Origin of the sequence: Proteus sp. FME41, from assembly GCF_014897315.1 — a bacterium.
GTDB lineage: Bacteria > Pseudomonadota > Gammaproteobacteria > Enterobacterales > Enterobacteriaceae > Proteus.
In genome coordinates this window covers 1-97,459 of sequence record NZ_JABUYL010000015.1, presented here as the reverse complement: position 1 = coordinate 97,459, position 97,459 = coordinate 1, and the positions used below count along the sequence as shown (strand labels likewise).

Annotated in this window: 98 protein-coding genes and 1 other RNA gene; 51 read left to right on the top strand and 48 right to left on the bottom strand. The window is 39.9% G+C overall.

What is annotated here, in order from left to right; genetic code table 11:
• From INT04_RS14360 to INT04_RS14350, 3 genes are all read left to right on the top strand, one after another.
• On the top strand, positions 1-446 hold a 446-nt coding region (locus INT04_RS14360; RefSeq protein WP_226894119.1), incomplete at its 5' end, for a hypothetical protein.
• The gene (locus INT04_RS14355; protein WP_193016779.1) at positions 443-841 is read left to right on the top strand and encodes a hypothetical protein; all 399 of its coding nucleotides are present in this window, start codon (positions 443-445) and stop codon (positions 839-841) included. The genes INT04_RS14360 and INT04_RS14355, both read left to right, overlap by 4 nt.
• 206 nt (positions 842-1,047) lie before the next feature.
• Complete coding sequence (locus INT04_RS14350) at positions 1,048-1,317, top strand: PAAR domain-containing protein (protein ID WP_193016778.1); 270 nt, start codon at positions 1,048-1,050, stop codon at positions 1,315-1,317.
• A gap of 90 nt (positions 1,318-1,407) precedes the next feature.
• On the opposite strand, the gene INT04_RS14345 is transcribed toward INT04_RS14350, so the two are convergent.
• On the bottom strand, positions 1,408-2,310 hold the full coding sequence (locus INT04_RS14345; protein WP_023582840.1) for a LysR family transcriptional regulator: 903 nt from the start codon (positions 2,308-2,310) through the stop codon (positions 1,408-1,410).
• Between the two features lie 113 nt (positions 2,311-2,423).
• Between INT04_RS14345 and INT04_RS14340 the strand changes: the two genes are divergently transcribed.
• The gene (locus tag INT04_RS14340; RefSeq protein ID WP_193016777.1) at positions 2,424-3,128 is read left to right on the top strand and encodes a pirin family protein; all 705 of its coding nucleotides are present in this window, start codon (positions 2,424-2,426) and stop codon (positions 3,126-3,128) included.
• Between the two features lie 67 nt (positions 3,129-3,195).
• On the opposite strand, the gene rnpB is transcribed toward INT04_RS14340, so the two are convergent.
• An RNA gene (gene rnpB / locus INT04_RS14335) (RNase P RNA component class A) lies at positions 3,196-3,570 on the bottom strand.
• A 60-nt stretch (positions 3,571-3,630) separates the two neighbouring features.
• Positions 3,631-4,509, bottom strand: coding sequence for a 16S rRNA (cytidine(1402)-2'-O)-methyltransferase (rsmI, locus tag INT04_RS14330; RefSeq protein WP_193016776.1), 879 nt, complete (start codon positions 4,507-4,509; stop codon positions 3,631-3,633).
• Between the two features lie 61 nt (positions 4,510-4,570).
• Here rsmI and INT04_RS14325 point away from each other — a divergent pair, with 61 nt between their 5' ends.
• From INT04_RS14325 to dolP, 4 genes are all read left to right on the top strand, one after another.
• The gene (locus tag INT04_RS14325; protein ID WP_193016775.1) at positions 4,571-6,325 is read left to right on the top strand and encodes a penicillin-binding protein activator; all 1,755 of its coding nucleotides are present in this window, start codon (positions 4,571-4,573) and stop codon (positions 6,323-6,325) included.
• Positions 6,326-6,455: 130 nt separating this feature from the next.
• Entirely contained in the window at positions 6,456-6,833 is a 378-nt protein-coding gene (locus tag INT04_RS14320; protein ID WP_193016774.1) for a YraN family protein, read from the top strand.
• A gap of 22 nt (positions 6,834-6,855) precedes the next feature.
• The gene (gene diaA, locus INT04_RS14315) at positions 6,856-7,446 is read left to right on the top strand and encodes a DnaA initiator-associating protein DiaA (RefSeq protein WP_004245257.1); all 591 of its coding nucleotides are present in this window, start codon (positions 6,856-6,858) and stop codon (positions 7,444-7,446) included.
• A gap of 9 nt (positions 7,447-7,455) precedes the next feature.
• Positions 7,456-8,034: a division/outer membrane stress-associated lipid-binding lipoprotein gene (dolP, locus tag INT04_RS14310; RefSeq protein WP_193016773.1), complete on the top strand. Its 579-nt coding sequence runs from the start codon at positions 7,456-7,458 to the stop codon at positions 8,032-8,034.
• Positions 8,035-8,138: 104 nt separating this feature from the next.
• Here dolP and ureG read toward each other — a convergent pair whose 3' ends face one another.
• The 7 genes from ureG to INT04_RS14275 are packed head-to-tail and all read right to left on the bottom strand — an operon-like array spanning position 8,139 to position 13,168.
• Positions 8,139-8,756 carry an urease accessory protein UreG gene (gene ureG / locus INT04_RS14305; RefSeq protein ID WP_006535303.1) on the bottom strand — a complete coding sequence of 206 codons (618 nt, stop codon included), beginning with the start codon at positions 8,754-8,756 and terminating at the stop codon, positions 8,139-8,141.
• A 9-nt stretch (positions 8,757-8,765) separates the two neighbouring features.
• Positions 8,766-9,431: an urease accessory protein UreF gene (locus tag INT04_RS14300; protein WP_193016772.1), complete on the bottom strand. Its 666-nt coding sequence runs from the start codon at positions 9,429-9,431 to the stop codon at positions 8,766-8,768.
• Between the two features lie 12 nt (positions 9,432-9,443).
• Positions 9,444-9,959, bottom strand: a complete 516-nt coding sequence (gene ureE / locus INT04_RS14295) for an urease accessory protein UreE (RefSeq protein ID WP_193016771.1) — start codon at positions 9,957-9,959, stop codon at positions 9,444-9,446.
• Positions 9,960-9,984: 25 nt separating this feature from the next.
• The gene (gene ureC / locus INT04_RS14290; protein WP_193016770.1) at positions 9,985-11,688 is read right to left on the bottom strand and encodes an urease subunit alpha; all 1,704 of its coding nucleotides are present in this window, start codon (positions 11,686-11,688) and stop codon (positions 9,985-9,987) included.
• Entirely contained in the window at positions 11,685-12,011 is a 327-nt protein-coding gene (locus tag INT04_RS14285; protein WP_193016769.1) for an urease subunit beta, read from the bottom strand. The genes ureC and INT04_RS14285 overlap by 4 nt, the downstream gene beginning before the upstream one ends.
• An 8-nt stretch (positions 12,012-12,019) precedes the next feature.
• Positions 12,020-12,322 (bottom strand): urease subunit gamma, encoded by a 303-nt coding sequence (locus INT04_RS14280; RefSeq protein ID WP_004908484.1) that lies wholly within the window; start codon positions 12,320-12,322, stop codon positions 12,020-12,022.
• A gap of 21 nt (positions 12,323-12,343) precedes the next feature.
• Entirely contained in the window at positions 12,344-13,168 is an 825-nt protein-coding gene (locus tag INT04_RS14275; RefSeq protein ID WP_193016768.1) for an urease accessory protein UreD, read from the bottom strand.
• A gap of 496 nt (positions 13,169-13,664) precedes the next feature.
• On the opposite strand from INT04_RS14275, the gene INT04_RS14270 reads away from it, so the two are divergent.
• Complete coding sequence (locus INT04_RS14270; RefSeq protein WP_193016767.1) at positions 13,665-14,555, top strand: AraC family transcriptional regulator; 891 nt, start codon at positions 13,665-13,667, stop codon at positions 14,553-14,555.
• A 2-nt stretch (positions 14,556-14,557) separates the two neighbouring features.
• On the opposite strand, the gene mtgA is transcribed toward INT04_RS14270, so the two are convergent.
• From mtgA to arcB, 3 genes are all read right to left on the bottom strand, one after another.
• Positions 14,558-15,259: a monofunctional biosynthetic peptidoglycan transglycosylase gene (gene mtgA, locus INT04_RS14265; protein WP_193016782.1), complete on the bottom strand. Its 702-nt coding sequence runs from the start codon at positions 15,257-15,259 to the stop codon at positions 14,558-14,560.
• Between the two features lie 19 nt (positions 15,260-15,278).
• Positions 15,279-15,929, bottom strand: coding sequence for an isoprenoid biosynthesis glyoxalase ElbB (gene elbB, locus INT04_RS14260; RefSeq protein ID WP_193016766.1), 651 nt, complete (start codon positions 15,927-15,929; stop codon positions 15,279-15,281).
• 237 nt (positions 15,930-16,166) lie between these two features.
• Entirely contained in the window at positions 16,167-18,503 is a 2,337-nt protein-coding gene (gene arcB / locus INT04_RS14255; protein WP_193016765.1) for an aerobic respiration two-component sensor histidine kinase ArcB, read from the bottom strand.
• Positions 18,504-19,175: 672 nt separating this feature from the next.
• On the opposite strand from arcB, the gene gltB reads away from it, so the two are divergent.
• The 4 genes from gltB to INT04_RS14235 all read left to right on the top strand — a co-directional run bounded on the left by gltB (position 19,176) and on the right by INT04_RS14235 (position 28,103).
• The gene (gltB, locus tag INT04_RS14250; protein WP_193016764.1) at positions 19,176-23,636 is read left to right on the top strand and encodes a glutamate synthase large subunit; all 4,461 of its coding nucleotides are present in this window, start codon (positions 19,176-19,178) and stop codon (positions 23,634-23,636) included.
• Positions 23,637-23,645: 9 nt separating this feature from the next.
• Positions 23,646-25,043 carry an FAD-dependent oxidoreductase gene (locus tag INT04_RS14245; RefSeq protein ID WP_193016763.1) on the top strand — a complete coding sequence of 466 codons (1,398 nt, stop codon included), beginning with the start codon at positions 23,646-23,648 and terminating at the stop codon, positions 25,041-25,043.
• A 508-nt stretch (positions 25,044-25,551) separates the two neighbouring features.
• Positions 25,552-26,820, top strand: a complete 1,269-nt coding sequence (gene dcuC, locus INT04_RS14240; RefSeq protein ID WP_193016762.1) for a C4-dicarboxylate transporter DcuC — start codon at positions 25,552-25,554, stop codon at positions 26,818-26,820.
• Positions 26,821-26,834: 14 nt separating this feature from the next.
• On the top strand, positions 26,835-28,103 hold the full coding sequence (locus INT04_RS14235; protein ID WP_226894118.1) for an amidohydrolase: 1,269 nt from the start codon (positions 26,835-26,837) through the stop codon (positions 28,101-28,103).
• 121 nt (positions 28,104-28,224) lie between these two features.
• Here INT04_RS14235 and sspB read toward each other — a convergent pair whose 3' ends face one another.
• From sspB to zapE, 5 genes are all read right to left on the bottom strand, one after another.
• Positions 28,225-28,734, bottom strand: a complete 510-nt coding sequence (gene sspB, locus INT04_RS14230) for a ClpXP protease specificity-enhancing factor (RefSeq protein ID WP_193016760.1) — start codon at positions 28,732-28,734, stop codon at positions 28,225-28,227.
• Between the two features lie 6 nt (positions 28,735-28,740).
• Complete coding sequence (gene sspA, locus INT04_RS14225) at positions 28,741-29,382, bottom strand: stringent starvation protein SspA (protein WP_075671425.1); 642 nt, start codon at positions 29,380-29,382, stop codon at positions 28,741-28,743.
• Positions 29,383-30,038: 656 nt separating this feature from the next.
• The gene (gene rpsI, locus INT04_RS14220; protein ID WP_004245284.1) at positions 30,039-30,431 is read right to left on the bottom strand and encodes a 30S ribosomal protein S9; all 393 of its coding nucleotides are present in this window, start codon (positions 30,429-30,431) and stop codon (positions 30,039-30,041) included.
• Between the two features lie 15 nt (positions 30,432-30,446).
• Positions 30,447-30,875 carry a 50S ribosomal protein L13 gene (rplM, locus tag INT04_RS14215; protein ID WP_006535327.1) on the bottom strand — a complete coding sequence of 143 codons (429 nt, stop codon included), beginning with the start codon at positions 30,873-30,875 and terminating at the stop codon, positions 30,447-30,449.
• A gap of 434 nt (positions 30,876-31,309) precedes the next feature.
• Positions 31,310-32,425 (bottom strand): cell division protein ZapE, encoded by a 1,116-nt coding sequence (zapE, locus tag INT04_RS14210; RefSeq protein ID WP_193016759.1) that lies wholly within the window; start codon positions 32,423-32,425, stop codon positions 31,310-31,312.
• Positions 32,426-32,628: 203 nt separating this feature from the next.
• Between zapE and zapG the strand changes: the two genes are divergently transcribed.
• From zapG to degS, 3 genes are all read left to right on the top strand, one after another.
• Positions 32,629-33,033 (top strand): Z-ring associated protein ZapG, encoded by a 405-nt coding sequence (zapG, locus tag INT04_RS14205; protein WP_193016758.1) that lies wholly within the window; start codon positions 32,629-32,631, stop codon positions 33,031-33,033.
• Positions 33,034-33,263: 230 nt separating this feature from the next.
• On the top strand, positions 33,264-34,655 hold the full coding sequence (degQ, locus tag INT04_RS14200; protein ID WP_193016757.1) for a serine endoprotease DegQ: 1,392 nt from the start codon (positions 33,264-33,266) through the stop codon (positions 34,653-34,655).
• Positions 34,656-34,861: 206 nt separating this feature from the next.
• The gene (gene degS / locus INT04_RS14195; RefSeq protein WP_193016756.1) at positions 34,862-35,938 is read left to right on the top strand and encodes an outer membrane-stress sensor serine endopeptidase DegS; all 1,077 of its coding nucleotides are present in this window, start codon (positions 34,862-34,864) and stop codon (positions 35,936-35,938) included.
• A gap of 20 nt (positions 35,939-35,958) precedes the next feature.
• On the opposite strand, the gene INT04_RS14190 is transcribed toward degS, so the two are convergent.
• From INT04_RS14190 to mlaF, 9 genes are all read right to left on the bottom strand, one after another.
• A complete protein-coding gene (locus INT04_RS14190; protein ID WP_193016755.1) occupies positions 35,959-36,207 on the bottom strand; it encodes a CPCC family cysteine-rich protein in 249 nt (82 codons plus the stop codon).
• A gap of 37 nt (positions 36,208-36,244) precedes the next feature.
• On the bottom strand, positions 36,245-37,306 hold the full coding sequence (locus INT04_RS14185; protein ID WP_193016754.1) for a DUF2157 domain-containing protein: 1,062 nt from the start codon (positions 37,304-37,306) through the stop codon (positions 36,245-36,247).
• Between the two features lie 197 nt (positions 37,307-37,503).
• Positions 37,504-38,766, bottom strand: a complete 1,263-nt coding sequence (murA, locus tag INT04_RS14180) for a UDP-N-acetylglucosamine 1-carboxyvinyltransferase (protein WP_193016753.1) — start codon at positions 38,764-38,766, stop codon at positions 37,504-37,506.
• Positions 38,767-38,815: 49 nt separating this feature from the next.
• Complete coding sequence (ibaG, locus tag INT04_RS14175) at positions 38,816-39,070, bottom strand: BolA family iron metabolism protein IbaG (protein WP_006535338.1); 255 nt, start codon at positions 39,068-39,070, stop codon at positions 38,816-38,818.
• A gap of 140 nt (positions 39,071-39,210) precedes the next feature.
• Positions 39,211-39,504 (bottom strand): lipid asymmetry maintenance protein MlaB, encoded by a 294-nt coding sequence (gene mlaB, locus INT04_RS14170; RefSeq protein ID WP_193016752.1) that lies wholly within the window; start codon positions 39,502-39,504, stop codon positions 39,211-39,213.
• A 1-nt stretch (position 39,505) separates the two neighbouring features.
• Complete coding sequence (gene mlaC, locus INT04_RS14165; protein ID WP_193016751.1) at positions 39,506-40,135, bottom strand: phospholipid-binding protein MlaC; 630 nt, start codon at positions 40,133-40,135, stop codon at positions 39,506-39,508.
• A 93-nt stretch (positions 40,136-40,228) separates the two neighbouring features.
• The gene (gene mlaD / locus INT04_RS14160; protein ID WP_193016750.1) at positions 40,229-40,765 is read right to left on the bottom strand and encodes an outer membrane lipid asymmetry maintenance protein MlaD; all 537 of its coding nucleotides are present in this window, start codon (positions 40,763-40,765) and stop codon (positions 40,229-40,231) included.
• 3 nt (positions 40,766-40,768) lie between these two features.
• Entirely contained in the window at positions 40,769-41,548 is a 780-nt protein-coding gene (gene mlaE / locus INT04_RS14155) for a lipid asymmetry maintenance ABC transporter permease subunit MlaE (protein ID WP_193016749.1), read from the bottom strand.
• 3 nt (positions 41,549-41,551) lie between these two features.
• Complete coding sequence (gene mlaF / locus INT04_RS14150; RefSeq protein WP_193016748.1) at positions 41,552-42,364, bottom strand: phospholipid ABC transporter ATP-binding protein MlaF; 813 nt, start codon at positions 42,362-42,364, stop codon at positions 41,552-41,554.
• A gap of 243 nt (positions 42,365-42,607) precedes the next feature.
• On the opposite strand from mlaF, the gene INT04_RS14145 reads away from it, so the two are divergent.
• The 12 genes from INT04_RS14145 (at position 42,608) to rnk (ending at position 51,265) form a co-directional block, all read left to right on the top strand.
• On the top strand, positions 42,608-43,588 hold the full coding sequence (locus INT04_RS14145) for a calcium/sodium antiporter (RefSeq protein ID WP_193016747.1): 981 nt from the start codon (positions 42,608-42,610) through the stop codon (positions 43,586-43,588).
• 18 nt (positions 43,589-43,606) lie between these two features.
• A complete protein-coding gene (gene kdsD / locus INT04_RS14140) occupies positions 43,607-44,581 on the top strand; it encodes an arabinose-5-phosphate isomerase KdsD (RefSeq protein WP_193016746.1) in 975 nt (324 codons plus the stop codon).
• Positions 44,582-44,608: 27 nt separating this feature from the next.
• On the top strand, positions 44,609-45,166 hold the full coding sequence (gene kdsC, locus INT04_RS14135) for a 3-deoxy-manno-octulosonate-8-phosphatase KdsC (RefSeq protein ID WP_193016745.1): 558 nt from the start codon (positions 44,609-44,611) through the stop codon (positions 45,164-45,166).
• Between the two features lie 16 nt (positions 45,167-45,182).
• The gene (gene lptC / locus INT04_RS14130; protein WP_193016744.1) at positions 45,183-45,761 is read left to right on the top strand and encodes an LPS export ABC transporter periplasmic protein LptC; all 579 of its coding nucleotides are present in this window, start codon (positions 45,183-45,185) and stop codon (positions 45,759-45,761) included.
• Complete coding sequence (lptA, locus tag INT04_RS14125; RefSeq protein WP_193016743.1) at positions 45,742-46,275, top strand: lipopolysaccharide ABC transporter substrate-binding protein LptA; 534 nt, start codon at positions 45,742-45,744, stop codon at positions 46,273-46,275. Before lptC ends, lptA begins: the two co-directional genes overlap by 20 nt.
• 6 nt (positions 46,276-46,281) lie before the next feature.
• Complete coding sequence (gene lptB, locus INT04_RS14120) at positions 46,282-47,007, top strand: LPS export ABC transporter ATP-binding protein (RefSeq protein WP_072069775.1); 726 nt, start codon at positions 46,282-46,284, stop codon at positions 47,005-47,007.
• A gap of 59 nt (positions 47,008-47,066) precedes the next feature.
• Positions 47,067-48,548, top strand: a complete 1,482-nt coding sequence (gene rpoN, locus INT04_RS14115) for an RNA polymerase factor sigma-54 (protein WP_193016742.1) — start codon at positions 47,067-47,069, stop codon at positions 48,546-48,548.
• Positions 48,549-48,571: 23 nt separating this feature from the next.
• Positions 48,572-48,859 (top strand): ribosome hibernation promoting factor, encoded by a 288-nt coding sequence (gene hpf, locus INT04_RS14110; protein ID WP_064718870.1) that lies wholly within the window; start codon positions 48,572-48,574, stop codon positions 48,857-48,859.
• Between the two features lie 148 nt (positions 48,860-49,007).
• Entirely contained in the window at positions 49,008-49,475 is a 468-nt protein-coding gene (gene ptsN / locus INT04_RS14105; RefSeq protein WP_193016741.1) for a PTS IIA-like nitrogen regulatory protein PtsN, read from the top strand.
• Between the two features lie 80 nt (positions 49,476-49,555).
• Complete coding sequence (gene rapZ, locus INT04_RS14100; RefSeq protein ID WP_193016740.1) at positions 49,556-50,410, top strand: RNase adapter RapZ; 855 nt, start codon at positions 49,556-49,558, stop codon at positions 50,408-50,410.
• Complete coding sequence (npr, locus tag INT04_RS14095) at positions 50,407-50,679, top strand: PTS phosphocarrier protein NPr (protein WP_193016739.1); 273 nt, start codon at positions 50,407-50,409, stop codon at positions 50,677-50,679. The genes rapZ and npr overlap by 4 nt, the downstream gene beginning before the upstream one ends.
• Positions 50,680-50,854: 175 nt before the next feature.
• Positions 50,855-51,265, top strand: coding sequence for a nucleoside diphosphate kinase regulator (rnk, locus tag INT04_RS14090; protein ID WP_193016738.1), 411 nt, complete (start codon positions 50,855-50,857; stop codon positions 51,263-51,265).
• A 117-nt stretch (positions 51,266-51,382) separates the two neighbouring features.
• Here the strand turns inward: rnk and pmbA are convergent, their stop codons facing one another.
• The gene (pmbA, locus tag INT04_RS14085) at positions 51,383-52,711 is read right to left on the bottom strand and encodes a metalloprotease PmbA (protein WP_193016737.1); all 1,329 of its coding nucleotides are present in this window, start codon (positions 52,709-52,711) and stop codon (positions 51,383-51,385) included.
• 186 nt (positions 52,712-52,897) lie between these two features.
• On the opposite strand from pmbA, the gene yjgA reads away from it, so the two are divergent.
• Positions 52,898-53,458 (top strand): ribosome biogenesis factor YjgA, encoded by a 561-nt coding sequence (gene yjgA, locus INT04_RS14080; RefSeq protein WP_193016781.1) that lies wholly within the window; start codon positions 52,898-52,900, stop codon positions 53,456-53,458.
• A 52-nt stretch (positions 53,459-53,510) separates the two neighbouring features.
• On the opposite strand, the gene INT04_RS14075 is transcribed toward yjgA, so the two are convergent.
• From INT04_RS14075 to mreB, 10 genes are all read right to left on the bottom strand, one after another.
• Complete coding sequence (locus INT04_RS14075; RefSeq protein ID WP_193016736.1) at positions 53,511-53,816, bottom strand: barstar family protein; 306 nt, start codon at positions 53,814-53,816, stop codon at positions 53,511-53,513.
• The gene (locus INT04_RS14070; protein WP_193016735.1) at positions 53,816-54,316 is read right to left on the bottom strand and encodes a ribonuclease domain-containing protein; all 501 of its coding nucleotides are present in this window, start codon (positions 54,314-54,316) and stop codon (positions 53,816-53,818) included. Before INT04_RS14070 ends, INT04_RS14075 begins: the two co-directional genes overlap by 1 nt.
• Positions 54,317-54,402: 86 nt before the next feature.
• On the bottom strand, positions 54,403-55,848 hold the full coding sequence (gene tldD / locus INT04_RS14065) for a metalloprotease TldD (RefSeq protein WP_193016734.1): 1,446 nt from the start codon (positions 55,846-55,848) through the stop codon (positions 54,403-54,405).
• Positions 55,845-56,705, bottom strand: coding sequence for a deaminated glutathione amidase (gene nit1, locus INT04_RS14060; protein WP_193016733.1), 861 nt, complete (start codon positions 56,703-56,705; stop codon positions 55,845-55,847). Before nit1 ends, tldD begins: the two co-directional genes overlap by 4 nt.
• Entirely contained in the window at positions 56,702-60,502 is a 3,801-nt protein-coding gene (gene yhdP, locus INT04_RS14055; protein ID WP_193016732.1) for an AsmA2 domain-containing protein YhdP, read from the bottom strand. Before yhdP ends, nit1 begins: the two co-directional genes overlap by 4 nt.
• A 45-nt stretch (positions 60,503-60,547) precedes the next feature.
• Positions 60,548-62,017, bottom strand: a complete 1,470-nt coding sequence (gene rng / locus INT04_RS14050; protein WP_193016731.1) for a ribonuclease G — start codon at positions 62,015-62,017, stop codon at positions 60,548-60,550.
• Complete coding sequence (locus tag INT04_RS14045) at positions 62,014-62,601, bottom strand: Maf family protein (protein WP_193016730.1); 588 nt, start codon at positions 62,599-62,601, stop codon at positions 62,014-62,016. Before INT04_RS14045 ends, rng begins: the two co-directional genes overlap by 4 nt.
• Before the next feature lie 53 nt (positions 62,602-62,654).
• Complete coding sequence (gene mreD, locus INT04_RS14040) at positions 62,655-63,143, bottom strand: rod shape-determining protein MreD (RefSeq protein WP_193016729.1); 489 nt, start codon at positions 63,141-63,143, stop codon at positions 62,655-62,657.
• Positions 63,144-63,148: 5 nt separating this feature from the next.
• Entirely contained in the window at positions 63,149-64,207 is a 1,059-nt protein-coding gene (mreC, locus tag INT04_RS14035; RefSeq protein WP_193016728.1) for a rod shape-determining protein MreC, read from the bottom strand.
• A gap of 91 nt (positions 64,208-64,298) precedes the next feature.
• Positions 64,299-65,342 (bottom strand): rod shape-determining protein MreB, encoded by a 1,044-nt coding sequence (gene mreB, locus INT04_RS14030; RefSeq protein ID WP_023582893.1) that lies wholly within the window; start codon positions 65,340-65,342, stop codon positions 64,299-64,301.
• A 685-nt stretch (positions 65,343-66,027) separates the two neighbouring features.
• Between mreB and INT04_RS14025 the strand changes: the two genes are divergently transcribed.
• The 4 genes from INT04_RS14025 to accC all read left to right on the top strand — a co-directional run bounded on the left by INT04_RS14025 (position 66,028) and on the right by accC (position 69,737).
• The gene (locus INT04_RS14025) at positions 66,028-67,002 is read left to right on the top strand and encodes an MDR family oxidoreductase (protein WP_193016727.1); all 975 of its coding nucleotides are present in this window, start codon (positions 66,028-66,030) and stop codon (positions 67,000-67,002) included.
• Positions 67,003-67,432: 430 nt separating this feature from the next.
• Entirely contained in the window at positions 67,433-67,876 is a 444-nt protein-coding gene (gene aroQ, locus INT04_RS14020) for a type II 3-dehydroquinate dehydratase (RefSeq protein WP_109396105.1), read from the top strand.
• Between the two features lie 34 nt (positions 67,877-67,910).
• Positions 67,911-68,375 (top strand): acetyl-CoA carboxylase biotin carboxyl carrier protein, encoded by a 465-nt coding sequence (gene accB, locus INT04_RS14015; protein ID WP_193016726.1) that lies wholly within the window; start codon positions 67,911-67,913, stop codon positions 68,373-68,375.
• 12 nt (positions 68,376-68,387) lie between these two features.
• Complete coding sequence (gene accC / locus INT04_RS14010) at positions 68,388-69,737, top strand: acetyl-CoA carboxylase biotin carboxylase subunit (protein ID WP_193016725.1); 1,350 nt, start codon at positions 68,388-68,390, stop codon at positions 69,735-69,737.
• Between the two features lie 73 nt (positions 69,738-69,810).
• Here accC and INT04_RS14005 read toward each other — a convergent pair whose 3' ends face one another.
• A complete protein-coding gene (locus INT04_RS14005; protein ID WP_193016724.1) occupies positions 69,811-70,269 on the bottom strand; it encodes an Lrp/AsnC family transcriptional regulator in 459 nt (152 codons plus the stop codon).
• 343 nt (positions 70,270-70,612) lie between these two features.
• On the opposite strand from INT04_RS14005, the gene INT04_RS14000 reads away from it, so the two are divergent.
• From INT04_RS14000 to INT04_RS13960, 9 genes are all read left to right on the top strand, one after another.
• On the top strand, positions 70,613-71,836 hold the full coding sequence (locus tag INT04_RS14000) for a hypothetical protein (protein WP_413465742.1): 1,224 nt from the start codon (positions 70,613-70,615) through the stop codon (positions 71,834-71,836).
• A gap of 22 nt (positions 71,837-71,858) precedes the next feature.
• The gene (locus tag INT04_RS13995) at positions 71,859-73,061 is read left to right on the top strand and encodes a MalY/PatB family protein (RefSeq protein ID WP_193016722.1); all 1,203 of its coding nucleotides are present in this window, start codon (positions 71,859-71,861) and stop codon (positions 73,059-73,061) included.
• 336 nt (positions 73,062-73,397) lie between these two features.
• On the top strand, positions 73,398-73,646 hold the full coding sequence (locus tag INT04_RS13990; RefSeq protein WP_193016721.1) for a YhdT family protein: 249 nt from the start codon (positions 73,398-73,400) through the stop codon (positions 73,644-73,646).
• Positions 73,636-75,081, top strand: a complete 1,446-nt coding sequence (gene panF, locus INT04_RS13985; protein WP_193016780.1) for a sodium/pantothenate symporter — start codon at positions 73,636-73,638, stop codon at positions 75,079-75,081. The genes INT04_RS13990 and panF overlap by 11 nt, the downstream gene beginning before the upstream one ends.
• A gap of 23 nt (positions 75,082-75,104) precedes the next feature.
• The gene (gene prmA, locus INT04_RS13980; protein ID WP_193016720.1) at positions 75,105-75,986 is read left to right on the top strand and encodes a 50S ribosomal protein L11 methyltransferase; all 882 of its coding nucleotides are present in this window, start codon (positions 75,105-75,107) and stop codon (positions 75,984-75,986) included.
• 321 nt (positions 75,987-76,307) lie between these two features.
• Positions 76,308-77,279, top strand: a complete 972-nt coding sequence (dusB, locus tag INT04_RS13975; RefSeq protein ID WP_193016719.1) for a tRNA dihydrouridine synthase DusB — start codon at positions 76,308-76,310, stop codon at positions 77,277-77,279.
• A 20-nt stretch (positions 77,280-77,299) separates the two neighbouring features.
• Positions 77,300-77,596 carry a DNA-binding transcriptional regulator Fis gene (gene fis, locus INT04_RS13970; RefSeq protein WP_004245342.1) on the top strand — a complete coding sequence of 99 codons (297 nt, stop codon included), beginning with the start codon at positions 77,300-77,302 and terminating at the stop codon, positions 77,594-77,596.
• A 186-nt stretch (positions 77,597-77,782) separates the two neighbouring features.
• Entirely contained in the window at positions 77,783-78,415 is a 633-nt protein-coding gene (locus tag INT04_RS13965) for a hypothetical protein (protein ID WP_193016718.1), read from the top strand.
• 1 nt (position 78,416) lies between these two features.
• The gene (locus INT04_RS13960; RefSeq protein WP_193016717.1) at positions 78,417-79,169 is read left to right on the top strand and encodes a DUF3307 domain-containing protein; all 753 of its coding nucleotides are present in this window, start codon (positions 78,417-78,419) and stop codon (positions 79,167-79,169) included.
• Positions 79,170-79,182: 13 nt separating this feature from the next.
• On the opposite strand, the gene INT04_RS13955 is transcribed toward INT04_RS13960, so the two are convergent.
• Positions 79,183-79,701, bottom strand: coding sequence for an SMI1/KNR4 family protein (locus INT04_RS13955; protein ID WP_193016716.1), 519 nt, complete (start codon positions 79,699-79,701; stop codon positions 79,183-79,185).
• Positions 79,702-79,838: 137 nt separating this feature from the next.
• On the opposite strand from INT04_RS13955, the gene INT04_RS13950 reads away from it, so the two are divergent.
• Both INT04_RS13950 and INT04_RS13945 read left to right on the top strand, forming a co-directional pair.
• Positions 79,839-80,585: a hypothetical protein gene (locus INT04_RS13950; RefSeq protein WP_193016715.1), complete on the top strand. Its 747-nt coding sequence runs from the start codon at positions 79,839-79,841 to the stop codon at positions 80,583-80,585.
• Positions 80,586-80,725: 140 nt separating this feature from the next.
• On the top strand, positions 80,726-81,916 hold the full coding sequence (locus INT04_RS13945; protein ID WP_193016714.1) for a cyanate transporter: 1,191 nt from the start codon (positions 80,726-80,728) through the stop codon (positions 81,914-81,916).
• A gap of 93 nt (positions 81,917-82,009) precedes the next feature.
• On the opposite strand, the gene INT04_RS13940 is transcribed toward INT04_RS13945, so the two are convergent.
• Entirely contained in the window at positions 82,010-82,957 is a 948-nt protein-coding gene (locus tag INT04_RS13940) for a carbamate kinase family protein (protein WP_193016713.1), read from the bottom strand.
• Between the two features lie 320 nt (positions 82,958-83,277).
• Positions 83,278-83,997 (bottom strand): glycerophosphodiester phosphodiesterase family protein, encoded by a 720-nt coding sequence (locus tag INT04_RS13935; protein WP_193016712.1) that lies wholly within the window; start codon positions 83,995-83,997, stop codon positions 83,278-83,280.
• A 174-nt stretch (positions 83,998-84,171) separates the two neighbouring features.
• Between INT04_RS13935 and ugpB the strand changes: the two genes are divergently transcribed.
• From ugpB to INT04_RS13910, 5 genes are all read left to right on the top strand, one after another.
• A complete protein-coding gene (gene ugpB, locus INT04_RS13930; RefSeq protein ID WP_193016711.1) occupies positions 84,172-85,476 on the top strand; it encodes a sn-glycerol-3-phosphate ABC transporter substrate-binding protein UgpB in 1,305 nt (434 codons plus the stop codon).
• 61 nt (positions 85,477-85,537) lie between these two features.
• A complete protein-coding gene (gene ugpA / locus INT04_RS13925) occupies positions 85,538-86,422 on the top strand; it encodes a sn-glycerol-3-phosphate ABC transporter permease UgpA (RefSeq protein ID WP_193016710.1) in 885 nt (294 codons plus the stop codon).
• Positions 86,422-87,270 carry a sn-glycerol-3-phosphate ABC transporter permease UgpE gene (gene ugpE, locus INT04_RS13920; RefSeq protein WP_193016709.1) on the top strand — a complete coding sequence of 283 codons (849 nt, stop codon included), beginning with the start codon at positions 86,422-86,424 and terminating at the stop codon, positions 87,268-87,270. Before ugpA ends, ugpE begins: the two co-directional genes overlap by 1 nt.
• A 1-nt stretch (position 87,271) precedes the next feature.
• Positions 87,272-88,372 carry a sn-glycerol-3-phosphate ABC transporter ATP-binding protein UgpC gene (ugpC, locus tag INT04_RS13915; RefSeq protein ID WP_193016708.1) on the top strand — a complete coding sequence of 367 codons (1,101 nt, stop codon included), beginning with the start codon at positions 87,272-87,274 and terminating at the stop codon, positions 88,370-88,372.
• Between the two features lie 497 nt (positions 88,373-88,869).
• The gene (locus INT04_RS13910; protein WP_193016707.1) at positions 88,870-89,622 is read left to right on the top strand and encodes a M48 family metallopeptidase; all 753 of its coding nucleotides are present in this window, start codon (positions 88,870-88,872) and stop codon (positions 89,620-89,622) included.
• 53 nt (positions 89,623-89,675) lie between these two features.
• On the opposite strand, the gene INT04_RS13905 is transcribed toward INT04_RS13910, so the two are convergent.
• A complete protein-coding gene (locus INT04_RS13905; RefSeq protein WP_193016706.1) occupies positions 89,676-90,143 on the bottom strand; it encodes a MarR family transcriptional regulator in 468 nt (155 codons plus the stop codon).
• Between the two features lie 115 nt (positions 90,144-90,258).
• Between INT04_RS13905 and INT04_RS13900 the strand changes: the two genes are divergently transcribed.
• The gene (locus tag INT04_RS13900) at positions 90,259-91,446 is read left to right on the top strand and encodes an MFS transporter (protein ID WP_193016705.1); all 1,188 of its coding nucleotides are present in this window, start codon (positions 90,259-90,261) and stop codon (positions 91,444-91,446) included.
• A gap of 11 nt (positions 91,447-91,457) precedes the next feature.
• Positions 91,458-91,865, top strand: coding sequence for an aspartate 1-decarboxylase autocleavage activator PanM (gene panM / locus INT04_RS13895; protein ID WP_193016704.1), 408 nt, complete (start codon positions 91,458-91,460; stop codon positions 91,863-91,865).
• Positions 91,866-91,916: 51 nt separating this feature from the next.
• On the opposite strand, the gene INT04_RS13890 is transcribed toward panM, so the two are convergent.
• From INT04_RS13890 to ftsY, 5 genes are all read right to left on the bottom strand, one after another.
• Positions 91,917-93,080, bottom strand: coding sequence for a glycerate kinase (locus tag INT04_RS13890; RefSeq protein WP_193016703.1), 1,164 nt, complete (start codon positions 93,078-93,080; stop codon positions 91,917-91,919).
• A 94-nt stretch (positions 93,081-93,174) separates the two neighbouring features.
• Positions 93,175-94,029, bottom strand: a complete 855-nt coding sequence (gene rpoH, locus INT04_RS13885; RefSeq protein WP_193016702.1) for an RNA polymerase sigma factor RpoH — start codon at positions 94,027-94,029, stop codon at positions 93,175-93,177.
• A gap of 425 nt (positions 94,030-94,454) precedes the next feature.
• On the bottom strand, positions 94,455-95,432 hold the full coding sequence (gene ftsX, locus INT04_RS13880; RefSeq protein ID WP_193016701.1) for a permease-like cell division protein FtsX: 978 nt from the start codon (positions 95,430-95,432) through the stop codon (positions 94,455-94,457).
• Positions 95,425-96,090 (bottom strand): cell division ATP-binding protein FtsE, encoded by a 666-nt coding sequence (gene ftsE, locus INT04_RS13875; RefSeq protein WP_193016700.1) that lies wholly within the window; start codon positions 96,088-96,090, stop codon positions 95,425-95,427. Before ftsE ends, ftsX begins: the two co-directional genes overlap by 8 nt.
• Before the next feature lie 5 nt (positions 96,091-96,095).
• Positions 96,096-97,459 (bottom strand): signal recognition particle-docking protein FtsY (gene ftsY / locus INT04_RS13870; protein ID WP_193016699.1); only part of this gene is annotated, 1,364 nt, incomplete at its 5' end.

Below are 97,459 nucleotides of genomic sequence, written 5' to 3'. Positions count from 1 at the left end.
GAGATTTTATTTTTATTACTCCAATTGCAAATGTACCTGCAATTTATGTGTATTTGAGTAAAGAATATAAAAAGAAAATTCAAAAATACGAAGAGGAATTTGGTGCTAATAATATACATGGGTTAAGAAGGCATGGAGCGGGTACTACTTTAGAACAACAAAAATACAGAACTCAAACAGGTTACACTCCTGATGCTAAATTTGGTAATGTTGTTGCTGCAACACGTTTTTTAAACTATAAAGATCAATGGGAAGCAATAGAAAAAGCTAATGAATTATATGATTCTGAAATAAACAAAAGCGGTAAGTTTGATTTTAATATGGGGAGAGTAGTTGCGGAGGGGTATAATAAAGATGGTGAATATTTTGAGACTTCTGTAGTTAGAGCCGCTTTTGATAAACGAACTGGAGAATTATATAGTATTTTTGGAGTGGAAAAAGAATGAAAAAAATAAAAATAGGTTATTATTATATTCGTATTTTTTGGTCTCCGTTAGGAGATGATTGTAATACTGATAAATATTATTTGAATTTAAATTTAAATAATAAAGAAAGTATTTATTCTATTGTTGAAAATGTACTTATTCCTGAGCTTAATTTATTTTCATATAAAGTAAAATTAAGAATAAAGGAAAGTTTGAAATATGCTATTACTTACTATTCAGATGAAAAACTAGCAGGTGCTTATGACAAATCTCCAACATTTGTTAAATTACCAGATAATATAACTGTACGTGATTTCTATATTTTTGTGTGGAAGTCTATGTATGGAGAAGAAAGTTATCAAGCATTAGAAAAAGATTTTTATATAGAAATTCCTCTTGAAGATATTTATGTTTAACTTTGTAAAAATACTATATTAGCATCTGATTTTTTGTATTAATAATTTTTTATTAGTGAAACCTAATCATAATGTTTTTCTCGATAATTTGCATAGTAGATTTGAAAGTTTTTATGAAAACAACAGATGAATATGATGGAAAGCCAGATTATAAAAAATTACTTTCCTTAATTAAAGAATAATTTTTAAAATTAAAAATAGAAAAAATGCGTAGCTCAATCCAAGGACGAAAAATCATTTTAAAAAATGATACCACCAATACTAAAGGAACCGTATTAAGCGGTTCTTTATTAGCAAAGCAAACACATGAAATTGCCTGCTTAGGCTATGAAGTCTATTGCCCTGCTTGTCAGCAAAAAGGTAAAATTATTGAGGGAGATACTATGATGAAAATAAACAATATCCCTGTCGCATTAGAAGGGCATAAAGTGCAATGCGGTTGTTTAAAGGGTTGTGTATTAGTGGCAGTGGAGTGATCCGTTTTTAATTAGGCGGAGACTTCCGCCTAATATTAGCATCTCTATTTTTATCGATATCTAAAACAGAAACATTATTAAGTACAAAAACTACTTTTTATTGTTTGCAAAGAGTTTTGGGATCTCGCGTAGACACCACGATTTAGCTTCGCCCATGCTATCTCTGCGCCATGCCATAATAATATTATTTTCATGGTGATATTCAGGGCCAACAACACGTAATCGCCCTTCTTTAATATCATCTTCAATTAAATCAATCGGCATTGTCGCCACACCTAAACCTGCAATTAATGCTCGGCGTTTATCTTCAATAGAACTGACCGTCAAACGGCGCTGTTTATCTAACAGCAATACTGTCAATACAGGGCGTTCTCTTGCTGTATCTGCAATCGCGATACCCCGATATTTTAAGCGAGTTTCTTCTGCTAATGGCTCTGGTTCGTTATGAATTGGGTGATCTGGGCTGGCAACGTAAACGCTAGTGGTATTGTATAAAGGACGAAAGTTGATTTCAGACGAGGTACGAAAATGCATATCCGGTGAAATCACAATATCACATTTACCGCTTTCTAAGCTTTCCCAAGCGCCCGCTAAGACTTCTGTTACTAAAGAGAGTTGCGTATTGGATTTTTCAGCTAATTTATCGACCAACGGAAAGAGCCGAGATGCAGGGGTCAGTGCTTCACAAACGATGGTGATATGTGGCTCCCAACCTCTTGCTAAGGCTTCAGCATCTGACGTTAGTTTATCAGCCGCTTCAAGCAGTATACGCCCTCTATCAAGAAGCATTCTGCCGACATTGGTAAATTTTGTTCTATGACCAGAACGGTCAAAAAGGACGACATCTAAATCTTCTTCTAATTTTTGCATGGTATAACTGAGTGCCGATGGAACTCGGTTTAGTTCATCAGCCGCTGCTGCAAAACTTCCTCTACGATCAATGGCATCCATCACTCGTAAAGATTCCAACGTAATGGCTTTGTCTTTACTCATTATACTTATCTCTATCAAATAATTTGATTATAGGCACCAGATTAACTTGCTAACAATAGACAGTCCATACCTCTATGATAAATATATTGATAATCTACTCGAAAAATACCGCCATGATAAAATACAGAACAGCACAACAGTGTGGTAAAGCGGATTATGGTTGGCTACAAGCTCGCTACACATTTTCCTTTGGCCACTATTTTGACCCTCATTTTTTAGACTATGGCACGCTAAGAGTTCTTAACCAAGAAGTGCTTGCCCCAAATTCAGAATTTAAAGCAAAGACTTATCCTCACGTTGATGTGGTTAATCTTATTCTGCAAGGGGAAGCAACATACCTTGATAATATGGGACGAACAGTCACAGCAAAAGAAAATGAGTGCTTACTTATTTCACCCCATAATACCGAAACCTATATTGAGAAAAATAGCAGTCCAGATACACCATTAACCCGTATCCAGTTGTGGCTAAATGCGTGTCCACAACAAGAAAGTTTAGCTTCACAAAAATTGATATTAGATGAAAATTTAAAATATCAATTATTAGCTTCACCTACGGGTGATGATGGTTCGTTAATGTTAAGGCAAACTATTTGGCTCTATCATATTCATTTGCATGCTGGCGATGAAATTACACTGCCATTAAAAGGACAAAAAGGTTACCTGCAATCTATAAAAGGCAGCACCTATTTGCAAACCTCAACACAAGAGAATGGACAAATTCAGTGTGGCGATGGGGCTTTTGTTCAAGATAGCCACAGCATCACGTTAAAAAGCTCGGCTGATTTTCGTGGCTTATTTATTGATATTATTTCGTGATAATACGTTTAGAATGGACTAAAAGTAGAAAACCCTCGAAACACAATGTGAATCGAGGGTTTTTTATGAGGTGAGTTGACCGTTAAGCCGGGTTCTGTCGTGGACAACCATTCATCTAGGCCAGAACTTGCGCGCTGGCTCCAGCAACCTACCCGGGTTCAATGCGGGCCGCACCATAAGAACCCCTATTTGGTCTTGCTCCGGGTGGAGTTTACCTTGCCACAAACTGTTACCAGCTGTGCGGTGCGCTCTTACCGCACCCTTTCACCCTTACCTGATCCTGTAAACAGGCCATCGGCGGTTTACTCTCTGCTGCACTTGTCGTAGGCTCGCGCCTCCCAGACGTTATCTGGCACCCTGCCCTGTGGAGCCCGGACTTTCCTCCCCTCTATCTGTCCCCCCAAAAGGGCAACGATAAAGCAGCGGTTGTCTAGTCAACTCAGGGTGCGGATTATAGGGATTCTGATTGAAAATGTATAGCAAAAGAAGCTAAAAAATCACTTTACTCGTCTTGAGCTTCACCATTTTGCTCAATAACGTGTTTATAAAGTGCGTTTTTTTTCACACCGTAAATTTCAGCCGTCACTGCAGCCGCTTTTTTCAACGGTAACTCTTTTTGTAAAATCGCCAATGTTCGTAGCACTTCGGGGTCAAAATGGTCATCAACGGGCTTTTCATAACCCTCAACAATTAACACCATTTCACCTTTACGGCGATTTTCATCTTCAAGTACCCATTTAAGTAATTCACCTACAGGCATACCTTGAATAGTTTCCCACGTTTTTGTGAGCTCTCTCGCTAATACAACATAGCGATCTTCCCCCCAAACTGTCACCATATCAGCTAAACTATCTAACAACCGATGCGTTGATTCATAAAAAATCAAAGTACGAGGCTCTTCTGATAATTCACGCAAACAATCCTGACGACTTTTTGTTTTTGCTGGTAAAAAACCTTCATAACAAAAACGGTCAGAAGGAAGTCCAGCGGCAGAAAGTGCCGTAATAGCGGCACAAGCCCCAGGTAATGGCACGACATTTATGCCATTTTTGCGGCATTGATTGACTAAATGATAGCCAGGATCGTTAATTAATGGTGTACCTGCATCAGAGACTAATGCGATACTTAGCCCCTGTTGTAATTTGCTAATTAATTGATCTGCTTTTTGCTGTTCATTATGATCATGTAACGCAAACAAACGTGCGTTAATGGCAAAGTGCTGTAATAGAAGCCCTGTATGACGGGTATCTTCTGCAGCAATTAAATCGACATGAGACAGCACATCAAGTGCCCGCTGGGTGATATCGCCCAGATTACCAATAGGTGTGGGTACTATGTACAGTGTGGATGTCGTTACCGCTGCTCGATTAGGTTGATTCATTGTTTATTCCGAATGACCGATTTGAAATTGAGCATAATTATAAAACATCACTGGGTACAGTATGCTTTCCTCAATTTTTGTGCGTTTTAAAACAGGTTTATCCTATACTGCGATACTCTCTGCGTTGATTATGTCAGGTTGTACCCTGACGGGGCAACAAGAACAACCACTCACTCCCGCTGCAAAAGCAGAAATGGAGATGAAACAATTTCAAAAAGTGATTGATGAAGCTCAAGGGCTGGCGTCTTTAGACGTGATCAGAGCCTATATTGGGTTAGAAACGTTAATTACTGATCCTGAACTGCATCAGAAAAATATTGATGATACCTGGCTCACATTAACAAAACTCACGCCAGAACAACGCAATAGCGCTGTTATCAAAGCGGATGAAAACACCCTGCAAGGTTGGTTAGACTTACTCAACACCTATGAATACAACAAAGATGATGCGGATAAGTTATCTAAAGCGGTTAGAGAATGGCAAACTCGCTATCCTCGTAACCCTGCGGCGTTAACACTCCCTGCATCATTATTACGCCTTTCTCAACCTTCTGTCAGCGCAAGCAGCCAAATCGCATTATTGTTACCTTTAACAGGGCAAGCCAAAGTATTTGGAGAGGCCATTCGCCAAGGCTTCCTTGATGCGCAAAGTGGTTTACCACAACCTCAAGCAATGCCTGAACCAGAACCGCCTAAAAATGATGACAGCCTTGCTTCAATTTTAGAAGAATTAGGCATCAAAAATACTGAAACACCGACAACGGATACCGCACAAGAAACAACTGAAAAAACTGAAACGACTCAAGATAAAGAAAAAGAGAGTTCTGCATTTTCAGGTAACACTACACTGCGCTTAGATCCTGTCGCTAAAAATGCACGTCAGGTGATTGTTTATGATACCAATAGCCAATCTATGGATGTTTTGCTGAAACAAGTACAACAAGACGGCGCTAGCTTAATTGTAGGGCCATTACTCAAACCTGAAGTCATGAAAACCATTGAACTTCAAAGTGGCTTACCTGTACTCGCATTAAATGAGTTAGATGCGATTCCTTCTGCAACAACGGTTTGCTTCTTTTCACTTTCACCAGAAGATGAAACTCGTAATGCCGCACAGCATTTACGCCAGCAACAAAAATCCAACCCATTAATTCTTGTTCCAGATAATAAATTTGGTCAAAGAATGGCGCAAACTTTTGCTGATGAATGGCAACGTACGGGTGGCGGCACTGTTTTACAACAAACCTTTAGCTCATTAGACAGCTTAAAAGCATCAATTAATCGTGGTGTGGGAATTCGTATGACAGGAACACCTGTTTTACCAACCGCCAACGCACCTCTACCATTAGAAACTCAATCTATTCCGTCAGTGGGCGGTGCTATTGATTCGGTTTATATCATTGCCACCAGCGATGAATTAACCTTAATCAAACCTATGATTGATATGGCAATTAGTACGAAAAAACGTCCGCCTATCTACGTCAGTTCACGCAGTAATCAAGGGGGAACAGGCCCTGATTTCCGTATGGAAATGGATGGTATCCAATTTAGTGATATTCCATTAATGACAGGCGCTAACTTGCCACTAATGCAAAAAGCATCAAGCAAATTTGCGAACGATTACTCATTAATGCGTCTTTATGCCATGGGAATTGATGCATGGTCACTAGCAAACAATTACAATGATCTCACAAAAGGGACATTACGTTTTAATGGTATTTCAGGTTCATTACGTGTTGAAGACAACTGTACAGTGTACCGTCAACTTCCTTGGATGCAATTTAAACAAGGTAAAATTGAGCCTGTAACACAGTAATATACGCAGTCAGTGAATATCAAAAAACCGCCGTCAATGAAGCGTTCCTTAAAAGTTGGATACCCAACCATTAAGAATTCACTTCAATAAAGGCGGTTTATTTATCATTGATAACAGAAGGAAATCATGGATGATTTTTTCTAAAAGCCCTTACTTTATAGGGCTGTACTATGAGCAAAAAGCGCTAAAATATTTATACCAACAAGGATTAGTATTAATTGAGCGTAATGTCCGATATCCCTGCGGAGAAATTGATCTTATTATGCAGGAAAACAAGACATGGGTATTTGTTGAGGTTCGTTTTAGGCGTAGTGCCCTATTTGGTGATGCGATAAGCTCTATTACCTACCCAAAACGACGTCGTCTATGGCGTGCTGCAAAGTGCTGGTTAGCACAACGCCAAGAAAGTATCGAGACATCAGACTGTCGCTTTGATATTTGTGCATTTAATCAACGCCAGTTAGTATGGTTAAAAAACATTCTCGATTATACGGAATTTATTCGTTAAATTAGATTATATAGGTCTTAACGTGCTTGATAGAATCAAAGTCTGCTTTACAGAGAGTATCCAAACTCAAATTGCGGCAGCAGAAGCATTACCCGATGCCATTTCCCGAGCCGCCATGATGATGGTTCAATCTTTGTTAAACGGACATAAAATATTAAGCTGTGGAAACGGTAGCTCAGCCGCAACGGCTCAACGATTTGCCGCCAGCATGATCCATCGTTTTGAAACTGAGCGCCCAAGCTTGCCTGCATTATCGTTAAACACAGATAGCGTTGTGATGACTGCAATTATGGGGAATCAGCAGCACGATGAAATCTATGCTAAACAAGTGCGTGCATTAGGACAAGCTGGAGATGTACTACTCGCCATTTCGACACATGGTAACAGCAGAAGCATTATAAAAGCCGTTGAAGCCGCTGTTACACGAGATATGACCATTGTTGCGCTCACGGGCTATGATGGCGGAGAACTTGCTGGATTATTAGGCCCACAAGATGTTGAGATCCGTATCCCCTCTCAACGTACCGTCAGAATACAGGAAGTTCAGATGCTAACGGTCAATTGCCTCTGCGATTTAATTGATAATACATTATTCCCACATCAGGATGACTAAGGAGTTACTATGAAATTGCTTCCTATCGCCGCAGTGCTGTGTTCTGCACTTTTACTGCAAGGTTGTATCGGCGCCGCCGTTGTTGGTACTGCTGCAGTGGCAGGCAAGACCGCAACCGATCCTCGCTCATTAGGGCAACAAGTTGATGATGGTACATTGGAAGCACGAGTTTCTGGTGCTCTAAACAAAAACGAACAAGTCAAAAAAAGTAATTCACGGATTGTGGCTACCGCGTATCAAGGCAATATCTTGTTAACTGGTCAAAGCCCTGATATGTCCGTTGCCAATACAGCAAAACAAGTCGCCAGTAAAGTTGAAGGGGTGAATAACGTCTACAACGAAGTGCGTCAAGGTGAGCCAGTAACATTAGGCACCGCATCTTCAGATACATGGCTAACAACCAAAGTACGCTCACAAATTTTAGGCAGTGATTCCGTAAAATCATCTTCTGTCAAAGTGATCACTGAAAATGGTGAAGTGTTCTTATTTGGTATTTTGACTCGCCAAGAAGGGGCCGCGGTTGCGAAAATTGCCAGTGAAACCAAAGGTGTAGTTAAAGTTACAACGGCATTTACTTATCTTAATTAATCTCACACGTTGATATCATATCTGTATTATCCTGACAGTATCTGTCTTTATGACTAAATGACCGATACTGTCAGTTTATCCCATACCTTTATTAAAACAAACTGTTAGCGTCTTAGCATGCCTTTATCAATGATAAAATCGATAATGGTTTCTAAACCCACCTTTTCTTTTAAGTTTGTGAAAACATAAGGTTTTACTGGACGCATTCTTGCTGTGTCTGCTTCCATCACTTCTAATGATGCGCCAACATAAGGTGCCAGATCGATTTTATTAATGACTAATAGATCTGAGTGTGTAATACCGGGACCACCTTTACGTGGAATTTTTTCCCCTTCAGCCACATCAATCACATAAATGGTTAAATCAGCAAGCTCTGGGCTAAATGTCGCACTTAAGTTATCACCACCACTTTCCACAAAAACGATATCAAGATTTTTGTGGCGCATTGCTAATTCTTCAACCGCGGCAAGGTTCATTGATGCATCTTCACGAATAGCAGTATGAGGACAACCGCCCGTTTCAACACCAATAATACGATCCGCATCTAATGCCTCAGCACGCGTTAAGATCTTGGCATCTTCTTGAGTATAAATATCATTAGTCACAACCGCGATTTCATAGGTGTCGCGCATTGCTTTACAAAGAACTTCTAACAGTGCCGTTTTTCCTGATCCAACAGGGCCACCAACACCAATACGGAGTGGTTGATTATATTCTTGCATATAGATTTCTCATGAACGAAAAAGTCGAGTGTATTGTGTTTCATGGCGACTACTGGCAATGATTTGTGCAGGTGTAAAACTCCCAATATCATCCGTTGGCCAATGTGCTGATTGCTCAACAATTGCGGGGATCTGCTCCGCTAATGTAAACAATATTTTTTGTCCTGCACTTTGCCCCAAAGGAATTATCTTTACCCCTGACATCACCGTATTTTCAAGCCAACCCCAAGCATAAGCACAACACAGTTTTTCAGAGGAAATTCCCCATTTCACCGCCGCTAATGCAAATGCCATAAGCTGAGTCTGTTTTACACACACTTGTAAAGTTTCATCTAACTCAATACCTAACTGAGGGAGTAAACGAGCGAAAGCAATTCCTCGTTGGCGTTCTTCTTGTCTTAACTCTTTCGTTTCACGACTTGCGACAATAAAATCACACCAGTACTTCACTTCACTCATTTTTACTTGTGCCAAACTTTCTTGTAATCGCCGTAATATAGGAAGCTCTAACGTTGCTAACGTGCCCATCATTTGGGTACTTAGCCAATCCGTTAATGTTTGAGGACAACAAACCCACCCTTTTTCAATCGCCCACTCCAACCCTTGAGAGTAAGTAAACGATCCTACTGGTAAAGAAGGACTGACTAATTGATATAAGCGTAGATCTGCAAGCATCAATAGGCTCCTTTAATCAGATAATGAGTGATGATGGTGATGGTGATCGTCATGATCATGATGGTGATGATGCCCCCCTGACGATCCCCCATAAGCGCCTGGCTCAGGCTGATATTTCTCTAACCCGATAACTACATTTGCACCTAGGCCTCTCGCCATATCATCTAAAACATGATCATGAAAATAGCGACACCAACCCGCTTCGATTTGCAATGGAACATGGCGATTACCCAAGTGGTAACACACGCGAGCTAATAACAAAGGATCTTCGCTATACACTGTAGAAACTTGCTCTTTTGCAGCTTCAATTGTGACTAGCGTATTATCTTCTGACAGTAAAATATCACCTTCTTTTAACACGGTGCCACGAGGTAAAAAAAGTCCCGCCTCTTGCCCATCACTTAATGTGACTTTTAAGCGGCTTTTGGTTCTTTCATCCATGGTTAAACATAAGGTAAGGGCTTGTTTTTCTGACATTGCTATTTCAAGCGCTTTCTCTTTATCTATAATTTGAGTAAATCTTTTCATTCTCTACTTTCTCGGTAAACATGGATCAAAAGAGGAAATAGCGTTGTGCCATCGGTAATTGTGTCGCAGGTTCACACACTAATGGCACGCCATCAGCTTTGACAATATACGTTTGTGGATCAAGCTCAATATGAGGCACATAACTATTGTGGATCATCGATGCTTTTGTGACGCTACGACAACCTTGAACACGACCAATTAAGCTCTTTAAGCCCAGCGTTTCAGGCACACCGGCTTCAATGCCCGCTTTCGACATAAATATCATCGATGTTTGGTATTTTGCTTTACCTAAACAGGCATACATTGGGCGATAATGCACAGGCTGAGGTGTGGGAATAGCCGCGTTAATGTCGCCCATTGGCGCATAAGCAACCATTCCACCTTTCATGATCAGCGCTGGCTTCACCCCAAAGAAAGCCGGATCCCATAAAACCAGATCCGCTAATTTACCTTTCTCAATAGAACCGACTTCGTGTGCAATACCGTGGGCTAAAGCAGGATTGATAGTGTATTTCGCCACATAACGTTTAATACGATGGTTATCACTTTCAGCGGTATCACCTTCTAATATGCCGCGCTGCAATTTCATTTTGTGCGCACATTGCCAAGTACGAAGAATAACTTCACCTACGCGTCCCATTGCCTGTGAGTCTGACGACATAACAGAAATCGCGCCCATATCATGTAAGATATCTTCCGCAGCAATGGTTTCACGACGAATACGAGATTCAGCAAAAGCCACGTCTTCAGGAATAGAAGGATCAAGGTGATGGCAAACCATCAACATATCAAGATGCTCATCTACCGTATTAATGGTGTAAGGCATAGTTGGATTGGTTGAGGCAGGCAGAATATTGGGTTCACCAACCGATTTAATGACATCAGGTGCATGCCCACCACCAGCGCCTTCAGTATGGAAAACGTGGATCACACGCCCCGCAATGGCTTTCACTGTTTCTTCATAAAAACCACCTTCATTCAAGGTGTCAGAGTGAATAGCAACTTGCACGTCCATTTCATCTGCGACATTAAGGCAATTGTGAATCGCCATTGGGGTTGCGCCCCAGTCTTCATGAATTTTTAGACCGATAGCACCCGCTTCGATTTGTTCACGGATCGCTTCGGGTTTGCTGACACACCCTTTACCAAATAAACCCACATTAATGGGTAACTCATCAACAGCCTCTAACATGCGGTGCATATTCCAAATGCCGGGAGTCACGGTAGTTGCATTTGTTCCAGCAACAGGACCCGTTCCGCCGCCAATAAACGTGGTAACACCTGAAACTAAACCTTCTTCAGCTTGTTGAGGGCAAATAAAGTGAATATGAGTATCAACGCCACCCGCAGTCACAATTTTACCTTCACCTGCAACAACTTCTGTTGCAGGCCCGACCACAATATCCACATTAGGCTGGATATCCGGATTACCCGCTTTACCAATACCGACAATACGGCCATCCTTAATACCGATATCCGCTTTGACAATTCCCCAGTGGTCTAAAATAATGGCGTTAGTGATAAGCACATCAACACACTCAGCATTCACCACTTGGCTTTGCCCCATGCCATCTCGAATAACTTTACCACCACCAAATTTGACTTCTTCACCATAAGTAGTGAAATCTTTTTCAATTTCCAGAAAAAGCTCAGTATCTGCTAATCGCAGACGATCGCCTGTTGTTGGCCCAAACATATCTGCATAAGCTTGACGTGAGATCGTTTTCATTTATTCTCACTCTCCAATTTACCCATCACTTTGCCATGAAAACCGTAAATCTCACGTTTACCTGCAAAAGCCACTAACTCAACCGTGCGGCTTTGGCCCGGTTCAAAACGAACCGCCATACCCGCAGGAATATTTAAACGAAAGCCCAATGTACCTTCTCGTTCAAACTTCAACGCGTCATTTACTTCATAAAAATGATAATGAGAACCCACTTGCACAGGCCTATCGCCATGATTGGCAACCTGTATTGTTTTTGTCTCACGTCCAGCATTAAGTTCAATATCGCCTAACGCTTGGTTAACTCTAATTTCACCGGGTATCATGTTGTTACCTATACAATAGGGTCATGAATAGAAACAAGCTTTGTACCATCAGGAAATGTGCATTCCACTTGAATGTCTTTTATCATTTCTGGTACGCCTTCCATCACCTGCTCAGCGGTTAAAACAGTACGCCCTTCACTCATTAATTGAGCGACAGTTTTCCCATCGCGTGCACCTTCCATAATGGCACAACTAATCAATGCAACCGCTTCAGGATAATTAAGCTTAAGCCCTCTTGCTAAACGTCTTTCAGCAACAAGGCCTGCTGTAAAAAGCAGTAATTTATCTTTCTCTCTTGGTGTTAATTCCATTTCTGCTCCTAAAATTAACGATTATGTCGCCCATATACGAGGCGGCTCTGGGCAATACCCTAACCAGTGTTCTCTTACGGTTTGCCAAACTTGTACAAAGCACGCCATCATCGGCTCTGTTTGTGAGCCTAATAACCGTAAAACAACAATACCGTCTACATCGGTTAAACCATATTCGATAACTCCGTCATGAGAACATGAAAAACACTCAACACGTTGCTGAATAAGGTTTTTTAATTCTTCCGTTGCTGGGTAAATATAAAGTGATCCCAGCATAGGAAACTCACGCATTGCAGCGGCTTTTTTTTGTAAACCATCGACAAAAAGCGATTCTGTTAATATTAAGTTTTCATCAATGTAAAAATTAAAGCGCCCTTTAATATTGCCGTTTTCAAACCACTCATTTAAAACAGGGCGACCAAAACATTGGATTTCCCACCCAATAAATTTGGCATTAGATGCAATATGAATATGTGTTTCTAGGCGCACCTGAGCCTCAGGGAAAAAGATATTTTCCTGTGGAAGCCACTCTAAAAAGCCATTAGACGCAACTTTTAATGTTTGTATTTGGTGAGCACTACGATAAAACTTTGTTGCACCTGGCGTAGTAAGCAATGCATGTGCTTCAGATTGCACATCAATATTAATGAATAGTTTGTCGCCACCCACTACACCACCAGGAGGATGGAGCAAATAAGTGTGTGCAATCCCTTGCTCAGGATAAAAAGGGCGCTGAACCATTAATGGGCCGATGTGGCGTTTTTCGGTAAGACGTGTCACCCCGCGTTTTACTTCGTAACGTAAAACTATTTCAGCAAGCCAACCCTTCCCTGAAAAGTCAGACATACTCACTCCTGCCAATCGGCAAAATGATCAAAAAATGAGGACAATACGTGAATATATACAGCACTACCCATAAGATTGTGTCATTCAAAATCAAATAGAAAATAAGCTCATGAATGTTGGGTAGGGTGTGGATAAAAGACAAACCGTGATACCCTAAGAACAGGATAATCCCCTTCGTCTGTGACGCGCGATTCTACACCTTATAACGAAAAATGCGTTTTAAATAAATAGCAATTTATTTAGAAAAAATGACACTGTTCAAAATAAATGTAAAAAATGAGCAGATATCTATATTGTCATCGTTCATCAACGGGATTATATTCTGTGCCACGCTCATGCCATTTTGCATGACTGCGCTAATTTTTTTACTAGAATAACCTCTTTATTTATTATTCTAGATGTAGCTTATAAGTTTATACAACAAAATGAGTTAACTTTAAGCGTTGTTCATTTAAGCAAGATTGATGCTTAGCTTGCCTGCAGTATATTGGAGATTATGGAATACAAACACATTCTGTCCTCTAACCAGATATCGTTAAAAACGTTCTATATCGAAAACCCGATGATAGCGATGGTTAGTGGCGCCAAAGGTACAATTTGCATTAATGGGCAATCTATTGATGTCACAACACACTTGACCCTTATTATTCCTAAATATAGCCAAGTTTCCTGTGATATCGTCAACCAATTCACACATAAATCGATTGAATTACATACTCTGGTCTTATGTGAAACAGAGCTTCAATCTGTTTTTTCTTTACTCAAGCCGTTAATCAAATCGACCTCACCATTGACGAGCCATATTCCGGCTTATCACTTATCGACACCTGAGGTGGTGAAAAGTAACTTCAGCATACTCAAACAGTGCCTACCGCTCCCTCATGGTTCTCCCTCTCAAGAAACCATGTTTATGCAACAGTGTTTATTCTTTATTTTGATGGCGGTGTATCAAGAAGGTGTGGATATTTTAAATATCTTTCGATTTAATTATGATGAGCCTAAAAATCAGGCGATTACCCACCTTATTACACAAGATCCACAGCGTAAATGGCATTTAGACGATGTAGCAAAAACACTTTTTACAACACCCTCAACGTTACGCCGACATTTAAATAAAGAAGGTGTCTCATTTTGCCAATTGTTACTGGATGTCAGAATGGGGATCGCCTTAAATTATCTGACGTTCTCCAATTATTCTGTTTTTCAAATCAGCCATCGCTGCGGTTTTGGCAGTAATGCCTATTTTTGTGATGCGTTTAAGCGTAAATACGGTATGACACCTTCGCAATTTCGCGTTCAGTCTCGTCAATCAAACGATCCGTCTGCGATAACAAAGTTGTCAGAAAAAATTGCAGAGCCAGACAGAAAAATATTTCAAACTCTATAAAGTTATGACAAATCATTTTTCTTTAAAAAGGTTATCCCGCCCATTAATCGCATTTGATTTAAGATCCACTGTTGCCGTTTTAAGACATAAGCAGAAGGTTTATTAACGTGATAGATATGTGGATTAGGCAAAACAGCGGCTAATAATGCCGCTTCTTGCTGAGTAAGTTGTTTGGCTGGCTTTCTGAAATAGTGTTGAGAAGCCTGCTCTACTCCAAAAATACCATCACCAAACTCAACAATATTCAAATACACCGTTAAAATACGTTTTTTTGACCAGATAAGCTCGACAACGGGCGTCATACCAGTTTCAAGCCCTTTTCTTATCCAACTACGACCATCCCATAAAAAGAGGTTTTTGACCGTCTGTTGGGAAATTGTCGATGCACCTCGTAATGTTTTCCCACTGTTATGATTTTTTTTGAAAACTTTCTCAATAGCATCAAAATCAAAGCCCCAATGTTTAGGGAAATTTTGATCTTCCGAGGCAATAACGGCTAAATACATCACAGGGGCTATCTCTTTTTCACTCACCCATGTTGAATGAGACACATAAGAGAAATCAAACTCACTCCAAGCAGAAATTTGTCTTTGGATCATAACAGCAGAAAAAGGCACCGGTAAAAAAGAAAACAGCACAACTATTAACAGCCATAAAGCAATTAAAATAATTAATAGTTTCTTTAACTTTCTCACCAGTACCATCTGCTGTTTTACCTGCACTTTATGCCATTTCAAGGACTTTCTTAACCAGTTTCTCAATACCTATCTGTGCTTGTGCAATAGATTGTGCAAGCATATACGCAGGTGTGGTAACAACACGATATTTTTCATCAACAACAATATCATCAACAGGGCAATCAATATGAATCCCCCCCATCTTTTCGATAGCACGGGCTGTGTCAGCATCATTTCCAATTGTTAATTTTACTGGAGAATTTAACAATTTTGGTAACATTACAGGGGCGATACATATTAATCCCAACGGTTTTTTCTGCTGATGCATCGCTTGTACAAATCTTAAGAGATCTTTGTTAATTTCACATTCACTTCCTTTTGTCGCAAAGTTGCATAAATTCTTTGCTGCACCAAAGCCACCGGGAATAATGACAGCATCGAAGCTTTCAGCCTTTGCATCTGATAAAGGGGATATTTTTCCACGAGAAATACGAGAAGATTCTTCCATCATATTTCTTTTTTCTGATTTCTCTTCACCTGTAATATGATTTATTACAGTTGGTTGTAAATCATTAGGTGAGAAATAATGAACTTCAGCATTATTTTGGCTTAAAGCAAGCATTGTGAGCACTGATTCATGAATTTCACTCCCATCGAATACACCACAGCCACTTAAAATTACCGCAATTGATTTCATATCTTTCTCCTTTTGTAGTAGATTACTAGTTACCCATTTATAGGTGTAAACACCAATCCGCATCACATATTTAAATGTTTCTTGTAACAAAAAAACTTATCTTTGCTATTTTGTTGCTTGTATCATGTATGGAATAGTTTCATCCTATTCGCCTATGTAATGAGAATCAAAAAAAGCGGATAGAAAAGTTTCCCTGGTGTTGGCGCAGTATTCGCGCACCCCAACCTTCGGTTGGGGTTATTTTTTTCTAGCGTCTGCCAACCAGTTTCTTAAAATTTCCACATCCTTTCTCCAGGCTCTTTCTAGTTCATCTACCCACTCTTGCACATTGTCCCACCATGCTGGTAATTCCGGTGATTGAATCTGTTTAGCGAGTTGCTGTAAATGTTTTAAACCGATAGAACCCGCCGCCCCTTTGATTTTATGTCCTTCCTCAGTGATGCCCTTCTCATCACGTGCAGTCAGGTTAGATTCAAGGACTGACATATAACTTGGCATCATCTTTTCAAAAACATCCAAACCATCTGCGATTAATTGAGGTCCGACAAGTTCGATGTACTGATTTAGCATGTCTACATCTAATAATTCTTCATTTTTATTCAACAATTCCGATGGCTCATTACATGGCATAGAAACTGCGCCATCTCCCCAGAATTTATTGATAATCGCGGTTAGTGCATCTACAGAAAGCGGTTTACTCAACACATCATTCATTCCCGCATCTAAATACTCTTTTTTGTCTTTCAACACATTTGCGGTTAGCGCGATAAGAGGGGGGAGTTCGTTACTGTCAAATTCTTGACGTAATTTTCTTGAGATATCGAACCCTGTCATATCAGGTAATTGAATGTCTAATAGCACTAAATCATATTCATCAGGCTTAAACATCGATAACGCTTCTTGCCCTGTCATTGCCACATCAACGGTATTGCCCAACTTTTCTAAAACTGAGCAGGCAACAATCACATTAAGCTCAATATCCTCAACCAACAGAATATTTAAAGCGGGCAATAAGAATTCATCATCATTTTCAATATCAGAATGCTCTTCAATCACAGGCGCGACGATAGAGAGCGTAAAGACAGACCCCTGACCTAACTCACTCTCGACATGAATATCACCGCCCATATGCTGTGCTAGGCGTTTTGAGACGGCAAGTCCAATACCTGTTCCTGTAGCAGAACGGCCACCTTGACTATCGTTTACTTGATAGTACATGGCGAAAATCTTCTCAAGCTCACTTTTAGGAATACCAATGCCGCTGTCTTTCACTTCAAAGAACAACTTGTCTGGGGACTCTTGCCAAATACGGACTTTAATTTCACCTTCTTGCGTAAATTTCACCGCATTACCAATCAGATTCCATAAAATCTGACGTAAACGTGTTCCATCAGTGGTAATTTTGTGCGGTAAAGTTTCTTCTGCATCTAGTGTGAACTTCAATCCTTTTGGCTGAGCTAGTAACCCATAAAGATTTTCTAAATCAGAAATAAATTCTGTCAGGTCAATAGGCTGGTTATCTAACTGAATTTTTCTACGCTCAATTTTGTCCATTTCAATCACGTCGTTAAAAATATTACCTAACGTAATGGCACTCACATGGATTGTTTTTAAATAATTCAGTTGCTCTGGTGAAAGTTCGGTATCCAATAAAATACGACTTAATCCCACAATGCCATTAAGCGGTGTACGCAACTCATGGCTTATTGTTGAGATAAAGGTGGTTTTATCACGGCTAGCATTCTCTAACGCGTCTTGATAGCGCTTACGCTCTGTAATGTCACGCCCAAAGCCCATGAGGCCATGACGTTTGCCAATGCGATCATAAAAAGGCACTTTACGTAATTCAAAACAGGCTTTACGACCATCTGGATAGACTAACCATTGCTCGTAAGTCAGCGAAACATTGTGGCGGAAGACTTTTTCATCGGTTTCCATTACTTTTATCGCAATATCTTCGTCGTACACATCAAGTGGCGTTAAACCAATGAGTTGCTTCTCACTTTTACCTGTCAGTAATTCTGTCGCGCGGTTACATCCTGAAAATTCATTATCTTCATTACGGTAATAAACTAAATCAGGAGAGGCATCGAGGAATGAACGCAACAGTGAAGATTGCTGTTCAAGTTCTATTTGCGTCAATTCACGACGCTTCATTTCACTTTTAAGTTTTTCTAACAGTTCAAGGTGCGCTTTTTCAACTTTTTCACGCTCTTGAATTTCCAAGTTTAATTGCTCAATATTCTCTTTTAATTGAGAGTTAAGCTCTAAGTCTCGTTGCCGCATCACACCGAGTTTATCCACCATACGAGATAAACGACGTCGTGATTCTTCTAGTTGTTCAACCACAACAGAAAGAAAATAGACAGCCCAAGGTGTAATAATCAACCCAAAGAAAATAGAGCGAACAAGGTCAATACTGGTGACATCACCTGCAAGCAAGAATGTCACGGCCATTTGAACAACCATCGCTAAAACAACTAATGCAGAAGCTAACAACAATGAGAAGCGGATCAGCCCTAGCCTCATCATTAAGTCAACGTAGTATTGGGCAAGCCCTTTGAGCAATTTCATTGAAAACTCCAATATATTGAATCTATGGAATGATAACCCAAAAATGAATTGGCGCAGTGGCGAACATTCAGAAATCGTATTTAGAGAGGTTATTTCTTATTATTTTACTTGATTTAAGCGTTTATTTTCTCTCAACAAGGACATCTCGGATATATGTATTTATAAAAATAATATAAAACCTAGTGACATAAACGATAGCGATATCAACGATAAATAGACGTTATTATAAAAAATGCAATTTGTCTTTTTTTATACAAAATGTATAAAAACAACAAAAAACTGAATTCACCATAATCATCAGAACAACTCACTACCCAATCTTGTCATTAAAGGATGTGATAAAGCGAAATGACTTAAATAAAGTGATATAGCTCACATTAAAAAAATGACCTTACTCTATTTTAAAATAGAATAATTAAGTTATTAATCAATAAATTAAAATAAAAAATTTCTTATCTTATTTATCTCAGTCAAATATCCTCACACATTGACCTCTTTTTTATTTATCGATAAGTTGAAAAGGCATTGCATAGCAATATAAAAAACACACCAAGCTAGGCAAACACAACATCACCCAATGAGCACCCATAAATTTACCTACATACCTTGAGCCAAAACGTTCCTTTTGCGCTCTGTTTTGAGGTGCCCAGTAAACTAAGTAGGAAGCAAAAAATGCTCTATCAAAAAACACAAGAAAAAGACAATTGTGGGTTTGGGTTAATCGCGCATATTGAAGGACAAGCCAGCCATAAAATTGTCAGAAATGCTATCCATGGCCTTGCCAGAATGCAACATCGTGGCGCTATTCTTTCTGATGGTAAGACGGGTGATGGTTGCGGATTACTCTTACAAAAACCAGAGCGATTCTTTCAATTAGTTGCGCAAGAAAATGGCTGGCATTTAACGAAAAATTACGCCGTGGGTATGCTGTTTTTAAGCCAAAACCTAAATATTGCCACACGATGTCGCCATATTGTTGAAGAAGAACTGCAACGTGAAACACTTTCTATTGTCGGATGGCGTAAAGTGCCGATTAACACAGACATTCTAGGCAGTATTGCCCTTTCCTCTCTCCCTTTAATTGAACAAGTTTTTATTAATGCCCCTGCAGGTTGGCGGATTAATGATATTGAACGACGACTCTTTGTTGCCCGTAGACGTATTGAGAAACGCATTACTGACAGCGATTTTTATATTTGCAGCCTTTCTAATTTAGTAACGGTTTATAAAGGCCTTTGTATGGCAATCGATCTGCCACGCTTTTTTACCGATCTCGCTGATCTACGCATGGAATCTTCAATTTGTTTGTTCCACCAGCGTTTTTCAACTAACACCACTCCCAGATGGCCTCTTGCACAACCTTTTCGTTATTTAGCGCATAACGGTGAAATTAATACCATTACCGGCAATCGCCAATGGGCTAGAGCTCGTGCCTATAAATTCCATACGCCTCTTATTCCGGATCTACAAAGTGCCGCCCCTTTTGTGAATGAAAGTGGCTCAGATTCAAGTTCACTCGACAATATGCTAGAGCTGTTTCTTAATGGCGGTATGGATATTGTTCGTGCAATGCGATTGTTAGTGCCACCAGCATGGCAAAATAATCCACAGATGGATGATGACTTACGGGCATTTTTTGATTTTAACTCAATGCATATGGAGCCTTGGGATGGTCCCGCAGGTATTGTGTTATCAGATGGTCGTTATGCTGCGTGTACGCTAGATAGAAACGGTTTACGTCCTGCTCGCTACGTTATCACCACAGATAACATCATCACTTGTGCTTCTGAAATTGGCATTTGGGATTATCAGCCTGATGAAGTGCTAGAAAAAGGGCGTGTTGGCCCTGGTGAGCTAATGGTTATCGATACTCATCATGGACGTATTCTCCACTCTGCCGAAACCGATGAGGATTTAAAAAGACGCCATCCTTATAAACTATGGCTAGAGCGCAATGTCAAACGCTTAACACCGTTTGAAGAGTTGCCAGAGCAGCAAGCCACAGGACAACGCGCCTTTGATGACACCTTATTAGCTACTTATCAAAAACAATTTGCCTATAGCCAAGAAGAGCTTGAAAGCATTTTGCATGTGCTTGCAGAAAATGGGCAAGAAGCGACTGGCTCTATGGGCGATGACACCCCATTTGCTGTACTTTCTCAACGCCCTCGCCTTATTTATGACTATTTCAGACAAAAATTTGCGCAAGTCACTAACCCGCCTATCGATTCATTAAGAGAAGCACATGTTATGTCGTTAGCAACGTGCATCGGGCGTGAAATGAATGTGTTTTGTGAAGCAGAAGGCCAAGCGCATCGACTTAGTTTTAAATCCCCGATATTGCTTTATAGCGATTTTCAACAACTCATTAATCAAGAAAGTCCTTATTACCAAGCTATTCATCTTGATATCACATATCAACCCAAAGAATGTAACCTAGAAACAGCCCTGCGCCAATTATGTGTAAAAGCGCAACAGGAAGTCCGCAATGGTGCTGTTTTACTGATTTTATCAGACAGAAATATCACTCAAGCACGCCTACCTATTCCTGCCCCTATGGCGGTGGGTGCAGTGCAAAAAGCGTTGGTGGATAATAATTTACGTTGTGACGCCAATATTATTGTCGAAACGGCCAGTGCCCGTGATCCACATCATTTCGCCGTGCTGCTCGGATTTGGTGCTACGGCTATTTATCCTTATCTTGCTTATGAATCGTTGGCTCAACGTGTTGATAAAAAAATACTGCAAGGCTCTTATGCTCAAGTGATGTTGAATTACCGTAATGGCATAAATAAAGGACTGTATAAAATTATGTCCAAAATGGGTATTTCAACTGTCGCGTCTTACCGTTGTTCTCAGCTTTTTGAAGCAGTCGGATTAAACGATAACGTTGTCGAGCTCTGTTTTTCAGGTGTTGATAATCGAATTAATGGTGCTGATTTTAGCGATTTTGAGCATGATTTATTTAATCTATCAAAGCGAGCTTGGTTAACTCGTTATCCTTTAGAGGCGGGAGGGGTATTAAAATATGCCCATAAAGGGGAGTATCACGCCTACAATCCAGATGTCGTTCAAGCATTACAAAAAGCCGTAAATAGCGGGGAATATGCAGACTATCAACACTATGCAAGCCTTGTGCAACAACGCCCAATAACAACATTGCGCGATATGTTAGTGCTTAATAACAAGACAGCAGCCATCTCAATTGAAGAAGTCGAGCCTGAAACCGAATTATTTAAACGTTTTGATACCGCCGCCATGTCAATTGGCGCGTTAAGCCAAGAAGCCCATGAAGCACTTGCTGAAGCCATGAATACCTTAGGGGGATTTTCAAATTCAGGAGAAGGAGGCGAAGATCCTGCCCGCTACGGCACCAATAAAGTCTCTCGAATTAAACAGATTGCATCAGGCCGTTTTGGTGTAACCCCCTCTTATTTAATGAGTGCGGATGTTTTGCAAATTAAAGTGGCGCAAGGCGCAAAACCCGGTGAAGGAGGACAACTGCCTGGTGATAAAGTAACACCTTATATTGCACAACTGCGCTATGCCGTACCCGGTGTCACTCTAATATCACCGCCACCTCATCATGATATCTACTCTATTGAAGATTTAGCTCAGCTTATTTTTGACTTAAAACAGATCAATCCCACTGCACTGATTTCTGTAAAACTAGTATCAGAGCCTGGTGTGGGTACTATTGCTACGGGTGTTGCTAAAGCTTATGCGGACTTGATCACTATTGCGGGTTATGACGGCGGCACAGGTGCAAGCCCTTTAACTTCCGTAAAATATGCCGGTAGCCCTTGGGAATTAGGCTTAGTTGAAACTCAACAAGCGTTAGTGGCAAATAATTTACGCCATAAAATTCGTTTGCAAGTCGATGGTGGATTAAAAACAGGTCTCGATATTATTAAAGCAGCGATTTTAGGTGCAGAGAGTTTTGGATTTGGTACTGGACCCATGGTGGCATTAGGGTGTAAATACCTGCGTATTTGTCATTTAAATAATTGCGCAATGGGTGTTGCAACCCAAGATGAAACACTTCGTCGTAACCATTATCACGGATTACCAGAACGTGTTATTAACTACTTCCGTTTTATTGCGCAAGAAACTCGCGAATTAATGGCGTTACTCGGAGTACGAAAAATCACGGATTTGATCGGTCGCACTGATTTACTTACTTGTTTAGACGGTGTGACGAGTAAACAGCAAAAACTCTCTTTAGGTGGATTGTTAGAAACAGCAACTTCACCATCAGGCAATGCCCTTTATTGTCAGGAAAATAATCATACTTATGATAAAGGCGAGTTAAATCAGCGTATTGTTGCCCAAATTAACGATGCAATTGAACAACAAAAAAGCCAATCATACTATTTTAATATTCGTAATACAGACCGCTCTGTAGGCGCAACATTATCAGGCATGATCGCCAAAAAATATGGCGATCATGGCTTATCTGCAACCCCTATTAAACTTTATTTTACAGGCACCGCAGGTCAAAGCTTTGGTGTATGGAATGCGCAAGGTGTCGAATTAACCTTAGTAGGGGACGCTAATGACTATGTCGGCAAAGGCATGGCTGGGGGATGTATCGTTATTTCCCCTCCAGTTGGCTCCGCCTTTAAAAATCATCATGCTACGATTATGGGTAATACTTGCCTTTATGGTGCCACAGGCGGAAAACTGTATGCTTCAGGTTTAGCAGGTGAACGTTTTGCCGTCAGAAACTCAGGTGCGATTGCAGTTGTTGAAGGTGTCGGCGATAACGGCTGTGAATATATGACGGGCGGTATTGTCTGTATTCTGGGTAAAACAGGCATTAACTTTGGCGCAGGAATGACGGGGGGATTTGCCTATCTGTTAGATGAAGATTCAACACTATCACAACGTATCAATACTTCATCGATTGAATTACTTCCCGTAACCTCTTTTGCTATTCTAGCCGAACATTTACGAGGCATGATTGCAGATCACGTAAGATTAACGGGCTCCCAACAAGGTGAAATGTTACTTTCTCAGTGGGAATATTGGTCACAACACTTTAAATTGGTCAAACCTAAATCCAGTGATGTCAATGCATTGCTAGGTCATCCCCGTCGCTCATCCGCTGAATTACGCGTTCAGGCACAATAGGAGAATATTATGAGTCAGAATGTGTATCAGTTTATCGACTTAAATCGTATTGAGCCGACGAAAAAGCCTCTAGCTATCCGTAAAATTGAATTTGTCGAAATTTACGAAGCCTTTTCATCGCAACAAGCCTCAGCACAAGCGGATCGCTGTTTAGGTTGTGGTAATCCATATTGTGAATGGAAATGTCCGGTTCATAATTACATCCCTAACTGGCTAAAGCTAGCAAATGAAGGGCGCATTATTGAAGCCGCTGAGCTTTCTCATCAAACTAACAGCTTGCCTGAAATTTGTGGTCGTGTTTGCCCCCAAGATAGGCTTTGTGAAGGAGCCTGTACACTCAATGATGATTTTGGTGCTGTCACTATTGGTAATATTGAACGTTACATCAATGACACCGCGTTAGCTCAGGGATGGCGTCCTGACCTTTCTCATGTCACGATGATAGATAAAAAAGTCGCCATTATTGGTGCAGGCCCTGCTGGCCTTGCTTGTGCTGATGTCCTTATTCGACAAGGTGTTAAACCTGTTGTTTATGATAAACATCCTGAAATTGGCGGTTTACTTACGTTTGGGATCCCCTCTTTTAAACTCGAAAAATCACTTATGGTGCGACGTCGAGAATTATTTAGTGAAATGGGCATTGAGTTTTGTCTTAATACTGAAATAGGCAAAGATATCGCTCTAGATGCCCTGATAACACAATATGATGCTGTTTTTCTTGGGTTAGGCACCTATCACAGTCTCCGTGGCCATTTTACCCATGAAAGTGCAAATGGCGTTTATAGTGCTCTGCCTTATTTAATAGGCAACACTCGTTATTTAATGGGGTATAACGAAGATCCCCAAACACCTTATATTGATCTTAAAGATAAAAATGTCATGGTATTAGGCGGTGGTGATACGGCAATGGACTGTGTCCGTACAGCCATTCGACAAGGTGCAAATAAAGTTACTTGTGTTTATCGTCGCGATGAAAGCAATATGCCAGGTTCAAAACGTGAAGTGAAAAATGCCAAAGAAGAAGGGGGCGAATTTTTATTTAACCTTCAACCTCTGGATATTGAAGTCGATAATCAAAATAAGGTTGTGAGTATTCGTGTTATTAAAACTCAAAATGATAAAACATTAATTCCTATTGAAGGCAGTGAACACGAATTACCTGCTGATGCAGTTATTCTCGCATTTGGCTTTAAACCGGCTCATTATCCGTGGTTAGATGAAAATAATATTGAATATGCACCTTCAGGGCGAATTATTATTTCAGATAACCCTGAAATATCAAATCAAACAACAAACCCTAAAGTATTTGCTGGTGGTGATATCGTAAGAGGTTCTGATCTTGTTGTGACAGCAATAGCGGAAGGAAGAGAGGCTGCAGAAGGCATTTTACGATATTTATCCTGTTAAATATGACTTATTTTCACGATTAAAAATAACCATTTCTCTTGTTAATTATCCCATTTAATTTAAGTGGGATAATTCTCTTCACCTTTATTTACTATAAATAAATAATATTTAAGGATCATCTAGATACCTCATAAAATAATCATTCTCATTACCATTTAATATAATTTATTGAATAATATTTTAATAAAAGAGATATTCTTTTTTGTATCAAAATAACACTCTTAACCTATAGTAAATATAATTTGTTTTCGTATTTTTTACTTTATCTCTTTTTATTTAACCTTTCCGTCATCTTTTAATGATAATTGTTTTACAGCAATTGTTAATAACATCACAGTCTAAAAAAATAGATTTTATTTCGGCTATTAAATTTGATAACAATCAAATATTGTCAATCCACCAACTTCATAATGGAGTCACCTAATAACTTTACAGAAAAATATAATTTATTGATGTTAGGTTCGTTTTCATAATTAATAGTTTTGTCATAATTAACTAGGGGATCACTATGGTGATGCAACTGATAGCAGTAGCCGTTATTATTGTAACTGTCTATTTGCTAATAAAAAAATATGAAACCCGAATGGTGCTAATCGGTGCGGGCTTATTACTCTGTATTTTAAGCTTAACCCCATTAGATGCGTTTACCGCATTTAGTGAGCGCATGGTGTCTTCATCATTAATTCAAGCAATCTGTGCGAGTATGGGTTTTGCTTATGTTATGAAATACACCAAATGCGATATGCATCTGGTCCATGTTTTATCAAAAGTCATGACTCGTCTTGGCTTCTTCCTTATTCCTGCAACGGTTATCGTGACCTATTTCATTAACATTGCGATCCCATCAGCTGCAGGTTGTGCGGCGGCGGTAGGCGCAACGTTAATTCCATTATTAATTGCTGCTCGTATTCACCCTGCTATCGCTGGGGGTGCCGTGTTATGTGGTACTATCGGCTCAATGTTAAGCCCAGGTATGTCACATAACGCCTTCGTTGCTAACATGGCTAATATGGAAGTGGTTGATTTAATTGCTCGCCATAGCCCATATAGCTTAATGGCAGGAGGTATTGCCGCAGTTTCACTGGCGGTTGTTGCTTTAGTTAAAAAAGAGTACAAAGTGGCAGTTGCAGCCGGTGACGCATCATCAGGACAAACCACACCTGAAGCTATTCGCCCTAATTACTTATACGCAACAGCGCCTTTTATCCCATTAATCCTGTTAATTCTGCCTTTCTTTGAAACTTTCAGTACTTTTAAACTGTCAGTGCCTGCGGCTATGTTAATTGGGTCTATCTATGCACTGTTCATCACATTAACTAACCCTGCCCAAATTACGAAAGAGTTCTTTAAAGGTATGGGTAATGCTTATGGTGACGTGTTAGGTATCATCATTGCAGCTGCAGTATTCGCAGCAGGTCTGAAAGCATCAGGTTTAATCGATGCGTTCATCAATTTCTTAACTCACTCACCTGAATTTGCTCGCTGGGGTGGTACTTTAGGGCCATTCTTAATGGGGATCATCACAGGTTCTGGTGACGCAGCAGCATTTGCATTCAACGAAACAGTGACACCTCATGCTGCACAATTCGGTTATGAAATCCCAGACATGGGTATGGCTGCGGCATTATCAGGCGCATTAGGCCGTACTATGTCACCACTTGCAGGTGCTGCGATTGTTTGTGCTGGTCTTGCAAATGTTAACCCTATGGAAATCGCAAAACGTACTGCACCAGGTATGATTATCGGCGTCATCGCTGTTGCGTTATTCATGTTATAAGTGGAGAAATGAATATGTCAGCAATTACACTAGAAAAATTAATTAAATGGCGTCGTGAGTTTCACCAATATCCAGAAATTGGTTGGTCAGAATTTTTAACCACAGCAAAAATCGTCAAAGAATTACGTAGCTTAGGTTTAGACGTTAAAGTAGGTCCAGACGTTATCAACCAAGAGTTTGCTTTTGGTCGTCGTCGCCAAGTGGTTGATAAAGGCCTTGCTGTTGCAAGAGAGCATAAAGTTGATGAAGCACTGCTTGATGAAATGAAAGAGCTAACAGGCTGTGTGGCTATCTTTGACAGTGGTAAAGCAGGCCCAACCGTAGCACTGCGTTTTGATATCGACTGTGTCGGTGTTAACGAAGCTACAGAAACCAAACACCGTCCTCATGCAGAGAACTTTGCTTCTTGCCACGCTGGCGAAATGCACGCTTGTGGTCACGATGGACACATCTCTATCGGTTTAGGTGTTGCTCATTGGCTCGTTGAAAATAAAGATAAAGTGGTTGGTAAAGTTAAAATTTTATTCCAACCAGCAGAAGAAGGTGTACGTGGCGCTCGCGCAATGGCTGAAAGTGGTATTGCAGATGACGCCGATTACTTCTTAGGTGCTCACTTAGGCTTTATTGCAAACAGTGGTGAAATTGTTATCAATCCAACACATTTCTTATGTACCACTAAATATGACTTCCGTTTTAAAGGTGCGCCCTCTCACGCAGGTGCAGAACCAGAATTAGGCCGTAATGCATTAGCCGGTGCTTGCCATGCGGCAACGCAAATGCTGGGTATTTCTCGCCACGGTAAAGGAATGTCACGTATCAATATCGGTGTATTAAAAGCAGGCGAAGGCCGTAACGTCACCCCAGCTAACGCTGAAATGCAAATTGAAGTACGTGGTGAGAATGAAGAAATCAACAGCTTTATGGCTGCAAATGCAGTACGTATGGCTGAAGGTGCAGCACATAGCTTCCAATTAGAAATGGAAAGCGAAATTATGGGTGAAGCCGTTGACCTAACTAATGACCAAGAACTGATTGATGTAATGACTAAAGTGGTTGGCAAGCATGCTGAGTTAACGGCTGTTGCAACTCGCCCATTCGGCGGAAGTGAAGATGCGACAGTATTGGCAAAACGTGTACAACGTTGTGGTGGTAAGTCACTGTACTTCGTTGTTGGTGCTGATAGAACCGCAGGCCACCACCAAGCAGGCTTTGATTTCGATGAAAAACAATTAATGACTGCAGTTAATCTTTACACTGGTTGTTTAGAAGAATTGCTGAAATAATATCTATTCAGTAAAACAACAAGACGCGCTATAGCAATATAGCGCGTTTTTTTGCGCATAAAAAAACCCAGTTCACAATAAACTGGGTTTTCTAATTAATAGTGTGAGACTAAGGTAACCTTTATTTCACAACACGCAGTGATGGGCGACCTATTGGACGAGGTGGCTCAGGATCATCATCAGGTGAAGGTGTATCTGCCTCTACGGCTTCATCAGTGACTAACGATAAGCCTTCATTAACGGGCGTTAACGTGCTCTCTTCACTTTCATCTTCTGCAAACGCTAATGACGAGCCAGATTCATAAGCAGGTTCTGGCTCAAACATCATTCCCGCACCGTTTTCTCTCGCATAAATAGCCATAACAGCAGCCATAGGCACTCGTACTTTACGAGGTATGCCACCAAAGCTCGCACTAAATAAAACCTGATGCAACGTTAACTCTAAGTTATCAACTGCACGGGAGGAAATATTTAGTACAATTTGACCGTCATGCGCATATTCCATTGGGACTTGAACACCGTCGATATTAACATCAACAACTAAATGAGGTGTTAATTCGTTTTCAACGATCCAGTCATAATGCGCACGTAATACATGCGGACGACGCGGAGACATATCCATAATCTCCATACTTAATTATCCTCTTGAAGGTAAGCGCATCTCACGCTCTGCTTCGGTTAATGAGGCGAGGAAAGAATCACGCTCAAAAACACGTTGCATATAAATCTGTACATCTTTAGCACCCGCGCCACTCAAATCAACACCTAATACAGGCAAACGCCATAAGAGTGGTGCAAGGTAGCAATCAACTAAGCTGAATTCTTCACTCATAAAGTAAGGATATTCTTTAAATACCGGTGATATAGCCAGTAGCTCTTCGGCTAACTGTTTACGTGCGGCGTTGGCTTGTTGTTCAGTTCCTTTCTCGATGGTGTTCATTAAAGAATACCAATCATGCTCGATGCGGTGCATCATTAAACGGCTGCTACCACGAGCAACAGGATAAACTGGCATTAAAGGAGGATGAGGGAAGCGTTCATCAAGATATTCCATGATGATGCGTGAATCATACAGAGTCAGCTCACGATCAACCAAAGTCGGCACACTTTGGTAAGGATTTAGATCGATAAGATCCTGTGGAAGATTACCAGCTTCAACCTGTTCAATTTCAACACTGACACCTTTCTCCGCTAGGACAATTCTGACCTGATGGCTGAAAATATCAGTCGGACCGGAAAACAAAGTCATTACCGAACGTTTGTTGGCAGCGACAGCCATGAAAACCTCCAAGTTAATCAATTAAAGAAATGAATTAGCACAATGCATTTTTCATTTCCCATTCCTAAAAGACAAGCACACAAACGCAGTTAACTTAAATAAGCATCTACGTTATTCACTGCATTGGGTAACTACCTGTATAAAAGTGTTATCGCGGGATAATCTTATTCTACAGGGTTAAAAACTCACCTGTCTTTGCGGCACATATCATTATCAAGTAATACCAAAATAATCATTCAACAATCATTTTTGTCATAATAATTTTGGTATGGCTTTTAAATAAATTATGGGTATTACTTTTGATACACCCATCGGCAACATTGTGAAATTAGAGAAAGAAAAATACCGAAGTCGGCTATTCTACCAGAATTCATGTTACTTAGGGGGGCTTATGCAAATAATTCAACACAATATGCCACACTACCTTTAAAGTAAGACTATAATATCGTATGAAATATATTTTTAGAGTTAAATTCTAAAAAATAGGATTTTTAATACGTAGATTATCTCACATAAAGTTTGTTTTACTGACTATTGTCTTAATGCATTAGCAACATTATGTTTTTATTATCAATAAATATAAACAAGTCAAAAATAAAAAACCCGCCTGTGAAGACGGGTTTTCAACATCAAATTGATATCTAAAAGATAACAAATTAACGTTTAGAGAACTGTGGACGACGACGTGCTTTACGCAGACCCACTTTCTTACGTTCAACAGAACGCGCATCACGGGTAACGAAACCAGCTTTACGCAGATCAGAACGTAGAGTCTCATCATATTCCATCAGTGCACGAGTGATACCGTGACGGATCGCGCCAGCTTGACCAGAAATACCACCACCTTTAACAGTGATGTATAAATCTAATTTACCCAGCATATCAACTAATTCCAGCGGTTGACGAACAACCATACGTGCTGTTTCGCGGCCGAAGTAAACTTCTAGGCTACGTTTGTTGATTACGATATTACCGCTACCTGGCTTAATGAAGACACGTGCGGAAGAACTTTTGCGGCGACCTGTGCCGTAGTATTGATTATCAGCCATTGCCTATTATCCCGATTAAATGTCCAGAACTTGCGGTTGTTGTGCCGCGTGGTTGTGCTCAGATCCAGCGTAAACTTTCAGTTTACGATACATCGCACGACCCAGTGGCCCTTTTGGCAGCATGCCTTTTACCGCGATTTCGATTACACGCTCAGGACTACGGGCGATCATCTCTTCGAAAGTCGCTTGTTTGATACCACCTACGTGACCCGTATGACGGTAGTAAACTTTGTCAGTACGTTTGTGACCTGTTACGGCTACTTTCTCAGCGTTTAAAACGATGATGTAGTCACCAGTATCAACGTGCGGAGTATATTCCGCTTTGTGCTTACCGCGTAAACGGCTAGCAATTTCAGTTGCTAAACGGCCTAAAGTTTTGCCGTCTGCATCAACAACATACCAGTCGCGTTTTACGGTTTCTGGTTTAGCTGTAAAAGTTTTCATTATTGAAAATTACCCAATGTTTAGTTACACGTTGGTGAACGCTCGGTTCAAATACTATTGAGGTTCACACGACTCTTGTGTCCAGCAAACCTACCCCTTCGAGTAGCACTGCTGACTCTAAAATGCGAGTTTTTTGGGAAATAAAAAACTTGCTGCAACGTGGGGTCGCAAGATTATAGAGAAGTCAGAAAAAAAAATCGAGTCATAATTGAAAAACAATTGAATTCTTTTTCAATATTTCAGCGAAAAAAACGAATCTAGCACTTTTTTCTGATTTGACTGATAAATTCTTGCTACCTGAAGAGAAGAATTGTTCCTTTCCAGAGCGCTTGTAAGTTGCCTAATGCTTTCTATTCTCATAGAAAAAAATATCGAGCAACTTAACCTGCGCCATCCTACCATAATGAAAGATGACTTTCTTCAAGAATTAAAGATTAAGCGAGGTGAGGTTGTACTAAATATTCTTCACTTTGCATCTCTTGTAAACGAGATAGACAACGTTGATATTCAAAACGCAGAAAATCACCTTGGTAAATTTCGTTCATTTCTACATTTGCATTAATAATAAGTTTCACTCTACGCTCATAAAACTCATCAACAAGCGCCAGAAACCGACGCGCAGCGTCTTCACTTAATGTCCCCATTTGTTCCATTTCGTATAACAAAACGGAGTGGTAATGCTTAGATAGCTCAATATAATCAAGCTGACTTCGCGGTTCCATACACAAGGTTGAAAAATTAATAGCGAGCACACCATTAGACACCTTTTTTACTTTCATGGGGCGATGATTAATGGTTAAAGTACAATCAACTTGTGATTCACTGCTTGCCAAATGCATGAAAATTCTATCCATCTCCTGACGATTTTCATCGTTGAGTGGAGATAAAAAAAGATGCGCTTGCGTTAATGTTCTTAGACGATAATCAATACCTGCATCAACATTTAAAATGTCACAATGCTGTTTGATATGCGCTATTGCAGGTAAAAAACGGGAACGCTGTAACCCATTACGATAAAGCGCATCAGGAGGAATATTTGATGTCGCCACGAGGGTGATACCTCTAGCAAATAGTGCATCAAGTAATGTGCCTAAAATCATCGCATCCGTAATATCAGAAACAAAAAACTCATCAAAACAAAGCACGTCTGTTTGTGCTTTAAATCCATCCGCGACGATTTCTAGAGGATCTTCATGGCCTTGTAAATTTTTTAATTCGTCTTGTACTCGCAACATAAAACGATGAAAGTGGAGTCGCAGTTTTCGCTCTGTTGGCAAACTTTGATAAAACATGTCCATTAACCATGTTTTACCTCGACCAACACCTCCCCACATATATAAACCACGTTCAGGTGCAACAATCTGTTTTTTTGTGCGAAATCGCTCGAAGAATCGTTGTGCTAGCGAATTTTTTTCTGGTGGAGTCTCTTTTAATAATGCATGGTATATCTGTTGAAGATGGAGAACAGTTTTTCGCTGAACATCATCAGGTTGATAATCGCCCTGTGTTAATGCGGCTTCATAAAGTGATAACGGCGTACTAACAGTCATGAATGCCCTCTTATCCTTAATTTTTTGACATACTAATTTGTGTCTGTCGAATAGCGCTATTATAAGCATTAAGAATCGTTTTAACATCAACGTAACACAGGAATTTCATATTAAGCTTAAGGATATTATTCCACCTATGCCTTTTAGCGGTTATGATGTTATAAGAATCCATCGTCCTCACTATTAGATGAAAAGGAGTTGCCATGGTTTGGGTTTACGCACTGATTGGATTAGTTGTGGGTCTTATTATTGGCGCACTCGCAATGCGTTACGGTAACGGTACCCTTCGCCAACAAGATGCTATCAAAGCAGAGTTAGACACGAAAAAAGAAGAACTGGATACTTATCGCAATGAACTTGTTAGCCATTTTGCGAGAAGCGCTGAATTATTAGATAACATGGCGAAAGATTATCGTCAGCTATATCAACATATGGCAAAAAGCTCTAATGAGTTGATGCCTGATATGCCTGCTCAAGATAATCCATTTAATTACCGATTAAGTGAATCAGAAGCAGCAAATGATCAGTCTCCAATAAAAATGCCACCTCGTGATTATTCCGAAGGCGCATCTGGGTTATTCAGACCCACAGAGAAAAAAGACAGTTAATCGTAAAACGCCACAGTTATGTGGCGTTTTTCTTTCTATTAAATATCATAAAATGACAATTATTTGCTATGGTTTTAAAGATAGCTTTTGTCTTGTAAATCCATGTAAAAGGAAGCAAAGCACATCATGTCTTAATGAACTTTCCTTTGTCAGTACAGGTCTTAGTGACATCGCGCTCATTTTGAGCAATAAATTTTTATTTTGATAACTGTATCAAGAGACTCTAATTCATGTTGACTAAAAAAAGAAAATTATTACTTAGTGCATTAGCAATGAGTGTCGGACTTTCACTCTCAACTATCCCAGCAACCAGCATGGCTGCATTGCCTGCGGTTATGCCATCAGGAGAACAACTCCCAAGCCTTGCACCTATGCTAGATAAAGTGCTACCTGCGGTTGTCAGTGTGCATGTTTCAGGAACACGAGTACAAAGCCAGCAAGTGCCTGAAGAGTTCAAATTCTTCTTTGGCCCCAATTTTCCATCACAACAACAAAGTATTCGCCCTTTTGAAGGTTTAGGCTCCGGCGTCATTATTGATGCACAAAAAGGCTATGTATTAACCAACAATCACGTTGTTGATGGCGCAGATAACATTCAGCTACAAATTAATGATGGCCGTGAATTTAGCGCAAAATTAATTGGTAGTGATCCACAAACAGATATCGCCTTACTGCAAATTGAGAAGCCAACAAATTTAACAGCGATCAAAATGGCAGACTCAGACCAGTTACGTGTAGGTGATTTTGCCGTTGCAGTCGGTAACCCATTCGGTTTAGGTCAGACGGCGACATCCGGTATTATTTCCGCCTTAGGTCGTAGTGGTCTAAATCTTGAAGGATTAGAGAACTTTATTCAAACTGATGCTTCAATCAACCGAGGTAACTCTGGTGGCGCATTAGTTAACTTAAATGGTGAACTCATTGGGATTAATACCGCTATTTTAGCACCAGGTGGCGGCAATATTGGTATTGGTTTTGCGATCCCAAGCAATATGGCCCGTGACCTTAGCCAACAACTTATTGCTCATGGTGAAGTTAAACGTGGCATCTTAGGTATTCGTGGTACAGAAATGAATTCTGATCTGGCGAAATCCTTTAATATTGATGCACAACGTGGTGCCTTTATTAGTGAAGTTTTACCTGAATCATCGGCTGCAAAAGCAGGTATCAAGCCGGGTGATGTTTTAATTTCAGTTGATGGTAAACGTATCAATAGCTTTGCTGAGTTACGCGCTAAAGTGGGTACAACACCGCCTGGTAAAGAAATTTTAATTGGTCTAATCCGTCAAGGAAAACCAATGGATGTCAAAGTGATGTTAGAGAAACAATCTGCTGATGCAACACGTGCCGATAACTTCTCTCCAGCACTACAAGGTGCCACATTAAGTAACTACTTAAATAAACAAATAAAAGCAGTGTCTGTTGATTCTGTAGAGAAAGACTCAGCAGCTGCTGCGTCAGGCTTACAGAAAGGTGACTTGATTATTGGTATAAATAACACCCCAATTACATCACTCGGTGATTTACGTAAAGCCATTGATGCAAAACCCCCTGTTCTTGCATTAAACATTCAGCGTGGTAATGATGAAATTTACCTACTGTTACGTAATACACCGCGCTAAGAAGTAAACTTTCATCTATCTAATTTATTGATTTCCTTAGCCCTATAATTTCTATTATAGGGCTTTTTTTATGTGCTTTATTGATAAGACTCATTGGATTAAAAGGGGATTTTATGCGTTGAGCGATGCTTTCATAAGTTAAACTATGCTATTCTCATCGCTCCTACGCAAATAATCTCACAGTCAGACATAAATACAGGATTTTTATGTTAACTAAGTTACTGCGATCGACATTGATTGGTCTTTTAACAGCAGCAATTCTTTTGATTGCAGTTCCCTCTATTCGCCCTATTTTTATTGAACGCCTACTTAATGGTGATTTTCTCAATGCACCTTTTAGCTATAACACGGCTGTACGGCGTGCCGCTCCAGCTGTCGTCAATGTTTATAGCAGTACCATGGGAAGCTTTTCTCAAGAAGGTCGTGAACTAACCTCTTTAGGTGCGGGCGTTATTATGGACGGACGTGGCTATATTTTGACGAATCAACATGTGATTAATAATGCGGATCAAATTATTGTCGCACTGCAAAATGGCGATCTTTATGAAGGATTATTAGTAGGTTCCGATCCTTTAACCGACCTCGCTGTGTTAAAAATTGATGCGGATAAACTCCCAACCATCGCCATTAATAGCAAACGAATATCTCACGTTGGTGATGTGGTACTGGCTATTGGTAATCCATTCAATATTGGACAGACAATTACTCAAGGGATCATCAGTGCCACAGGCCGAGTAGGATTAAGCCCAACACGCTATCAAAATTTCCTGCAAACAGACGCCTCAATTAATGAAGGTAACTCTGGTGGTGCGCTAATTAATACAGAAGGTGAGCTTGTGGGTATTAATACCATGACGTTTGATTCAGGGACTTATAATGGATATCGCCCCAGTGCAGAAGGCCTCGGCTTTGCTATTCCAACCGAGCTGGCGGTAAAAATTATGAACAAGCTTATTCGTGATGGCCGTGTTATTCGTGGTTTTATTGGTATCACCGCCAAAGAATTACCTAAAATTCGCTCATCAAATACTGATATTAAACAAATCCAAGGGTTACGTATTTTCCGGATCACCCCAAATAGTCCAGCCGATAAAGCAGGAATAAAAACAGGCGATATTATTCTTAGCATTAATCATGCACCAGCGACTTCCGCCATGGAAATGATGGATTATATTGCAGAAACGCGCCCTGGTACGGTGTTACCAGTTACGTTATTGCGTGAAGGCAATGAGCTCAATGTTGACGTCACTATTTCAGAATATCAACCAGAGAGCCCTAATTAGCAATATTTTCCTACTACCGACTAATGGGGAGATTTCATATAAAACGTCGCACCTTGTAAGCAATTTTCTTTAAAGCTCTCGGTATTACGGTAATCCTCTAATGTGCTGCGATTACAACTGCTATATTGCCCTTCTTTAATGCCATCATTTTGCCAGCCACAGACAGGGCAAATTTCAAAATAAGCCTCATCTTTATCTTTAAACACAAAGTGATGACAAGCCACGCAACTTACTTCGAGTGGAAGATGACAACTGCGTTTTTCTATCAAAGTAATCTCCTATTACAACAACGAATAAAACAAAATTTTATTCATTTTTATCCGCTTTACTCGTGAGTGAATTATGTTCAATAGCATGCCAAATCTTTTCAGCTTTTCGTCCAATTAGAATCAATGAAATAGCTAAAACAAAGAAGAAAATCGCACTGTGTAAGCTATCCCAAAAATATTCAAAAAAACGCGTGTAAAGGTTAATACCCAGAAATGTCAGGCCAAAACCCCTTAACATGCCATCATCGGTTTTAAGGCTGAGGTAGAGACAAATAACGGAAACAACACCAAATAACAGTGCCCAAGGTAACAAATTTACACTTGAAGTACGATACCAAGTATCCGGATCATAATTACCAAAAATAGACATTATCCATAACGCAATAAAGAGATAAGTTAATCCCATTATTTTTGTCATGGTAAATAAACGGCGCTGCGCCAATACGTTTTGTAAAAAATAGCACCCTGCCAGTAAGGCAGCACCAAAAAAGACAAAGCGAATAGGATAATTCATGCCTAACCAATAAGCACCCCAGCCCGACATATAGCCCGTTTCAGCGCCAAACCAATTCCCTAACATTAATAAGAAAAATAACCACACCAACGATGAGCGACTAATAAAACCAATCACACCATAAATCATACAACCTATTAAAAAGAGAGGAGCAATATGACCACTTCCTGTGTCCAGCAATTCGCCGAGTTGCCAAAGAAAAATAGCCGTAAACATCACACCTAAAAAGAGAATAAATTCAGTGCTGTAATGCCATTGTGTTTCTTTTCGTTGGCGCTTAAATCCCCAAAAATAGAGTGCGCAAGCAATAAGCGCTGGCGATATTACTCGCATAATTTCAGAAAAACTAAAGAGTTTAATTAGATAATAGACTAAAGCACTGTCACTAAAAATACTGCCAGCAGCGATAATTAAACACACAATGGCTATCCAAAATGCATAGCGGCTCAGCCTTTTCCAATCAAAGGGAATGCGTTGCAACGTACTTCCTAGTTGCTGATGTTCTTGTTCAGAAATATCACCTGATTGTTGCCATTTATCAAGTGCTTGACGAATAAGATGCTCTTGTTTCCTTGTTACCTGCATACATGTTTCTTCCTTTTAGCTTATGATGATTTATCTAGCACAGATCTATTTTTCTTACTGTATCTTGCAACGAAAGAAATACCTTATGAATTATCCTATTCTATTGAGGCTTACCTCTAAACCATACACACAAAAAAACCATAGCACCCAAAAAGTACTATGGTTTTAAATGGTTAAAAAGGGATAACTAAAATAAATTAGTCATTAGAGTGCAAACGTTCGATTTTTGCCCCTAATCCTTGTAATTTGGCTTCAATATTTTCATAACCACGATCTATGTGATAGATACGATCAACTATGGTTGTGCCTTCAGCGATACAGCCTGCTAGCACTAAACTAGCGGATGCGCGTAAATCTGTTGCCATCACTTGTGCACCTGACAGTTTTTCAACACCGTGGCATAACACCGTATTACTTTCAATTTCAGCGTGAGCCCCCATACGGATAAGTTCAGGAATATGCATAAAACGGTTTTCAAAAATCGTTTCGGTTATCATTCCTGCGCCTTCAGCCACTAAGTTTAGAAGACTAAATTGTGCTTGCATATCCGTTGGGAAACCTGGATGTGGCGCAGTACGCAGTGTTACTGCTTTAGGGCGTTTACCATGCATATCAAGGCTTATCCAATCTTCACCCACGTCAATATCTGCTCCTGCTTCACGTAATTTTGCCAGTACAGCATCTAATGTGTCAGGTTTAGCATTACGACAAACAACACGACCACGAGAAACAGCGGCTGCCACTAAGAAAGTCCCAGTTTCAATACGATCCGGTAAAATTTGATAAGTACCACCACCAAGGCGTTCTACGCCTTCAATAGTAATGCTATCAGTACCTGCGCCGCTAATTTTGGCACCTAATGTATTGAGGAAGTTTGCGGTATCTTCGATTTCAGGCTCTCTGGCCGCATTCTCAATAATGGTTTTGCCTTCAGCTAACACTGCAGCAGTCATAATAGTGATGGTGGCACCCACGCTCACTTTATCCATGACAATATGTGCGCCTTTTAAACGCCCATCAACACGTGCTTTGACATAACCTTCATCCAGTGTGATTTCAGCACCTAATTGCTCTAAACCTGTAATATGAAGATCAACAGGACGAGCACCAATAGCACAACCACCGGGTAAAGAAACCTGACCTTGACCAAATCGTGCCACTAACGGCCCTAAAGCCCAAATTGAAGCACGCATGGTTTTAACTAACTCGTAAGGCGCACAAAATTCATTGATATTACGGGCATCAACAAAAACAGAGCCATTACGTTTAACATTAGTGCCTAAGCGATTAAGTAATTTAATCGTTGTATCAATATCTTTTAACTTAGGAACATTGGTTAATTCTACTGGCTCTTCGGCAAGGATCGCAGCGAACAGGATTGGTAATGCAGCATTTTTTGCGCCTGATATAGTGACCTCACCTGATAAACAGGTTGGTCCTTGTACTTTAAATTTATCCATCTGTAGAACTCTCTTTTTTATTTTGCTGTACGCTGTATACCTACTGGAATCAAAGCCCGTTAAGTTTACGATCTCTCTTCCACTCTTCAGGTGTGTAGGCTTTAATAGACAAAGCGTGAATACGGTTATCTGCGATATATTCCATCAAAGGGGCATAAATGGTTTGTTGTTGTTTAACTCTGCTCATTCCCTCAAACATCGCGCCAACAACGACAACTTGAAAATGACTACCATCACCATTAACGATGACTTCATCTAAAGACAGGCTATCCATTAATACTTGTTTGATTTCATTTGTATCCATAATTGCTCAATCTCAACGTTAAAATAATAATCAGTTGTCTATCCTAATGGAATCCGCGCTACTCTTAAACCATCAAAAACCCCCTTAATGATAAAAGTATCACGAAGGGGGCTTTTTTATTGCTTTACGCCAAATTGGTATTAAGCAATATTCATAATTTCATCAAGATCATAGAGCGTAATTAAGGTTTGAAAACGTTCGCTGACGCCGTGAATAATAAATTGACGATGTTGTGCTTCCATTTCTGCTTTTAGGTGAACAAATAGCGCCAATCCCGTCGAATCGATATGGCCTAATGCAGAAATATCAATGATATTAATATCCGCTAATAACACTTTGCGCTGTTGCCAAGCTGGCAATAACGTTTCTCGATCTAACGTTCCTTGTAAAAAGAGAATATCGCCCTTTTTTTCCCAATTTAACGAGGCTGACATTTTATTTTTTCTCTTCAAGCGTAATCGGTGTTTTAGCACTGATTTCTAACTGTTTAGTTAAACCTTCGACACCTTTAGAATTTAAAATATCTGACCATTCGTTTTGCTTTGTGGTGATCATACTCACACCTTCAGCAATCATGTCATAAGCCTGCCATTCACCCGTTTTACTATTTTTGCGCCATTGGAAATCGAGACGAACCGGTGGGCGACCATTTTTATCAATAATGGTAACGCGAATAGTTAAATTCGATTTATCTGCAAACGATTTTGCTGGCTCAATACGGTATTCTTGTCCTTCATACATCGCTAAGGCTTGACCATAAACTTGAGCAAGATAGGCTTCAAATGCAATGAAATACGCATCTCGCTGAGCGGGTGTTGCAGTACGATAATGAGGCCCTAATACTAATGCGCCCGCATATTTAATTTGCACATAAGGCAGTAATTCTTGTTGAACAATTTGGCGTAAAACTTCAGGATCCTTACGAATTTCAGATTGCTCGTTTTTTAATTTAGTAAACGTCTTTTGTGCTGCATCATCCATCAATGCATAAGGATTGGTTTTATCTACCGCCATAGCAAAAGGCGTTATCACGAATAGCGTGACCATTAATAAGCGTTTAAACATATTTTCGCTTCTCCTCGAAATAGGGTTTCAATAAATACGATGCATTTATTACGCATGTTAAAAAGTATCAATGCATCGTATAAGCATTCATCATTAAGGTAATGTAGCGTGTTCTTCTGTCGGTTTAGATTCAGATTTTGCTGAATCATCACCATCGCCTGTTTTATAAAGGAATTGACCGATTAAATCCTCTAGTACCATAGCGGAGTTGGTATTTGTGATCGTTCCACCCTCTTTTAGCAGATCAGATCCCAACTCTTCATCATAAAAACCTAAATTCAACGCAAGGAATTGCTCACCTAATAAACCTGAGGTACGAATAGATAGCGAGCTACTTTCTGGAATGTGGTCATAAATTTTCAGAATATCGAGCGCGACTTCAGGACGGTAGTTACCCTCATTTTCTTCTTTTAAAGAAATAGATGCGACACGACCAATAACAACCCCCCCAATTTTAATTGGAGAGCGCTCTTTTAATCCACCAATATTACCAAAACTGGCATAAACACGATAAGTCGGTTGATTACCCATTTCTTTAATATCAGCCACTTTCAGACATAAGAAAACAACAGCAGCTAATGCGATCAAAACAAATAGACCAACCCAAATTTCAATTTTTTTACTTTGCATGACTTAGTTCCCAAACATCAGTGCTGTTAGCACAAAATCTAAACCCAATACGGCTAACGATGAATGAACAACAGTACGTGTTGTTGCTCTGCTAATCCCTTCTGATGTTGGGATTGCGTCATACCCGTTAAAGAGCGCTATCCAAGTGACGGTGATGGCGAACACGACACTCTTAATAAAACAATTCACTAAATCTAGTCGCCATTCGACAGCACCTTGCATAGATGCCCAGAAAAAGCCTTCATCAATTCCCTTCCAATCTACCCCAACAATTGCCCCACCCCAAATACCGATGGCAACAAAAATGAGTGAAAGGAATGGCATACTAATTAAACCCGCCCAAAAACGTGGGGCAACCACACGTCTTAAAGGATCAACCGCCATCATTTCTAAACTGGAAATTTGTTCTGTGGCTTTCATTAAGCCGATTTCTGCTGTTAATGCAGAACCTGCTCGACCTGCAAATAATAATGCAGTCACCACAGGGCCTAATTCTCTTAATAAAGAGAGTGCGACCATCATACCTAGGCTAGCTTCGGCACTAAAGGTTGTTAATACAAGATAACCTTGCAGTCCCAACACCATGCCGATAAATAAACCCGATACCATGATAATCAATAATGATTGAACGCCGACGTTATACAGTTGCTTCATTAGAAGAGGCCACTGTTTACGAAATTCAGGCTTACCGACTAATGCTCGAAAGAGCATAATGCCTGCTCTACCGAATGTTGCAAAAATCGCTAACGCTCTAGCGCCAATACGAGCTAGTAAATTTACCACGTACTAATTTCCTCGTCCTAATAGGTCGTCCTGATAATCCCCCGCAGGAAAACGGAAAGGCACAGGGCCATCAGCAATACCATCTAAAAACTGCCTGACTTGCCTATTTGGGTTATCTTGTAATTCTTTTGCACTGCCTTGAGCAATCACTTTTTGCTCGGCAACAATATAGGCATAATCAGCGATACTTAGCACTTCAGGTACATCATGAGAAACCACAACGCACGTCACACCTAATGCATGATTTAGTTCATCAATTAGCTTAACAAGTACACCCATCGTGATAGGATCTTGCCCAACAAAAGGTTCATCAAACATAATTAACTCAGGATCAAGCGCAATGGCTCTTGCTAATGCCGCTCTTCTCGCCATACCACCCGATAATTCAGAAGGCATTAAACTGGCGGCACCACGCAAACCCACCGCTTCAAGTTTCATCATCACGGTTGTACGAATGAGTGCTTCAGGTAAATTAGTATGCTCTCTTAGTGGGAATGCCACATTTTCAAACACATTCATATCCGTGAACAGTGCGCCTGATTGAAAAAGCATACTCATTTTCTTTCTTGCGTGATACAACGCAGAACGTGATAGCGCAGGAATATTGTCGCCATCAAACCAAATTTCACCACTATCTGGAAGGATTTGTCCTCCCATTAGGCGCAATAAAGTTGTTTTACCAATCCCTGAAGGGCCCATAATCGCCGTCACTTTCCCTCTAGGTACAACAAGATTAATCTCAGAGAAAATCTTCCTGCTACCGCGGGTGAAGTTCATATTGCGCACTTCAATTAGATTGTCAGATTGTGCGTTCATGAATAAAACATCCTCAAGCCTGTCTGCATAAACGAATTTTTACGCTATTTTGGCAGGTCATTCGTTATGTTACAAAGAAATCACCACTATTTAGCAATTTATTGCACGGTTGATTTTACTTTTCGTGCTTGGCTAGTCAAAATATGGTGAATTAGTAAAACCTTTTGACAATATGTTTTTTTATCAGCCCTGTCTTATTGGTTTTTTCTTTCTTTATTCGTTCATTGTTGGAAAACTGATGGCATGTTGATTACTTTGTCTCTTTTAATTTTTGGGTTGATGTTACTCGTTTATGCATCAGACCGATTAGTTTATGGTGCGAGCGTTTTTGCGCAATCGTTAAAAATCCCTCCCGCCGTTATCGGTATTTTAATTGTAGGCACAGGCACGTCATTACCTGAGCTTTTTATTTCGGCTGATGCTTCTGTTCATAACTTACCGGATATCGCTATCGGTACAGCAATTGGTTCTACACTGACGAATCTTCTTCTCATCGCAGGTATTGGCGCGATGATTTATCCCATGAATATTCAATCCGCGGTGCTAAAAAAAGAGCTCCCCTTGATGATTATAGTCATCATGTTAGTCGGTATTATTGTTTCTAGCGGAAACCTCGGGCTTAGAGAAGGCACGTTGCTCTTTTTTATTGGCTTTGCCTCTATTTTTCTCATGATAAAAACAATGCATAAAACGCTCACACAAGAGCGCCATGTCCTGCCTTTAGAAACCTTAACGCGTTTTGAATTGCAAACTAATCCTCGCAATTCTGTTGCTCTTTTTTGGGTCGTTATTGCCTTACTGATTATTCCAGTTGCGACTCAAATGATATTAGATAATGTCTTTATTTTAATGCAACAGTATCATCTTAGTGGCTTTTTTGTTGGTTTAACCTTGCTATCGATTGGAACAAGCCTACCCGAATTAGCAACAACAATTGTGGCAGCACTAAGACGCGAGAATGAATTAGCGTTAGGAAATATTATTGGTGCTAATATTTTTAATCTTACCTTTGTGTTAGGTATGCCCGCATTGCTCTCACCAAGCACTTTGAATATCAATGCATTTTATTTTAGTTTTGCTGTGCTTGGTGTCGCCAGTTTACTGTTTTCTGTCTTTTCCTTAGGGCGAAAACGGCGCCTTAATCGAGGAAAAGGGATATTCTTATTAGTTTGCTTTATTGTTTATATTACGGTGTTGTGCGTTGCACATTCTCTCTTAACCTAAAATAAATGGTACAAAAAAATGACCGAGTTTGATTTTCAGCAAGCAGGAAAAAAAGTCCTTCATATTGAACGTGATGGGTTAGCTGAGCTAGAACAATACATCAACGATGATTTTACCCTTGCTTGTGAAAAAATTTTTCACTGCCAAGGCAGAGTCATTGTGATGGGTATGGGAAAGTCAGGCCACATTGGGCATAAAATTGCAGCCACATTTGCCAGCACAGGAACACCTTCTTTTTTTGTTCATCCTGGGGAAGCAAGCCATGGCGATTTAGGCATGGTGACAGAAAAAGATATTGTTTTGGCGATTTCAAATTCAGGTGAAGCCAGCGAGATCCTCGCCCTGATCCCTGTCCTTAAACGTAAACAGATAACACTGATTTGTATGACACGCACTCCTCACAGCACAATGGGGAAAGCGTCTGATATTCATCTTTGTATCAAAGTCCCCAAAGAAGCCTGCCCTTTAGGATTAGCGCCGACAACGAGCACAACAGCAACATTGGTCATGGGCGATGCGCTGGCTATTGCACTTTTACGTGCTCGCGGTTTTACTGCTGAAGATTTTGCACTTTCTCATCCGGGGGGAGCTCTAGGCCGTAAACTGCTCCTTCACGTAAGCGATTTAATGAATAAAGACGCCGATATACCTCGCGTTACCAAAGACGCCTCCTTGCGTGAAGCACTTGTTGAAATTACCCGTAAAAAATTAGGTATGACGGTTATTTGCGATGATAGTATGCTGATTAACGGCATCTTTACTGACGGTGACTTACGACGCATCTTTGATTTAGGTATCGACCTTAATAACGCCAAAATTTCGGATGTGATGACAAAAGGCGGTATTCGTATTCGTCCTGATTGCTTAGCCGTTGAAGCGCTTAATTTAATGCAGGCAAAACATATCACCTCGCTCTTAGTGACAGAACAAGATAGTGATATCCTGTTAGGTGTTTTGCATATGCATGATTTATTACAAGCCGGTGTTGTATAAGCTAGTCATAACGTTCCAAGGATAAAAATGAATACAATGATAGAAACTTGTTATGGTGCGGTAAGTGAGAAAATCATCAAAAAAGCAGAAAAAGTCCAATTGCTGATTTGTGATGTTGATGGTGTGATGTCTGATGGACTCATTTACATGGGCAATAATGGTGAAGAGCTAAAAGCCTTTAATGTGCGGGATGGGTATGGCATCCGTTGTTTGCTTACATCCGGCATTGAGGTTGCTATCATTACGGGTCGTCAGTCTACACTATTAGAAGATCGTGCTAAAACCCTTGGCATTACATATCTTTACCAAGGTCAGCATAATAAGCTTTTGGCGTATCAACAACTGTTAGATACACTAAACCTTAAACCTGAACAAACAGCTTATATTGGTGATGACCTAATTGATTTGCCCGTAATGGAAAAAGTAGGGCTTTCTGTCGTAGTTGCTGATGCTCACCCATTACTCACACCTCGTGCTGATTATGTCACTCGCATTGCGGGTGGGCGTGGTGCAGTACGAGAATTATGTGATTTAATCCTTTTAGCGCAAGATCAGCTTGATGAAGCTAAAGGTCTTTCGATTTAACGTATAACGACACAGAATGAATAAATTAAAATCCTGGTTTACCTTAATTCTCGCCATTATTGCCCTTGCGCTAATTGGTTGGAACTATACTAACAACACTGAATTCGGTGATGGTGAGATTGTTGATGATGGTCAGCCAACCTATCAATCTAAATCATCGATATCCTTTGTTTATGAACCAACAGGTATACTGGGATATAAACTGGTTGCTGATGATGTCAAAAACTATTCGCAGCAAAAGTTTACATGGTTTACTAACCCTGTCTTAACCACTTATTCGCCGACAGGGGATGCAACATGGACCGTACGCGCCAATAAAGCCAAGCTAACAAACAGTAAAATGCTCTATCTTTATGGTGATGTTCAAATTGATAGCCTAAGTGATGATTCTCAATTACAGAGAATAAGCACAGATAACGCTATCGCTAATTTGGATACACAGGATGTTTCCTCAGATGATGAAGTGACTATTATCGGCGTCGGACTGAAATCAGTCGGCTTAAAAATGCGAGGCAATCTGCGCGAGAAACGGGCAGAGCTGATTGAAAAGGTAAACACCTATTATGAGATCCCTAATGAATCAAAAAATCCGTAATACACTGATTATCGGTACATTATTAGCAGTAAGTGTACCTGTAATGGCGCTTAAAGATGACACTCAACAACCGATTGTTGTCAACTCAGAAAAACAGTCGCTTGATCTGGAAAAAAATATTACAACATTTACACAAAATGTTGTAATCAAACAAGGATCTATCGATATCCGTGCTGATAGAGTTGTGGTCACTCGCCCTGGGGGTGATTCCAAAAAGATTGTGATAGAAGCCTTTGGTAATCCAGTGACTTTTTATCAGCTACAAGATGATGGCAAGCCTATCAAAGGTCGTGGTGATAAAATGACCTATGAAATGGATAAAGAATTAATGACCTTAACGGGTAAAGCCTATCTTGAACAATTAGACAGTAATATCACCGGCGATAAGATCACTTATCTCGTCCCAACTCAGCAAATGGAAGCATTTAGCGGTAAAGGTAAGCAAGTTACCACTGTTTTACTGCCTTCTCAGTTGCAAGAGAAAGGTCCTGGTGTTAACAACAAAGGTAAGTAACACTTTATGGCGCTGTTAAAAGCTGAAAATTTAGCGAAAGCATACAAAGGACGCACCGTCGTCGGTGATGTTAGCTTAAATGTTAACTCAGGTGAGATTGTTGGCTTACTTGGCCCTAATGGTGCAGGTAAAACAACCACATTCTATATGGTTGTTGGTATCGTTGCTCGCGATGCAGGAAGCATTACTATTGATGATGAAGATATTACCCTGCTACCGTTACATGAACGTGCACGTAAAGGAATAGGCTATCTGCCTCAAGAAGCCTCTATTTTTAGACGATTAAGCGTTTACGACAATATCATGGGGATTTTAGAAATCCGTCATGATTTAACACCAGAACAGCGAAAAGATCGTGCTGAAGAACTGTTAGAAGAGTTTAATGTCAGTCATTTACGTAACAGTTTGGGACAATCATTATCAGGGGGTGAACGTCGCCGTGTTGAAATTGCACGCGCATTAGCCGCAAACCCTAAATTTATTTTATTAGATGAACCTTTTGCGGGTGTTGACCCTATCTCTGTATTAGATATTAAGAAAATTATTCAACATCTACGTGATTATGGATTAGGTGTTCTGATTACTGACCATAACGTTCGTGAAACATTAGATGTGTGTGAACGAGCCTATATTGTGAGTCAAGGTCACCTTATTGCTCATGGTTCACCAGAAGAAATTCTTGAAAATGAGCAAGTTAAACGTGTCTACTTAGGTGAAGGCTTCCGCCTGTAATCTTTGATTCACTTTTACTCTGTCATGGATGACAACAGCAAAGGACTCATCGCATTATTATGAAACAAAGTCTGCAACTTCGTCTCAGTCAGCAATTGGCAATGACGCCACAGCTACAACAGGCTATTCGTTTGTTGCAACTTTCTACGCTTGAATTACAACAAGAAATTCAACAAGCGCTCGAATCTAACCCTCTTCTCGAACAAGAAGATGAACAGCAAGATCCTATTTCAGAAGAAGGGTCTAATACAGATAGTCCATCGGATTCGATAACCGAAAAAACAACAGATAACGAGATTGAAGAGTTCGACACACTGGATGCTTTAGAACAAAAAGAGATGCCTGACGATCTGCCATTAGATACGCAATGGGAAGAGATCTACACCGCAGGTACTCCTTCTGGCACCAGTAATGACTATATGGATGATGAACTTCCACTGTATCAAGGTGAAACAACGGCTTCATTGCAAGATTATCTAACCTGGCAGGCTGATCTCACCCCATTTTCAGAAACAGACAGAGCAATCGCGATAAGTATTATAGATGCAGTAGATGAAACAGGATATTTAACTGTCACAACAGATGACATCCTGACTGGAATGGGCGATGATGAGTTAGAGCTTGATGAAGTTGAAGCCGTATTAAAACGTATTCAACGCTTTGATCCTATTGGTGTTGCTGCTCGTGATCTAAAAGAGTGCCTTTTGGTTCAACTTTCTGCTTTTCCCATAGATACGCCTTATCTTAAAGAAACGCAGTTAGTGGTTAGCCAACACCTAGAATTACTGGGTAATCGCGACTTTCGCCAATTGATGCGTCAAACAAAGTTACGAGAAGAGACACTAAAATCGGTTATTGAGATGATTCAGTCTCTTGACCCTAAACCTGGATTAAGCATTGATACGGGTGAGTCAGAGTATGTTATCCCAGATATACTGGTAAAAAAATCAGGTGAACGCTGGCAAGTTGAGTTAAATACAGATAGCATTCCTCGCCTACGCATAAATGAGACCTATGCTGCATTGGGCCAATCAACCCAAAATGAAAGCGATGGAAAGTTTATTCGTGACAATTTACAAGAAGCCAAATGGCTGATAAAAAGTTTAGAAAGCCGTAATGAGACATTATTAAAAGTCGCTCATTGCATTGTTGACACACAGCAGGCATTTTTCGAATGGGGTGACGAGCATATGAAACCGCTTGTTTTAGCTGATATTGCTGAACAGGTTGAAATGCACGAATCCACTATTTCTCGAGTGACAACGCAAAAATTTTTGCATTGCCCAAGAGGAATTTTCGAATTGAAGTATTTTTTCTCTAGCCATGTGAATACTGATAGCGGAGGCGAAGCCTCTTCGACAGCAATCAGGGCTTTAGTGAAGAAACTAATCGCAGCAGAAAATCCAGCGAAACCACTAAGTGATAGTAAACTGGCAAATATGCTCGCAGAGCTTGGTATACAAGTTGCTCGACGTACTGTTGCGAAATATAGAGAGTCATTATCCATCCCGCCTTCAAATCAACGCAAAGAGTTGGTTTGAGCATAATTGAGAAGGAAGACACTATGGAACTTCAAATCACTGGTCATAATATTGAACTAACCGATGCCCTGCGTGACACCGTCAAAGCAAAAAGCGCGAAATTACCTCAGTTCTTTGACAAAATTAATAACATTCAGGTTATCCTGAAAGTCGAGAAAGTGAATAAAATCGCGGAAGCGACTATTCAAGTTAATGGCGGTGAATTGCATGCCTCTGCAGAAGCAGACGATATGTATGCAGCAATTGATGGACTAATGGATAAACTGGCTCGTCAATTAACCAAACACAAAGATAAACTGAGACAACATTAATTCATTTCCCATTGTGAAATGGGGATACAATCGGCGAAGTTACTGCGTTGTTTATGACTCGGTTTAAGCCAAAGCCTAATCAATATCAGTAACAAAAACCAGATGTCACTTTGTGGCATCTGGTTTGCTGGTCTAAGTGAATAAGACAATGAACAACGATACAAAGATGAATATTAGCGACGTACTTTCTCTGGCATGTACGCATAATGATGTGCATTGCACGAGCAAAAAGCGCGCGTTAGAAATTATCAGTGAAAATGCGGCAAAAGCACTTAATTTACCTGAAACACTGATATTTGAAGCCTTACTGACGCGTGAAAAAGTCGGTACAACAGGAATTGGGGGAGGATTAGCTATCCCTCATGGACGTATTGAAAGTGATGAAACAGAAAAAGTAGTTGGTGTGTTTCTTCACCTAAGCGAACCTATTGCCTTCGACGCTATTGATAATCAACCTGTCGATTTGTTGTTCGCATTACTCGTTCCTGCAACACAATGCAAGGAACATTTACACACACTGTCTTTGATTGCAAAACAGTTGGCAGATAAAAACTTATGTCGCCGACTACGCTCCGCACAAAGTGATGACGAGCTTTATCAGATTATCACAGAATAATCCCCTACGGGTTTATTAGGACGCGAATAGCATACAGTGGGATGATATTCATCACTGGGAAATTATAGGGGAGCTACCTCATGGTGCTGATGATAGTCAGCGGACGCTCTGGTTCAGGTAAGTCAGTCGCTTTACGTGCGCTTGAAGACATGGGATTTTATTGTGTTGATAACTTGCCTGTTGATCTTTTACCTGAGCTCGCAAAAACACTGGCTGAACGTGATGCTTCTGCTGCCGCAGTCAGTATTGATGTCCGAAATATGCCAGAGTCACCGGAGATCTTCGAAAAAGCGCTGGAAAATTTACCCGCTGAATATTCTCCACAACTCTTATTTTTAGACGCAGACAGAAATACCTTAATTCGTCGTTATAGTGATACACGACGTCTACACCCGCTTTCGACCAAAAACCTTTCATTAGAAGTGGCGATTGATACCGAAAGTGATCTGCTTGAGCCATTGCGATCACGTGCTGACCTCATCATTGACACTTCAGAAATGTCAGTTCATGAGCTCGCAGAAATGTTACGTACCCGTTTATTAGGTAAACGTGAACGTGAGCTCACCATGGTCTTTGAATCTTTTGGCTTTAAGCATGGTATTCCTATTGATGCAGACTATGTTTTTGATGTGCGATTCTTACCAAACCCACATTGGGATCCTAAACTACGTCCAATGACTGGTCTTGATCGCCCTGTCGCTGCATTTTTAGATAGACATACCGAAGTTCATAACTTTATTTATCAAACAAGAAGCTATCTTGAACTCTGGTTGCCGATGTTAGAAACCAATAATCGTAGCTATCTTACGGTTGCCATTGGTTGTACAGGTGGGAAACACCGTTCTGTTTATGTTGCAGAGCAACTGGCAGATTATTTCCGTTCTAGAGGAAAAAACGTACAATCACGTCATAGAACATTAGAAAAACGCAAATGACCCAACATCGACAAGTTGCGATTAAAAATCGGCTTGGTATGCATGCAAGGCCTGCAATGAAATTGTTTGATTTAGTCAAAACATTTCAATCAACCGTGATTTTACGTAACAACGAAGGGGTTGAAGCGCAAGCAGATAGTGTGATTGCCATGCTGATGTTAGATTCAGAGCAAGGCAGTCAAATTGATATAGAAGTGACAGGCAGTGACGAAAATGACGCTATTGATGCTATTATTGCATTATTTGAATCTGGGTTTGATGAAGAATAATCATAATAGAAAACAATAGATTAGCATTTCTTAACTAAATAACCCGAAAGAGACTGTGATCGCTGTCTCTTTCTTTTTTATCCAGAACCGCCTATTATCTATTATATAAGTTTAACAACACCCCCACCTCACCCGTGGGGGTGTTGTTTTGCATTGGAATAAATTGGAGTGTGGTATGAAAAAGCCAACAATTACCATCAACGAACTTGATGCTGAACGTTTAGATTCATTGCTAGAGCAACCGGCCTTTGCAGATAGCCCCATTGCTGAAGCGCTGAATGAAGAATTAGATCGTGCTGACATTGTTACACCAGCTGATATCCCTGCGAACATTGTCACAATGAACAGCAAAGTCCGTTTTATGGACTTAAAAAATAATGAAGAACGTACTCGTACTTTAGTGTATCCCGCTTCATTAAAAGACAGCACCACTGAGCTTTCAGTCATGGCGCCAATGGGTGCCGCGCTACTGGGTTTAGCGATTGATGATGAGATCAGTTGGAAGCTGCCTAATGGCCTTGAGACTAAGGTTAAAGTATTAGAAATTCTATACCAACCTGAAGCTGCAGGTGAACTACACCGTTAAGCAGTGCTGAAGGTTCGCGTCTTATTTTTATCTTATCAGTTTGAAAAGCACACAGATAAACGCGATATCTCAGCCCCTTGCGGGCTGAGATTAAAGGTTGCGATAAGTCTTTAACGTTTACTCACCTGCAATACTCATTTCAGGTAACAACAACGATCCACACTGAATATTACTTCGTGTTTCAATATCATCCGCTATCGTGGCAATGTTAGCCCACATCTCTTTTAAATTACCCGCAATAGTGACTTCACTCACAGGATACTGAATTACGCCGTTTTCCACCCAAAAACCACTAGCACCTCGGGAATAGTCACCCGTTACTGTACTGACGCCTTGTCCCATTAATTCAGTGACAACAAGTCCAGTTCCCATCTCTTTTAATAACGCATCAAAAGACAGGCCTTGCCCAGGAATATACCAGTTATGAATGCCACCAGCGTGACCATTACTTTTTAGGCCTAATTTTCTTGCTGAATACGTGGTTAATAACCACTCTTGCAATACACCGTCTTTAATAATGTCAGCATCTACAGTACGGACACCTTCACTATCAAAAGGGGTTGAAGCTAAGCCTCCCATCAAATGAGGACGCTCTTGAATATTGAGCCATTGTGGGAAAATTTGCTTACCTAAGCTGTCTAATAAACATGAAGACTCGCGATAAATCATGCTACCACTAATTGCAGCCACTAAATGACCAAAGATACCTGTCGCAACATCAGCAGAAAAAATAACGGGTGCTTTCATGGTTGGTAATTTACGAGGAGCAAGACGAGATAGCGTCCGACGCGCACACTCTTGCCCTACCCATTCAGGCGATTCAAGTCCATCAAAACGACGGCTAATGGTATAAGCGTAATCGCGTTCCATATCTTCACCATCACGAGCAATCACACAGCTCGACATAGAATAGCGTGAAGATGAATAGCTCTTTAATAAACCAAGGCTGTTACCAAATACACGGGTTCCACTGTGGCTATTAAAACTGCCTCCCTCGGTATTGATAATGCGGCTATCACTGTCTAAAGCTGCTCTTTCTGCTCTTGAGGCCAATTCAATCGCTTTATCCGCAGTGACTTCAGTAGGATGGTAAAGATCAAGGAAAGGCGCATCAAATGCTAATAGTGCTTTATCAGCAGGGCCCGCATAAGGGTCAACAGAGGTATAACGTGCAATATCCACAGCCGCTTGTACCGCGCGTTTAATTGCATCGGGGCTTAAGTCCGTAGAAGAGGCGCTGCCTTTACGTTGCTGCTGATAAACCGTAATCCCTAACGCGCCATCGCTGTTAAATTCAACATTTTCAACTTCACCATAACGTGTACTCACACTAATGCCTGTTGATTTATTAATAGCGACTTCTGCACTGTCACACATTTTTTCCGCCAGCTCTAATGCGAGCGAAACGGCGTCTTCAAGCTGTTTTACCTGATCTGTATTATTCATTGAGAACCATTTTCCTAAGGAGAACACCACTTTTTACTTATTTTTAGCAAAGTAAATCAATTGACAGGTGGTCAACAAGCGATTTTCCCAGTTACAATAGAAGATATATGAATGTTATCACCCGTCGGGCTTTTGGTCATTCACCAAATCACACTCCCGGCTTACTCTGCAACAGGAATTTTTATTATGGCAAAGCAGCCTGAAGAGTGGCATTACCTCAACCCTGAATTTGACGATACATCGTCAGAAGAGGAAGAAGAGGACGAAATCATCTGGGTCAGCAAAAGCGAAATTAAACGTGATGCTGAAGTGCTCAAAAAATTGGGAACTGAATTAGTTGAATTAAGTGCCCAAGAATTAGAGCGTATACCATTAGATGAGAAGTTATTAGCCTCTATTCAATTAGCACAAAAAGTACAGCGTGAAGCACGCCGTCGCCAAATTCAATATATTGGAAAATTATTGCGCAATGTGGACGAAGATCCAATCCGCCAAGCGCTTGATAAACTTAAAAACCGCCATAACCAACAGATCTTAGTGTTACACAAATTAGAAGATCTGCGAATTCGCCTTGTTGAAGGTGGCAATGAAGTGATTGAAGAAGTGGTTGCTCTTTACCCAATGGCTGACCGCCAACAATTACGTACACTTATCCGTAATGCTAAAAAAGAGAAAGAAGGTAATAAACCACCAAAATCATTCCGTTTACTGTTTCAATACTTAAAAGATTTATCAGAGTCAGCGTAAAACCTGATCCCCCTGAAAACGCAGTGTCAATCATCTATCACCACTGCGATTTTCAGGTGTCACTCTCTACATTTAATGTCTTTTGATTTTTATGCTCACAACTAAAGCAGAGTAAAGTTTTACCCAGCTCATTTTGTGCTTCTTGCATTAATTCGACCAAAGGCTGAAAGTCACTAGAATGGTGAGGCAGATGCTTAAAAATAATATTCACGGGTAATTCGATTTCGCCCATTAGCACATCCCATAAGGCATCTAAGTTATTACCAAAATGATCATCTAGCTGAAATTTCAGTGCAAAATCGTGATAAAAAGCGTTTTTATCTGCCAGTGTTTTAAAATCAAAGATGACCTGTTTCATTAAGGTTCAACCTTCGTCATTGTGCGGTAATGATCCGTAGTGACATAAATCAGCCCATCATTTGAATAAAGTAATCTGTCGCTACCTCGATGACCACACCGATAATTTACATCCGCTTCATACCATTGGCGTTTTGCCTCTTCAGGTAACTGTTTTTCGCGATTCATAAAGCGATCGCCACCGATAGCCCTTCCTGGTAACACTTCACATAAATTACCTGTTTTTGCATTCCAGCCATTTTCTCTCGCTTCTTTTTTGGTGAGATAGAAATCTGGTAGCTGTTGATGACGTTGTAAATAGTTAGCCACTGTATTGGCTTGTGTTTTTTCATCAATAGATAATGAAATTTGTGCAGATTGATTGACGTTGTTGCTTGGTTGGGTCGGAACAGGCGTGGAAGATGAAGCTACAGGCGCTTTTTTTTCAGGAAGTAAACCTTGATAAAGCACGCCAAATAAAACAACGACTACGATAATAACGGGTAATAAACGTTTACCCATAAATGAGCACCTTTACTGTGGTTAAGATAAAAAACTCCATCAAAAGATGGAGTCTAATCAGTATATATAAACAACGATAGCAATAATTACGCAGTGCCACCTACGGTGATCTTATCAATCTTCAAGGTCGGTTGCCCCACGCCTACAGGCAGGCTTTGGCCTTCTTTACCACACACCCCGACACCTTTATCTAAAGCCAGATCATTACCCACCATAGAGACTTGTTGCATGGCTTCAATACCTGAACCAATCAACGTTGCCCCTTTTATTGGTTTCGTTATTTTACCATTCTCGATTAAATAAGCTTCTGAGGTTGAGAAAACAAATTTACCCGATGTGATATCAACCTGACCACCACCAAAGTTTGGCGCGTAAATACCACGTTCAACACTAGCAATAATCTCTTCAGGTGATGATTTGCCTGCTAACATGTAAGTGTTTGTCATACGAGGCATAGGAAGATGAGCATAAGACTCACGGCGACCATTTCCAGTTGGTGCCACTCCCATTAAACGGGCGTTCATCTTATCTTGCATATAGCCTTTTAAGATGCCGTTTTCAATGAGTACATTATATTGACCGGGCACACCTTCATCATCGATAGCAACAGAACCGCGACGACCTTCAATAGTACCATCATCAACAATAGTACAAAGCTCAGAAGTAACGCTCTCGCCAATACGTCCAGAGAATACGGAGGTTTCACGGCGATTAAAATCACCTTCTAAACCATGTCCAACCGCTTCATGTAATAACACACCTGGCCATCCAGCACCTAAGACCACTGGCATTGTTCCCGCAGGCGCTGCAATGGCGGATAAATTCACTAATGCCATTCGTACTGCTTCACGTGCATACGTAATTGCGTGGCTTTCGCCCTCTACTTTTGTTAAGAAGTAATCATAACCAAAACGACCACCGCCTCCACTTGCACCGCGTTCACGTTTGCCGTCTTCCTCTACTAGAACGCTGACAGAAAGACGAACTAAAGGACGCACATCGGCGGCTAAAGTACCGTCGGTTGCAGCGACCAAAATATGTTCATAAACGCCGGTGAGTGATGCATTTACTTGTTTAACACGCTTATCTTCGGCACGAGCGGCTTTATCCACTTCATGTAATAGCGCGATCTTCTCTTCACGAGAAAGACTTTGTAATGGATCGTTTAAGCTGTATAGCGGAGAATGTTGAATAGCGCCTAACGTATGGATATGACCATTACCTTTAGCCTGAACAATACTTCGCGCAGCATGCGCACTTTGATTAAGTGCATTAAGCGTTAATTGGTCGGCATAAGCAAAACCGGTTTTTTCACCATAAATTGCTCTAACACCAACACCTTGGTCTATATTGTAGGAGCCATCTTTAATAATCTGATCATCAAGTATCCAAGCTTCGTGGTAACTTGATTGAAAATAAAGATCACCATAATCAATTTGACGCTGTGCAAGCTGCTCTAGTGTTGATGCTAAATCATCTAAACTAAGGTTGTTTGCTTCCAACAGACTTTCGCTGACAACAGCTAAACTCATAATTCTTCTTTATCCTTAACTTTTTTGATTAAGTGGGTCAGTTTTGGGCGAAAACGATTATGTTTCACAACCCGTATCTGTTCACGCATACCGTGTAAACTCTCGACACCAACATTCAGTGTTAGCGCACTAACGGCATCAGGGTTCTTTTTCAAGACTTTCCCCCAACCATCAATAGCCATAGTATGGCCCCAAGTTCGGCGCGTATCATGCGTACCCACTTGTGCAGGCGCTAAGATAATACACTGATTCTCAATTGCACGTGCACGTAATAAAGGCTCCCAGTGTGCTTTTCCGGTTAAACGCGTAAAAGCGGCAGGCACAGAGATTATTTCAGCCCCTTTCTCTCTTAATGCTTGGAAAATACCAGGAAAACGTAAATCGTAACAGATAGTTAAACCTAGCTTACCCACAGGGGTATCAACCACCGTTAGACGTTCACCACGCTGATAAATAGAAGACTCATTATATTCGCCTTGCTCATCATCAATACTGACATCAAACATATGGATTTTGTCATAACGAGCACGGATCACTCCTTCATCATCAAATACTAAGCTACTGCTAGTAATTTGTTCAGGGGAGTCTCGGCTAATCAATGGCATAGAACCCACTAAGATCCACACTTTGTAGCGCTGAGCCATTTTAGCAATCGCATTTTGTAATGGCCCATCACCCTGAATTTCAGCGTGTTTATGATAATCTTTAGCGTTCGAAAAAAGTAACGCATTTTCAGGTGTGAGTACCAGCTTTACTGAATCGGGTAATTGCTTAATCTGTTGCTCTATTTGCGCCAGATTATTTTTTGTATTTTTTCCGCTACAAAGTTGCAAAAGTGCGACATTAACTTTTTTCATAACGCCTGATTCTCCTTAAGCTGACGCAGTACTTCGTCAATTTTGGGTTGTTCCATAGTTCCGGTCACATGATAACGGATAACTGAAATCTTACTCCAAAGTGGCCCCAGAACCTTTGATGCCGCAAACACTGCAGCACCTGCAATTGGGTTTATAGCAAATGCGGTAGCAACACCCACTGTAGCTGAAATTTCAGGGGTTACTACAACTTGTAGGTCCATTTTACGTTCAAGTAAATTAATTTTCCCACTTATTGCTATATCAGCAATAACACCATCAACACGAACACTCTCTGCATTCATAATACCTTGATTAATCGTAATTTCACTTTTAATCGAATCATATTCAAAATGCTCGCTGAAAGTATCTCTAAAATCAAACTGCAATTTACGTAAAAGTGCATCAAAACTCACAAGACGCAATAATTTACCAGCTTGCCCCACATCGACTTTTTCTATACGCCCTTTACCTAAAGTCGATCTGATATCACCATTTAAGGTCGCGAGATCAAAGTTCCACGGCGTATTATGCCATTGTAATGAAAAATCAGCAGAAAGAGGGGATTGTAAAATAGGAACGATATACCCAAAGTAAGCGGCCATTTCATCAATTTCATCGGCTTTTAGCTTACCCATTAGTGTTGTGATGTTATTTCCAGCCATATCTTCAGACCATTCACCTTTAACCTGAAGCGTACCACTGCTATTTTCTAATTTACCGTCCGTTAAAAATAACGTGCCATTATTTTGTTTTAATGAACCTTGAATTTGCCCTAAAAGTAAACCATTCACCCAACATTCTCGACATTCAAAATCAATAGACGGAATATTTTTTACTGAAAATTTTAATGCATTGGGATCAGAAATATTTGCCATTTTTAATGGTTTTTCTTCCTGAGAAGACGCGACACCATTAAAATAGAGGTAGTTAATATTGACTTGCCAAGGTGCTGACGTTGTAGGAATAAACACATCTCCCCGTAATTCACTGCCTGAAAAAGCGAGTTTTACGCCTTCATCAACACGCATAATTTCCGTTTGTGGGTTATTCCATTTTTGCCCAGCAAAATTTAAGTCAGGTAAACTGATATGCACATTATCAGGAAAACTGACGTTATTTTCAGAGGGCGTTAATGATGAAAAAGCCATTAATGTTGGTAGCCATTTATCACCGTCTAATCCTTTAAGATCAAGCGTTAAACGTTGTTGTGAATTCAATTCAGGTAATTTTACAGAAGAGGAAACAAGGTTACCTTGTAATAAACGGAGTTGTTTACCTAACGCCCATTGGCTATTAAGTTCCCACTGTTTTTCAGCATTTGCATTCACCGTTAAGGTTTCGCTGTTACCTATTGCAGAAATTATAATAGGCGGTGAATTTTTTAAATCCTGTGTTTCAGGTGCTGTCAATTTGCTGATTAACGCATTAATATTTCCAGTTAAATCAACTTGATAATCAACATCGCCTTTTTCTGGGATCGTAACATTCACGCTACCATTCCAAGGAAAAACACCCCTAAATAAGCGTTGAATATCGCTAGGTAACCCTTGAATTTTTTGAATATCCCACTGGCCTTTTAAGCTAACATCCACTTGATAATTATCTGTAGCATTATGACTTTTAAATGAAAAGGCGAGTGGTTGCCCAAACCAATTAGCGGTGAATATGTCACTTTCAAGCTTGTCGTTATGATAACGGAATTGCCCTGTGACACCGTTTAAAGTGGTATCCATAAAATTCAATGTGACATCATTGTTTTTTAAATTTATCTCACCTGAAGCAACCACATCTTTACCGCCAAAAGGAATATCTAATTTCAATGTACCGTTAATTTTCCCTGCGACTTTAAGCTCTTCAAGTGTATGACCAATACTCACCATTTGAGAATCTAAGAAATACTCTTTCAGCTCGTCACCTGTGGCTTGAACCGCTGCATTAATGACGATCTTTTCTTGTCGATAACTCTCAATCACAGCGCTTAAATTAGTGGCGGTTGCTTTACCCACTTTCGCCTGCTCAGAAGACATCCATAAACCATCATTTTTAAAATCTAGATTAATATTGAGATCAAATAATGCGGGCCATTCACTATCAAATTTAAAGGTGGCATGTTTAACAGGTGCATAAACTTGGAATCTTCCTTTATGGTTATCAAAAGGGAAATCGGCAGGGTTACCATCGAAAACAAAAGTTCCATTGTCGATATTACCCGCAATAATCGCCTCCGAGAGATATTGTGTCAGTTCTTTGCCAACGTACTCCTCTGGTAGATAACGCCATGCATCTCCTGCATGGGTAACTCTTACGCCAGAGAGTATAGAAAGTCGCTGATCTTCACCTTGTTTCTCATAACGAAAATCACCCGCGACCCATGCTGATGTCGCTTGAATATCTAACCCCTCACTCCAAAGCGATAAATTATCTCCAGAATAAGTCCAATAAATTGCGCCTTTCCCTTTTTCAATATTCAGTGGTGCTTTAAATAATTCGCCTGTGTCTATTTCACTATTTGCTAAGGTAAAACTCAGTTCACCCTGCGGCAGACTCCCTTTTAGTTGCCCACTGAAATGTTGTACTGAAGGGATCTCTTGCCAACGCTTCCAACCCACATTTTCCCAAGAGAGGTTAATTGCGCTTTGCTCAAAATGCTCAGGAGTGAGATCTAAGGCAAAATCATTAACCACACCAGAAAATTGGCGATACTGCCACTGACGAACAAAATCAGGGGTTAAAAAAGAAAACAATGGTAATACCGAATACAGTCTGTCGAGCTCGATATTTTTAGCGCGAATACGCCATGCTTCATCATGTTGTTTTTCTTTCGGTTGATAAAGAACGGCTAAATAGCCATCTGGCCATTCTTCACCATCCATCGTAATTTTTCGGGTATAAGGAATATCAGCAAGCCAGCCATTTTCTTGCCTTCTCATTCGTAAAATTAAATCTTCAACTTTTAGCGCATGAGATGTACCCTCAGTACTCCAATCCATTTCACCCTGATGAATTTGTAACTGACTACCAGTGATACGCCCTTGAGTAATTTCAATCCAATTCGATAAACTGGCTTTGGCTTCACCTAATCCACTATTCTTTTTTACCCACTGGCTAAGCCAAGGTGAAATATCAACGTCATCAGCCGTAAGAAAGACGTTACCGTTATCAATTAGTCCGGCATCCGTGGTATAGAGATCAAGGCGTACTTTTAATCCACCATAATGGTTAATGGGCGTATCAAGGGTGACTTCGCCTTGGGCTCTGTGTCGATTTCCTTGATTTAACCACATTAATTCTGGCACATGTAATGTACTGGTATCCCCTGATGGTGTTAAAAAGACGAAACGGCTTTCAACCAGTTTAAAGCGATCAAACTGTTCGAGGAAAAGAGAAGAAATATCATCAGGCTCAGTTAAGCTAATATCACCACTTTGTCCCGTAAAAATAGGACGTTGGTAATTGACATATAGCTGTTCAAAGGTGAGCTCACGAAAATGAAGGCGAAAAGTGAATAATGAGCGCCAAACATCAAAAGAAAAAGTCACTTTTTCTGCGGTGACATCCACATCACTATTATTGATACGTAGCCCTTCTACTTGAATATCGGGGCCAAAATTTTGCCATTCCCCATTCATTTTTGTCATTGAAACAGGGCTATTGAGTTGCTTTGTTAAGTACGTTTCTATTTCAGGGCGGTAATTATCTAAACGAGGCAGAAAGTAGCGAAATCCACTTAATACCAAGGCAAAAACGATGAGGCAAAAAACTGTTACGATCAACAGATATTTAGATAGCCGCTTCATTTTTGTCTCCTTTCTGCCATCATATTCATTAGGAAGGCGAATCCATTACATCATCACCACATCAAATTGCTCCTGACTATAGAGTAGCTCAGTTTGCACTTTAACTTGTTTACCCACAAAAATTTCAACCTCTGCTAATGCGTGAGATTCATCACCTTTTAATGCCTCAGAAACGGCAGAAGAGGCATAAACTAAAAAGCGATCCGCATCAATGGTTTTATGTACACGGACTATCTCACGTAAAATCTCATAACAGACGGTTTCAACTGATTTTACCGTACCTCGCCCTTGGCAAGCTGGGCAGTCATCACAAAGTACATGTTCGAGGCTTTCTCGCGTTCTTTTGCGCGTCATTTCCACTAAGCCTAATTGAGAAAAACCGTTAATGGTCGTTTTTACTCTGTCTTTACTCAGTGCTTGCTCCAGTGATGCTAATACCCTGCGTTTATGTTCATCATTATTCATATCAATAAAATCAATAATAATGATACCGCCTAAGTTACGTAACCGTAATTGACGAGCAATCGCTTGGCTAGCTTCAATATTGGTATTAAATATAGTTTCTTCTAAATTTCGATGCCCAACAAAGGCACCTGTATTAATATCAATGGTGGTCATGGCCTCGGTTTGATCGATAATCAGATAACCACCTGATTTTAATTCAACTTTACGCTCTAAGGCGCGTTGAATTTCATTTTCAACGCCATAGAGATCAAAAATAGGTTGATTCCCTTGGTGCAATTCAAGTTTAGCGGTTAATTCAGGAATATACTCACCAATAAATTCCTGTAGTTGATTGAAGGTTAAGTTTGAATCAACACGTATGCTATCTAATTCAGAACCGACAAAATCACGTAAAATACGTTGCGCTAAAGCGAGTTCACCGTAAATCTGAATTCGCGTTTTGTTTCTTTTTTTACGCTCGATAATTTTATGCCATAAGCGTTTAAGAAAAGCAGCATCTTGCTTAATTTCTTGCTCGCCCACACCTTCTGCGGCAGTACGAATAATAAAGCCACCGTTTTCATCGCAATACTCTTCAACTAATTGTTTTAAACGTTCTCGTTCTTTTTCACTTTCAATACGTTGAGAAACACCGACATGAGATGCACCAGGCATAAACACTAAATAACGTGAAGGCAAGGTAATATCAGTGGTAAGGCGCGCACCTTTTGTTCCCAGAGGATCTTTAACCACTTGTACTATTAAGTCTTGCCCTTGGTGTACTAATTGCGCAATATCACGAACATTAAATTTCTTTTGTTCTTCACCTGCAATGCATTCAGTGTGAGGCATAATATCAGAAGCATGTAAAAAAGCGGCTTTATCCAGCCCGATGTCAATAAATGCAGCTTGCATCCCAGGTAATACACGACTCACCCGACCTTTGTAGATGTTTCCGACGATACCGCGTTTAGCTTCTCGTTCGACATGAATTTCTTGAAGTATGCCACCTCGAATATAAGCAACACGAGTTTCAGATGGCGTCACATTCACTAATAGCTCTGCTGTCATGAAATCTCCTTCTCATTAGCGAGAGATAAAAATTGAGCAATCAATGCTTCGGTTTCAACAAGAGGCAATCCGACAACAGCATGATAACTCCCCTCAATCCGTTGAATAAAACGGCCTCCTTTTCCTTGAATACCGTAAGCGCCCGCTTTATCCATTGGCTCTTCTGATTCAATATACGCGTTAATCTCACTCTCTGTCATCTTTCTAAAAGTGACGTGTGTAACGACTAATTGGCTCAATGTCTGCGTTCGATCAGAGACTGCAATTGCGGTCATCACTTGATGTGTTGCACCTGAAAGTGCACGTAGGATTTTCGCGGCATGAGTTTTATTACGAGGTTTTTCAAGAATATTACCTTCATGAACCACTATGGTATCAGAGCCTAAAACAGGATAATCATAGGGTGCTTGCCGCACACCTTCTTGTGATTTTTCTTTTGCTAAGCGAAGTACATAATCTTCGGGGGATTCACCTTGTTGCCAAATTTCATCAATTGCGGGTGTGATAATACTAAATTCAACATCTAATAACGCGAGAAGTTCACGTCTTCTTGGTGAGCTGGAAGCAAGGTAAATCGTGGTCACAGATAATGTCCTCATGACGGTAACGCAAAAAAAACCGCCATGAGCCAATTAACTTAGTGAACGGAAAACTGGTGACGGACTTTGCGAAGCAAAAAATAAAGCCATGGCCAAAGAATACCACTGACTGGGCTATTCCAGAATACTTGAGGGTGAAAAGTCACCGGTGAAAGTAAAAATTCTGCCCAAAATACAGCAAGATCAACCACCACCACACTTAACATCACCACTAACGCTTGTTGCCATAGCGCTAAATTACAAAAAAGTTGATATTTAAAGGCAATAACATAACTCACTAAAGTATAGGCCAGAGCATTAACTCCCAAGGTTGTTCCTTGGACTAAATCCATAATCATACCCAATATAAATGCAGTTCCTACACTTACACGATGAGGTATTGCCGTTATCCAATAAATAAGAAATAACATGGGCCAAATAGGTCGATATATTTCTAATTGTTCTGGCCACGGCATTATTTGTAAAACGAGTGCGATAAGAAAAGAGAGCCAAACAATCCAACGCCCACGACTTTGATAAGGATTCATCATGACTACCTATTTCTACTTGAGCTAGGCTGCGGGGTTGTATTCGTTGGTGTGGGCGCCGTTTGTGGTACTGGTGTTCCACTGTTTGATCCTCTCGTATTCTCTAATGGCTCTTGAGACATAGAACGAGGCAACGGAGGACCTGCTTGCTCATAATTAGGTAAAACTTGAGGCATCAGTTGCATTAAGCGCTCATTGGCTGCGTGATAAACCTCAGAAGGTAAAGGTGGCTCACCTGTTTTATCAGAGGCATTCCATAATAAAAGTAAATAGCGTAAACGTTGTAATTCGGCAGAAGGTCGTACATTAATCACCGAATAAGCACGTTGATTATCCACTTTAACGGAGGCGACAACGCCAACAGGATATCCTTCAGGAAAACGCCCACCAAGTCCTGATGTTACTAAAACATCCCCCACCCGAATATCAATATTAGCGGGTAAGGCTTCTAGCAATAAATCATCTGAACATCCTGCACCAGAGGCAATAACACGAATATCATTACGTAAAACTTGCACAGGCAATGCATGGGAAGTATCACAAATTAATAGTACTCGGCTGGTAAGTTCACTTACGGCAATAACTTGACCCACGACACCTTTATCACTAATAACAGGTTGTCCTTCATAGACGCCATCATTGGTTCCTTTATCTATAACCACTTGATCTCGATAGGGCGTGCTATTACCAGACAGAACTTGTGTCACTGTCATTTGTTCATTTTGGCGAAGGGGTGAACCAAGTAATTCTCGTAAACGAGCATTCTCTTGCTTAAATTGCTCCAATAGCTGGCTTTCTCCACTGCGAACTAACAACTCTTTTCTCAAGGCTTGATTTTCAAATTGTAAACGTTCACGTGTTGCAAATGTTTCAGAAATTTGATCAAGAAAACGGCGAGGGCCATTTGCGAGAAAATAGAAGGGGCTAACAGCAGTATCAAGATACTGGCGGACTTTAGAAAATGCACCAATACGGTTATCAGCAATCAATAAAGAGATAGCGACAACCACGGCGATTATTAATCTTAGTTGCAGGGAAGGGCCCCGACTAAAAATTGGCTTCATAAACTCTAAGATCACTCACACGGAGAAGTAAAAAAACAGGTGTTAGTATTCTCACCAAGGGGGAATCCATTCTCCCTTGTTAGAATTAATCTCAATCTTCGCTAAACAGATCGCCACCGTGCATATCGATCATTTCTAATGCTTTACCACCACCACGCGCAACGCAAGTCAGTGGATCTTCAGCAACAATCACAGGAATTCCTGTTTCTTCCATTAATAAACGGTCAAGGTTACGTAATAACGCGCCGCCGCCCGTTAACACCATACCGCGTTCTGAAATATCAGACGCCAATTCTGGTGGACATTGTTCTAATGCGACCATCACAGCACTTACAATACCGGTTAAAGGTTCCTGTAATGCTTCAAGAATTTCATTAGAGTTTAAGGTAAAGCTACGAGGCACACCTTCAGCAAGGTTACGACCACGAACTTCGATTTCATTCACTTCATCAGAAGGATAAGCTGAACCGATATCGTGCTTGATACGCTCTGCCGTTGCTTCACCAATTAATGAACCGTAGTTACGGCGTACATAATTAATGATAGCCTCATCAAAACGGTCTCCCCCAATACGAACAGAAGAAGAATAAACCACACCGTTTAATGAGATAACGGCCACTTCTGTTGTACCACCACCGATATCAACAACCATTGAACCTGTTGCTTCAGAAACAGGTAAACCCGCACCAATGGCAGCAGACATTGGCTCTTCAATTAAGAAGACTTCACGAGCTCCCGCACTGAGCGCAGATTCACGAATGGCTCTACGTTCAACTTGAGTTGCCCCTACAGGTACACAAACCAGTACCCGTGGGCTTGGACGCATAAAGCTATTGTTATGAACCTGTTTTATGAAGTGCTGAAGCATTTTTTCGGTTACATAAAAATCAGCAATCACACCGTCTTTCATGGGACGGATAGCAGCGATATTCCCAGGTGTACGCCCTAACATCTGTTTAGCTTCATGCCCAACAGCAGCAACACTTTTGGATGTGCCAGCGCGATCTTGACGAATAGCGACAACGGAGGGTTCATCGAGAACAATACCCTGCCCTTTGACATAAATAAGGGTATTGGCGGTACCCAAGTCAATAGACAAATCGTTGGAAAACATGCCACGAAATTTTTTAAACATACGAAAGGATAATCCTGCAAGCCGGGACGGAAAAATCCGTCTACTCTATCAACCACAATAAGCAGCGACAAGGCGCGATTCACTACTTAGATTAAAGTGGACACGTAAATAATCTTAAAGGCACAATATTCTACGTTACTTTTCCCAATTGGAGCAGAAAAAAACTGCATAAAAATGGGCTAATTAGAACGATTAACGCATAATTTCGATCCTACGCTGTTCATATTTGACTTATGTCACAATACAAACAACGCATACATCAATAAAGTAAAATCTCACTTCGTTGCCAAACTGTGACTCAAAAGTCTCACTGCAAGTTCAAATAAAATTTATTCATTTGAATAAGAACATTCACTCTATTGATATTAAATGGTGTTTCACCCAATGAATTCTACTTAGATAGTACTCAAAATTTCCACCTTGAATCCCCTAAATCAGCGCATTATCTTTATTTCGAACAACAAAGAAAATACGCATTTTTATCTCATCGTAAAACATTAAAGGTGTTATCTCATAGCCAAGATATAAAACTCAGAATAATCTCTGCACTAATAAACGTAGAACCCCGTTTATACACTAAAAAAAGATAATTTGTCTCATTATTACAATAGATATTGTGCGCAATCACGACGGGATCTAAAAAATCGCTTATCATGACATAAATAGAAATAGATAAGGGGTCAAGATGAAAGCATTACTCGTTGAACAACTTAGCGATAAACTTAACGCCCAAGTACAAAATATCGACGAAAAAACATTACCTATTCATGAGGTTATTGTCGATATTCATTACTCTACACTTAACTATAAAGATGGATTAGCAATCACTGGGAAAGGCAAAATATTGCGCCAATTTCCGATGGTTCCAGGTATTGATTTCTCTGGTGTTGTTCATCACAGCGAAGATCCTCGTTTCCATATTGGTCAACATGTCTTATTAACAGGCTGGGGTGTCGGTGAAAATCACTGGGGTGGGCTTGCACAAAAAGCAGGTGTAAAAGGGGATTGGCTCACAGCCGTACCTGAAGGGCTTTCTTTAAAAAATGCCATGATTATCGGAACCGCCGGCTTTACAGCAATGCTTTGTGTTATGGCGTTAGAACAAGGAGGAATAACGCCTGAAAGTGGTGAAATCCTTGTTACTGGTGCGAGTGGTGGTGTGGGAAGTACCGCCATTAGTTTATTAACCACATTAGGTTATCAAGTTACGGCATTAAGTGGCAGAGCCAGCAACCATGACTATTTGCGCAAACTCGGCGCTAAAAATATTATTACTCGAGAAGAATTTGAACCCGCGGGGCGAGCCTTAGATAAACAATACTGGGCGGGTGCTATTGATACCGTCGGTGGGCAAATTCTTGCCAATATTTTATCGCAAACAAACTATAACGGAACCGTTGCGGCGTGTGGATTAGCGGGTGGTTTCTCCCTACCAACTACTGTAATGCCGTTTATTTTACGTAATGTCCGTTTACAAGGCATCGATTCTGTCTATTTTCCAGCTGAAAAGCGTGCTCATGTTTGGCAACGTTTACTCAAATTGTTACCAGACACTTTTTATCAACAAGCCATGACAGAAATTACACTTGATGACGTGCCTCGTTACGCACAAATGATTATGGATAACCAAGTAACAGGTAGAACCTTAGTTAAATTATAATTTACCGATTCGATCTGTTTATTTCTGGCATTAATTCACGTTATTTAATGCCAGAATGTTCTTCTCAAAGAGAAAAACAGCGATTAACTTGTGATGCAGATCACACTTATGATATATATTGATGTTCTATCTCAAAGAAAATCAGATTTCCAGTGACATCAATAAATAACGTGATGTTATGATTATTTTTTAATCGCCTATTTATTTTATGTTCTTATGTTTACAATCTTGTAAAAACGTTTAGCGTTTTATCTAAATACCCCTCGCCCTCCCTGATTAGACCAGTATTTTGCTGTTATCTTCTGTGAAATGTCTATAATGTCGGACTTTGTGATATGTATCGTAACATCAGATACAAAAAAAGATGACAAAATGAAAAGCACAGGCTATTTTGTCATTTCGTTGACGAATTGACGGAGATAGAAGCATAATGTCGGAAAATTTTCATATTTTGCTCCTGAATGGTCCGAATTTAAACCTGCTTGGAACAAGAGAGCCGGAAACCTACGGACATTTAACTCTGGATGATATCGTTCAAAGTTTGTCAGCAGATGCTCAGGCATTAAATGTGAAACTCAGTCATTTTCAGTCTAATGCTGAATTTGAGCTGATAAATAAAATTCATGCAGCTCGGGGTAATGTCGATTATATATTAATCAACCCTGCGGCTTTCACGCATACCAGTGTTGCACTGCGTGATGCATTATTAGGGGTGAATATTCCATTTATTGAAATTCACCTGTCCAATGTCTACAGTCGGGAGCCTTTCCGTCACCATTCTTATCTTTCTGATATCGCAACAGGCGTAATCTGTGGATTAGGTGCAGAAGGTTATCGGTTTGCTTTACAGGCAGCGGTCAACCGCTTGTCTTAATAAAAAACATCAAAAAAGAGTACGGAATCAACTCATGGATATTCGTAAAATTAAAAAACTGATCGAGCTAGTCGAAGAGTCTGGCATTTCTGAACTGGAAATCTCTGAAGGTGAAGAATCAGTACGTATTAGTCGTAATGCTGGTCTTCAGGGTCAAATGGCTCCTCAGCAATATTTTGCGGCACCTGCGGCACCTCAACCTGCGTTAGCAAATGCTGTTGCACCTGTGGCACCAGAAACACCAGCTGCTACGCCAGAAATCAGCGGTCACGTTGTTCGTTCACCAATGGTCGGAACGTTCTACCGCTCACCAAGCCCTGAAGCCAAAAAATTTGTTGAAGTCGGTCAGCATGTCAATGTCGGCGATACTCTGTGCATCGTTGAAGCAATGAAAATGATGAACCAGATTGAATCTGATAAAGCAGGTGTTGTTAAATCTATCATTTGCCAAGATGGCGACAACGTTGAGTTTGACGCTCCACTCTTTGTTATCGAATAACGAGGCAGGCCCATGCTAGAAAAAATCCTCATTGCCAACCGTGGTGAGATAGCACTGCGTATCCTAAGAGCGTGTAAAGAGCTTGGGATCAAAGCAGTTGCCGTTCACTCCACAGCAGACCGTGATTTAAAACACGTTCTACTGGCAGACGAGACTATCTGTATTGGTCCCGCTGCTTCAGCAAAAAGTTACCTCAATATCCCTGCAATTATTGCAGCAGCGGAGATCAGTGGTGCTCAAGCCATTCATCCAGGATATGGTTTCCTATCTGAAAATGCTGATTTCGCAGAGCAAGTTGAACGCTCTGGCTTTATTTTTATCGGACCAAAAGCTGAAACCATCCGCCTAATGGGTGACAAAGTTTCTGCTATTGAAGCGATGAAAAAAGCAGGTGTTCCTTGTGTACCAGGATCAGACGGTCCTTTAGGTAATGACACAGCGAAAAATATTGAGATTGCTAAACGTATTGGTTATCCCGTTATCATCAAAGCCTCTGGTGGCGGTGGTGGACGTGGTATGCGTGTTGTTCGCTCTGAAAAAGATCTGGAACAATCCATTACAATGACACGTGCTGAAGCAAAAGCGGCATTTAGCAACGACATGGTATACATGGAAAAATACCTTGAAAATCCACGCCATATTGAAATTCAAGTTATGGCTGATGGTCAAGGTAATGCTATCTATTTGGCTGAACGCGACTGCTCAATGCAACGCCGTCACCAAAAAGTGGTTGAAGAAGCACCAGCACCGGGCATTACTCCTGAGATCCGTAAACATATTGGCGAACGCTGTGCGAACGCCTGTATTGAAATCGGCTATCGCGGTGCGGGCACATTCGAATTCCTGTATGAAAATGGTGAATTTTACTTTATTGAGATGAATACCCGTATTCAGGTTGAACATCCAGTAACAGAAATGATCACCGGCATCGACCTAATTAAAGAACAGTTACGTATTGCTTCTGGCTTACCGTTATCGGTAACACAAGATCAAGTTAACGTTCATGGTCATGCTATGGAATGTCGTATCAACGCAGAAGATCCAAAAAGCTTCTTACCAAGCCCAGGAACAATTACCCGTTTCCACTCACCGGGTGGATTTGGTGTACGTTGGGAATCGCATATTTACGCAGGTTATACTGTTCCACCTCACTATGATTCAATGATTGGTAAATTGATCACTTATGGTGAAACACGCGAAATTGCTATTTCTCGCATGAAAAATGCGTTGGCAGAACTTATCATTGACGGGATAAAAACCAATATTGAACTGCACCAGTTCATTATGAATGATGAGCAATTCCAAAAAGGTGGTACAAACATTCACTACCTTGAAAAACGTTTAGGCTTAGCTGAGAAATAATCTTTCTCGCTTAATCAGAAAAGGCATAGTTTACTCACTATGCCTTTTTTATTGCTTATTTTTTGATATACCTTTATTTAATAGGAAATCCTTTAAAGGGTTTTATTTCTCGAATACTAAAACTGGTGTTCATCTCTTTAATATTGCCTATAGCACGTACTTTCATCATTGAAACGTTGTGAAAATCTTCCATATCTTTAACGACCAATTGCAATATATAGTCATATCGTCCTGAAATATTATGGCAAGAAATCACATTATCAATCTTCATTATTTCTTGTTCAAAATGCGCCATATTATCTTCAGAATGCAAATCCAACGTAATATTCATAAAGGCATAAAAATTAAATCCTAAGTGCTTAGGATCAATGATGGCTCGATAATTTTTGATCACCCCTTTTTCTAATGTCTTTAATCGCTTCCAACAAGCAGGTGGAGACAAAAAAACTTGCTTAGCTATTTCGGCATTATTGAGCCGTCCATCTTCTTGTAAAAGCTTAAGGATCCCCATATCTATTTTGTCAAGATCCATCCTATTCAACCCTCTGTGACGTTAATCAAATTAACGTTTTTATCAAAGATAATTAATTTATTACTCAATTTTAGCGAATTTTATTAATAAATAAGTCCGTTTGGCTTCCAATATGGAGAAATAATTAATCACACTAATTGCTAAAATTACTCTCGAAGTATCGTTATTCAGCTAATACAAAATGATTAGAAATCATGTTCTAAAAATAAACTTAACAAAACAAATACTCTAAATTTTACTTTCACATGGGATTACATGTATGACCTTATTAGAACAAAAAGTTGATAGGGCCTCTCTCTCAAAAGAAGAATGGAAAAAATTAACTCGATTTGATAATACCGATATGGGATGGATAATTATCAGTATTGGTATGGCAATTGGTGCTGGTATTGTTTTTTTACCCGTACAAGTTGGCTTAATTGGATTATGGGTGTTTTTACTCTCTTCTATTATTGGCTACCCTGCCATGTACCTCTTTCAACGCTTATTTATTAATACCCTTGCTGATTCAAAAGAATGTAAAGACTACCCAAGTGTCATTGAAGGCTATCTTGGAAAAAACTGGGGAATGTTTTTAGGGTTACTTTACTTTTTAATGTTAGTGATTTGGATTTTTGCTTATCCAACAGCGCTGACTAATGATACAGCGTCTTACCTACACACCTTTGGCGTAACAGAAGGATTACTGTCAGAAAATCCATTTTATGGCTTAATTCTTATCTCATTTTTGGTTTTAATTGCATCACGAAGTGAAGAGCTATTATTTAAAATCTCAAGCTTTATGGTGTTATCTAAATTATTGGTTGTACTTGCACTTGGTATCATGATGATTAGCATGTGGGATCTGTCGAAAAATATCGATGTATTCCCCCCTTTTAGCCTATTAATTAAAAATGCGATTATTACCCTACCTTTTACACTAACCTCTATTCTCTTTATTCAATCGCTTAGCCCAATGGTGATTTCTTATCGCGCAAAGAACAAATCGATTGAAGTCGCACGCTATAAAGCCTTAAGAGCGATGAACATCTCTTTTGGTACATTATTTTGTGTTGTCTTTTTCTATGCCGTTTCTTTTACCTTTGCTATTGGGCATGACGAAGCGGTTAAGGCTTATGAACAAAATATTTCTGCATTAGCAATTGCAGCACAATTTATTGAAGGTGATGCGGCTAAATATGTCACTCCTGTTGGCGTTGCACTTAACATCTTTGCTTTAATGACTGCATTCTTTGGGGTTTATCTTGGCTTTAAAGAAGCAGTACAAGGCTTAGTCATGAATGCCCTTACTCGTATTATTCCCGCAGAAAAAATTAATCAGAAAATCCTCACGTTATGTATCGTAATTTTTACTGTCGTTATTGCGTGGGGTGCAATTGTTCTTAATCTGCCAGTATTAATGTTCACTTCAATCTGTAGTCCTATTTTCGGTATTGTAGGTTGTCTGATCCCTGCTTATTTGGTTTACAAAGTACCTTCATTGCACCGTTATAAAGGTGGGTCACTGTATTTAATTATCTTTACGGGCATTCTGCTTTGTATTTCCCCTTTCTTAAAATTTATTTAATTAGACGTATTAAGGTTTAACCATGAAATATAACTTTGACGAAATTATAGATAGAAAAGATACCGATGCTTTAAATTACGATGGCTGGCGTCAGTATATTTTTAAAACCGATAAAGATGCACAATTTGCTTTTGCTGATAATGAATTTATTAGAATGTGGGTCGCTGATATGGACTTCTCTACTCCTCCCGAAATTCTAGAAGCAATTAAAGCACGCCTTGATAGAAAAATATTAGGTTATACCAAAGTGTATGATGATGAATATTATCAAATCTTTAAAGATTGGTGCCAAAGACATTACGATTGGGAAATTGATCCGCGTGAAATTGTCTTATCACCAGGCATTATTCCTGCACTAAACCGCTTAGTACCTTTATTAATAAAAAAAGAGGAAAGTATTCTTATTCAAACACCGTCTTATACGCCATTTAAACAAGCGGGAGATTATAATTCTCGCCAAGTGATCTACTCTGATTTAGTAGAAAAAAAGGGTGAATACTCTATTGATTTCGCAGATATGGAACGCAAAATAAAAGATAAATCACTTAATATTAAGCTCTTTATTTTATGTAATCCTCAAAACCCAACCGGTAAAGTGTGGACTGAAGAAGCACTAATTAAGATGGGGAAACTCTGTGTTGAAAATGATATTTGGATGATTTCAGATGAAATACACTGTGATTTATTACGTCACGGCATAACACATATCCCTATTGCCAAACTTTTCCCTGATTATGAGAAAATTATTACCTGTATGGCACCCAGCAAGACATTTAATCTTGCCGGTAATCTCATGTCTCATATCTTTATTAAGAATGAAGAAGTAAAAAAAGAGTGGCTTCGCCTTTATGATGATTTTATTTCACCATTAAGTTTAGTGGCAACAAAAGCGGCTTATTCACAATGTGATGAATGGTTAAAAGCACTCAGAGATTACCTTGATGATAATTTTAAATTAGTACAAGAATTTACTCAGACTCATTTTCCAAAAGCAAATTTTAAAATACCTGATTCAACCTATTTGGCGTGGATTAATTTGGCAGATTATTTACCTAAAAATGTCGATAATCAACAGCTTTCACTCTATTTTGCTAATAAAACCGGTGTTCTATTAGAAGGTGGAAATATGTTTGTGAGTAATGGCGATAACTATATTCGAATTAATCTTGCCTGCCCTCGCGCCATTATCAAAGAAGGCTTAGAAAGAATAAAAAATGCCCTTTAATTTATTGAGATGAGTAAATCGAAGAAGAGCACTACTTTTAATCAATGCATTAAAGAGATGCTCTTCTTTTTCATCACTTAAATAATCTTGCCAAATTTAACAGTGGTTGTTATTTGAGCAATTCATATACTTAATTCTTTATAAATAAGAGAAAAACATCTCTTTATTTTTCTCATGCCATTCAATAGCAATTAGGCTATAACGTTTTAAAAACAATAAGATAATTATTTTTTAGAATTCACCAGTGACTTTGTGATTAATTTTCACTGAATCAATACTCACTTTCCCGTACAATCCTTCCATTCATTTTTAACCCTATTAAAATTGGGAGAACAGATGGACAAGCGTTTTGTTCAGGCCCACAAAGAAGCTCTTTTGGCTTTCATTTTAACTTTTATCTATTTGTTGGGCTGGTTAGTGACGGCCTATTTACCTGATAACACACTTGGCATAATGGGTTTACCCGTTTGGTTTGAGCTTTCATGCTTATTTTTACCTGTTTTGTTCTTTTTACTGTGCTATCTGATGGTGCGTTACTTTTTCAAAGATATGCCGTTAGGAGATGAGCATGACGATGCAAATTGAGGTTGTTGTGCCACTGATAGGCTATCTTCTGCTGGTTTTTATGCTATCAGCGTATGCTTATCGTAAGCGCGAAAAAGGTGAATTTCTTAACGAATATTTTCTAGGTAACCGTTCAATGGGTGGTTTTGTATTAGCCATGACCATCACCGCGACTTACGTCAGTGCAAGCTCTTTTATTGGCGGACCGGGTGCGGCCTATAAATATGGTATTGGCTGGGTTTTACTTTCGATGATCCAACTCCCTGCAATTTGGCTTTCGCTTGGCGTGTTGGGGAAAAAATTTGCCATTTTAGCCCGTCGTTATAATGCAGTTACTTTAAACGACATGCTGTATGCGCGTTACAAAAGCCGCTTTCTTGTTTGGTTTGCCAGTTTAAGTTTACTTGTTGCGTTTGTTGGTGCGATGACAGTCCAATTTATTGGGGGGGCTCGTTTATTAGAAACCGCGGCAGGCATTCCTTATGAATTTGGTTTGCTTATTTTTGGGATCTCAATCGCCTTGTATACCGCGATTGGCGGATTTAGAGCCAGTGTATTAAACGATGCTTTACAAGGTCTTGTAATGCTATTGGGTACCTTTATCCTGTTGGTTGCCATTATCTATAAAGTAGGGGGTTTAGATGTTGCAATACAAAAACTCAATGCTATTGATCCTGCTTTAACGTCTCCTCAAGGTGCAGAAGGTATTTTAAGTGGGCCCTTTATGGCCTCATTTTGGGTGCTGGTCTGTTTTGGTGTGATTGGTTTACCTCATACGGCAGTGCGTTGTATTTCCTATAAAGACAGCAAAGCGATGCATAAAGGGATCATCATCGGCACTATCGTGATGTCACTATTAATGTTTGGTATGCACTTTGCTGGTGCGCTAGGTCGGGCGATCATTCCTGATCTCACCGTTCCTGATCAGGTTATTCCAACCTTAATGGTTAGCGTATTACCCCCTTTTGCCGCAGGCATTTTTCTGGCTGCACCTATGGCTGCGATCATGTCAACCATTAATGCCCAGTTGTTGCAGTCGTCAGCGACATTGGTCAAAGATCTCTATCTTAATCTTGCCCCACACGCAATAACCAATGAGAAGCGTATTTCCCGTTTATCAAGCCTTTCGACCTTGATTTTAGGTATATTACTGCTGTTTGCTGCATGGGATCCGCCAGCCATGATCATCTGGCTCAATTTACTGGCTTTTGGTGGCTTACAAGCGGTGTTCTTATGGCCTTTAGTACTAGGACTTTATTGGAATAAAGCCAATCGTTATGGCGCTATTACGAGCATGATAACGGGAGCAACACTCTATGCCACGCTTGCGACATTTAATATCCAAATAGCCGGATTTCACCCTATTGTTCCCTCACTGCTATTGAGCTTAGTGGCATTTCTTGTTGCTAATCGATTTGGAGAGCATACTCTGCCACAATCAGCATCATTACAGTGAATTCGTTTTTAAAGAGATTAATTATGCCTTGGATACAATTAAGACTTAATGCAACTGCCGCCAATGCCGAAGCGATTGGTGATGAGTTAGTTGAAAGTGGTGCCGTTTCAGTGACATTCCAAGATAGTCACGACACCCCGATTTTTGAACCTTTACCAGGAGAAACTCGCCTGTGGGGTGATACCGATGTTATCGGTTTGTATGATGCAGAAACTGACATGAAAATTGTGGTGGCAATGTTAGAAAATACGCCACTACTAGGTCAAGGCTTCCTACACAAAATTGAACAGCTTGAAGATAAAGATTGGGAACGTGAATGGATGGATAACTTCCATCCTATGCGCTTTGGTGAACGTTTATGGATTTGCCCAAGCTGGCGTAATGTGCCAGATCCTAACGCTGTCAACGTCATGCTAGACCCTGGTCTTGCGTTTGGCACGGGGACTCACCCGACAACCTCATTGTGCCTACAATGGCTTGATGGCTTAGATTTAGTGGGTAAAACGGTTATCGACTTTGGTTGTGGCTCCGGTATTTTAGCGATTGCCGCCTTAAAATTAGGTGCCACGAAAGCAATTGGTATTGATATCGACCCTCAAGCAATCCAAGCAAGCCGTGATAACGCACAACGCAATGGAGTTTCTGACGCACTGACGTTATATCTTGCGAAAGACCAACCTGATAACTTAAGTGCCGATGTTGTCGTTGCAAATATTCTAGCGGGCCCATTGCGAGAGCTTGCACCTGTTATCAGTACGCTCCCACGCCAAGGTGGGCATCTTGGGCTTTCTGGCGTGTTAGCGACACAAGCTGAAGGTGTTGCGGCTGCATATGAAGAATTATTTCGTTTAGATCCTGTCGCTGAGAAAGAAGAGTGGTGTCGTATTACCGGTGTGAAAAAATAACACAGGTTAAATATCAATCAATTTGAGATAATCTCAATACGTTAATATTTCACTTAATTATTGTTTATCAGGCATTAATCACATTTTTGCCTGGTAAACTTTACTTAGTTTCGTTTGTTTATCAATTCTATGCTCTTAATTTTATTTTTTTAAAAAATAGATAACACTATGTTTTTATTAATTAAATAATGTATTCATAAAAAATCAAGTGTAATGAAGTAACTTTTTTTCGCAATTTGGTTAAACTTTGTCCTTTCATATCTGGCAAAAAATGCGTAATATACGCGCCCTTGCAGTCACAGTTTGGCCCTCTTTTCATCTATGCGAATCGGACAGTATCAGTTAAAAAATTGCCTTATCGCGGCTCCTATGGCTGGCGTTACAGACCGACCTTTTCGGTCGCTTTGCTACGACATGGGTGCAGGTATGACAGTTTCTGAAATGCTTTCTTCTAACCCTCAGGTTTGGAAGACAGACAAGTCTCGGTTACGAATGGTACATAGCGATGAATTGGGGATCCGCTCCGTACAAATTGCAGGTAGTGATCCCGTTGATATGGCGGCAGCTGCGAAAATAAACGCAGACAGTGGCGCTCAAATTATCGACATTAACATGGGTTGCCCTGCAAAAAAGGTGAATAAAAAGCTAGCAGGTTCAGCATTACTTCGTTATCCCGACCTTGTCGCAGAGATCCTCTCTGCTGTGGTTAACGCGGTGGATGTCCCTGTTACTCTCAAGATCCGTACGGGTTGGTCACCTGATGAACGTAACTGTGTAGAGATTGCCAAATTGGCTGAACGTTGTGGTATTCAGGCTCTCACTATTCATGGACGTACACGCGAGTGTTTGTTCAAAGGGGAAGCCGAATACGACAGTATTCGGACAGTTAAGCAGAATGTTTCTATTCCCATTATTGCGAATGGAGACATAACAGACCCGCTAAAAGCCAGAGCAGTATTAGACTACACTGGAGCCGATGCTTTGATGATCGGTCGCGCTGCTCAGGGAAGACCTTGGATCTTTCGGGAAATCCAGCACTATCTGGACACAGGTGAACTGTTGCCCCCTCTACCGATTGTAGAGGTACAACAAATAATGCAAAAGCATGTGCGTGAGTTGCACGACTTTTACGGTCAAGGCAAAGGAACTCGCATTGCACGCAAGCATGTCTCTTGGTATCTCAAGGAACATGCCCCTGATGACCAGTTTCGGCGCTCCTTCAACGCCATAGAGGATGCCAGCGAACAGCTGGAGGCGTTGGAAGCATATTTCGAAAATTTTTTGCGTAAATAAATAAAAGAGCTGACAGAACTATGTTCGAACAACGCGTAAATTCAGACGTACTAACAGTTGCCACCGTAAATTCACAAGATCAGGTGACCCAAAAACCTTTACGTGACTCAGTTAAACAAGCACTGAAGAACTATTTTGCTCAATTAAACGGTCAAGATGTTAATGACTTATATGAGCTGGTATTGGCTGAAGTTGAACAGCCATTGTTGGACATGGTAATGCAGTACACCCGTGGCAACCAAACGCGTGCGGCGCAAATGATGGGCATTAACCGCGGCACACTGCGTAAAAAACTGAAAAAATACGGCATGAACTGATCCTAGTCAGTTAGGTCTATTTTTATAAAAAGCCTTTTCTGGTTTTCAGAAAAGGCTTTTTTGTTGCTTGTTCTTCTCGCTTTATCTATAAAGCTAATGAGCATGTTACCATATTTGGTAACATAGCATCATGTTACCATATTTGGTAACATATCATTCATCCCATAAAATCATAAGAGCCAAAAGATGAATAAAGACATCGTAAGTGTTATTACAGGCGATATTATCGATTCTAAAAATATCTCCATCCCAAACTATGACCTTATGCTCTACACTTTGGAGCAGACAGTTCAATTACTCTCAGAACAGTTACCCATTAAATATGATCGATACCGCGGTGATTCTTTCCAGATTGTTTGCTTACAAGCAGGGGATGCTATCAAAGTCGCTATCGTCATCCAATTAGCACTAAAAACGTCAAATCTAGAAATCAGTGCTCGTCAAAGTATTGGCATCGGCAAAATTGACTCATTGCGTAATGATGTAAGAACCTCAATTGGTGAGGCCTTTATTTTATCTGGCGAAGGACTCGATAAAATGAAAGATGAAATTTTGACAATATCGGCATCTAGCTCAGATTTTCAACAAAATATTGCCTTAGTTACTAAGTATTTAAATATACAACTCAAAGAAATTACTCGAGCACAAGCGCAAGTTTTACTTAAATACATGGTCAATAAAGATAAATCTCACTATGCTATCGCTGATGAATTAAAAAAATCGAGAAGTAATATTACTAGATTATTAAATGCTAGCCACTACCAGTTAATAGATGAATATATTCAATACTTTAATTATTTAATTAACAAGGTTTATTGATATGTATAATTTCGCGCTTCTTATTTCTCTCTATATTGCTCATATTACTTTTGATTTTTATTTACAACCTAAAGCATGGATAGAAGCGCGAAATACTCTACATTACAAATCTAAAGAACTTTACCTACACTCGCTACTGCAAGGAGGGATAACCTTTATTATTCTAGTTTTAATGGCGGAGATAAGTTTTGGTTCTATTTTTATTTACAGTGTAACTGTATTAATAACACACTATCTTTTTGATCTTGGAAAATCCTATACTGATAACTCTTTAAGATGGTTTATTACTGATCAAGCTCTTCATTTATTCGTAATTACCTTTTTATGGATAATATTGATTGATCAAAATACTCAGATATTCCATGAGCTTAGTTTTAAAAACATTAACTATAAATATTTGATTGTTATTCTTGCCTACATCATTATTTTAAAGCCGATTTCCATCCTTATTTATATGTTACTCAAAAAATGGACACCTGTCGCAGAGGAAGGCTCAACGCTCGTTTCTGCTGGTCAATCTATTGGTTATTTGGAAAGAATGCTTATTTTAACTTTCATTCTTTTAAACCAATTTGCAGCAATTGGTTTTTTACTAGCAGCCAAATCTATATTTAGATTTGGTGAGTTACAAAATGACCAAGATAAAAAACTAACAGAATATGTTATGTTGGGTACACTTATTAGCTTTAGTATCTCCATCCTTACTGGGCTTGCCACAACATACCTGGTAACTCAATTACCCATAGGTAAATAACCCATCAACTGTCTTAAATAAACGTTATATTCTCTGATGGAAACCCTGCCGGAAATGACTGGCAACATATTCGTTTTGATAACACACCTTCTAAAAACCCTGTCAGATTTTCTGCAATAAACTCTACCTCAGAGGCTCTGGATGGAATAATGGCTATTGTCCATAAATTGCTATTATTGGATGAAACAACCCAAAAAAGCGTATCTCCATTATCTGTCTCCCCAATAGGCAAAAGCCCATTACTTTTAGGGTACAGATGAAAAGTATAATAATCAGGATCAGACTGTATTAACGAATCAAAATCCTTAAGAATTGCCTCTTTTTGCTGAAAGAAATTAAGATAGTCATCCTCACTAAATGGATTAAATAACGTAATAAAATTGGCTATTTGTCCTGAACCATATTGCGAGACAAATTCAATATAGTCTTGAGGAAAGGTGTATTGATTATCAATAAGTGGCCACTCCTTGTCTTCTCCTCGTTCTATCGGACATAGAGGTATTGGTAGCCACTGATTTAATGCTGTTAACATTCTATCCTCACTGATTTGATTTCCATTTTATCGCTCAATTTATGGTATTTTATCTTTACCTTATTTTTATCATAACTTTGCTAATTTCTATCACTCTAGATACGTGATAAAAATGCGATACCAACAAGACGATAATAATGATAACACCTTCACATACCATTACATTTATTGATAGCGCTTACCCTAAACCTCATACAATTAAAGAATTTGTCTGGTCTGGCCGATTAGATAAACATGGGCAACTTTGGTTTGATCTCCACCTTAGAAGTACTGACTATTATTTAAGTGAGGGTGAAGATTATTGTGCAGATATAGATGAAGATGAGTCAGATGATGAACAAGAATATACCAGCCTAGCACACTGGCAAGATCAAATCGTTTGGGATAATTATCACTGCTGTACACTCTCTTCAACTTATTGGTCTGACGATCAAGGTATTTTACTCAGCACAGGAAAACCGCCATTCGATTTTGATAGTTTTATTACTCATCAATTTAATGTTGATATTGCTCCTCAAATTAATAGTGATACCGATGAGGATGAAGAAAGAGCTGAAGTCCCAGCTTTTAGTCTTTATTTATTAGGGCATGATGAGTGTACAAATCATCAAATTACCTTTCAGCGCCAGAAAAATAATACTTTCCATATTGACTGGATAGGTAAAATCGCACTGACTTATGCGGGCTTTGATGAATTTATTCATCAATTTATTGTAAGATTAGAAAATATTCCTTTTGATGGTTTTTATTTTCCTAAATCATGGGATTTAGATAAAGCGACGGTTGAATTTAAAAAAGTACTTGCTCATTTTGAACACTATGAATTCACATTAATTAACCCTAAAAGCCAAATTAAACAGTGGAAACTTAAATATACGGCTTAAACAGGTAGGCGATTCACCAAGTAAATCGATAATAATAAGATTATTATCCAGATGATATCCCATAAATAAAATATCTGTCATTTGTTTATACAAATATTGTCTATACAATAGACAATATTTATGTTTATCAGGGAATTACAATGGCTGCCTTACCACGAAAAAAAACATGGCAGATTATCCTCACTATTATTTTAGTCGGGATAAATTTACGCCCTTTTTTAACCGGCCCAGGCCCTGTTATTGACAATATTATTGCCTCAACAGGGATGAGTTATAGCCAAGTCTCATTACTCACGCTATTGCCCATGCTTTTAATGGGAATAGGTGCGTTAATTGTTCCTTTTTTACAGCCTTACATTCAAGTTCGTAAAGGCCTTTTAGTGGCAATGCTAATGCTTCTTATGGGCTCTTTCTCTCGTGCTTATGTTTCTGATGGTCATCAGTTATTACTAACGGCCCTCTTTTGCGGTTTGAGTGTCGCTTATATTCAAGCGGTGTTTCCCGGTATTATTAAAGGATGGTTTGGACATCGAACACCGATTATGATGGGCTTGTATTCCGCCATGTTAATGGGTGGCGGCGCACTAGGTGCTCAATTATCACCTATTCTTACAGCCTCCAATGGTCATTGGCAAAGCGCTTTGGCGTGGTTTGCACTTCCAGCCAGCTTTGCCTTTATCGCTATTCTTTTTTCTATTAAAAACAATGCCACATCTGCCAATAAAATATCGCTAAATACCCTCATTTGGCGCCCGAGAACAGCGTTACTGATCTTAGGATTTGGCTGTGTTAATGCTGGGTATGCTTCGGTAGTAACATGGTTGGCACCTTTTTATCAATCGTTGGGAATGCCAAGTGCGCAAAGTGGCTCTCTTGTTGCTATTCTTTCTCTTTTTCAAGCCTCGGCAGCATTAATCATTCCCTTCTTGGCTGCTAAAAATCATGATCGCCGATTTTGGCTGATGCTGACATTAATAAGCCAATTTATCGGTTTTGGCGCAATAATGACAATTCCTATGAGTGCACCTTATCTTTGGAGTATCTTCTTAGGTTGTGGCTTAGGCGGATGTTTTTCAATGATGATGATTGTAGCACTCGATCATATTCCTGCTCCTGCTCAAGCGGGCGCACTGTCAGCATTAATGCAAGGGGGTGGATTTATTATTGCCGCATTTGGGCCATTAGTCGCGGTAATGCTGCGCCAACCTGATGGAAGCTTTACTTACGCTTGGGCATTTCATGCCATTTTAGTGATTGTAACAATAGGATTATTTTCACGATTAAATCCACGCTCTTATGCAAAGGCCTATCCTGCCAATCACTCTGTTTAAAATCAAGATAAACCCCATATAAAATAAGCGCCTTACTTTTACAAATAAGGCGCTTATCGTTTTTAACTATCTGAATGCATTATTTCATGATAATTAAGCAATAATATGTGTCCCTGTTTCACCGTTTAAGGCTGAAGCCAGCTTTTCTGGCGTGGTGATAATCACACGTTTTCCACCCGCAGCTAAAAATGACAGACTCGCTTCAATTTTAGGAAGCATACTGCCCGCAGGGAAATGCCCCTCATGCATATATTGTGTCATTTTCTCAACAGAGGTTTCACCCAATGCTTTTTGTTCAGGTTTACCGAAATGAATACAGACTTTTTCAACACCGGTTGTGATAATCAGAATATCTGCATGTAATTCTTTTGCCAACAGCGTTGACGACAAGTCTTTATCAATAACAGCATCAACACTCTGATAATTTCCCCGCTCATTTTTGATAACAGGAATACCACCACCGCCGACTGCAATAACGACATAACCACATTCTGACAGTGATTTAATCGCCTTAGATTCAATAACATGTTGTGGAATAGGAGAGGCAACAACGCGACGATAACCACGACCAGAGTCTTCAACAAAATGCCATTGTGGGTTTTCTTGTTTTAATTGCTTCATCTCTTGTTCAGAGAAAAAAGCCCCAATGGGCTTTGTTGGAGAATCAAAATTAGGATCGTTTTTATCCACTTCAACTTGCGTGATAATAGTGACAGCTTGTTTACCTTGCTGAACACGAAGCTTATTGGTTAACGCTTGTTGTATCAAATACCCAATTCCACCTTGCGTATCAGCAACACAGTTAGCTAATGGCGTTAAAGGTAAACCTTCTTGTGCATGTGCCACTTCAGCACGGCGTAAATCTAGCCCGACGTGAGGCCCATTACCATGGGTCAAAACAATATTATATCCTTCAGCCACCATATCACTAATATGTGCGGCAACCTCTTGTACTGCTTGTTCTTGATGAGCGATAGACTGGCTGGCATTGTCTGTAATAATACTGTTGCCTCCAATGGCAACAACAACGAGTTCTTTCATATTTCACTCTCAATCATATTATGGACAATTAAAGTAGAAATAACGAATTTCTACTCTCAGAGGTTATGTCAATTTGGCTGTCATATTCGATTACGGTTTTCTTTGGTTTATCATTTAATGAAATCAACAATATTGCATTGAACATTATCTATTCATTAATTGCGCAGGATAATAGCAGAGAATGTAAATAAAACATCTATTACTCAATATTTCTCGTATTTTATTTCTACAAATAGAATGAGAAAGGGAGTGAAAGGCGTAATCAAAAAAAATTAATAACGCCTTATTCAAATTAAGTAGGCAAGATCGTTAGGTGGTTTTTATTTCGTTGTTTGGTATACATTGGGCATATCTGTAATTAACATATCAACACCCCATTCGTCGAAATGTTCAACTTCTTTGGGATCATTAGGGGTATAACAATAAATTTCATAACCCGCTTGTTTTAACATTTGGGCTTGGGCTTGAGTCAGATATTGATAATTACAATGCACACTAAAGCCATCAATTATTTTCAGTGTTTCTAATGCATTGTCAGGAATTTCATCCCATAACTGGCCTCTTCGAATAAAAGGCAGATACCGTTTCATCACGATTAATGCTTGAGTATCAAAAGCAGAAAATAAAATTTGTTCATTCGGAATATCTGCACTTTTTATCATGTCAGATACCGCTAAGCACAAACGTTCAATATCATCGTCTGGCCATGTTTTTAGCTCAATATTAAGCTTTGTGCCTGAACGCTTAATTAACTGCAAGCCTTGCCTTAAAGAGGGTATTTTCTCACCTTGATAAAGCGAACTAAACCAACTTCCAGCATCAAGACGATGTAAATCGTCCAAGGTATGAAAACGCACAGCACCTTGACCATTAGTACAACGGTTAACCGTCTTATCATGAATAAGCACAGGAACATGATCTGCTGTTAATTGCACATCCGTCTCAATCCATTCGCACCCGAAATCAATCGCCATTTTAAACGCAGCTAACGTATTTTCAGGGGCTTTTCCAGAAAAACCTCGGTGAGCAGCTATCTTCATTTCTCTCTCCTTTTCATTTGTGCCGACATCATGACAACCCTTTATGACAGCAATTTGACAGTCACACCATCAAGAACTCTTCATTTAATTGTCACCCTTTTGTCATAAATAACATTTAGGGTAATTCGCAAACTAGATTGCACCTTTAACTCTCGATTTAAAAGGAAATACTGCATGTCGATAAAATCAATAACAGGCCTTGCTGTTGCGATGACACTCTTTGCTTCACCAACATACGCAAAAACACAAATTGAATGGTGGCACGCTATGGGCGGTGCGCTTGGTCAAAAAGTTAATCAAATCGCGGCTGATTTTAATGCAAGCCAATCTGAATATGAGATAAAACCTGTTTATAAAGGCACTTATGCTGAAACCATGACCAGTGCGGTCGCCTCATTTAGAGCCAAAAACCAACCCGCTATTGTGCAAGTCTTTGAAGTAGGCACCGCCAGCATGATGGGCGCTAAAAAAGCCGTTTTCCCAGTTTATCAATTAATGGAAAAAACCAACGAGCCTTTTGATCCTAATAGTTATCTATCGACAGTCACAGGCTATTACACCACCAGCGATGGCAAAATGATGTCATTGCCCTTTAATAGCTCAACACCCGTGCTTTATTACAACAAGGCTCTGTTTAAAAAAGCAGGCATAGCTCAACCGCCTAAAACATGGAAAGAGATGGACGTTGTGTCTCAAAAATTACTCGACTCAGGTGTGAAATGTGGCTTTACCACCACATGGCAATCATGGACACAAATCGAAAACTTTGGGGCGCGTAATAATTTACCTATCGCGACCCAAAATAATGGGTTTGATGGTTTTGATACTACATTCCTATTTAATAAAGCCCCTTTCGTTGCGCATATTCAACAAATGGCAGATTGGTCTAAATCGGGCATTTTCAAATATGGCGGACGCCAGTCCGACTCTATGCCTCTATTTTATACTCAAGAGTGCGCTATGGTGATGGAGTCATCAGCTGGTTTTGCAGGCATAAAAGAGAATATGAAAGGAATTGATATTGGTGTTAGCCAATTACCTTATGACGATACCCTTGTGCAAAAACCGGCCAATACCATTATTGGCGGCGCATCGTTATGGGTTATGTCAGGACGCCCTGACGCAGAATATAACGGTGTAGCAAAATTCTTCACCTATCTTTCAAGCCCTGAGGTGCAAGCTGATTGGCACCAATCAACTGGGTATCTCCCTGTCACTAAAGCTGCCTATGCGTTAACACAACAACAAGACTTTTATCAGCAAAACCCAGGGGCTGACACTGCAATATTACAAATGACAACCTCAGAACCTACTGCAAATTCAAAAGGATTACGCTTCGGTAATTTCTTGCAAACACGCGAAATTGTTGATGAAGAGTTAGAAAAAGTATGGTCAGGAAAACAGAGTGCTCAAGCTGCGTTAGATAGTGCGGTTATTCGTGGAAATGAGCAATTGCGCCGCTTTGAACGTACTCAATAATCACTTTTATTAGGCGAGCTAACTGCTCGCCTTCTGCTTTTATCGATTTACTGGATACTGTATGGCTTCTCAATCCATTTATTTTAAACAAAAAGGGTTACCTCTCGCGTTAATTTTACCTCAATTAGCTATCACGCTTATCTTTTTTATTTGGCCTGCAGGGCAAGCTTTCTTCCAATCATTTCAATTAGAAGATGCGTTTGGCCTTAGCCGAGAGTTTGTTGGCTTTGAAAATTATCAGCGTTTATTTAGTAACCGTTACTATTTTGATAGTTTAATCACGACGTTAATTTTTAGCACCGGTGTTGTCTTTCTCTCTATGTTATCTGCGCTTGTTTTAGCAGGCATTGCCGAGCAAATTTTACGAGGCAAGCTGTTTTACCGCACTATCTTAATTTCGCCCTATGCTATTGCACCCGTTATCGCCGGTTTTCTTTGGTTATTTATGCTTGATCCCACGATTGGCGTATTAAGCCAACAATTAAAAAAAATAGGCATTAATTGGGATCCTGTACTGAATACGCATCACGCCATGTGGATGGTTATTTTAACCGCGACATGGAAACAAGTGAGCTATAACTTTTTGTTTTTCCTAGCCGCCTTACAATCTGTGCCTAAATCACTATTAGAAGCAGCGGCTATTGATGGTAGTGGTCCGATTAAGCGCTTTATAACGATCAGTTTTCCTTTAATTTCTCCTACCACCTTTTTCTTACTCGTGGTTAATTTTGCTTATGCCTTCTTTGATACTTTCGCCATTATTCATGCGATGACACAAGGTGGCCCAGGAAGTAGCACATCAACACTGGTTTATAAGGTTTATAACGATGGGTTTGTGGGATTGGATTTAGGCTCTTCTGCCGCACAATCCGTTATTTTGATGTTTATTGTCGCGATATTAACCGTGATCCAATTTCGCTATGTTGAGAAAAAGGTGGCTTACTGATGGTTGAACGCAGACCTTTATTTCATGCTTTTTGCCACTTTATTCTTATTGTTGGCTTACTTTCGGTAGCATTCCCCGTGTGGATAGCGCTTGTGGCGACAACACATCAAAATACCGCGTTTGCTACAGGTTCGCCCCTTTGGTTTGGTACAGAAGGCTTCAATATTTTCAAATCGATATTTTCACAAGCAGGTACTACACAAAATAGTGCGATTTCAATTAACAGTATGTTGTTGAATTCATTAATTATGGCCTCAGTAATCACCCTCGGTAAATTAGTAATTTCAATTTTATCGGCCTATGCGGTTGTATTCTTTCGTTTTCCCGGTCGTATGCTTGCCTTTTGGACTATCTTTTTTACGCTAATGCTGCCCGTCGAGGTTCGCATTATGCCGACATTTGAGGTTGTCACTAACCTTAATATGTTGAACTCTTATGCAGGATTAACCATCCCACTAATTGCCAGCGCTACCGCAACTTTTTTATTTCGCCAATTTTTTCTTACTATCACCCCTGAGCTTATTGAAGCTGCCAAAATTGATGGCGCGGGGCCAATAAGATTCTTTTTCACCATTTTGCTTCCATTATCACGCACCAATATTGCCGCCCTGTTTGTTATTACATTTATTTATGGTTGGAACCAATATCTTTGGCCAATGCTGATCACTACAGACACTCACTACTACACCATTGTGATGGGCATAAAACAGATGGTTGCGGTTTCTGATGGTGTCGTTGAATGGAATAAGATCATGGCAACCACCTTAATTGCAATGTTGCCCCCAGTATTTATCGTCATTCTAATGCAAAGAGCCTTTATAAAAGGCTTTATTGATACGGAGAAATAACATGACAACCGTCACTCTCACAAATTTAGAAAAGTGTTATCCAAATGGTCATCAAGCTATTTCAACATTAAATCTTTCTATTGAGCAAGGTGAAATGGTGGTATTAGTGGGCCCCAGTGGCTGTGGAAAATCCACTTTACTGCGAATGATTGCAGGGTTAGAAACCATTACACAAGGTGATTTATTTATTGATAATTTGCGGGTTAATGAGCATGAACCCAGTGAACGTGATATTGCGATGGTATTTCAAAATTATGCCCTTTATCCACATATGTCGGTTTATAACAACATGGCCTATGGATTACGTAATCGAAAAACACCAAAAGCAAAAATAGAAGAGCTTGTCACCAATGCAGCTCACATGCTGGAAATCAGTCATTTACTTGATAGAAAACCCAAAGAGCTTTCAGGTGGACAACGCCAACGTGTCGCGATGGGAAGAGCCATCGTTCGTGATCCTAAAGTCTTTTTATTTGATGAACCGCTTTCTAACCTTGATGCTAAATTACGTGTTCAGATGCGTCTGGAGATCAAAAAATTACAGCGAAAACTCGCCACAACCTCTATTTATGTAACACACGATCAAGTAGAAGCGATGACATTAGCCGATAAGCTGGTGGTTTTAAATCAAGGAAATATAGAGCAAGTAGGCACGCCTTTAGATATTTATAAAAGCCCAGCCTCCGTGTTTGTGGCGACATTTATGGGCTCTCCAGCAATGAATATCTTAGATACTCCAATTAATCATGGTGTGATTGAAGTTGCTGATGGGCACATTGCTATTTCATCTCAGCATTTCCCTTATCAAGTCATAAAATTAGGTTTACGTCCTGAACATTTAATTATTAGCCATCAACATCCTCTTTTTCATGTTGATGTTGAATTTATCGAAGCTCTCGGTGCTGATGTTTTAATTTATGCCACGACCCGTGATAAACAAAAACAATCTCTTGTTATTCGAGCACCGAACGATCATGGTGTAAAAACTGGCAATAAAATAGGTCTTACCATTCATCCAGAAAACCTGCACTTTTTTGATAATAAAACAGGAAAACGTATTAGCCGCCCTTTTATGCTTATCAGTGAATTAATGGTTTCATAACGCTTTGATATCGTTTTATCTACTTTCAGTTTAATCTGAATAGCGGTGTTTTAAGCATCGCTATTTATTTACCATTAAGCAATAAATATCAAAAATATAAAACTTGTCAGAATTAAACAAATAGAAACCACATCTAAATACAATGTTCTTTTGATATTATTCTAAATAAATACAAAGTAGCCTTGCTCACACTTAAAGTAAGTACAATCAAGTTATTTATATTATATTTATGTCAATTAAATTTATCTTTTCACGATTAACTTATCAATTAATTCTCTTAATTTTAAGTAAGTTAAATATATTATTTCATTTTTATCATATCCGATTAAGAGGAAAAAAATAATACACTTATGCTGAAAAAAGAAAAAAAGAGATATTGATATAATATTTATCTCATAAAATGCTTATATTGCACCAATAGATAAGCACTGTTATTCTTCTGCTCGAATTGATCTGCAATTATATAAACTGCTAAGCAGAAAAGGACTTAATTAAAAATGAAAATTAAATTACTTGCTACCGTGATGGTATCAGCAGCACTACTTTCTGGTTGTAAAAACCTGAATACCGATATGTTGACCCAATCAGGAACTCAACTTTTTCAAGCTGCAACATTAAGTGATGATGATATCAAAGCGCTAACTAATGATGCTTGTAAAGAGATGGATGCGCAAAATAAAGTTGCTCCGGCAAACAGTACTTACACTAAACGCTTAAATAACATCGCTAAAGCGTTAGGTAATGAAGTTAATGGTACTCCTGTAAATTACAAAGTTTACATGACTAAAGATGTGAACGCATGGGCTATGGCTAACGGCTGTGTACGTGTTTATAGTGGCTTAATGGATATGATGACTGATAACGAAGTTGAAGGCGTTTTAGGTCATGAAATGGGTCACGTTGCTTTAGGTCATACCCGTAAAGCAATTCAAGTTGCTCACGCAGCCGTGGCAGCACGCACTGCAGCAGCATCTGCAGGTGGTGTAGCAGCGCAATTAAGTAGCTCTCAATTAGCAGAGATGGGCCAAAAATTAATTAACGCCCAGTTCTCTCAGCACCAAGAATCAGAAGCTGACAATTTCTCTTATGATCTACTAAAAAAACGTGGTGTGAACACTGTTGGTTTAGTTACAGGCTTTGAGAAACTCGCTAAATTAGGTGGTGGTGATTCAAGTATGTTTGATTCTCACCCACCATCAAAAGAGCGTGCTGATAATATCCGTAATCGTATCGCTGAAGATAAGAAATAATTATCTTGCCCCTATATCTCGTGGTATGGGGGTTTTCTTTTCTGATTTATCTGTTACGGATGACGAAAACGCCCCACAACATCGGTAAAAAAGCGTTTAATCGCCTGCCTTTCTTGCTGATCATATTGTTCAAATAATTCAGACCATCTTGCTTGTGATTGTTGATGTAACACCTCATGAGCATGAAACAGTCGCTCCCCCTCCGTGGTTAAGATAAAAAAGATCTCTTTTTGATTATCTGCCAACTTTATTTTTTCAATAGCCCCCTTTTTTTGTAAGCGACTACAAATTTTTGAGACAGCCCCGCGAGTCATAGTCATATATTCACTGATGGTCGTGAGATTTCTCATACTCTCTTCACCAATACAATGAATAACATGCAATTCTGTGAGTGAATAATTATCTAATCCCTTCTCTTCTAATACTTTTCTATGATCGTTATCGGCTCGTTCATCTTTAAGATGCAAAAAATCACTTAACCCTTTTAACAAGTCTTGTGTTGTCACATTCTCTTTTGCCATTTTGTTTCCTTGGAAAAAATATTTTTAAAAATAGTATCAAAAGTATTTACAACAATCAAAATATCGCTATCATCTGTTTTGTTTCCATGGAAACAAAATAACAAGAGGCAATATAATGAAACTATCAATTCGTCGTCTGTTTTATCTCATTTGTTTTAGCGCACTACTAGGCTCTTTGGCGCAAAATATTTATACCCCTGTACTTCCCTTGATCCAGCAGCAATTTAATACCACGTTATCATTGGTTAATTTAACGGTATCTGCATTTACTTTTGCGATGGCTGTTATGCAATTATTTTACGGCTCATTGATTGATAAATGGGGAAGAAAACCGATTTTACTCAGTGGATTAACCATTTCTATTGTGGGTGCATTGGGCTGTGTTTGGTCTGATTCTATAAGCTTATTAATTTTTTGGCGCGTGATCCAAGCTATCGGTATCGCCGCTATCCCTGTAGTTGCCGCCACTATTCTTGGCGATCTTTATCAAGGAAACGATCGTGCAAAAGCAATGGGATCGTATCAAATGCTATTAGCGTTAGCGCCTGCTTGTGGCCCTTTATTGGGCGGTTATTTAGCGCAACATTATCAATATCAAGGGATCTTTATTTTCTTGGCTGTTGTCGGTGTCATATTACTTATTACCCATCTCTTTTATTTACCTGAAACACGCCCTGAACAAAAAGGAACCTTTAAAAGCGTATCTGCAATGCAACAAGTGCTTATAGCACCTGAGGGTAAATCTGTATTTGTCATCAGTTTTATGGTGTTTTATAACTATTTTTGTCTACTGGTTTTCTTACCCTTAATTGCCTTTCATCTCTATCAACTTAACAGCACTGAAATAGGTGGATTATATATGCCTATGTCGATTGCACTTATCTTAGGTAGCTATCTTTACCGTAGAATTTGCCATTTATTTAGTGTTGAATATGGAGTGATATTCACCTCTTGTACCAATTTGATTATGTTGGCGTTATTTGCACTATTTTGGCAAATCTCACTACCGATAATGCTTGGTTTAACCGTGTTATATGGGCTTTCTTTAGGCTTAACCATGCCTACGCACACGACATTATTAGCAAGTTATTTTGGCTCGATGAGAGCGACTGCAATGGGGATTTATAACTTTATTCGTTATTGTGGAATGGCTGCTGGCCCTATGATTTCGGTCTATTTTGTGACTGACAATAACTATGAGTATGTCTTTTATTCTTGTGTGATCTTAACGAGTTTGGCATTGTGTTTCACCATTAAGACCTTAATGTCTTCATTAAAAGAAAAAAAACACACTGCAAACTAACAGGATATTTCATGAAATTAACCATTGAAAAACTGGCACAGCTCTCTGAACAAGACCATATTGATTTAGGCAAAATTTGGCAAGATACACGTTACCAATCAGCTCTAACAAATGAGATCAACAACGAGAATATACTCTTTGTGGCGAGATTTAATGAACGATTATTAGCGGCTTGCTGGGTTAAATTATCGGATAAAAAAGCGGTTATTACTGATTTTATGGTCAGAGAAGTGACACGCCGCCGCGGTGTTGGCCATTATTTACTGACACAATGTTTATCTGCCTATCCTGATATTCACCATTGGCAGGCAATAAGCTTATCAGCGGAAGAAAGCGGGTATGAGATTGCTCATGCTTTTTTAACTCATCATCAATTTAGTGCATCACCACAATCTGATCTTTATGCTCTCAATATTTGATAACGTTCTTATTCTAAATAATTCAAGTTGTAGCTAGGCGACAAGTGAATATTAGTCAACAACGCTACAACTTGAAGTATGACGAGAACGAGTAGTATAAAGTCTAGCTACATTATAAGCCGTCTCACTCAGATTCTTTTGCGCATTATGAAGAGCATCATCCAGTGTAGAAACACCCGGTACAATAGAGAAAACAGCATCAATTCCCTGCTGATGAACAACATCATAATCAGGTAGATAGCCACCAACTAAGGCAATGACAGGAAGGTGATATTTTTTAGCGAGCAGAGCAACCCCTATTGGCGTTTTACCTTGTGCCGATTGGCTATCCATTCGACCTTCACCCGTTATTACCAAATCCGCATCAATAAAATATTTCTCTAATTCAACAGCTTTGGCAACCAGTTCAACTCCTGGCGAAAGCGTTGCTTGCGTAAAGGCAAGTAACGGTAACGCCAATCCACCCGCCGCACCACTTCCAGCAATATTAATAAGATTGTGTTGTGTCATTTTCTCAAGATAAGTACCAAAATGATGTAAAGCTTTATCAAGTTGCGCAATATCATCTTTGGTCGCTCCTTTTTGAGGACCAAAAATAGCGGATGCTCCTTTTTCTCCACACAACGGATTTGTTACATCACAAGCAATCTCAATTTCAACATGCTTTAATTTAGGATTAAGCCTCGTGATATCGATAGTGTGAAGCTGGGCTAATGCGAGTCCACCAAAAGGCAAAGATGTACCAAACTTATCTTTGAGACCAAGCCCAAGTGCTTGCATCATCCCTGCACCTGCATCATTTGTAGCACTTCCGCCTAATCCCAAAATAATCTTTTTAACACCCATTTCAAGTGCGGCATTAATTAATTCCCCCGTTCCATAACTGGTCGTTAAATTAGGATCGCGTTGAGATGAGGGAATAAGATGAAGACCAGAAGCTTGCGCCATTTCAATCACGGCAGTAGTGTTATCACCTAAAATTCCCCACGTTGCGGTTACTTGTTTACCTAAAGGCGAACACACTTGTGTCGATATAAAACGGCCTTGCATTGCATCCACCAGAGATGTCACCGTGCCTTCACCGCCATCCGCCATAGGAATACAGCAATATTGTGCATCGGGTAAATAACGTGAAAACCCCTGTTTTATTGCCAGCGCAACATCTTTCGCACTTAAACTTTCTTTAAAAGAATCAGGGGCGATAACAATTTTCACGTTATTTTCTCCAGGCAATAAAAAAGCGATATTTTCATATCGCTTTTATAACATACTCTACTTTACAAGAGGGAAGGCTGAGTCTGAAATGTGATTAATCTTCAATCGCTAAACGCAATTTTTTCATCGCATTTTTTTCTAATTGGCGAACACGCTCGGCGGAGACGCCGTATTTTGTGGCCAAGTCCTGTAATGTTGATTTATTATCATCATCTAGCCAGCGAGCACGAATAATATCTTGGCTACGTTCATCCAGTGTTTCAATCGCTGAAGTCAGTTTATCTGTTGCGTGATTATCCCAGTTATCTTCTTCAATGCCATCTGCAAAGTCAGAGGATTTATCTTCTAAGAAGAGCACTGGTGCAATCGGGTGTGAATCATCACTGTCGTCGGCGGTCATATCAAATGCCATGTCTTGCGCTGACATTCGTGATTCCATTTCGCGGACATCACTTTCTGACACACCTAACTCTCTTGCAACTAATTCCACTTCATCTTGGTTAAACCAACCTAAACGTTTTTTATTTTTTCGCAGATTAAAAAACAGTTTACGTTGTGATTTAGTGGTCGCGACTTTCACAATACGCCAGTTACGTAATACATATTCGTGAATTTCGGCTTTGATCCAATGCACGGCAAAAGAGACCAACCGTACCCCCACTTCGGGGTTAAAACGGCGAACGGCTTTCATCAAACCAATGTTACCTTCTTGGATAAGATCAGCCTGAGGTAAACCATAACCAGAATAGCCGCGAGCAACATGAATAACGAAGCGCAGATGCGAAAGGATAAGCGTTCTTGCCGCATCCAAATCACCATCGTAATGCAGCCGTTCAGCGAGTTCCTTTTCTTCCTCTGCGGTTAACATCGGATAGGAATTGGCTGCACGTATATATGCCTCGATGCTGCCTTGCGGAACCAATGCTAAGGATTGCATTTCTTTTGTCATTCAAATCCTCATGAAAATCAAATAAATAATTAATATTATTGCGGTAAGGGAAAGTTGATGAGCCTTATAAATATAGCTTAAATAGGAAATCAGTTAGGTTTTTTTACGATATGTTTTTATCATAACGACTATTCGACCAGCATAAAGACTAAAGGTTCATCTCGCATCTATGTTTACATTTCTTTGTATTGACTCATGCAAAAATAGATATGGCGATCAGTTTGCATGAGTAAAAATTATGTGCGCATTATTATGCCAGAGACAAGACTTCGATAAAATGGCTGGATAACGATATTAAAGTAACCCAGCCTAATAAAAAAACTATCCTCGTCAAATTTCAAGCTACTGCGTTGTTGGCGACGTTTATTCGTACTTGTCGCTAGCTGTAGCTCGAATTATGTAGAGTCTATAAAAGTGCTAATCCACTATTCTGGTGTAAATTGACGCAAGTGTTGCATTGTCGTCAACCACGCTGCAAACCAACCAATTGTCATGGCAACTAAGATAAGAATGATAGATTCATCAAATCCTAATCCTGAAATTGAGAAAGAGGTACCAAATACGGTTGCCGCTTGAGTCACCACATCAGAAAGTTTCCACACCAATAAAGCAGAAAAAATCAGTGCAAATACAGCGCCAATAAAGCCTAGGATTAATCCCCAATTAAGGAAGGGACGCATAATAAAACCATCTGTTGCACCAATAAGTTTCATCACATTAATCGTGTCGCGACGACTGAAAATATTAAGCCGCACACTATTGCCTATCACCAGTAGCAGCGCAACAACCATCAATGTACCAATCACTAATGCAATTTGTCCCACCAATGAAGTTAACGTTGAAAGTCGAGTAAACCAACTGTCATCCATCCTAACTTCATCAACACCGGGAACTTTCGCTACAGTATCACGTAAATTCACCATAAGTTGTTGGTCACTAGGATCCATAACGGGTGTCACAATCGCCACTGCGGGAAGTGGGTTCTCTTCTAACATATCCAAGGCACTGCTAAAACCAGACCAAGAACGGAATTCCACTAGCGAATCTTGTCGTGAAAGGTAGTTAACCTCTTCCACTTTTTCAAGTGCTTCTATTTTCTTAATTGTGGCTTCTGCCAGCGAATCATCAAGCGATTTATCAAGATAAACAGTTAATTGTGGTGTGGGATACCACTGCTCTGAAGCCGTCGAGACATTTTTCCACACAATATAAAAGATGCTCGGTAATGTCAGTGAAATGGCGACAACCATTACTGTTAAAAAAGAAGAAAGAGGTTGGCGCAAAAAATCAGACATTGTATTACGCCACGCATAACGCCATTGTTCACGTCTTCCTCCTTTTAACGCTTTGGTTTTTGCACTCGGCGTTGGCATCGATTTACGGGAACTTTTTGCTTTAGCCATTTTGCCCTCCCACCATTCTGCCTTGACCTAATGTAAGAATGCGATAATTTCGACGCTCTATCAATGACATATCATGTGTTGCCATTAATACGGTGACACCTACACGATTAAACTCTTCAAAAAGACACATAATGCCTTCTGAAAGCTCACCATCAAGGTTACCCGTTGGCTCATCCGCAAGTAAAACCGTTGGTTTATTTACTACAGCACGCGCAATACCCACACGCTGTTGTTCACCGCCAGAAAGTTGAATAGGGTAATTTTTAGCTTTATCCAACAACCCAACTTTATCTAATGCAGCAGACACTCTTCGTCGAATATCCTCTTCACTCGCACCAGCAATAATCAGAGGAAGAGAAACATTGTCATAAACCGTTCTGTCCATCAATAGATGGTGATCTTGAAAGATCATCCCTATTTGACGACGCAGAAAAGGGATCTCACTATTTTTAAGTCTACTAATATCATGACCAGCAAACCAAATAGCACCATCACTTGGGCGTTCTATTCCACAAATTAATTTAAGCAATGTACTTTTACCAGCGCCAGAGTGACCCGTTAAAAAAGCCATTTCACCAGGGCGAAGATGAAAATCAACCCCTTGTAATGCTTGTCTTCCACCTAAATAAGCCTTGCTGACGTGTTCGAAGCGGATCATTAAAACTACTCCTCGCGGGCAAACAGAGCCTCAATAAAATCGTCGGCCTTAAACGGACGCAGATCTTCAATACCTTCACCTACTCCGATATAACGGATAGGAATACTAAACTGATCAGCAATAGAAAAAATAACACCGCCTTTTGCTGTACCATCGAGTTTAGTCAATGTTAAGCCAGTTAGCCCAACTGTTTCATTAAAGAGTTTTGCCTGGCTAACGGCATTTTGTCCAGTACTTGCATCTAATGTCAGCATCACTTCATGTGGCGCTTCTTCGTCTAGCTTCTTCATCACACGAACAATTTTTTTCAGCTCTTCCATTAAATGGGATTTATTTTGCAATCGTCCTGCGGTATCAGCAATAAGAACATCGACACCTTTTGCTTGTGCTGATTGAATCGCATCAAAAATAACCGATGCAGGATCAGCGCCTGTATGTTGTGCGACAACAGGAATATTATTGCGATCACCCCAAACTTGTAATTGTTCAACTGCTGCAGCACGGAATGTATCACCTGCGGCTAACATGACAGATTTACCTTCAGCTTGGTATTGTCGCGCTAATTTCCCGATTGTGGTTGTTTTACCAACACCGTTAACGCCAACCATTAAAATAACAAACGGTTTTTTACCTTCAATATTTAATGGCTTATCAACTTTACTTAAAATATCGCCCATCTCTTCACGTAATTTGCCGTAAAGGGCTTCAGCATCTTTAAGATCTTTATGCGTGGCGTGTTTGGTCAGGCTGGTGATGATTTTAGTCGTAGTTTCCATGCCCACATCGGCAATCAAGAGTTGCTCTTCTAACTCTTCAAAAAGCTCATCATCAATTTTCTTACCACGAAATAGGCTCAGGAATCCTGAACCTAAATTCTGACGAGTCTTCAGTAAACCTTTTTTCAGTCGGCTAAAAAAACCTTCTTTTTTAGGTTTCTCTTGTTCAACAACTTTATCTGCCAACACGTCTTCGCGTAAAGATTCAATATCTTCGGCTTCTGCTTGCGCAATAGCGAGACGTTTGTTTTCCTCTTCTTGCGCTAAACGTTGTGCCTCAGCTTCTTGGGCCAAACGTTCTTGCTCTAGACGCTCTGCTTCTAAACGGTCTTGCTCCGCTTTAAGTTCAGCTTGGCGCTGAGCTTCTTCTTGCGCAAGGCGTTGGGCTTGTGCTTCTTGAGCTAAACGAGCTTGTTCTGCACGCTCTGCTTCTTGGCGTTGCGCCTCTAAACGTTCTTGTTCTGCTTGAAGTTCAGTTTGGCGCTGAGCTTCTTCTTGCGCAAGGCGTTGCGCTTGTGCTTCTTGAGCTAAACGAGCTTGTTCTGCACGCTCCGCTTCTTGGCGTTGCGCCTCTAAACGTTCTTGTTCTGCTT

Excerpts from the sequence above, each read along its gene's own strand:
- INT04_RS14355 (WP_193016779.1), top strand. The coding sequence starts at position 443 with ATGAAAAAAATAAAAATAGGTTATTATTATATTCGTATTTTTTGGTCT.
- INT04_RS14350 (WP_193016778.1), top strand. The coding sequence starts at position 1,048 with ATGCGTAGCTCAATCCAAGGACGAAAAATCATTTTAAAAAATGATACC.
- INT04_RS14345 (WP_023582840.1), bottom strand. The coding sequence starts at position 2,310 with ATGAGTAAAGACAAAGCCATTACGTTGGAATCTTTACGAGTGATGGAT.
- INT04_RS14340 (WP_193016777.1), top strand. The coding sequence starts at position 2,424 with ATGATAAAATACAGAACAGCACAACAGTGTGGTAAAGCGGATTATGGT.
- rsmI (WP_193016776.1), bottom strand. The coding sequence starts at position 4,509 with ATGAATCAACCTAATCGAGCAGCGGTAACGACATCCACACTGTACATA.
- INT04_RS14325 (WP_193016775.1), top strand. The coding sequence starts at position 4,571 with ATGCTTTCCTCAATTTTTGTGCGTTTTAAAACAGGTTTATCCTATACT.
- INT04_RS14320 (WP_193016774.1), top strand. The coding sequence starts at position 6,456 with ATGATTTTTTCTAAAAGCCCTTACTTTATAGGGCTGTACTATGAGCAA.
- dolP (WP_193016773.1), top strand. The coding sequence starts at position 7,456 with ATGAAATTGCTTCCTATCGCCGCAGTGCTGTGTTCTGCACTTTTACTG.
- ureG (WP_006535303.1), bottom strand. The coding sequence starts at position 8,756 with ATGCAAGAATATAATCAACCACTCCGTATTGGTGTTGGTGGCCCTGTT.
- INT04_RS14300 (WP_193016772.1), bottom strand. The coding sequence starts at position 9,431 with ATGCTTGCAGATCTACGCTTATATCAATTAGTCAGTCCTTCTTTACCA.
- ureE (WP_193016771.1), bottom strand. The coding sequence starts at position 9,959 with ATGAAAAGATTTACTCAAATTATAGATAAAGAGAAAGCGCTTGAAATA.
- ureC (WP_193016770.1), bottom strand. The coding sequence starts at position 11,688 with ATGAAAACGATCTCACGTCAAGCTTATGCAGATATGTTTGGGCCAACA.
- INT04_RS14285 (WP_193016769.1), bottom strand. The coding sequence starts at position 12,011 with ATGATACCCGGTGAAATTAGAGTTAACCAAGCGTTAGGCGATATTGAA.
- INT04_RS14280 (WP_004908484.1), bottom strand. The coding sequence starts at position 12,322 with ATGGAATTAACACCAAGAGAGAAAGATAAATTACTGCTTTTTACAGCA.
- INT04_RS14275 (WP_193016768.1), bottom strand. The coding sequence starts at position 13,168 with ATGTCTGACTTTTCAGGGAAGGGTTGGCTTGCTGAAATAGTTTTACGT.
- INT04_RS14270 (WP_193016767.1), top strand. The coding sequence starts at position 13,665 with ATGGAATACAAACACATTCTGTCCTCTAACCAGATATCGTTAAAAACG.
- mtgA (WP_193016782.1), bottom strand. The coding sequence starts at position 15,259 with ATGGTACTGGTGAGAAAGTTAAAGAAACTATTAATTATTTTAATTGCT.
- elbB (WP_193016766.1), bottom strand. The coding sequence starts at position 15,929 with ATGAAATCAATTGCGGTAATTTTAAGTGGCTGTGGTGTATTCGATGGG.
- arcB (WP_193016765.1), bottom strand. The coding sequence starts at position 18,503 with ATGAAATTGCTCAAAGGGCTTGCCCAATACTACGTTGACTTAATGATG.
- gltB (WP_193016764.1), top strand. The coding sequence starts at position 19,176 with ATGCTCTATCAAAAAACACAAGAAAAAGACAATTGTGGGTTTGGGTTA.
- INT04_RS14245 (WP_193016763.1), top strand. The coding sequence starts at position 23,646 with ATGAGTCAGAATGTGTATCAGTTTATCGACTTAAATCGTATTGAGCCG.
- dcuC (WP_193016762.1), top strand. The coding sequence starts at position 25,552 with ATGGTGATGCAACTGATAGCAGTAGCCGTTATTATTGTAACTGTCTAT.
- INT04_RS14235 (WP_226894118.1), top strand. The coding sequence starts at position 26,835 with ATGTCAGCAATTACACTAGAAAAATTAATTAAATGGCGTCGTGAGTTT.
- sspB (WP_193016760.1), bottom strand. The coding sequence starts at position 28,734 with ATGGAGATTATGGATATGTCTCCGCGTCGTCCGCATGTATTACGTGCG.
- sspA (WP_075671425.1), bottom strand. The coding sequence starts at position 29,382 with ATGGCTGTCGCTGCCAACAAACGTTCGGTAATGACTTTGTTTTCCGGT.
- rpsI (WP_004245284.1), bottom strand. The coding sequence starts at position 30,431 with ATGGCTGATAATCAATACTACGGCACAGGTCGCCGCAAAAGTTCTTCC.
- rplM (WP_006535327.1), bottom strand. The coding sequence starts at position 30,875 with ATGAAAACTTTTACAGCTAAACCAGAAACCGTAAAACGCGACTGGTAT.
- zapE (WP_193016759.1), bottom strand. The coding sequence starts at position 32,425 with ATGACTGTTAGTACGCCGTTATCACTTTATGAAGCCGCATTAACACAG.
- zapG (WP_193016758.1), top strand. The coding sequence starts at position 32,629 with ATGGTTTGGGTTTACGCACTGATTGGATTAGTTGTGGGTCTTATTATT.
- degQ (WP_193016757.1), top strand. The coding sequence starts at position 33,264 with ATGTTGACTAAAAAAAGAAAATTATTACTTAGTGCATTAGCAATGAGT.
- degS (WP_193016756.1), top strand. The coding sequence starts at position 34,862 with ATGTTAACTAAGTTACTGCGATCGACATTGATTGGTCTTTTAACAGCA.
- INT04_RS14185 (WP_193016754.1), bottom strand. The coding sequence starts at position 37,306 with ATGCAGGTAACAAGGAAACAAGAGCATCTTATTCGTCAAGCACTTGAT.
- murA (WP_193016753.1), bottom strand. The coding sequence starts at position 38,766 with ATGGATAAATTTAAAGTACAAGGACCAACCTGTTTATCAGGTGAGGTC.
- ibaG (WP_006535338.1), bottom strand. The coding sequence starts at position 39,070 with ATGGATACAAATGAAATCAAACAAGTATTAATGGATAGCCTGTCTTTA.
- mlaB (WP_193016752.1), bottom strand. The coding sequence starts at position 39,504 with ATGTCAGCCTCGTTAAATTGGGAAAAAAAGGGCGATATTCTCTTTTTA.
- mlaC (WP_193016751.1), bottom strand. The coding sequence starts at position 40,135 with ATGTTTAAACGCTTATTAATGGTCACGCTATTCGTGATAACGCCTTTT.
- mlaD (WP_193016750.1), bottom strand. The coding sequence starts at position 40,765 with ATGCAAAGTAAAAAAATTGAAATTTGGGTTGGTCTATTTGTTTTGATC.
- mlaF (WP_193016748.1), bottom strand. The coding sequence starts at position 42,364 with ATGAACGCACAATCTGACAATCTAATTGAAGTGCGCAATATGAACTTC.
- INT04_RS14145 (WP_193016747.1), top strand. The coding sequence starts at position 42,608 with ATGTTGATTACTTTGTCTCTTTTAATTTTTGGGTTGATGTTACTCGTT.
- kdsD (WP_193016746.1), top strand. The coding sequence starts at position 43,607 with ATGACCGAGTTTGATTTTCAGCAAGCAGGAAAAAAAGTCCTTCATATT.
- kdsC (WP_193016745.1), top strand. The coding sequence starts at position 44,609 with ATGAATACAATGATAGAAACTTGTTATGGTGCGGTAAGTGAGAAAATC.
- lptC (WP_193016744.1), top strand. The coding sequence starts at position 45,183 with ATGAATAAATTAAAATCCTGGTTTACCTTAATTCTCGCCATTATTGCC.
- lptA (WP_193016743.1), top strand. The coding sequence starts at position 45,742 with ATGAATCAAAAAATCCGTAATACACTGATTATCGGTACATTATTAGCA.
- lptB (WP_072069775.1), top strand. The coding sequence starts at position 46,282 with ATGGCGCTGTTAAAAGCTGAAAATTTAGCGAAAGCATACAAAGGACGC.
- rpoN (WP_193016742.1), top strand. The coding sequence starts at position 47,067 with ATGAAACAAAGTCTGCAACTTCGTCTCAGTCAGCAATTGGCAATGACG.
- hpf (WP_064718870.1), top strand. The coding sequence starts at position 48,572 with ATGGAACTTCAAATCACTGGTCATAATATTGAACTAACCGATGCCCTG.
- ptsN (WP_193016741.1), top strand. The coding sequence starts at position 49,008 with ATGAACAACGATACAAAGATGAATATTAGCGACGTACTTTCTCTGGCA.
- rapZ (WP_193016740.1), top strand. The coding sequence starts at position 49,556 with ATGGTGCTGATGATAGTCAGCGGACGCTCTGGTTCAGGTAAGTCAGTC.
- npr (WP_193016739.1), top strand. The coding sequence starts at position 50,407 with ATGACCCAACATCGACAAGTTGCGATTAAAAATCGGCTTGGTATGCAT.
- rnk (WP_193016738.1), top strand. The coding sequence starts at position 50,855 with ATGAAAAAGCCAACAATTACCATCAACGAACTTGATGCTGAACGTTTA.
- pmbA (WP_193016737.1), bottom strand. The coding sequence starts at position 52,711 with ATGAATAATACAGATCAGGTAAAACAGCTTGAAGACGCCGTTTCGCTC.
- yjgA (WP_193016781.1), top strand. The coding sequence starts at position 52,898 with ATGGCAAAGCAGCCTGAAGAGTGGCATTACCTCAACCCTGAATTTGAC.
- INT04_RS14075 (WP_193016736.1), bottom strand. The coding sequence starts at position 53,816 with ATGAAACAGGTCATCTTTGATTTTAAAACACTGGCAGATAAAAACGCT.
- INT04_RS14070 (WP_193016735.1), bottom strand. The coding sequence starts at position 54,316 with ATGGGTAAACGTTTATTACCCGTTATTATCGTAGTCGTTGTTTTATTT.
- tldD (WP_193016734.1), bottom strand. The coding sequence starts at position 55,848 with ATGAGTTTAGCTGTTGTCAGCGAAAGTCTGTTGGAAGCAAACAACCTT.
- nit1 (WP_193016733.1), bottom strand. The coding sequence starts at position 56,705 with ATGAAAAAAGTTAATGTCGCACTTTTGCAACTTTGTAGCGGAAAAAAT.
- yhdP (WP_193016732.1), bottom strand. The coding sequence starts at position 60,502 with ATGAAGCGGCTATCTAAATATCTGTTGATCGTAACAGTTTTTTGCCTC.
- rng (WP_193016731.1), bottom strand. The coding sequence starts at position 62,017 with ATGACAGCAGAGCTATTAGTGAATGTGACGCCATCTGAAACTCGTGTT.
- mreD (WP_193016729.1), bottom strand. The coding sequence starts at position 63,143 with ATGAATCCTTATCAAAGTCGTGGGCGTTGGATTGTTTGGCTCTCTTTT.
- mreC (WP_193016728.1), bottom strand. The coding sequence starts at position 64,207 with ATGAAGCCAATTTTTAGTCGGGGCCCTTCCCTGCAACTAAGATTAATA.
- mreB (WP_023582893.1), bottom strand. The coding sequence starts at position 65,342 with ATGTTTAAAAAATTTCGTGGCATGTTTTCCAACGATTTGTCTATTGAC.
- INT04_RS14025 (WP_193016727.1), top strand. The coding sequence starts at position 66,028 with ATGAAAGCATTACTCGTTGAACAACTTAGCGATAAACTTAACGCCCAA.
- aroQ (WP_109396105.1), top strand. The coding sequence starts at position 67,433 with ATGTCGGAAAATTTTCATATTTTGCTCCTGAATGGTCCGAATTTAAAC.
- accB (WP_193016726.1), top strand. The coding sequence starts at position 67,911 with ATGGATATTCGTAAAATTAAAAAACTGATCGAGCTAGTCGAAGAGTCT.
- accC (WP_193016725.1), top strand. The coding sequence starts at position 68,388 with ATGCTAGAAAAAATCCTCATTGCCAACCGTGGTGAGATAGCACTGCGT.
- INT04_RS14005 (WP_193016724.1), bottom strand. The coding sequence starts at position 70,269 with ATGGATCTTGACAAAATAGATATGGGGATCCTTAAGCTTTTACAAGAA.
- INT04_RS14000 (WP_413465742.1), top strand. The coding sequence starts at position 70,613 with ATGGGATGGATAATTATCAGTATTGGTATGGCAATTGGTGCTGGTATT.
- INT04_RS13995 (WP_193016722.1), top strand. The coding sequence starts at position 71,859 with ATGAAATATAACTTTGACGAAATTATAGATAGAAAAGATACCGATGCT.
- INT04_RS13990 (WP_193016721.1), top strand. The coding sequence starts at position 73,398 with ATGGACAAGCGTTTTGTTCAGGCCCACAAAGAAGCTCTTTTGGCTTTC.
- panF (WP_193016780.1), top strand. The coding sequence starts at position 73,636 with ATGCAAATTGAGGTTGTTGTGCCACTGATAGGCTATCTTCTGCTGGTT.
- prmA (WP_193016720.1), top strand. The coding sequence starts at position 75,105 with ATGCCTTGGATACAATTAAGACTTAATGCAACTGCCGCCAATGCCGAA.
- dusB (WP_193016719.1), top strand. The coding sequence starts at position 76,308 with ATGCGAATCGGACAGTATCAGTTAAAAAATTGCCTTATCGCGGCTCCT.
- fis (WP_004245342.1), top strand. The coding sequence starts at position 77,300 with ATGTTCGAACAACGCGTAAATTCAGACGTACTAACAGTTGCCACCGTA.
- INT04_RS13965 (WP_193016718.1), top strand. The coding sequence starts at position 77,783 with ATGAATAAAGACATCGTAAGTGTTATTACAGGCGATATTATCGATTCT.
- INT04_RS13960 (WP_193016717.1), top strand. The coding sequence starts at position 78,417 with ATGTATAATTTCGCGCTTCTTATTTCTCTCTATATTGCTCATATTACT.
- INT04_RS13955 (WP_193016716.1), bottom strand. The coding sequence starts at position 79,701 with ATGTTAACAGCATTAAATCAGTGGCTACCAATACCTCTATGTCCGATA.
- INT04_RS13950 (WP_193016715.1), top strand. The coding sequence starts at position 79,839 with ATGATAACACCTTCACATACCATTACATTTATTGATAGCGCTTACCCT.
- INT04_RS13945 (WP_193016714.1), top strand. The coding sequence starts at position 80,726 with ATGGCTGCCTTACCACGAAAAAAAACATGGCAGATTATCCTCACTATT.
- INT04_RS13940 (WP_193016713.1), bottom strand. The coding sequence starts at position 82,957 with ATGAAAGAACTCGTTGTTGTTGCCATTGGAGGCAACAGTATTATTACA.
- INT04_RS13935 (WP_193016712.1), bottom strand. The coding sequence starts at position 83,997 with ATGAAGATAGCTGCTCACCGAGGTTTTTCTGGAAAAGCCCCTGAAAAT.
- ugpB (WP_193016711.1), top strand. The coding sequence starts at position 84,172 with ATGTCGATAAAATCAATAACAGGCCTTGCTGTTGCGATGACACTCTTT.
- ugpA (WP_193016710.1), top strand. The coding sequence starts at position 85,538 with ATGGCTTCTCAATCCATTTATTTTAAACAAAAAGGGTTACCTCTCGCG.
- ugpE (WP_193016709.1), top strand. The coding sequence starts at position 86,422 with ATGGTTGAACGCAGACCTTTATTTCATGCTTTTTGCCACTTTATTCTT.
- ugpC (WP_193016708.1), top strand. The coding sequence starts at position 87,272 with ATGACAACCGTCACTCTCACAAATTTAGAAAAGTGTTATCCAAATGGT.
- INT04_RS13910 (WP_193016707.1), top strand. The coding sequence starts at position 88,870 with ATGAAAATTAAATTACTTGCTACCGTGATGGTATCAGCAGCACTACTT.
- INT04_RS13905 (WP_193016706.1), bottom strand. The coding sequence starts at position 90,143 with ATGGCAAAAGAGAATGTGACAACACAAGACTTGTTAAAAGGGTTAAGT.
- INT04_RS13900 (WP_193016705.1), top strand. The coding sequence starts at position 90,259 with ATGAAACTATCAATTCGTCGTCTGTTTTATCTCATTTGTTTTAGCGCA.
- panM (WP_193016704.1), top strand. The coding sequence starts at position 91,458 with ATGAAATTAACCATTGAAAAACTGGCACAGCTCTCTGAACAAGACCAT.
- rpoH (WP_193016702.1), bottom strand. The coding sequence starts at position 94,029 with ATGACAAAAGAAATGCAATCCTTAGCATTGGTTCCGCAAGGCAGCATC.
- ftsX (WP_193016701.1), bottom strand. The coding sequence starts at position 95,432 with ATGGCTAAAGCAAAAAGTTCCCGTAAATCGATGCCAACGCCGAGTGCA.
- ftsE (WP_193016700.1), bottom strand. The coding sequence starts at position 96,090 with ATGATCCGCTTCGAACACGTCAGCAAGGCTTATTTAGGTGGAAGACAA.